Origin of the sequence: Kitasatospora sp. NPDC004669, from assembly GCF_040609455.1 — a bacterium.
In the GTDB taxonomy this organism is placed as follows: domain Bacteria; phylum Actinomycetota; class Actinomycetes; order Streptomycetales; family Streptomycetaceae; genus Kitasatospora.
Window position 1 is genome coordinate 57,166 of record NZ_JBEXKB010000019.1, and the last position, 86,922, is coordinate 144,087.

Consider the following 86,922-nt stretch of genomic DNA (forward strand, 5'->3'; position numbering starts at 1 on the left):
TTCCCCGTGTCGGCGATCGTCCGGACGGCGACGACCACCTGGCGGCCGGTGCGCCCGCCCGGGACGGTCGCGATGTGGCTGTGGGGGTGCGGCGGCCCAAGGCAGCGGAATCCTTGGCATGCCTGCGCCAGTCCGGCGCCCTCACGGCAGGAGCCTCCGCCACCACCCGTCAATGGTCTGAACCATCACCAAGATCGCGAAGGCTGACGGCCCACAGACGGCCCGGGAATGACGACGGCCCCTCACCAGCGCCAAACGCGCAGGTAAGGGGCCGTTTCGGCAAGTGGGTTACTTCTTGCCCTGGTTCTTGACCGCCTCGATGGCGGCGGCGGCGGCCTCGGCGTCGAGGTAGCGGCCACCGGCGACGACCGGCTTGAAGTCGGCGTCGAGCTCGTAGACCAACGGGATGCCGGTGGGGATGTTCAGGCCGGCGATGTCGGCGTCGGAGATGCCGTCGAGGTGCTTGACCAGCGCGCGCAGGCTGTTGCCGTGGGCGGTGACCAGGACGGTCTTGCCGGCGGCGAGGTCCGGGACGATGGCGTCGTACCAGTACGGGAGCATCCGCTCGACGACGTCCTTCAGGCACTCGGTGCGCGGACGCAGCTCGCTCGGGATCTCGGCGTAGCGGGCGTCACCGGCCTGCGAGTACTCGTTGTCGTCGGCCAGGGCCGGCGGCGGGGTGTCGTAGGAGCGGCGCCACAGCTGGAACTGCTCCTCGCCGAACTCGGCCAGGGTCTGGGCCTTGTCCTTGCCCTGCAGCGCACCGTAGTGGCGCTCGTTCAGACGCCAGCTGCGACTGACCGGGATCCAGTGCCGGTCGGCCTTGTCCAGGGCGATCTGCGAGGTGCGGATGGCGCGGCGCAGCAGCGAGGTGTGCACCACGTCGGGGAGCAGACCCTCGGCGGACAGGAGCTCGCCACCGCGGGCCGCCTCCTTCTCGCCCTTCTCGTTGAGGTCGACGTCGACCCAACCGGTGAACAGGTTCTTCTGGTTCCACTGGCTCTCGCCGTGGCGGAGCAGGATGAGTCGGTACGTCGTGTCAGCCATGGGCCCCAGCTTAGTGGAGGGCCGGAAAACCCCTGGTGGGGACCTTTTGGTGGAGGGCCGGGAAATCCCTGGTGGGGACCTTCGCCCCGCGGGTAATGTGTGCCCTGCGCATCTGCCACTTACATGAGTCGGCTGAGCGGGCCTGCCCCTGCCGCTCAGCGGACGCCTGCCATCAGGAGCCCCCACATGCTCGTCAGCCTGGTCAGCAACCCCCGGATCCGAAGAGTGGTGCGGGAGACGGTGGGCGGGCTGCCACGGCAGTTCTGGTGGCTCTGGGTGAGCACGCTGGTGAACCGCCTCGGATCGTTCGTCGTCACCTTCCTCGCGCTCTACCTGACCGCCGAGCGGGGGTACTCGCCCTCCTACGCGGGTCTGGTGGCCTCGCTGTTCGGCCTCGGCTCGGCGATCTCGGCGGTCGGCGCGGGCGTGCTGACCGACCGGATCGGGCGCCGGCCGACGCTGGTCGCCGCCCAACTCGGCACCGCGCTGTCCACCGCCGTGCTCGGCTTCATGGACGGCCAGGTGGCGATCGCCGTGGTGGCCTTCCTGGTGGGCCTGTGCAACAACGCGACCCGGCCGCCCACCTCGGCGATCATCGCGGACCTCGTCCCGGCCGAGGACCGGGTCCGGGCGTACTCGCTGAACTACTGGGCGATCAACATCGGCTTCGGCCTCTCGGCCGCCGCAGCCGGCCTGATCGCCACCCACGGCTACCTCACGCTCTTCCTGCTGGACGCGCTGACCACGCTGGTCTGCGCGGTGGTGATCTTCATCCGGATCCCGGAGACCAAGCCGCAGACCCCGACCGGCCAGGCGGCCGGCGCCGAGGAGCCGAGGACCAGCCTGCTCACCGTGCTCCGGGACGCCCCGTTCATGGCGCTGGTCGGGCTGACCCTGCTGGTCGCCCTGCTCTTCCAGCAGGGCAGCACCACGCTGGCCGTGGACATGGGCGCCTCGGGCGTCACGTCCACCGAGTACGGGCTGGTCATCGGACTGAACGGGCTGCTGATCGTGGTGCTGCAGATCCCGCTCACCCGGTGGATGGAGGGCCGCTCGCGGACCGGGCTGCTGATCGCCAGCTGCCTGCTCACCGGCTGGGGCTTCGGGCTGGCCGCGCTGGCCGGGTCCTCGGCGTGGCTGTTCGCGCTCTCGGTGGGGGTCTGGACGGTCGGGGAGATCCTCCACACGCCGGTGATGATGGGCCTGATCGCCGAGCTGGCGCCCACCCACGCGCGCGGCCGGTACCAGGGCGTCTACTCGCTGTCCTGGTCGCTCGCCTCACTGCTCGGCCCGGCGGGCGGCGGGCTGCTGCTCCAGTACGCCGGGCCGGCCGTGCTCTGGCTGGCCTGCGGGGTGGTCGGCACGGTCGCGGCGCTCGGGTACGTGGCGCTGGCCCGCCGGACCGGCGCGGCCGGGCGCCGCACCGACGCGGTGACCGAGGTGGCGGCGCCCGCCGCGGAGGCCGAGAAGGCTCCGGCGGGCGCCTAGAGAGCCTGTCCCCCGGGTCCTTGTCGGAGTCGGCGAGGACCCCGGAGACAGACCCCGGGGGCCCCTGGATCAGTCGGTCGTCGGGGCGGCCAGGTGGGCGAAGGCGGCCAGGTTGCGGGTGGACTCCCCGCGCTTGGTCCGCCACTCCCACTCGCGCCGGATCGCCGAGGCGAAGCCCAGCTCCAACAGCGTGTTGAAGGGCTCGTCGGCGTTCTCCAGCACCGTCCCGAGCAGCCGGTCCACGGCCGGCGGGGTGAGCGACTCCAGCGGCAGGCGACCGGCCAGGTAGACGTCGCCGAGCTGGTCGATCGCGTACGCGACGCCGTACAGCCGGGTGTTGCGCTCCAGCAGCCAGCGGTAGACGGCCTCGTGGTTCTCGTCGGGGCGGCGGATCACGAAGGCGTTCACCGACAGGGTGTGGTCGCCGACCCGCAGGGCGCAGGTGGTGCTCAGCTTGCGGGTGCCCGGGAGGGTCGCCACCAGCGTGTACGGGTCGGTGGCGGCCGGCTCCCAGGCCACCCCGGCTTCGTCCAGGGCGGTGCGCAGGAGGGTCAGGGCCTCGTCCTTGGTGCGGATTGCCATGGGGGTGACGTTACTCGCCAGTACCGGAAAAGCGCAGCCGGTGGAGCGCAGGGCGCGGCCCGGCACCGCGCGGCAGGCCGGGCTCGGCGCGGGCTCAGACCGAGCGGCGGAGAGCCCCGGCCAGTCGGCCGGCCGGGCGGGCCATGCTGCCGGCGTACACCTCCGCGGTGGTCGCCGCGGCGGTGTCCCAGCCGAAGGCGGCCGCGTGCCGGGCCGCCGCAACGCCGCGCCGGGCCACCAGCGCCCGGTCGGTGACGTACGGCTCCAGCGCGCGGGCCCACGCCAGCGGGTCGTGGCCGTTCACCAGGGTGCCGGTCTCGCCGTCCCGCACCGCGATCGGCAGACCGCCGACCGAGGCCGCCACTACCGGGGTGCCACAGGCCTGCGCCTCCAGCGCGACCAGCCCGAAGGACTCGCTGTACGACGGCATCACCAGGGCCGTCGCCGCGCGGTACCAGTCCGCGAGCCGGGCCTGGCCGACCGGTGGGTGGAACCGCACCACGTCGCCGATGCCCAGCTGGGCGGCCAGCTTGTGCAGGCTCTCCGGCCGGGCCAGCCCGGTGCCGGACGGACCGCCGACCACCGGCACCACCAGGCGCTCGCGCAGCTCCGGACTGCGCTCCAGCAGCGCGGCGACCGCCCGCAGCAGCACGTCCGGTGCCTTCAGCGGCTGGATCCGACCGGCGAACAGCAGCACGGCGGCGTCCTGCGGCAGGCCCAGCCGGGCCCGGGCGGCGGCCGCGGCCGGCGGGCCGCCGGGGCGGAAGACGTCCAGGTTCACCCCGGGGTGGACGACGGCCAGCTGGTCCGGCCGGGCGCCGTAGTGCAGCGCCAGCTCGGCGGCCTCCTCGGTGGTGTTGGCGATCAGCCGGTCGGCCGCCTCGACCACCTGGGTCTCGCCGATCACCCGGGCCGCGGGCTCGGGCGTGTCGCCCTCGGCCAGCGCGGCGTTCTTCACCTTCGCCATGGTGTGCATGGTGTGCACCAGCGGCACCCCCCAGCGCTGCGCGGCCAGCCAGCCGACCTGCCCGGAGAGCCAGTAGTGCGAGTGCACCAGGTCGTAGTGGCCGGGGCGGTGGCCGGCCTCGGTGCGCAGCACCCCGTGGGTGAAGGCGCACAGCTGGGCCGGCAGGTCCTCCTTGACCAGCCCCTCGTACGGCCCGGCGGTGACGTGCCGGACCAGCACGCCCGGGGCCAGCTCGACGGTCGGCGCGTCGTCCGAGCAGATCGACCGGGTGAAGACCTCGACCTCGATGTTGAGCTCGGCCAGGCGCTTGGCCAGCTCGACGATGTAGACGTTCATCCCGCCGGCGTCCCCGGTGCCGGGCTGGTGCAGCGGCGAGGTGTGCACGCTCAGCATGGCTATGCGGCGCGGGCGGCGGCGACCCGGGACGAACGGCTGGAGCCGCCCGCGCGCGGGTGCGGCCGACTGGGCACGGCGTACCGAACGGACGGGGTGCTGGATCACCTGGCTGAAGCCTCCTCGTGTGCGGCCCGTCTCGGCGGTCCGCGTGAACGGGCCGCCGCATGTCCGGTGTGCGCTGCCCCGTCCGGGCACACAACACCACCAGTGTGCCAACCACGCGGCAACCGTCCGGCATTCCCGGTCCGGGCGGTGAGATGGCGGGGACCGACCGGCTCCCCCGGCCGACGCGGCAGCCGCGCTGGTCAGGGGCGGTGCCGCCGCCGTCCCGACTACCCTTCTGGGCATGGCTGCCTCCTTCGACCCCGCGACCACCGCGCCCGCCCGCGGGCGGACCGGCCGTCCGGTGGGGACCGTCACCCGGGGCACCACCAACACCAACCGGCTGCGCCGGATGGACCGCTGGATCGCGCACACCCTGGGCCGTACGCTGCGCGCCGCCGAGCGGCCTCCGGTGGCGGTCGACCTCGGCTACGGCGCGGCGCCCTGGACGGCCGTGGAGCTGGCCGGGCGGCTGCGCGCGGTGCGGCCGGACGTCCGGGTGGTCGGGATCGAGATCGAGCCGGAGCGGGTCACGGCCGCGCTGCCGTACGCCGAGCCGCCGCTGCTCACCTTCCGGCGCGGCGGTTTCGAGGTGCCGCTGGACGGCGGCGCGCCGGCCCAGCTGATCCGGGCGGCCAATGTGCTGCGGCAGTACGAGGAGTCGGCGGTGGCCGGGGTGTGGGAGCGGCTGTGCGCCCGGCTGGCCCCGGACGGGTTGCTGGTCGAGGGCACCTGCGACGAGATCGGGCGGCGGCACGTCTGGGTCGCGCTCGGCCCGGAGGGGCCCCGGACGGTGACCTTCGCGGCCCGGCTCGGCGGCCTGGAGCAGCCCTCCGACCTGGCCGAACGGCTGCCGAAGGCGCTGATCCACCACAACGTGCCGGGCCGGCCGGTGCACTCCTTCCTGACCGAGTTCGACCGGGCCTGGGCGGCCGCCGCGCCGTACGGGGCGTTCGGGGCGCGGCAGCGCTGGGTGGCGGCGTGCACGGCGCTGGCGGGCAGCTGGCCGCTGGTGGACCCGCGCGGGCGGTGGCGGCAGGGCGAGGTCACGGTGCCCTGGACGGCGCTCGCGCCGTAGTCACGCGCCCCCGGCTCCGGTGGGCGGCGCGCCCCGGCTCCGGCGACCGAAGCACTGCAGCTCTGGTGAGCGATGCGCTGCATTCACTCGAACGAGTTATCGAATATCTCTGGCGTGTTGACGCCCCGTCACGCCACGATGGAGGTCGCTGAGCGGCGCCACCACACGCCGCCCAGCGCCCGTCACGCCCAGTTGCGCACCGCCGTCAGCCGCCCTGGCCGAGCAGCTCCCCCAGGGCCCGTTCGAACACCTCGTACATCTCCGACCCGAACAGCACGAACCGCACCTCCGCCAGCTCCGCGCCCGCGCGCGCGTCGCCGCCGTCCAGCACCCGGGCGACGGTGCCGAGCCCGATCCGGGCCGCATCCGCCGGCGGCCAGCCGAAGATCCCGGCCGACACCGCCGGGAAGGCCACCGTGGCCGCCCCCAACTCCGCCGCCACGCGCAGCGACTCGCGATAGCAGGAGGCCAGCAGCTCAGCCCGCTCCTCGTACTCCTCCGCCAGGTACACCGGCCCGACGGTGTGCACCACCCACCGGGCCGGCAACCGCCCGGCCGTGGTCGCCACCGCGCGCCCGGTGGGCAGCCCCTTGCCCCAGTGCGAGGCCCGCAGCCGGCGGCACTCCTCCAGAATCAGCGGCCCGCCCCTGCGGTGGATCGCGCCGTCCACACCGCCACCGCCCAGCAAGGACGAGTTGGCGGCGTTCACCACCGCGTCCACCCGCTGTTCCGTGATGTCACCCTCGACCAGGGTGATCCGCATCACCATCACCTGTCCCCTTCCCCGGGCCCTCCCGGCAGCCGCCGGGCGGGGATCCGAGCCGTCGCCCGAGTCCGATCACCACACCGCCACCGGCGTGGCAATAACCACAACGGCGCCGGTCGGCCAGAGAAATCCCCGGAGATCACGTTATGGTCGCGAGAAGTTCCCCGACGCGAGGTGCCAGGAGGGCACTGCGGACGGACGCCGGCCGTTACGCAGTCGGGGAAAGGGAGGAACCACCGATGCCCGCAACGGGAGACGGGCGGGCACCTGGTGCCGCGGACCTGCCGGGCGCCCATGACGGCGCCCCCGTCGGCCATGCCCGTAAGCACCCGGCGACGACGGGTCCGGCGACGGCGGTTCCCCCGATACCTCACCCCCGGTCGCAGGCGGTCCCGGCCGCGCACGGCGTGCGGCACCCGTCGCCCACGGCCGACGCGGGAAACGCTCCGGCACCGGGTGACGGGCCCGCCGACGGCGGCGCCGCACCGCTGCGGCTGCTGGTCATCGAGGACGACGCCTCGGACGCCCAGCTGATCAAGGCCGCGGTCGCCGACAGCGGCACCTCGATCGAGATCCACTGGGCCCGCGGTCTCGACCAGGCCACCCGACTGCTGGCCCAGACCGCGCCCGCCGCCCGACGCGGGCGCCCCCGCGGCCCCGGGTTCGGCTGCGTGCTGCTCGACCTGGCCTCCCCCGCCGACCTACCGCACCCCTCCGACGCCTCGGACGGCCTGGAAGGCCTGCACGAGCTGCTCCGCCGTGCCCCGCACATCCCGGTCGTGGTGCTCACCGACGCCGCCGGGGCCGAACTCGGCGCCGCCGCCGTCGCCGCCGGCGCCCAGGACTTCCTGCTCAAACACGAGACCGACGGCCCGCTGCTGGCCCGCGCACTGCGCTACGCCGTCGAACGCAAGCGCGCCGACGAGTCCCAGCGCCGCCTGGTCGAGGCCGAGCTGCGCGGCCAGGAGAACGCCCGCCTCCAGCGCCACCTGCTGCCCACCCCGCTGCTGGACGGCGCCGGGCTCTCCTTCACCCGGCGCTACCGCCCCGGCCGCCGCCGCGCCCTGCTCGGCGGCGACTTCTACGACGCCGTGCGCACCGACGACGGCACCGTCCACGTCGTGATCGGCGACGTCTGCGGCCACGGCCCGGACGAGGCGGCGCTCGGCGTCGCGCTCCGGATAGCGTGGCGCACCCTGGTCTTCGCGGGCCTCACCGGCGAAGCCCTGCTCACCACCCTCCAGCACGTACTGGAGCACGAACGGCGCAGCGACGAGATCTTCGCGACGCTCTGCATGCTGGTCATCGAGCCCGGCGGCACCGACACCGAGCTCGACGCACTCGGCACCGGCGAACGGGCCCGGCTCTACCTCGCCGGGCACCCGGCCCCGCTGCTGCTCGGCCGCGACCACGCCCCCTTGTCCCTGCCCGCCGACCTCGCCGGTCCCGCGCTCGGCCTGCTGCCCTGTCACGACGGGGAGGCCGCCTGGCCCGCGCACGAGCTCGACCTCCGGCCCGGCTGGCGGCTGCTGCTCTACACCGACGGACTGATCGAGGGCCGGGTCGGGGCCGGGTCCCGCCGCCTCGGGCAGGACGGGCTGGCCGACCTGATCGCCGACCACCAGTCCGCCGGACTGACCCGGGGCCGGCTGGTCGACAACGCGATCGCCGAGGTCGAGGAACTGAACGGCGGCGCGCTGACCGACGATGTCGCGGTGCTGCTGCTGGAGCGCAATCCGGTGCAGTTGATCCTCGGCTGATTCCCCGGCTGGTTCCCGGCTGCTCCCGGCTGAGCGGCCCTTGCGGAAACGCCGCAGCCCGGGCGGGTGAACTCCCGTCCCGGGCTGCGGCGTTGTCCTCCGCTTCGACTGTTGCGGCCTACCAGGGGCCGTACGGGCCGGTGTTGCTGCGGCCGCCCCGCCCGGTGCCACCGGTCAGCGCCCGGATCGCCGGGCGGACGTCCACCACGTAGACGATCGAGGCGACCAGGCCGACCAGGGTCCCGATGCTGCCGAGGAAGTTCGCCCCGAACAGCAGGTCCCACCCGAAGCTGATCCCGAGGACGGCCAGCCAGAACCCCTTGGTCTTCTTGTCCGCCGCCCGGTAGGCGTCCTCGCGGCGGGTGGCCGCGTCGAGCAGCGCGAAGAGCTTGTAGCCCAGGATGGCCACGGCCATCCACCAGAACGGGTTCAGGTAGGAAAAGGCCAGGATCTGGAACACTCCGGTCATCGCGATCTCCTACGTCTCTCGGCTTGCCGCACCCCGGCCGTCGCCCATCCTGGCACGGCGACCGTCCGCAATGCTGTCAACGTCCCGCCGTCAGCGGATGTGCCCCGCCGTGCGGGCGCGGGTCAGTCCGTCTGGTCGGGGGGGCTGCTCTTCTTGGCCCGGGCGGACTTCTTCGAGCCGGGCTCGGCGGCGTCCTCGACCGGTTCGACCTCGACGGGCTGCTCACCGAGTTCGGCCGTCGGCTGGGTGGCGCCGTCCTGCGGACGGGTCTTGTCGACCACGACCTTGCCGCGCTCGGCCAGCTCGTCGTAGGTCTCCTTGGCCTTCACGGCCAACTCGACCGCGCGGGCCACCTGCTGGAGGGCGAAGTCCTGGGCCCGCTCCTGCAGGGCCTTCAGATCGGCGGGGAGGGCGGTGACGGCCTCGGTGACCTTGGCGGGTGCCCCGACCAGCAGCTCCTGCGCCTCGTGCAGCTTGGCGGTGGCCTTGTCCTGCGCGCCCTTGCGGTCCGCCGCCAGCGCCTCGACCCTGCCCGGCACCTCGCGCAGTTTCTCGTAGGCGAGGTCCCCGGCCCCGGCCAGGGCGTACAGCGGGGTCGGGTCGGTGAGGGTCTTCTTGATGTCGTCGGTGATCGGCATGGTTACCGGTCCTCCCGGGGGGTGTTCTGGATGGTTGCGGCGTCGGTCGTCGGACCGGAGGCCGAAGCGGCGTTCTCCTTGAGGAAGGCGTCGTAGACCGCGAGCAGCGCCTGCTTCTGCTGCTCGTTGATCAGCGGATCGGCCAGGATCGAGGCCCTGAGCTCCAGGCCCTCGCCCCGCCGCTCCTCCAGAATCCCGGCCTGGACGTAGAGCGTCTCCGCCGATATCCGCAGCGCCTTCGCGATCTGCTGCAGGATCTCCGCGCTCGGCTTGCGCAACCCTCGCTCGATCTGGCTGAGGTACGGGTTGGACACGCCGGCGGCCTCAGCCAGCTGGCGCAGCGAGTACTGCGCGCTGCGGCGTTGCTCGCGGATGTACTCGCCCAGCGAGCCGACGTTCAGTGAGGCCATGGGGACAGGGTGCAGCAGGGTGCTTGCAATTGCAAGCAGGGTGTTAGCCGGTGGCAAGCGGGAGGTTTGTGGGGGGTGGGCTCTCGGGAGGGTGGGTGCGGGGCGTCCCTCTCGCTAGAGGGGTAGTGGGGGTGGGTGGGTCCAGGGCGGGGGTTAGGCCAGGTGGGCGAGGAGGAGGGCGGTGAGCTGGTCGGGGGTACGGAGGGGGAGGTAGTGGTCGGCGTTCGGGAGCACGTGGTGGTGGGCGCCGGGGAGGTGGTGTTCGCTGGTGATGCGGCGGGTGGCGTTCTCCCGCACCATCGTTTCGATCAGCCCTCCGCCGGGTGCGGTGTGGCCGAGGGCGGCCCAGACGGACAGTTCCAGGTCCGCGAGCGCTGTCGCGTCGCCTTGGCGGCGGGCTTCGGCGCAAGCGGAGGTTTCCGGGGACGGCGGCCAGTCGTGGCCGCTGACGGAGGCGCCTACGAGGGCCAGGGCGGTGACCCGTTCCGGGTGGGCGAGGGTGAAGTCCAGTGCGGTCTCGCCGCCCATGCTCAGGCCGACCAGGGCGGCGCGGTCGAGGCCGAAGTGGTCCAGGACGGCGCGCAGGTCCTCGACGTCGTCGAAGGTCCGCTCCGGGGGCGCGGACCGGCCGAGGCCGCGGGCGTCGTAGCGGATCACGTCGTGGTGGCGGGACAGCTCGGGGGCTACGGCGTCCCACAGGCGGGAATCCATGCCGGAGCCGTGCAGCAGCACCACCGGGCGGCCGGCGCCGCGGCGTTCGGCCCACAGGTGGCCGCCGTCGGGGGTCTGGACTTCGGAGTCGGTGCCCATGCGGAGGATCCTTGCAGAGCCGCTTCAGGAGCGGAGTTCGCGCGGGGCGGCGTTGACGGCGGCGGGTTGCCGGGTGTGCGGGCCGGGAGTTACCCGGCGTCTGGGAGGCGGACGGGCATCAGGACGGAGAAGGTGCCCGCCCGGCCGGGGGTGCGGATGGCGAGCGGGGCGATCGGGCCCCCGAGTTCGAGCAGGAGCTGCTCGGGGTGGCCGGCGCGGAGGGCGTCGAGGAGGAAGTCGCGGTTGACGGCGACCTGGACCTGCCGGGCCGCGAGGTCGGCGGCGACGGCGAGGCGTCCGTCCTCGGTGAGGGTCAGGACGGTGACCGCGCAGTCGGTGCCCTGGGGGCCGGAGGGGAGGGTGCGGGTGGCGCCGGTCTCGACGGCGGCGCGCAGTTCGGCGGCGGGCAGGGTGATCCGGTGCTGCGGGTCGAGCCGGGTGAGGGCGCGGTGGTCGGGGTAGTCGAAGTCCAGCGCGGCGCCCTCGATCCTGTGGCCGCCGACCTCGGCGCGGAAGTGGCCGTCGGCCAGGGTGAGGGCCGCCTGGGTGGCGTCGGCCGCGAGCAGGGCGCGCAGGGCGTCCACCAGTGCGGTCGGGACGATGGTGCCGGCGGTCGGCTGGTCGGGTGTGCCGGTGGCGGGTACTTCGGCGAAGGCCATTCGGTAGCGGTCGGTGGCGACCAGGCGCAGCACCGGGCCGTCCGGTTCGAACAGCACCCCGGCGAGGGAGGGCAGTTCGGGGTCTCCGCCGACCGCGAAGCGGACCGCGTCCAGGGCGGCGGCCAGGCCGTCGGCGGGGACGGTGGCGGGGGTCCACCCGGCCGAACGCCGGGGGACGGGCCCGGCGGGGGTGGTGGTCATCGGCTGCTCCCTCTGCTCGATCATCGTGCGGATCAGGGAGAGCTCGCGGCGGGCGTCGGCCAGGCCGTCCTCCAGCCGGCGCAGGTGCGCGTCGAGGACCTGTCGGGCCTCGACGCCGCCGGGGCCGGCGCCGAGCACGGCGCGGATGCCGGCCAGCGGCAGGCCGACCCTGCGCAGCCGGGCCAGCAGCCGGGCGTCGGCGAGTTGGCCGGGCCGGTACCAGCGGTAGCCGGCGTGCGGGTCGACCCAGGCCGGGGTGAGCACCTCGGCGCCGTCGTAGTAGCGCAGGGTGCCGACGCCCAGGCCGCTGGCGCGGGCCAGCTCACCGATGCTGTGCAGCTCGCTCTCCATGCCGATGACTCTCCGGGCTCGACCTGGTCGAGGGTCAAGCGAGGTGGGCGAGCTTCTCGGGGTTGCGGACGGCGCGGATCGCGGAGATCAGCGGTTCGCCGCCCGGCCCCTCGGCGAAGTCGAGGACCGAGACGGAGTCGACCGCGCCGTTCACGGTGACCAGCACACCGGGTTCGCCGTTGACCAGGACCGGGCGGGCGCCCGCGCCCTCGCCCAGCCTGTGGAGCACGCCGAGGATGAAGCGGGCGACCTTCTCGGCGCCGGTGATCGGCCGCAGCGCGGCGGTGATCACGCCGCCGCCGTCGTTCCAGGAGGTGACGTCGGGGGCCAGCAGTTCCAGCATCCGGTTGAGGTCGCCTCCGACGCAGGCGGCCAGGAACTCGTCGGTGGCCCGGCGGCGCAGCTCGGGCGGGGCGTCGTAGCGGGGGCGGCGGGCGCGGACGTGCGCCCGGGCCCGGCTGCCGACCTGGCGGCAGGCCGCCTCGGTGCGGTCCAGGGCCTCGGCGATCTCCAGGTAGGAGAAGCCGAAGGCCTCCTTGAGGACGAACACCGCCCGTTCCAGCGGGGACAGACTCTCCAGCACCACCAGCAGGGCGAGCGACACGGTCTCGGCGCGTTCGACGCCGTCGGTCGCGTCCGGCTCGGTGACCAGCGGCTCGGGCAGCCAGGGGCCGACGTAGGACTCGCGGCGGACGGCGGCCGAGTCCAGCCGGTTGAGGGCGAGGTTGGTGACCGTACGGGCCAGGTAGCCGCCGGGGCTGGCGACCTGGCTCCAGCGCAGCCAGGTGTCCTGGACCAGGTCCTCGGCGTCGGCGACACTGCCGAGCATCCGGTAGGCGATGCCGAAGACCATCCGCCGGTGCTGCTCGAAGTCGGCGAGGCGGGTGTCTGAAGTGTCGGTCACCCTCGGGACGTTACCGCAGGGTAGGGGTGGGCGGTTCAGCTGCGGAAGGTGTCGTACGCGGGGGCGAGCAGGGTGGCGAGGTCGCGGCCGTGCACGGTGATGCCGGAGCGGCCGAGGCGGCGCAGCGAGGGTTCGTCGGGATCCTCGTCCGGCCGGTCGGGGCGCAGGGTGAAGTCGCCGCGCCAGTAGGCGGAGATGTTGACCACGGGGGCCTTGGGCTGTTGCGGTCGGTCGGTCACGATTCCTCCTCGGCGACGGCGTCCTCTCGGGTGAGGGCGACCAGTTCGCGCAGCGCCTCGACCGGCAGGTCGGTCAGCCAGTGCTCCCCCTCGCCCACCACGGTGTCGGCCAAGGTGCGTTTGGCGGTGAGGAGTTCGTCGATCCGCTCCTCGACGGTGCCGACGCAGACCAGGCGGCGGACCTGGACGTCCCGGCGCTGGCCGATCCGGAAGGCGCGGTCGGTGGCCTGCTCCTCGACCGCCGGGTTCCACCAACGGTCCAGGTGGATCACCTGGTTGGCAGCGGTCAGGTTGAGTCCGGTGCCGCCGGCTCGCAGCGAGAGCAGGAACACCCTTGGCCCGTCCTGGGACTGGAAGCGCTGGACCAGTTCCTCGCGGCGGGCGCGGGGAACGCCTCCGTGCAGGTGGAGCACCTCCTCGCCGAGTCGGCGTTCCAGGTACGGGCGCAGCATGGTGCCGAACTCGGCGTACTGGGTGAAGACCAGTGTCCGGTCACCCTCGGCCAGCGCCTCCTCCAGCAGTTCGGCGAGCCGGGCGACCTTGCCCGAGCGTTCGCCCAACGGCGAGCCGTCGTGCAGCAGTTGGGCCGGGTGGTTGCAGACCTGCTTGAGCTTGCCGATCGCGGCCAGCACGGTGCCGCGCCGCTCCACGCCCCGGATGCCCTCGACCCGCTGCAGCAGGTCGGCGACCACGGCCTGGTAGAGCCCGGCCTGCTCGGCGGTGAGGTTGCACCAGACGGTCATCTCCTGCTTGGCGGGCAGTTCGGCCGCCACCGCCGGATCGGACTTGAGTCGGCGCAGTACGAACGGGGAGGTGCGGCGCCGGAGTTCGGCGGTGCGCTCGGGGCTGCGGTGCAGTTCGACCGGGATCGCGTAGCGCTCCTTGAAGCGCTCGGCCGGGCCGAGCAGGCCGGGGTTGGCGAAGTCCAGCACGGCGTGCAGGTCGGCGAGCCGGTTCTCCACCGGGGTGCCGGTCAGGGCGATCCGGTGGCGGGTGACGGACAGGGCGCGGATCGCCCGGGACTGCGCGGTGCCGGGGTTCTTGATGTGCTGCGCCTCGTCGGCGACCACCCGGCGCCAGCGGATCGCGCGCAGCGCGGCGAGGTCGCGCTGGACCAGCCCGTAGGTGGTGATGACCAGGTCCACGCCCCGTACGGCTTCGGCGAGTCGATCGGCACCGAGGCGGCCGGTGCCGTGGTGGACGTGGCGCCGCAGGCCGGGGGCGAAGCGTTCGGCCTCACGCTGCCAGTTGCCGACCAGGGACATCGGGCAGACCAGCAGGGTCGGGCCGGTTGCTCCCGCGGCGTGTTCCGCGGCCAGCAGGGCGAGGGTCTGGACGGTCTTGCCGAGGCCCATGTCGTCGGCCAGTACGGCGCCGAGGCCGAGCCCGGACATCGTCCGCAGCCAGGCCAGGCCGCGCCGCTGGTACGGGCGCAGTTCGGCGCGGAAGTCCGGTGGCAGCGCCGGGTTTTCGGGGCCGGCCGGGTCGGCGGCGGTGCGTCCGGCGAGCAGGTCGCCGAGCGGGCCGTCCGCGCGGACGGCGGTGACCGGCAGTCCGGCGGCCGTCGCCTCGGGGTCGAGGGCGAGCCGCAGCAGGTCGGCGGCGGCCAGCACGCCGTCACGCTGTTCGCTGAGGAAGGCGAGCGCGGCGGCGATCTGCGTCGGGTCGGCTTCCAGCCAGGTGCCGCGGACCCGCACCAGGCCCTGCTTGGCGGCGGCGAGTTCGGCGAGTTCCTGTTCGGTGAGCGGGGTGCCGTCCGGGCCGAGGGCGACCTGCCAGCGGAAGGCGACCACGGCGTCCCGGTCGACCTGGCTGGTGACGGCGAGGGTGCCGGGCGCGGGCGGGGTGGTGACCCGCAGGGCGAGCCCGAGTCGGGGGCGGCGGCGCCACCAGGCGGGCAGCAGCACGCCGAAGCCGCTCTCGGCGAGGGCGGGCGCGACGGTGCGCAGGAAGTCCAGCGCGCCGGCCCGGTCGAGCGGGAGGGCGGACGGGCGGGAGCGGTGGCGCAGCCCGTCCAGGGCGGGCCAGCGGTGGGCGGCGCGGGCGAGTTCGGCGACCAGGACGTCGGCCGGGTCGGCGGCCTTGCGGGCGAGTGTGGCGTGCGCGGCGCCGCCCTCGTGCAGGTCGGCGGCGCGGACGAGCAGGGAGGGCTCGTCGACGGCCTGGAGCAGGAACTCCAGCTGCCAGGCGTCGTCGGAGGGGCGGCCCTCGGGGTCGTCCGGGTCGGGGCCGAGCGGTTCGAGCAGGCGGAAGCAGAGCCGCAGCGCGGGTTCGGCGGGTTCGGCGGCGGCGTACCAGGCGTCGATCCGGCGGCGCAGTTCGGCGAACTCCTCGGCCGGGACGTCGACGAGTTCGCCGGAGGGGGTGCCGAGGGCGTGCAGCCACCGGTCGGCGGCGGAGGTGTCGGCGGCGGGGAAGGGCCGGTCGGCCAGTGCGGCGCGGGCCTCGGCGTCCACCAGGGCGCCGAGGGCGGCGTCCAGCAGTGCCTCGCCCGTTCCGGCGCCGTCGGGCCACTCCCCCAGCAGAACGGGCGGGCAGCCCGCCGCCAGCGCGGCGGCTTCCCGGCGCCCGGCCGGGGTGGGGTCGGGCCGCCAGCGGGCCTGCGGGCGGCCGTCGGTCGACACCGGCCGCGGCAGCAGCCGGCCGCGGCCGACCGCCCGCCAGGCGAGGTCGTGCACCGCGGTGAGCCAGCGCAGCGAGGGCCCGTACACCACCTCGACCCGACCGGCGCCGGGCAGGTCGGTGCCGGTGACGGCCCAGTGCGGATCGTGCACCTCGCCGAGCAGTTGGGCGGCGGCCGCGGCGTCGAAGAGCAGTGCCGGGACCCGCCAGGGGGTGAGGACGGCGCCGCCGCGCGGTGGGGTGACCGGCAGGTCCGGCGAGGGGGCGGGCAGGGTGCCGACGGTGGGCAGCAGCAGGGTGGCCCAGCGTTCGGGGGCCTGCCCGGCGAGCCAGCCGAGGCCGGGCCCGATGCCGCCGAGTACGGCGGCCAGTTCTCCGGCCGGGCAGGCGTAGGGGTGGGCGCGCGGGGCGGGCCGGCCGGGCTGCGGTTCGGCGGCGCCGGGGTGGGCGCGGGCGTCCTCGGCCCAGAGGGCCAGCCGTCCGTCCGCCCGCCAGAGCGCGTGCAGGACGAACATGTGGGGCCTCTCGGGGCGGGGAACCGTTCTTCGCAGCCTAACGGGGCGGTCCGACAGCGGCCGTCGGGCGCTCGGGCAGCCGCCGTCGGGCGCTCGGGCAACGGCCGTCGGGCCGCCGCGCTGGGCCGTTCGGGTGATCCGGAAGAAAGCCGCGAACCTGTGGTTGAAATTTGAACGACAGCGGCATACGCTGGAGCCAAGAAGTTGAAGCCTAAACAAATGGCTTCGAACCCGAGGAGGAGCCATGGGCCTGTTCAACCGCACCAAGACCGCCACCACCGCCCCCGTCGCCGTCCGGACCACGGCCGGCCCGGACCTGTCGCACCTGACCGGCGACTGGGCGATCGACGCCATGCACAGCGAGATCGGCTTCTCGGTCCGCCACGCGATGGTCACCAACGTCAAGGGCCGCTTCACCGAGTACGACGGCAAGCTGCGCCTCGACGGTGCCACGCCGGGCAACTCCTCGGCCGACCTGGTGATCAAGGTCGCCAGCATCGACACCAACCAGGCCCAGCGCGACGAGCACCTGCGCACCGGCGACTTCTTCGCCGCCGACACCTACCCGGAGATCCGCTTCCGCAGCACCTCCACCGAGCTGCTCGGTGACGACTCCTACCGGATGGTCGGCGAGCTCACGATCAAGGACACCACCCGCCCGGTGATCCTCGACCTGGAGTTCACCGGCAGCGCCACCGACGCCTACGGCGCCGAGCGGGTCGGCTTCGAGGGCAAGACGGTCGTGGACCGCACCGACTTCGGCCTGACCTACAACGCGGCCCTGGAGACCGGCGGCGTGCTGATCGGCGAGAAGGTCAAGCTCAGCTTCGACATCTCCGCCGTCAAGGCGGCCTGACCCGGCCGTCCACGGCCCCGGCGGCCCCTGCTGCCGCCCACCGACCGCCGCCCCTGCCCATCCCCCCGGGGCAGGGGCGGCGTCCTATGCCCCCACGAGCGTCGCGTCCGCCGACGGCAGCCAGCTGCCCGCCGGGCGGCGCAACCATCCCTCGGCCGCACCGAGTTCGGCCGCGGCGGCGGCCAGCGCGCGCAGCCCCGGATGGCGCTCTCCGGGCCGGTGCACCAGGCTGACCAGGCTCAGCGGCACCGGCTCCACCAGCGGCACGTTCACCGCCCCCGGGATCCTGGGCCCGCCCACCGTGGTCAGCATCGGGTCGCCGTGCCGGGCGAGGTAGCGGGCGGTCTCGTCCAGACCCACCGGCGGGACGTACGGCGCGGCCGCGGCCAGGCCGTGCTCGCGCAGCAGCCGCTCGCCGAGGTCGGTCCACTCGGTGGTGGCCGGGTTGCCCGCACAGATGTCGACGGGGTGCCCGGCCAGCTCGGCCAGCCGCAGCACCGGGCGGCCGGCCAGCGGATGGGTCCGCGCCATCATCACCGAGACCCGCTCCAACCGCACCGGCAGCTGCGCGAGTTGGCCGCGCACCGGGGCGGGCAGCCCGGCGAAGCGGCCGAACGAGGCGTCCAGCCGGTGCGCCAGCAGCTCGGCGGCGGCCGCGGCCAGGCCGCCGTGGAAGCGGGCCAGCAGATCACCCTCCGACCAGACGTCCCGGGCCCGTTCCAGCACTCGGTCGGCGGTCAGGTCGGGGCCGGTGACATCGCTGTTGAGGTCCAGCAGCAGCGGCCGGGCGGCGGCCCCGGCGCCGGCCTCGGCGAGGATCTCGTCGTGCAGGGCGAGGAGTCGGCGCACCCGGGGCAGCAGCAGCCGCCCGGCCGGGGTGAGCTCGACGCTACGGGTGGTGCGGGTGAACAACGCCTCGCCGAGCAGCCCCTCCAGGGAGCGGACGTCCCGACTGAGCGCCTGCTGGGCGACGTGCAGCCGCTCGGCAGCCCGGCCGAAGTGCAGCGTCTCGGCGGTCGCGAGGAAACCGCGGAGCAGACGGGGGTGCAGGTCACGGGGCATGGGCGGCAGATTAACAACACCGTGTTGTGAGTGCGGCGAAACAGGTGTTGGACGCCCGTCCACCGGCACCGCCAGGCTTGGGGCATCCCCCCGATCCTCCCTGCTCAGGAGCCCGATTGCCCTCGCCTGCCCTCCTCGCCTCCTACCGCCGGCTGTTCTCGGCCCCCGGCGCCGCCGCCTTCACCCTGGCCGGGACGCTCGGCCGGATCGCGCTGTCGATGAACGGCGTCTCGCTGGTGGTGCTGCTCGCCGAACGGCGCGGCTCGTACGCGCTGGCCGGGACGGTCTCGGCGGCCGGGCTGGTCACCGGAGCGATCGGGATGCCGCTGCTCGGACGGCTGGTGGACCGGTACGGGCAGTCGCGGGTGGCCGTGCCGGCCGCGCTGTACAACGTCGTCCCGCTGCTCGCCCTGCTGCTCTGCGTCCGGCTCGGCGCGCCCGACTGGACGCTGTACCTCTGCTGGGCGGCCTGCGCGGCCGCGCCCAACCTCGGCGGCATGGCCCGGGCCCGCTGGGCGCACCTGTACCGGGACGACCCGGCCGCCCGGCACCTGGCCAACTCCTTCGAACAGGCCCTGGACGAGCTCTGCTTCATGGCCGGGCCGGTGCTCGCGATGCTGCTCTGCACGACGCTCGCCCCGGAGGCCGGACTGCTCACCGCCGGCACCCTCGGCACCGTCGGCGCCCTGCTGTTCGCCGCCCAGCGGAGCACCGAACCACCCCTGCCGCCGGCCCCGGCCTCGGTGAAGGAGCGGGCGCACGGCTCCCCGCTGCGGGTGCCCGGGCTGCGGGTGCTGGTGCTGACCTTCCTGGCCACCGGGATGGTCTTCGGCGCGACCGAGATCACCACCGTGGCCTACGCCGACGCGCTCGGCCACAAGGCGGCGGCCGGCGGACTGCTGGCCCTGGTCGCGGCCGGCTCCTGCGCGGCCGGGCTGCTGTTCGGGCTGCTGACCCCGCGTCGGGCGCCCGGTGCGCGCTTCCTGATCGGGGCGGGCGCGATGGCCGGCGTGCTGCTGCTGCCGCTCGCCGCCGGGCTGGGCGGGGCCGGGCTCGGGGTGCTCGGGGTGGCGCTGTTCGCGGCCGGCACCGCCACCGCGCCGACCATGGTGACCGGGATGACGCTGGTCCAGGAGCTGTTGCCGCAGCGGCAGTTCAACGAGGGGATGGCGGTGGCGGTGTCCGGCATCGTGGTGGGCATCTCGGCCGGCGCGGCGCTCGCCGGGACGCTCGCCGAACACGCCGCCCCCGGCACCGGCTACGCCCTGCCGGCCTCCGCCGCCGCGCTCGCCCTGCTGATCGCGCTGACCGGGCGGCGGCACCTGATGGCGCGAAAGCAGCCGCCGGCGGCGCGAAAGGAGCAGGCGCCGGAAAATCCCGAGCGGACTGTCAGTGCCTCCGTCTAACTTCGAGGCATGGCGGAAATCACCTACGTCCGAGGCGATGCCACCACGCCCCAGGGCAAGGGCGTGAGGGTGATCGCGCACGTCTGCAACGACCTCGGCGGCTGGGGCAAGGGCTTCGTGCTCGCGCTCTCCAGACGCTGGCCCGAGCCCGAGGCCGCGTTCCGACGCTGGCACCGGGAGCGGGCGAAGAACGACTTCGGCCTCGGCGGCCTGCAACTGGTGCAGGTCGAGCCGTACGGCTGGGTGGCCAACATGGTCGGCCAGCGCGGCATCCGAACCGGACGCTCCACCGGAGTGCCGGTGCGGTACGAGGCGGTCGACACCGCGCTGGCCGCCCTGGGCGAGCGCGCGCTCGAACTCGGCGCCTCCGTCCACATGCCGCGGATCGGCTGCGGACTGGCGGGCGGGCGCTGGGCGAAGGTCGAGCCGCTGGTGGCGGCCCGACTGACGGCGCGTGGCATACCGGTGACGGTCTACGACGTCGACTGACCACCGACCGATTCCCGGTCGGCGGCCGGCCCGGGCGCGGCCGGCCAGGCGTACACGTACTCGGGCAGCAGGTAGCCGCCAGGGAAGACGCCCTCCTGCGCTCTGATCCGCACCCCGCCCTCGCGCTCGTAGAAGGCGATCGCGCGGGTGTTGCCGCTCAGCACCTCCAGGTACAGCTCGGCCCCGGGGTGCCGCTCGGCGACCTCGGCACGGGCTGCGACCAGTAGTTCACGGCCGATGCCACCGCCGGTGCGGCCGGGGCGGACGTGCAGGTTGTCCACCAGCACCCGACCGTCGGGCTGCGGCACAAGATAGACGAACCCGACCGTCTCGCCAGCCTGTTCGGCGATCAGCAGGACCGGAGTGTTCTCCGGCTCACCGTAGTCCGCTTCGAGGCGCAGCTCCCACAGCTCGCACCGCTGGGCGGCCAGCCCGCCCCCGAGCGCCTCGTCGGGGACGATCCCCCGGTACGTGGTGCGCCAGCTGTCGGAGTGCAGCTCGGCGACGCACGCGGCGTCCTGCGCTCCGCCGTGCCGGATGGCGGCCTGCCCTGAACCAATCATGTGACGAGCCTCCCACAGAGATGGAGTTGAACATGTTCAATCGAACCCGCTACAGTTCCAACCAGCTTTTGAACGCGTTCGAAATCACGGGGGCGGTGGTCGCGGCACCGGATGCGGAGGGGGCATCCGGTGCCGCGAGCACCGACAACACCGACACCGGGTGGAACGTCGTCTCCAGCTAGGCTCGTGCCGTGGACGACCTGGCAGCGACGAACCGAACGGACGGCGAGAAGGGTGCGGCCGAGCCTTCGGCCGCACCCGCCACGGACACCGGGCCCATGCCCGGCGGCCGGGCCCAGCCGAAGACCGACAAGAGCGAGGCGACCCGGGCGCTGATCCTGGAGACGGCCATGCGGCTGTTCCAGGAGCGGGGGTACGAGAAGACCACCATGCGCGCGATCGCCACCGAGGCAGGCGTCTCGGTCGGCAATGCCTACTACTACTTCTCGGCAAAGGAATTCCTGATCCAGGGGTTCTACGACCGGATGACCCACGACCACGCGGCCGACGCCAGGCGCCGCATGGCCCACACCCGGGACTTCGGCGAGCGGCTGCAGATCACGCTGACCTCCTGGCTGGACACGGCGGCCCCGTACCACGAGTTCGCCGCGCAGTTCTTCCGCACCGCAGCCGACCCGACCAGCTCGCTGAGTCCGTTCTCCAACGAGTCCCACCCGGCCCGGGCGACGGCGGTCGAGCTGTTCCGCGAGGTCCTCCAGGGCTCGGAGCTGGCGCCGAAGCTGGACGCCGAGCTGGTCGAGCTGCTGCCCGACGTGCTCTGGCTGCACCTGATGGTCGTGGTGCTCTACTGGGTCTTCGACCGGACCGAGGACACCGAGCGGACCAGGGAGTTCGTCCGACGCTCGACGCCGCTGGCGGCCCGGGTCATCAACCTGTCGCGCTACCGGGTGTTCCGGCCGATCGTGCGCGACGCCAAGGGGCTGATCCAGGACTTCATCCTCCCCACGATCGGCAGGACGGCCGTCAAGTAGCGCCGTTCCGGGGAACGTCGTGATACGTCGGAGGCCGGACCGCGCAGCGCGGTCCGGCCTCCGACGCGTACCGGCGACTCAGAACTCGGTCGGCGTCCAGGACCGCAGCGGGGCGCGCAGCAGCAGGTCGGCGGCGGCCGCCGCACCCGGGCGCAGCTCGGTGAGCAGCGCCGCTGCGGCCAGCCTCGGGGCCGTCTCGGAGCCCAGGTAGAGCGAGCCCAACTCGGAGGCCCCGAGGGCGAGATCGGCGTCGTCGGTGGTCCGGGCACAGCGGCCGGTGCCGTCCCCGGCGACCTCGATCGCGAAGCGGCCCGAGGCGTAGCCGAGCCGGTCCTCGACCTCCAGCACCACCCGGCCGGGGGCGCCGTACGTCCGGGCGTTGAACGCGGCCTCGACATCCAGCAGCCGCAGCCACATGGAGTCGGAGTTCGCCTCGTGCGGCGTCGCCGCGCGCGGGTCCTGGAGCAGCAGCGGCAGCGGGTCGTCCGGGGAGACGCTCTCCACCGCGACCTTGCGCACCCAGTCGACGGACAGCACCAGTCGCCACAGTTCGACCGCGGTGGGCAGGTCGAGGGCGATGAACTCGTCCACGGTGAGCACCGCGTTGGGGTAGGCGCCGTCCCACTTGTTCTCGACCCGGTAGACCACCAGACCGGTGACCTCACCGTCGGCGTCCCGGTGGACGGCGGTGAACGGCTCCTTGAAGTCGTCGCCCGGCACCCGGATCTCGTTGGTCTTGCGCTGCCACCAGATCTCGTTGCGGGCGATCGCGCCCGGCTGGGTGAGCCGCCAGCGGTCGTACAGCTCCGCGCCGAGCTCGCGCTGCTCCGCCAGGGTCACGAAGTCGATCCGGCCGCCGGGCGCACCGGGCAGGCCCTCGCGCAGACCGCGGGTGCGCCCCAGGTCGATGTTCCAGCCGCAGCCCCGGGTGGCCGGGCCGAAGCCGAACCGGCCGTAGATGTTGTACTCGGCGGCCATCAGGACGGCGACCGCGCAGCCGCGCTCGGCGGCGGAGGCGAGGTCGCGCCGCACCATCGCGCTGAGCAGGCCCCGGCGGCGGTGCGTCGAGCTGACCGTGACGTTGGTGATCGCGTCGGCCTGGACGACGGCCCCGCCGGGGACGGTCAGCTCCACGTCGAAGCTGCGGTAGGTGGCGATCTGGCGGTCCCCGTCGAACCCGGCCAGCATCCGGCCCGGCTCCCACTGCATGCGGCGCAGCTCCGGCGCGACACCAGCGTGCGGGCGCAGGAAGCCGAAGTTGAGCGCCCGGTTCCAGGCCTCCACCTCCTCCACGGAGACGGCTCGGACCTGGAGCCCGTTCACGATGTCAGCGGAGGTGTCATCGATGATGTTGCCCATCGGGCCACCGTACGGCGGTGGCCCGGGGGTGGCATCCGATTTATTCCGTCCCCGATCCGGTGTACTCGCCCGGCGTCACGACCCAGTGGTTGGTGCGCAGGATCCGGTCCGCGAAGTCGAGGTCACGCTCGCCGAGCAGCCGGAAGCCGAGCGCCCGGCAGATCCCGTTGGACGGGCCGTTGGTCACCCCCGGGTTGGCGTGCACCACGCCCCAGCGGCCGTCCCGCGCGGCGGCGTCCAGCAGTTCACGCACCGCCGCCTTGGCCAGGCCGCGGCCCTGGTACTCCGGCAGCACCATCCAGCCGATCTCGGTGACGAGGGCGCCGTCCTCCTCGTCCTGCCAGAGCACGATCGTGCCGGCCGCCTCGTCGTCGGCACCGTCCGGGACGATCATCTTGATCCAGGAGCGGTCCGCCGCCGCCAGTTCGACGTCCTTGCGCAGCCGCGCCTCCACCCCCTCCCGCGGCAGCGGCCCGCCCAGCTCGGCCATCATCCCGGCGTCACACCGCATCCGGACGTACGCCTCGACGTCGCCCGCCTCCACGTTCCGCAGCCGCACGGTTCCTCCTCAGGAGTGCTCGGAGCAACCACGCTAGCGTCGGCCGCCGACATGCTCGTGCGGGAGCGCCCCGACCGGCCGGTAGCCTGCGGGGCACACGATCGCCGGACGATGGGGGGAACCATGGACGTCTCGGAGCTGCTCGCGCGGAAGGAAGCCGAGGCGAAACGGAATGCGGACCTGTGGGAGAGCCTGTTCGGCAAGGGCGCTCAGGTTCTGCTGACGCTGCTCGCGCCGGCGGGCTGGATCTGGACGCTCTACCTGGCCTTCTTCACCTCCTGCGACGCCCACTACGAGTGGAGCCACTGCAACGACCAGCTCGGCGACACCGTCCGCGTCGGTGTGGTGACGGCGCTCGTCACCTTCCTCTGGCTCTGGCAGGCGTCCGCCCGCCGGATCAGGCGGCTGGAGGACGAGCTCGCCGAGCGGGGCTGACCGGGCCGGCCGGGCGGGGCCGATCGGGCGGGCGGGGCCGATCGACTCCCCGCGGGCCGCCCTCGTGGCTACGGGCGGGCGTAGAAGTTCGGAGTGCCCATGACCCAGAGGCTGGCCTGTTTGATCGGCCTGCCGACGCGGGGGGCTTCGATCATCTGGTCGTCGCCGATGTAGAGGCCGACGTGGTGGATGTCGGCGGCGCGGCCGGTCTTGGTCCAGAAGACCAGGTCGCCGGGGCGCAGTTGGCGGTAGCTGATCGGGGTGGACTGGGCGTACTGGTCGGCGGCGAAGTGGTTGAGCCGTTTGCCGCCGGTGCGCCAGGCCATCATGGTCAGCCCCGAGCAGTCGTAGCCGTTCGGACCCTCCCCGCCCCAGATGTAGGGCAGGCCGATCTTGGATCGGGCGAAGGCCACGGCGGCGGCCGCGCCCTCGGCGGACCCGGGGCCGACAGGGGGCGGCGGCCCCGGGTCCGCGGCTGCGGCAGCGGCGGCGGCTGCTGCGGCGGCCGTCTCCAGGGCGTCGCGGCGTTCGCGCTCCAGCTCGACGGTGGTGTGCCGGGCGGCGGCCAGTTCGGCGAGCAGGTTCTCGTGGCGGCTGGTGGCGGCGGCGACCTCGCTCTGCTGGGCGGCGAGTCGCTGCTCGGCCCGGGCCTTGGCGGCACCGACCTCGGTCGCGGCCTTCTCGGCGGCCTCGGTGGCGGTCCTGGCGGCGGCGGAGGCGGTCCTGGCGGCGGCGGCCGTGGAGGTGGCGGCGTCCAGGATCTGCCGGGTGCGCCCACTGACCACGCCGATCACCGCCGCTCGCTCGCCGGCCTCGCGCGGGCCGTGGGCGCCGAGCAGGGCGTTGAGCGCGGACAGTTCGGCGCCCGCGCCCTGGCGGTACGTTTCGGCGGCCAGTCGGGCCGCGTCCTCGGCCGCCTCGGTGCGTGCGGCCTCCGCGGCGGCCGCACGCCCGGCGGCGGCGGTCTCCTCGTCGCGGGCCCGGGTGAGGGCGAGCTGGGCGCCGTTGTAGGCCTCGACGGCCTCTTCGGCTCCGCGTTCGGCCTGGTCGAGTTCGGCCCGGGCGGCGGTGAGCTCGGCCTCCAGGGCGGCGACCGAGGCGGCCACGCCGTCGGCCTCGGCGCGGGCCCGGTCGATCTCCTCGGTGGTCGGGTACGGGTCCTCTCCCCCGTCGTCGCCCCGGGCCCGGCCGGCCGCCGGTTCGGGATCCGCCGGGGCGGCCTGGGCGGCGGGGAGCAGCCCGAGCAGGGCGGTGAGGGACAACAGGAGGGTCGGCAGGAGCCTGCGCGCCACGGAACATCCCTTCTCACGGGTCCGGAGGGGACGGCGGCGGACGCCGAGCGGCTCGCGGGCGGACGGCGGCCGGGCGGCGAGAGGTCCGACGAATCATCCCATCATGCGACAGAACGGTCATTCGCCAGTCATGTTCTCAATTTCGCCGCTTTTCACATCTCAGACGCGCCCCGCCGGCCGGGTGACCATCCGATGATCCGACCATGCGTCAACTCCGGGCGGGCGTGCCGGGCATACGGACTACCGGTGGATCCGATGGGTGCGCGTCCGCAGGTGGAGGTGTCGCCGAGGCCGGCGCTGCTGCGCGTTCGCGCCGAGCGCGTACGTCCGGTTGCGCCCGGCCCGGACCGTACGGCGGCGCTGCTGCGCCCCGCGGGAGCGGCCCGGACCGCTGCCGGAGGCGCCCTCGCCGGGCTGCGCCTGCACCGCGGGCAGGTGCGCCACCACCCTGGGGGCGGCCGCCGAGCGCCGGTCGACCAACCGGGCCTGACGACGGGCCAGCGCCCGTGCGGCGTGCGCGTCGAGGTGGGCGCTGGCCCGGGCGGCCATCCGCTCGGCGACCCGGTGGGCGGCCGGGTGGTTGGCGGACACCTTGTCCGGGGCGCCGGCGATCAGATCGAAGAGCCAGGTGCGGGCCCGGTCGGCGCGCCGGTGCAGCAGGCGCTCACGCCGGAGCGCACGCGCCCGGCGACGGGAGCGCGGCTTGTACCGCCAGCGGGCCCACGGGCTGCTCGGACGGGCCAGCCGGATCGCACCGATCCAGGACAGGCCGGGGACCATGATCCCGAGCAGGCCGGTCCACACCTTGCCCTTGAACAGGGTGATCACCGAGGCCAGCGCGTTCACCGAGATCACCGTGATCAGACCCCACCTGGTCTCCTCGCCCGGCAGGGCGCCGAACGGCACGTACCCGATCAGCAGCAGGGCGGTGAACAGGATGCCGAAGATCACCGCGTCCACCGACTTGCGGCCCTGCTCGCTCCAGTACACGTCGTCCAGGTGCAGGATCAGCGCGAACTCGTCCAGCACCAGGCCGCAGCCGATGCCGAAGACCAGCCCGAACAGGTCGATCCACGGGGTCCCGCCGTAGGTGGCGAACACCCCGATGCCGCCGACCAGCAGGAAGCCCAGGCCGAACACCATGTGGTGGATGTGCAGGCCGCCCGGGGTGACGTTGCCCGGCCACCAGCGCACCTGGGCGCGGATCATCCGCACGCTGAACCGGATGAAGACGAAGGAGGTGATGAAACCGACCAGCAGCAGGAACAGCGGCTGCTTGTGCGCGTTGACGATGTGCTCGCGGTAGCCGTCCAGCAGTGTGGTCATGGGTCTTACCTTCGTTCCTGGTCCTGCGTCCTGCCTGCCGTGACATGGCCCGGGGCCCAAGAGGGTCCACCGCGGGTCAACACGCGGTCAGAACCCTCGGGTGCGCTTGGCCGCCCGGCGCGGCATCGCCGGGTAGAGCGAGGGGAGCTCGGCGCCGACCGGCAGCTTCAGGAACAGCCTGGCTATCTCCCCGCCGAGGTTCACCCCGACCGCCAGCGCCATCGCGATCGCCGCCGCCCGGAAGACCGACACCAGACCGGTGCTGGAGTGCCCCTGGGCGAAGGCGAGCATCCCGAGGTAGAGCGCCGAACCCGGCATCAGCGGGCCGATCGCGGCGGTCACGTACGGCAGCGCCGAGCCGTTGCGGGAGCGCGCCATCAGCTGGCCGAAGAGGCCGACCAGGCCGGCCGCCACCCCGGTCGCGGCGATCGGGTTGACGCCCGCGTTGTAGACCAGCGCGCCGTAGCTGGCCCAACCGATGCCGCTGTTGACCGTGACCAGGGCGAGGGTGCGGCGGTCGGTCTGCAGCAGCATCGCGAAAGCCAGGGTCAGCAGCATCGCGGCGACCATCTGGACCGGCGGGTAGCTGATGCCCGCCAGGCTCTCGTCCGGCTTCAGCTTCGCCTCGAAGCCGACGCCCAGGTAGAGGATCACCATCACGCCGATCACGATGCCCGCGACCAGGTAGATCACTTCCAGCAGACGGGCCGCGGCGGTGATGTAGAAGCCGGTCAGGCCGTCCTGGACGGCGGCCACCAGGGCGCGCCCGGGCAGCAGGGCGAACAGGCCGCCGGTGATCACGACGGAGCCGCGCAGGCCCCAGTCGTTGAAGGACAGGATGATGCCCGAGGCGGCGGCCGGCATCGCGGCCGAGACGAACTGGTAGAACTCCGGCAGCCGGCGGCGGGCCAGCGCGGAGGCCAGCCGGTCGCCGAGGACGGCCGCGACGAAGGCACTGGCGAAGACCAGCCAGGCCTTGTCGTCGATCCGCCCGCCGACCAGGAAGGTCGCCGCGCCGGCCAGCAGACCGGTGGTCAGGGCGAGCAGCCAGGCCGGGTACGGGTGCCGGTTGCGGCGGATCAGGGCCAGCCGGCGGTAGGCGTCGTTGACCGTCACCTTCTCCGCGGTGATGTCCGCGACCAGCTCGTACACCGCGTTCAGCCGGGTGTAGTCGGAGGTCCGGCGACGCACCACGCGGTCGGCGGTGACCGGCGGCTCGACCAGCGAGGGCTGGTGCGAGATGCCGATCAGGGTGAAGGTCACCTGCGGCTCGCAGCGGTCCAGCCGGTAGGCGTGCGCGATGCCGAGCATCGCCGCCTCGACGTCCTCGGCGGCCTCGCCGCTGGCCAGCAGCAGCTCACCGATGCGCAGCGTCAGGTCGAGGATGCGGGGCACGTTGCGGGCGGTGCCCGCGGAGGGGTGCAGTTCGCGGGCGGTCCGCTCGAAGGCGGGGCGCTCGGACATCGGGGTGCGCAGCAGGGTGCGCATCCGGTCCGGCCACGGTGCCTCGCCGGGGGCGCCGGGGGTGAGCTCGGGGATCGGGATGCCGGTGGGCGGGGTGTAGCCGGCCGCGCGCCACTCCTCGGGGGTGAGGGTGTCCTCGGCGACCGAGCGGCGGCGGGCCGGGCGTCCCTCCTCGGGGCGGGGCTCCCGGGGGCGCACCTCGATGGTGAGGTCGGGGTGCGGCTCCGGGGTCGGCTCGACGCGCGGCTGTGGAGCCGGTTCCGGGGTCAGCAGGCCCTTGGTCTCCGGGATCGGCGGGACGAACGGGACGACGGTGGTGGGCTCGACGGGCGGGGCGGGGTGGCCGAGCAGGCCCTCGGTGGGCGGTGCGTCGGCGGGGTGCACCGGCTTCGGCGGCGCCTGCCTCGCCTGACGGACCGCCCGGCCTCCCCTCGCCCGCTTGCCCGCACCCGGTCGGCCCCGCTTAGGCACTTCCGCTCCTTGCCGCCCCTGGTGGCCTCCGGCCACCGTTCGATCTCGGGTTACACCTTGCCTGATCGAACAGTGTGACGCACATGTACGGGACGTCCCGTGGCCTGCGCCTCGATCGCCTACCCGGCGCGGTGGCGGGCGGTGGTCGCCGTGCCGGAACGGCGGGCCCGGAGCAGTTCGATCGCCACCGGGATCACCGAGACCAGCACGATGCCGACCAGGATCGCCTCGATGTTGTCCCGGACGAAGGGGATCCGGCCGAGGAAGTAGCCGAGCACGGTGACGCCGGCGCCCCACAGCACGCCGCCGACCACGTTGAAGACCGCGAAGCCGCGGTAGTTCATCCTGCTCACCCCGGCCACGATCGGGGTGAAGGTGCGGACGATCGGCACGAAGCGGGCCAGCACGATCGCCTTGGGGCCGTGCTGCTCGAAGAAGGCGGCGGCCTTCTCGACGTTCTCCTGCTTGAAGACCCGGGAGTCGGGACGGCGGAGCAGGCTCGGCCCGACCTTCCGGCCGAACAGGTAGCCGACCTGGTCCCCGGCGACCGCGGCCAGCACGATCAGCGCGCAGACCAGCCAGAGCGGCTGGTGCAGGTAGGTGCCGCCGGCCAGCAGCAGGCCGGTGGTGAACAGCAGCGAGTCGCCGGGGAGGAAGAAGCCGACCAGGAGGCCGGACTCGGCGAAGACGACGGCCAGGATGCCGATCAGGCCGAAGGTGGAGATCAGGTTGGTCGGGTCGAGCCAGGAGGGGCCGAGGGCGAGGCTGGTCACGGTACGGGCACTCCCGGGGTCGAGGCTCAGCAATGAAAAAGCAAAGCACTGGTAAAGACTCGACTGTGGCCGGAAAGGTTCCCGGGCAGGGTGCGGCGCACTGGCGCCGGGAACGCCTCGACCCCGGCAGTCGGTGACCGCCGGGGCCGGGGCGCCGGGGAGGGCGGGGGCTCAGAGCCCGTAGCGCTCGATGATCTCCGTGTGCCGGCCGAGGTCCGCCTCCGCCGCCTTGGCCAGGTCGAGCCAGGCGAGCGGGTGCTCCCAGCCGGCGGTGAGCCGGTGCATCAGCGCGTCGGCCTCCTCGGCCGAGGCGGTCGGCGGCACCCCGAGCGCGGCGTAGATGCCGGGCAGCGTCGTCTTCTCGCTCTCGTCCGCCGGGTCGACGACCCGGTACTGGTCCCCGCTGTACGTCCAGACCGCGTAGCCGGACTCCCGCAGACCGTCGCGCAGCTCGGCCCAGGCGTCGTCGCCGGGCCAGGCGCCGTCGATCCAGTACGTGGTGTAGCCGGCCGGGTCGAGCAGGGTCAGCAGCTCGAACTCCGGGCGCCAGCGCGCCCGCTCCGCCTCGGGGGCCTCCTCCCCCGGCGGCGGCTCCCGCAGCGCCGGGACGAACACCACCACGTCGCCGTGGTTGAGCGTCAGGCTGTCGCCCAGCACCGGCAGGATCCGGGCGGTGGCCGGCCCGGTCCGGACGGCGGCCAGCTCGGCCGTCGTGCCGTCGGTACGGGTGGTGCGGACGGTGACCAGCTGCCACTCCTCGTCCACCGGGCCCTCGGGCTCGTCGAACTCGATGCCGAGCCGCGCGCCGGTGGAGCGGACCACCGCCCAGTCCCGGTTGGCGGTGGCCACGGCCGCCAGGTGCCAGAGGTCGGCCTCCTGGACCGTCAGGTGGACCTCCTCCCCGGCCTGCTCGGCGGGCAGGGCGCGATCCAGCAGCTCCTGGAGGTAGCGCTGCGCGGCGACGTGGTCGCCCAGGTGGGTGGCGGCGGCGGAGGCCAGGCGGCGGGTGTTGATCCGGCTGTCGTCCAGCGCGAGGATCGCCTCGCAGTGCTCCAGCACCTCGGCCCAGCGGCCCTCGGTGGTGGCCAGGCGGGCGCGTATCCAGTGCGAGTCGGCCGGGCCGGTCACGGCCAGCCGGTCGGCGAGACGGCGCACGCCCTCGGCGTCCCGGGCCTCGACCAGGGTGTGACCGAGGACATCGATCAGCTGCGCGTCGGCCGGGTCCGCTTCCAGTCGGCGCCACAGCAGGTCGGCGGAGGCCCGGGCATGGCCGAGCTCACCGAGCAGCAAGGCCAGGAAGATCGCCAGTTCGGTGGCGCCGGCCTGCTCACCCTGGTACCGGTCCAGGGCGACGGAGAGCAGGTCGGCGTCGGTCTCGGGGTGCACCTCGGCCTGGGCCTGCAGGTGCGTCGTCAGTTCGCCCGACGGAACCGGCAGCTCGGGCACCGGCAGCGCCTCGGCGGCCGCGCGCAGGGCGGCGACAGCCTGGGCCACGCCGTCGGTGCGACGCAACTGGGTGAGCTTACGCTCCCCGGTCGCGGCGAGCGTGATCGCCACCGTACGGGCACCGCGGGCGAGCGCCAGCCGACCCGCCGCCAGCAGCAGGTCCACGCACGGGCGGTGCGAGCCGGTGCCGTCCAGGTAACCGACCCAGCCGGCCAGCACGGCGCCCAGCTCGATGTCGTTCTCCCAGGCGCCGGCCACGACCAGCAGCTCGACCGTCTCCGTCCAGGCCTGGCGCAGGTCGGCGTGGCGCTCGGCGGCCTCGCGGGCGGGCAGCAGGGCGAGCGCCTCGTCGATCCGGCCGAGCGAGGCCAGCGCGCGGGCCCTCAGCAGGCCGCCCCAGAGCCGGTCGCTCTCGTCGATCTCGCGGCCCCGGGCGCGTTCGGCCTGCTCGGCGGTGTCGACCAGCGCGAGCACGTCCTCGTGCCGGCCCAGCCGGTGCAGGGTGCCGGCCCGGGCGTGGTGGAAGTGCAGCGAGAGCCGCTCGCCTGCGGCCTGTATTCGGGCGGCCGCGGTGTCCAGGTGGCTGAGCGCCTCGGCCGGGCGGCCGTCGTCCTCCAGCGCGTCGGCGTACTCGCGGGAGAGGCAGTCGAAGCAGGCGCGGCCCGGCTCGATCCGCTCCAGCGTCTCGCCGAGCACCTCCAGCCGCTGCGGCACGTAGCCGGGGCCGTCGACCCGCGCGTGACAGATCGCGAAGTCCTGCACCACGCAGACCGACTGCGGGCAACCGGCGGTCTCCTCGCGGTGGGCGAACTCCAGCAGGTCGACCGCCTCGGGCAGGGCCTGCTCGCCCTGGTGACGCTTGTTCAGCAGGTTCTGCATCCGCCAGTGCCGCAGGTAGACCTCGACCCACGGCAGGCCGAGCGCCCGGGCGGCCGCCAGCGCCTCCGGGTAGACCGCGTCCAGCTGCTCGTTGCGGCCCTCGTTGGCGTGGCCGGGGAGCTCGTAGATGGCGTCGGCCAGCCGCCGGTGGCCGCCCTCGGCCAACTGATGGTGGGTGTCGTGGACCCAGGCCCAGATGTCGGTCGTCATGGTCGCTCCCCCTGCGTCGTGCTGATGAGTTGTCTACCGCAAGTCACTGACAATCCGTCCGTCACGGCGCCCCGATCCGCCCGTCACGGCGTTCCCGACGGTGCCCCTCACGCTCCCTCGGAGAGCGCCCCGGGGCTGTCCGGGACGTCCGGCAGGCCGGTCGGGACGGCGGCGGTCAGGGCGGAGACCGCCGTACCGATGCCGGCCAGCGCGGCGCCGAGGTCCCCCTCGGAGGGGCCGGCCGAGGCGGAGGCCATGATCACCTTGACCGAGCGGAGCAGCCCGGCCGCGGTGGCGCTGCCGGTGTGCCCGGTGCGGTAAGCGGTGAGCAGGTCCTGGACGGCCGGGCAGGCCAGGTTGAGGTAGAGCCGGGCCTTGACCCCGCCGTCGGTGCGGGCGGTGAACGCCCGGGCCAGCCGCAGCGCGGCGGACGGGATCCGGGCGTCGGCCCGGTCGTCCTCGATCAGGGCCTTCCGCTCGGCCTCGCGGTCCGGCACCAGGACCAGCGGCAGGCCCGGCGGGTCGAAACGGGCCGGGACGAGTTGCTCGCCCGGGTCGGCGAGGGCGCCGGCCAGCCAGGCCGACTCCTCCGGCGGCAGCGGGCGCTCCGGGTCGCGGAAGAGTTCGCGGTTGCCCTGCTCGCTGCCCAGCTCGACCAGCCGGCAGCCGCGCAGCCGGGCGTAGCGGCGCAGGAACGGCAGGACGGCGTAGCGGTCGCCGCGGGCGATCGGCACCTGCATCGCCCAGTAGAGCATCTCCTCGAAGCCGCCGCCGCTGCCGAGCGCGACGTGCACCGCTCCCCCGCCGGCCGCGCGCAGCGCGCCCGCGGTGAGGTCGCCCTGCGAGGTGGGCACCGGGACGTCGTCGGCGAGCAGGGTGAACAGCCGCTCGTCGCAGAGCGCGGCGCCGAGCAGGTCCTGGCCGTGCCGGGTGAGGATGCGCCGCCAGGCGGCGGGCCGCAGCCGGGCCGTCTCGTACAGGCCGTCCACGATGGCGTCGGTGAGGGCCTTCTGCAGCGCGCGGTAGTGCTCGTCGCGCTGGAGGTCCTCGCGGCTGGCGGTGGGGGTGAGCCGGTTGGACTCCACCACGCCGCCGATGAACCCGGCCCAGCTGGGCAGCAGGTCGCGGGCGTCCTCGGCGAGCAGCATGCCGCGCAGGTAGACGGCGAGGTCGCGGTTGTCGCTGCTGCCGTAGGTCCCGCCGTCCTGGACCCAGAGCAGGCCGACGGCGTCGGTGGCGTCCTCGACGGGGTGGACGGGGAAGGCCGTGAGCGGCTCGAAGCGACGCCCGAAGGCGGTGGCGAAGCGCATCCGGGCGGCGTGCCGGTCACCGTCGATCGTCTGCCGCCAGGGCACCTGGACGGAGTTGACCAGTTCGGTGTCCTCGCCGACGTAGACCGGGATCGGCAGCAACACGCAGTAGCGGCCGAGGACTTCGCGCAGGGCGTGCTCGTCGGCGAGGTGGGCGTGCTCGGTCTTGAGCGCCAGCTCGACCACGGTGCCCGGCTGCGGCCGCGCGGGGACCGGCTCGACCCGGTACTGCTCGCCGCCGCGGCTGCGGTAGCGGTGGCCGAGTCCCGGTTCGCGGTGCGAGGTGGTGGTGACGGTGACCTCGTCGGCGACCGCGAAGGCGGACAGGAAGCCCAGGCCGAAGGCGCCGATCAGCTCCTGGTTGCCGGTCAGTTCGCGCAGCATCCGGGTGTAGCCGGTGCCGACGGTGGCGAGGTAGGAGTGGATCTCGGGCTCGGTGAGGCCGGCCCCGGTGTCCTCGACGGAGACGGTCCGCCGCTCGGTGTCGGCGCGCACCCGGATCAGCCGGCGGTGGTCGCCCTCCGGGTCCTCCAGGAGCCGGCGGGTGTGCGAGTCGTGGGCGTTCTGGACGAGTTCGCGCAGGGCGACCAGCGGGGTGGAGTAGAGGTGGGTGGCGAGGACGTTCACCAGGCCGCCGAGATCGACCTCGGTGGTGCGCAGGTCCTCGGCGGGGGTGGGCTCGGTCGGGGCACCTTCAGACATGGGTCCCCAGTGTGCCAGTGCGACAATCCGGCGACCATTTCTTTCTTTCTGACGGAATGACGGACAGACGACGAGCTGGTGACGCATTGCGGTCAACTCCGAATTGACCGGTCCCCCACCATCGGGGGAAATGCCACCCGTTTGATGGAGTTCGTCCGCGTCGCTGGTGAATGCTGATCGTGCGACGTCAGGCAACGGCGCCACGGAGCGGCCACTCCGGTATCGCGCCACATCTCGCACTTCCAGCTCAGGGAGACCAGCGTGTCCCGTATTCGCGCAGCCGCCGCCGTCACCGCCCTCGGGGCGTTCCTCCTCGTCGGCGTCGGTGCCGCCACCGCGCACGCCGACGACGGCGCCGGCGCGATCGACCACTCCAACAGCAGCGTCGTGAGCAACGTCGGCTCCAACAACATCATCGGCAACGTCCACGGCAACGTGGTCAACACCCAGCAGACGGCCACCGGCTCGGGTGCGAGCAACCAGAACAACGGCCTCGCCGTGGCCGGCAACGGCGGGACCGTCGGCGCCCTGCAGGGCAACGGCGACTTCGACGCCCGGGTCTACTACCCGCACGCCCTCTCCTAGGCCGACACGGGCGGACCGAACGGGCCGGGTGCCCGCCCCGCGCAGACGGGCGGGCACCCGGCCCGACCCGTGCGTCAGGACAGCCCCAGCACCGCCCGGCCGAGGCGCAGCAGGCAGTCGCCGAGGTCCGGCCGGGCGCTGTGCGGACGGTTCCGCACCCCGTCGTTGACCAGCGCGAACAGCGCGTGCACCCGGATCCGGGCGTCCACCGCGTCGAAGGCGGGGCGCACCTGCTGCAGCAGCTCGACCCAGGTCCGCAGGAAGTCCCGTCGGAAGTCCACCGCGGCCCGCCGGTCCGGCGGGGCCAGCCGCTCGGTCTCGCTGAGCATCGCGCCCAGGTAGTCGCCGTTGCGCAGCGCGAAGTCGACGTACGCGCCGAGCCCGGCCGCCAGCGCCTCCTCCGGCCCGGCGGCGGCCGCGATGGCACCCTCCACCTCGTGCCGGAGCCGCTCGCGGCTGCGCCCCAGGGAGGCGGCGAGCAGGTGCGCCTTGCTGTCGAAGTGCCGGTACACGCTGGGACCGGATATGCCGACCGCGGCCCCGAGTTGGTCGGTGCTGACGTTGTCGAAGCCGCGCTGGTGGAACAGCCGGACGGCCGCCGCGAGCAGCTCCTCCCGGCGGGCCCCGGGCCTCGGCTCAGGCCCGGGGACGGCCTCGGGGCCGACGGCCGTACCGTCCAGGGACACCGCGAGGACGGCCGCGACCGTCTCGCGCAGCAGCGCCTCGGCCCGGCGGGGCTGCGGCGCGGCCGACTGGTAGGACAGCCCGGAGCAGGCCGAGAGCGCCGCCCAGCAGAGCAACTCGGCGTCGGCACCGCCCAGTTCGGGGCGCTCGGCGCGCAGCACGGCGGTCATCAGGGCGACGTCGGCGCGGAGTTCGCGCCGCAGCGCCGCCCGACGGGCCGGCGGCAGCAGTCGGGCGTCGCGCTGCACCAGGGTGCCGAGTGGACGGTGGCCGACCGCCACCGCGGCCAACACGGCGCCGAGTTCGGCGGTGGTGCCGGCCGCGCGCAGGCCGTCGGCGAGCGCGTCCAGGCCCAGCCGGACGGCGCGGTCGAGCAGTTCGGGCTTGCCGCGGAAGTGCCGGTAGAGCGCGGGCGCGGTGATGCCGACCCCGGCGGCGACCTCGGTCATCGAGACCTGGTGGTAGCCGCTGCGGTGGAAGCGGTCGGCGGCCACGGCGAGGATCTGGGCGCGCCGGCCGGGCGGCCGTCGGACCACCATGGCGGCACCTCCCTCGCGGACTCCTCCGAACGCCGTCCGAAGGCTAGCAAGGATTCACTTGGCAGCCCCGGCGGCCGGGATTCGCGGACCGGTCGACTCTGGACAGCCGAAGCTACCGACGATTAACTTGTGGGGCCACCACCTGGGCCGTTCCGCCTTGGCCGGTCCGCCGGCCGGCGCCGTCGAAGGGAGCGCCGCCGTGCGCCGCACCGTGTTCAACGAGGACCACGAGGCCTTCCGGGAGACCATCCGGGACTTCATCGCGAACGAGGTCGTCCCGGTCTACGAGAGCTGGGAGGCCGACGGCCACCCGCCGCGCGACTTCTACCGCAAGCTCGGCGAACTCGGCGTCTACGGCATCGAGGTGCCGGAGGAGTACGGCGGCGCGGGCGAGAGCGGCTTCAAGTACCAAGCGGTGATCGCCGAGGAGACCGCCCGGGCGGGCGTGAGCTTCGGCTCCTCCGGCGTGCACACCGGGCTGGTGCTGCCGTACCTGCTGGAGTACGCGAACGAGGAGCAGAGACAGCGCTGGCTGCCCGGCTTCGTCTCCGGCGACATCATGACCGCGATCGCGATGACCGAGCCGGGCGCCGGCTCCGACCTCGCGGGCATCACCACCACCGCGCGGCTCTCCGAGGACGGTACCCACTACGTCCTGAACGGCGCGAAGACCTTCATCACCGGCGGCGTGCTGGCCGACCTGGTCCTGGTGGTCTGCCGCACCGCGCCGTACGACCCGCAGAACCGCCGGGCCGGCCTGTCCATCCTCTGCGTGGACACCACGTCGGCGGGCTACACCGTCGGCCGCAAGCTGCAGAAGATCGGCCTTCGCACCTCGGACACCGCCGAGTTGGCGTTCAGCGACGTCAAGGTGCCGGTGGAGAACCTGCTCGGCGAGGAGGGCAGGGCCTTCTCCTACCTGACCCACAACCTGGTGCAGGAGCGCCTCGCGATCGCCGTCGGCGCCTACGCGGCGGCCGCGGCGGCGGTGCGCTTCGCGGTGCGGTACGTCAAGGACCGCAAGGTGTTCGGCAAGGCGGTGGCCGAGTTCCAGAACACCAAGTTCACCCTGGCCGACTGCGAGTCCCAGGTGATGGCGCAGCAGTCGATGGTGGACCGCGCGCTGGAGCTGTACCAGAACGGCGAGTTGAGCGTCGCGGACGCGGCCGCCGCGAAGCTGTTCTGCACCGAGTCCGCCTCCGTCGTCATCGACAAGTGCCTTCAGCTGCACGGTGGTTACGGCTACATCCTGGAGTACCCGATCGCCCGGCTCTACACCGACAACCGGGTGTTCCGGATCTACGGCGGCACCAGCGAGGTCATGCGCAGCATCGTCGCCAAGTCGATGGGGCTGTAGGCGCGTTGTAGGAGCCCGGGGAAATTTCCAAGCCGCGGCGGGCCGTGCCCCCATGACGGCCCGCCGCGCCCGTCTCCGTGCGGGCCGATGCGCTCGACCGAGCGGGCGCGCTCAGTCGGGCGGGCGCGCTCAGTCGGGCGGGCGCGCTCAGTTGGGCGAGCCGTGCTCCGCGCGCCAGGCCTCCCAGCCGGCCGAGGAGGCCACCCTGGCCTCGTGCAGGGCCCGGTGGGCGAGTGCGGTCGGCGGGGTGTCCAGGTTGCGCAGCCAGTTGCGGCCGGCGGCGAGAAGTGCCACGCACACCATCGCCGTCCCGGCCGCGCCGAGCGCCGAGCCGATACCGGTGAGCACCACGCCGCCGGCCAGCATCGACCGGTTGACCTGGAACCCGTTGAAGATGCTCTGGTTGGTCGCCATACCTCCACGATGGGGGCAACCGGCAGGCGCTGCACCTCGGCCCCGCTCCGGGCCCCTCCGGGTGCGGTTCGCCGGCGCGTCCGCGACCCTGGCTACGGGGTGAGGAGGAGGCGGCGCGATGCCCGATCTCGAACGGCTCGCCGTGGAGCACACGGCCCTGGCGGCCGGAAGCCCGCACGGGCGCAGCGCCCATCTGGTGCTGCGCGACGGCGTGCTGCGGCAGACCGTGATCGCGCTGACCGCCGGAACCGCGCTGGACGAGCACACCCCGCCCACCGCCGGCAGCGTCCAGGTGCTGCGCGGCCGGGTGTCCCTGACCATCGCCGGGCGGCGGACGGAACTGTCCGTCGGCGAGCTGGAGCCCGTCCCGCAGGAGCGGCACGGGCTGCTCGCCCACGTCGACTCGGTGGTGCTGCTGACGGCCGTCACCGCGTGACGGCGGTCAGCGCCACAGCGGTCGGCGCGACAGCGGTCAGGGTGCAACGGCCGCCAGCGCGACAGCCGGCAGGGCGTAACGGCCGTCAGGGCTTGTCGGCGCCCAGCACGCTGCCGCTGACCAGCCGCAGTCCGCGCAGGAACTCCTGGCCGCTGGGCACCAGCTCGGGCGCGGCCAGCCACTGGGCGAGATACCCGGCCAGCAGGATCTGGTAGAAGGCGCCGCGGGCGAGCTCCTCCTCGGTGTCCGGCACCTCGGGCAGCCCCTGGAACAACGCCGCGAGGCCGAGCCGGCCCTTCTTCTGCGCCCCCGCGAACGCGGCCGCCAGCTCGGGCTCGTGCCCGGCCAGGGCGAGCGCCTCGAACTGGGCCGCCCAGAGGCCCCGGTGTTCGACGAAGACGCCCTTGAGCCCCTCCCAGGCGGCGGCGAAGCGCTCCTCCGGATCGTCGGAGGTGCCGTTGGCGGCGACGACCACCGCGCCCATGTTCTGCCCCAGCTCGCCGATCGCCTCGATCATCGTGGCGTTGAGCAGGGCGTCCTTCGAGCCGAAGTGGTAGCCGATCGCGGCCAGGCTGACGCCCGAGGCGGTCGCGATGTCGCGGGCCGTGGTGCGCCCGTAGCCCTTCTCGTACAGGCAGCGCTTGGCGCCGGCCATCAGGTCTTCGCGGTTTCCCATGCCCTTGATCCTACGGAAGGACTGCACGAATGTCTTGCACAGTCGTCTTGCACGATCGATTTACACGTACGTACTAGACAAGTGTCTGACACGTCCGTACTGTCTTCCCCATGACCGCAACCACCGGCCGCGCAGGCCGCCGCGAATGGATCGGCCTGGCCGTCCTCCTGCTCCCGACGCTCGTCCTGTCCATGGACATGGGCGTGCTGTTCTTCGCCGTCCCGTACATCTCCACCACGCTGGCGCCGAGCGGCACCCAACAGCTGTGGATCATGGACATGTACTCGTTCCTGCTGGCCGGGCTGCTCATCACGATGGGCGCGCTGGGCGACCGGATCGGCCGCCGCCGGCTGCTGATGATCGGCGCCGCCGGCTTCACCGGCGCCTCGCTGCTGGCCGCCTGGTCCGGCAGCGCCGAGCAGCTGATCGCCGCCCGCGCCGTGCTCGGCGCCGCCGGGGCCACCGTGATGCCCTCGACCCTCGCGCTGATCCGCAACATGTTCCACGACCCCAAGCAGCGGCAGATCGCCCTCGGCGCCTGGGGCGGCATGCTCACCGCCGGGGCCACCCTCGGCCCGGTCGCGGGCGGCCTGCTGCTCGACCACTTCTGGTGGGGCTCGGCCTTCCTGCTCGCCGTCCCGGTGATGGTCCTGGTGCTGCTGACCGCGCCCGTCCTGCTGCCCGAGTACCGCACCGCGACCCGCACCGGCCGCTTCGACCTGCCCGGCGCCGCGCTCTCGCTCGCCGCGATCCTTCCCCTGGTCTACGGGATCAAGACCCTCGCCGTGGACGGCTGGAGCACGCTGCCCGCACTCGCCGTCGTCGCCGGACTGCTGCCGGCCGGTGCGTTCGTCCGGCGCCAGCGCACCGCCGCCAACCCGCTGATCGACCTGAGCCTGTTCCGGATCCGCACCTTCAGCGGAGCGATCAGCGTCAACACCCTCGCGATGTTCGCGATGATGGGCTTCGCCCTCTTCACCTCGCAGTACCTTCAGCTGGTCAAGGGCATGAGCCCGTTCACCGCCTCGCTCTGGTCGCTGGTGCCGAGCGTCGGCGTCGGCGCGGCGATCGGGGTCACCTCGGCACTGGCCGGCAAGGTCCGCCCGGCGGTGCTGATGGGCGGCGGCTTCCTGGTCGGCGCGGCCGGCTTCGCGCTGATGACCCAGGTCGGCGCCCACTCCCCGCTGGCGCTCATCCTCACGGCAGCGGGCGTGCTGGCCGCCGGAACGGTCGGGACCATGACGATGACCGCCGAGATGGTCGTCTCCGCCGCCCCGGTCGAGCAGGCCGGCGCCGCCTCCGCCACCTCCGAGACCGCCGTCGAACTCGGCAGCTCGCTCGGCATCGCCCTGCTCGGCGCAGCCGGCGCCGCGGTCTACCGCCACCAGCTGGACGGCGCCCTCCCGGCGGGCGTCGACGGCCAGGCCGCCGACGCGGCCCAGGACACCCTCGGCGGCGCGGTCTCCGTCGCGGCCCACCTGCCCGGGCAGCTCGGCGCGGACCTGCTGGAGACCGCCCGCACCGCCTTCACCGACGGCCTCCACGTCGCCGCCGTCGTCGGCCTCCTCTTCGCCCTCGGCGCGGCCTTCCTGGCCTACCGCCTCCTGCGCCACCTCCCGGCGGCCACCCCGGCCCCCGAGCCCGAGGCCGCTGCCGCCTGACCCACCCGTCGGCCCCGATCCGTGCGAGTCATCGAGAGCCCCCGCCCACCCCGGGCGGGGGCTCTCCGCCGTCCGCGGGCGGCCGGGCGGGGTGCGGAAAGGCGGGGTGCGGAAAGGCCCGGTGCGGGGGCGGCCGGGCGTGCCAGGGTGGGGGCATGGCGACTGGTCACGGGCGGGTGCGCGGTAGTTACGACGTGGTGGCGGAGGAGTACCTGGGGCGGATCGGGGGTGAGTTGGCGTACAAGACGGTGGACCGGGCGCTGCTCGGGGTGATCGTGGAGGAGTCGGCCGGCGGGACGGTCGCCGACCTGGGGTGCGGGCCGGGGCATGTGACGGGGTGGCTGGTCGGCCAGGGGGCCGCGGTGGTGGGGGTCGACCTCTCGCCGAAGATGGTCGAGCTGGCCCGGCGCGAGCAGCCCAAGGCCGAGTTCCGCACCGGCGACCTGCTGGCACTGCCGGCCGCCGACGGGGAGTTCGCGGCCGCCGTGGCGCTGTACTCGGTGATCCACCTGGAGCCGGAGGAATTGCTGCCCGCCTTCGTCGAGATGCGGCGGGTGCTGCGGCCCGGCGGGGTGCTGCTGGTCTCCTTCCACCTGGGCGACGAGGTACACCGGATGGCGCAGTGGTGGGGCCATCCGGTCGACGTGGACTTCCACTTCCTGCGGACCGACACGGTCGCCGCCCGCCTCGCCGAGGCCGGGTTCGCCGTCGAGGCGCGGCTGGAGCGGGAGGGCCTGCCCGAGGAGGCGGCCACCCGGCGCGGCTACCTGCTGGCCCGGTGCCCGGAGTGACCGGCCGGTGACCGTCCACCCGGGGGTGGACGCTCCGACGTCCACCCCCGGGTGCGTGTCGCGGCGGGCCGGCCGGAGGACCGTGGAGGGGTCACCACGACCGTCAGGAGCCGCCATGTCCCTGCCGTCCCTCCTCTCCCTGCTCGGCCTCGTCTGCTGGGTCGGCTACGAGCTGCTGCTGCGCCGCCGCGAGGACGCCGCCACCGGCAGCTGGCACGCGGACGACCGCGACCGCGGCTCGACCCGGCTACTGATCGGCTGCTACCTCGCGTCCGCCCTGGTCGTGGCGCTGTTCGGTCGCGCCTCGATCGGCGAACTGCCCACCTGGGCCCGCTGGTTCGGGGTCGTCCTGGTCGCCGCCGGGCTGGCGCTGCGGGCCTGGGGCATGCGGACCCTGGGCCGGTACTACACCCGCACCCTGCGGACCGTGGACACCCAGCACGTCGTCCGCGACGGCCCGTACCGGCTGATCCGCCACCCCGGTTACGCGGGCAGCCTGCTGGTCTGGGGCGGCTACGCGCTCGGTACGGCGGGCTGGGCGGCGGCCCTGGTGGTCACCGCGCTGCTGCTCGGCGCGTACGGATGGCGGATCGCCGCCGAGGAGCGACTGCTGCTCTCGGCCTTCGGACCGGCGTACGCGGAGTACCGTGGGGCGTCGAAGCGCCTGGTGCCGTTCGTCTACTGATCGCACCGGCGCCCGTACGGTTGCGAGGCAGGACACCGATCACCCGGGAACGCCCCCGCCCGCACGCACGGCCCGCGTGGGCGGCACCTGGTTTTTGGCCAGCGTTTCCCGGCCGGTGTATCCGTTCGCCGTCAGGTCCAGGCATACTGGCGAGCATGGGCGCTAGCGCCCTCCGTGACTCTAGACAAGAAGGGACCGGTGGCCAGGGATGCTGCGGAACGGTCTTGAGCCCTGGCACATCTTCGTGGTGCTGGCGGTCGTCATCCTGCTGTTCGGGTCGAAGAAGCTGCCGGAGATGGCCCGCGGCCTCGGCAAGTCGATGCGCATCCTGAAGGCGGAGACCAAGGCGATGCGCGAGGAGGACCCCTCGGCGGAGGCCGGCACCGCCCAGAGCACGGCTGCCCCGCAGCAGCCCGCCGACCGTCCGGCCGTCACGCCGACCAACGTGACCAAGGCCACCGAGGCGAAGAGCCCCGAGACGACCGCCTGAGTCGCACAAGCCCCCGTTGAGCCCCCGGTGGACCCCACCGGGGGCTCAACGCTGTTCCGGGGCCCTTGTCCGACCATCCGACCGGTCCGGCCGGTCGGAGGAGGGTGGGGATCCGCCACTTGGCGGAGGGGCTGTCGAGCAGTGAGACCGCCGGTCGGATGCACCTCGGGGTGACGACGGTGGAGACGCACGCGTCGAACCTGATGACGAAGACGGGCAGCCCCAACCGGGTGCGGCTGGCGGTGTTGGCGATCCAGCAGGGGCCGGCCTGATCGGAGTAGTCGGGCGGGCGGGGCGGGTGCTGGTGGGGAAGGCTGGGCGGGATGTCCGAGAACCCCCCTCCCCCGCCTGCCGACCTACGGGCCTGGGCCTGGTTGCTGGTCGGGTGCACGCTGCTGATGGTCGGGTACTTCACGCTGCCGCTGGAGTGGTTCGGCGACCGCCGACCGGTGCTGAGCTGGTCGGCCTTCGTGGGGGCGTTGGGTGGGTTGAGCTGGCTGATGCTGGCCGAGATCGTCGGGGTGATGCGGGGGACCGCGAAGCGACCGGTGCCCTGGCTGGCCTTCCTGATCTTCCTGGCGGTGACCATCTTCTCGACGACGTACTACGCGATGGGCTCCCACAAGGCCGAGTTCGCGGGGCTGGAGACGCGGCTGGACGCGCTGTACTTCACGATCGTGACGCTGGCGACGGTGGGGTACGGGGACATCACGCCGACGGGGCAGACGGCACGGCTCATCGTGGTGCTGCAGATCGGGTACAACTTCGTGTTCCTCGCGGCAGCGGCCGGGACGGCGTCCCGGGCGATCCGCGGAAACGTGGAGCGGCGGGTTCGGCGGCAGGACTGAATCCGGCACGGCGGGCCTGTGCACGCGACCCGCCGCACATCCGGCTCGGTCAGCCGTCCTCGTCGGGCGGGGTCGCACGGAGGGCGGTGATGACGCCCAGGGCTACGGTCGCGATCGCGAGCGCGAGGAGGACGGCGAAGGCCGTGGCGATCAGGAACCGCACGTGGTGTCCCGGTCGCGTTCGGTGTCAAGAAGGAGGGAGAGGAGGTTCAGGAGGGTCGACGCGGGCGCCGTGTTGAACCGGACCAGGACGCGGCCGTCGATGGTCTTGTCGGTGTCGGCGGAGGGCCAGATGAGGCCGAACTTCTTTCCGCGCTCCTGGACTTCGGCGAGGAGGGTGCGGATGTGGTCGTCGGTGAAGTGCCGGATCCGGGGGTCGGTCGGCTTCATGGGGTGGCGGTTCTTCATCAGGCCGCGTCCAGCTCGAACCAGACGCGTTTGCCGCGCTCCTGGGGGTCCACGCCCCAGCGAGTGGTGAGGCCCGCGACGAGCTGGAGGCCCCGGCCGGACTCGGCGAGGAGGTCGGGGGTTCGCCGGTCGGGCAGCACCGGGCTCTCGTCGGAGACCGAGACCCGGAGGATCTCGCCGAGGAAGAGGATCTCGATGATCGGCGCGGGGGTGTTGCCGTGCCGCCAGGCGTTCACGAGCAGCTCACAGAGGGCGAGTTCGGCGTCGAAGGTGGCGGAGGGGTGCCAGCCGGAGCGGATCATCGCGTCGCGGAGGGACTGGCGGGTGAGGGCGAACGAGGGCGTGTTGAGGTGACGCATGGGAGAGCTCCCGGGCGTGGTGTGGGGTGAATGTCCGGCGGATACGTCGCCGTGAACTAGGCCAGGCAGATGGGCATGGCTGCTCTGCGGTGCGACGGATAGGCGTTACTGACGATCCGTCGGATCGATGTGAGATCGACCATAGCGGACAGTGCCTGAGTTTTGAGGTCTGCGCCTAAGAATTCGCTCTATCGTGGAAGCGGCCCAGATGGACCTGCGCACCGCCAGCGCGGCACACTGGCCCGAGCACCGGTTGAGAGGACGCCATGCCCCTTCGCTCCAATCCGACTCTCCGTCAGCGTCGACTCGGTACCGAGCTGCGGAGAATGCGGGAGCAAGCCAGCCTCGGCGGCAGCGAACTCGCCCGCACCCTCGGGATCAGTCCTGGACAGATGACGCAGATGGAGAAGGCCAAGATCGGCGTCAGCCCCGAGCGTCTGCGGACCGTCGCTTCCGCATGCAACTGCGCCAATCAGCCACTGATCAACGCCCTTGTCAATATGGCTTCGGAGCGAGAGAAAGGCTGGTGGGAGAAGTATCGCGGCACTCTGACCATCGACTTCCTTGAGGTCGCAGAACTTGAGAGCCGCGCCACGCGGCTGACCATCTGCACGACCACCTTCGTGCCCGGCCTGCTTCAGACCAGCGACTACGCCTCGGCCGTGTTCGACCGAATCTTTCCTCCGCTGCCGCCACAGGACATCGCCACCAGAACAGCCTTCCGAATCAAGCGGCAAGAGGTCGTCCGCTCCGGCGCGATCCCCCTCCAAGTGTTTGTCCACGAGGCCGCCTTGCGGATGCAGTTCGGCGGCCCCAAGGTCCTCGCCGGTCAGCTCAGCTCGCTCCTCGATGACTCCGAGCAGCCTGGCATCTCAGTCCGCGTCGTACCCTTCGCCGTCGACACCTTTCCGGGGTCCGGCGAGAACCTCACCTTCGCCGAAGGGCCCGTCGCTGAGCTGGACACCATCCAGATGGACGTAACCCAAGGCGCACTCTTCTTCGACTCCCCAGCAGACTTGGCCAAGCACCGAGCGATCTTCTCTCGCCTGGACTCCAAGGCACTCTCCGAAGAAGGATCACGTGAGTTCATTCGATCCGTCATGGAGGATGTGAAGAAGACGTATGAGTAGGTCACAGTGGCAGAAGTCCAGCTTCAGCGCCGCGAACAACGAATGCGTGGAAGTCCGCGCGATCGACGGCCTGATCGAACTCCGCGAGTCCGACGAGGGCCACACCATCCTCCACACCACCCCCGCCACCTTCGCCGCTCTCCTCCACGGCCTCAAAGCCGGCGAATTCGACCACCACGCCTGAACTCCGGGTGGCCCCTCGCTCCTCGCGAGGGGCCACCCAAACGCCTCGGCGCGGGAAGTCGGCCAGGCCGACTTCCTGCGCCGAAACCACTGGCCTTCCGGTAGCACCCCGCCGGAGTGGCAAGGCGGTTCCGTGCCACGTCACCCGACCCGGGGGCCGTTCTCTCCCCGGAACCGGAGAAGGAGTTCGCGCGCCGGGATGCTGTCGGGGTCGAATGTCTGATGCGCCAAGTCCTTTGTGACCGCCGGCCCGTAAAGCCAGGCGCCCTGACACCTGAAACAGAACGCGATCTCGAACAGGACCTGCTCCGGAAAGACCGGGTGTCGGCCCGCGTGGGCCCGCAGTGCGAAGCCGGGAGTGAAACAGCGCATCCTGGTGCCCGCCGGGAGGGCCGCGACGAGGGCGAGCACCTCCTGCGCGTCCTCCCAGAACCCGATGGTCTCGCCGGGAACGCCGTCCATCCATGCGTGCCAGCCGAGCGGATCGGTGATGCGGACCGCCTCGATGCGCTCGATCAGGTTGGCGGTGGTGGGTATCAGCATCGAGCCAGTGTTCCAGCGGGCTCAGGCCGACAGTCGCGGAAGAGAGTGGGAAGTCGGGCGGGCCGACTTCCCACTCCTCCGGCCGGCGTTGTCCACAGGCTGTGGACAACTCCACCCTCAGCCGTGTGCGGTATCGATGACGCAGAAGCGGTTGCCCTCGGTGTCGGCGAGGACGACGAAGTCCGGGTCCTCGGGGTAGCTGTCCCAGTCGACCAGCTCGGCGCCGAGGGCCACCAGGCGCCGGACCTCGGCGGCCTGGTCGGCGGCGTCGTCGGCGTAGAGGTCGAGGTGGACGCGGGGGTGCTCCTGAACGGGGGACTCGCTGTAGCCGAGGGCGAGGTGGGCGCCGGTGCCGCCGTCGGCGGGGCCGAGGACCGTCCAGTCGTCCTCGATCAGGCCGCCGCGCGGCACGTAGCTGAGCGCCGCCATCCAGAAGGTGGCCGCGCGGGACATGTCGGAGACACCGAGGGCGAGGGTACCGATGGTCAGCATGCCGCCATTGTGACGGAGTGTCTGGCAGCGGCCCGGCGCCGGTCGGCCGGGCCCGCAGGACGCTCTTGCGGGCCCGGCCGACCGGATCAGTCGAGCTGCTGACGGAGGCCTAGGACGAAGGCGTCCAGGCCGCTGTCGAACCACCGGTCGTAGTAGGCGGTTTCGGCGGGCTGCGGGGCGCGGACGGCGCCGGGCGGGGTGCCCACCTGGGCAAGGGCGTGGCCGAGCACGTAAACCCCCACCGACTGCACGGCGGTGACGGCTTCCGCATCGGCGACTCCCCCGGTACGGAACCGCTCCAGGACCGGGGCGACCACCGCCCGGCCGGCGGCCTCGTCCACCGGGTGGCTGGCCAGCAGCGGAACGGCGTTCGGGTGGGCCAGCAGCATCCGTCGGTAGTCACGGGCGAACGCCTCCAGGGCCTGCGGCCACGACGCGCCGTCCGCCACCTCGACCTCGACCTCGCCGACCAGGCGGTTGACCACGGCGGCCAGCACCGCGTCCCGGTTGGGCAGGTGGCGGTAGAGCGACATCGCCGTCACCCCCAGCTCGGTGCCGATCCGGCGCATGGTCAGCGCCTCCAGCCCCTCGGCGTCGATGACCGCCACGGCGGCGGCCGTGATCCCGTCGGCGTCGATCTGCGGGGGCCGGCCGGGCCGGCGGCGGGGTGTCTCGGTGCTCATGTGCCCATGGTGACGGCTGCGGTGGTTCCGGTCATCAACAGGGTCAGCACGCCGACGACCAGGTGCTGGACGTCGATCACCACGTCCCTGCCCTCGGTCGGCAGGATCTTCAACGTCCGGGCGTAGTCCCGCCGGTAGACGTCACGCTGGGCAGCGGTGCTGAACCCGAAGTACGGCAGCCACCAGCTCGCCACGTGACCGGCCAGCACCAGCCCGCACAGCGCCATCGCACCGGTCACCGACCAGCCGGTGTCCACCGTGATCCCGGCCGCGATCGCCAGCGGGAAGGGGTAGTTGATCGCGGCGGCGAGCAGTCGCGGGCCCCGGTTGCCGGGCTTCAGGTCGTTCAGCGGGAACATCGGCACCCACTCGGTGAGGACCAGCCAGCCCAGCCAGACCAGTGGCAGGACGATCGCAAGGGTGTGCAGCACGATGGGCCCCCATTTGTCTACGTCGTAAATTTACGCTGTAGACAATCTAGCGGGCGAACTTCGGGCCGGGCAACCCCAGGGCCAGCGATTCGCATACGGAGCATTGAAGCGCAAGCCGGCGGCCACGCAGGAAGTCGGCCGGGCCGACTTCCTGCGCCGCACGCGGGCGGTCAGCCGTCCTGGTTGTCGGCCGTCGCGTGGAGGGTGGCGAACAGGGCGCCGAGGCGGGCGTTCCAGTTGGCGTTGGTGGGGGCGTCGATGGCGCGCTTCTTGCCCAGGTCCTTGATCGTCTTCTGGGCGTCCTTGAGCGTCTGGGCGGCCTCGTCGGGGTTGCCCTCGTTGAGGCGGGCGGCAGAGTCGTCGAGGATCCGCAGCAGCTCCGCCTGCTTGTCGCGCTCCTTGGTGATCGGGGCCTGGACGACGGCCTGACGGAAGGACTGCAGCTGGAGCTCGGCAGGCTGGTTGCGCGGGACGGTCTGAGTGGGGGCCGGGGTGCTGGGGGCGGCGGAGCCGGTGGTCGGGGTGGGCGCGGGCGCGCCCGCCGGGGTGGTGGCGGGGGCGGTGGCCGCGGGCTTGGCGGCGGGCTTGGCGGCGGCGTGGCCGGCCGGCTCGTCGAAGGCGGTGAGGGCCAGGGCGGTGATCCCGGCCAGGCCGGCTATGCCGAGGGCGCCGAGGACCAGGGGCTTGGTGCGGCGGTTCCGGGCGGGCGCGGGAGGGGCGGCGGGCGGCGCGGCCGGGATCGGCGCCATCACCGAGGTGGCGGCGGCCGGGGGCCGGTGCGGCTGGGACGGGAGCAGGGTGGTGTGCTGCTGGTCCGGGTTCACCGGGGCGACCGGCGGCAGCATCTGGGTGGGAGCGGCGGTCGCGAGCAGCTCCGCCGTCGGATCGCCGACGGCCAGGCCCGGGACGGTGGCCAGCAGCTCGACACGCGCCGCGGTGGCATCGGCCGGGCGGTCGGCCGGCTTCTTGGCGAGCAGCCGCAGCACGGCCGCGTCCAGCGCGGGCGGCAGGCCCGGGCGCCGTACGGACGGCGGCAGGGGCTGCTCGCTGACGTGCTTGAAGGCGATCGCCACCGGGGTCTCGGCGGTGAACGGGGTCTCGCCGGTGAGCATCTCGGTCAGCACGCAGCCGACCGCGTACAGGTCGGTGCGGCCGTCCAGGGCGGAGGCGGTGGCCTGCTCGGGCGAGAGGTAGGCGGCGGTGCCGAGCACGCTCGCGGTCTGGGTCAGGTTGCTGGAGGAGCCGGCCCGGGCGATGCCGAAGTCGACGACCTTCACGCCGCCGTCGTCGGTGATCATGATGTTCCCGGGCTTGATGTCCCGGTGCACCAGCTCGGCCGCGTGCGCGACCGCCAGCGCCTCGCAGACCGCCGCCGCGATGCCGACCGCGCGCTCCACCGGCAGCTGTGGCTGCTGGGCCAGGATCGCGGCCAGCGAGCGGCCCTGGACCAGCTCCATGACGATGAACGGGGTGCCCTGGTCCACGCCCGAGTCGAAGACCATGACGATCCTCGGGTGCACCAGCATGGCCGCGTGCTGCGCCTCACGGCTGAACCGCTCGGCGAAGCGCGGGTCGTCGGCGAGGCCCCCGTTGAGGATCTTCACGGCCACCTGGCGGCCCAGCACGCGGTCCACCCCGCGCCAGACGGTGGCCATGCCGCCGACGCCGAGAATCTCGACGAGTTCGTAACGCCCGTTAAGCGCCCGTCCGATCACCTGGAACTCCCCTCACGTGCCGTGCCCGGGGTTCCGGGCCGCCTCGTGCACCTGTGCACGATAGCCGCCGACGCCAACGGGGTCCGGAGCAGTTCCCTGAGCGGGCAAAACGGTCGGCACAGCGGTGGGCGGGGTCTGGAGGCTGCCGTAGCGCTGCATCCGCTGCCAACGCAGCCGGGAACCCGCCAGCGCGGTGAACACGGACTGGATCACCACCAGGTACATCAGCTGCCGGTAGACGAACTGCTGGAGCGGCAGACTCCAGAGCGGCCCGAGCTTCTCCTTGTCCATCCGGAACGCGTACGCCCCCATCAGCATCTGGACCAGCAGGAACGCCGCCCACAGGCCGGTGATCCGGACCGGATCGAGGAAGGCCAGCCCGTACAGCGCGAAGACGTCCACGACCGGGGCCAGCAGCGGCAGCAGCACCTGGAACATCAGCAGGTAGAGCAGGCCGCGGCGGCCCAGCTTGCCCGCCTGCCCGCGTTGGGTGAGCGCGCCGCGGTGCTTCCACATCGCCTGCAGGGTGCCGTAGCACCAGCGGTAGCGCTGGCGCCACAGGGCGCTCAGCGAGGCGGGGGCCTCCGTCCAGGCTTTGGCCCGCTCCTCGTACACGACCCGCCAGCCGTCCCGGCACAGGGCCATGGTGAGGTCGGTGTCCTCGGCCAGGGTCTCCTCACCCACGCCCCCGACGGCCAGCAGCGCGGAGCGGCGGAAGGCGCCGACCGCGCCGGGCACGGTGGGCATGCACTCGGCCAGGTCGAACAGCCGGCGGTCCAGGTTGAAGCCGACCACGTACTCGATGTGCTGCCAACGACCCAGCAGGCCACCGCGGTTGACCACCTTGGCGTTGCCGGAGACGGCGCCGACGGTGGGGTCGGCGAAGGGCTGCACCAGCATCCGGACGGCGTCCGGCTCGAAGACGGTGTCGCCGTCGACCATCACCAGCAACTCGGCGCGCGCGGCCGCGATGCCGGTGTTCAGGGCGGTCGGCTTGCCGGCGTTCTCCTGCCGGATCACCCGGACGTACGGCAGGTTCAGCGACTCCACGAGGTCCGCGGTGCCGTCCGTGGAGCCGTCGTCGACCACGATCACCTCGACCGGGTGGTCGGAGGCCAGCAGCGAGCGGACGGCCGGCTCGATCCCGGCGATCTCGTTGTACGCCGGGACGATCACGCTGACCGGCTCGGTGACCGGCGGGCCCCAGCCACGGCGGCGCAACCGCTTGTGCCGGTTCGCGGCGTACAGGACGACGACCGCGCGCAACATGCTGACCGCGCCCGCCGCCCAGAGCAGCCAGCCCAGCACGGTGAGCACCCAGTTCCCGCCGTTCAGCAGCCAGATCAGGGCGAGGCCCTGCCAGTGGTCGCCGGCCCCGGCCGGGTGGACCGGGTTCGGCAGACCGACGGCCTCGCTCACCGTGGCGAAGTGGAAACCCCGGGCCTTCAACTGAGCCAGCACGGGGCCCAGCGCGTCGACGGTCTGCTGACGGTCACCGCCGGCGTCGTGCATCAGCAGGACCTGGCCCTGGTTGCCGGCCCCTGCGGTCGCCGCCTTGACGATCGCGGGCACGCCGGGGCGGCGCCAGTCCTCGCTGTCCTGGGTGGTGAGCACCGTCAGGTAGCCCTCCCGGCCGGCCTGCTGGATGGCCGACCAGCCGGGGTCGTCCACGGCCTCGGTGGTCGAGGAGTACGGCGGGCGCAGCAGCGAGCTGGTGACGTCGGCGGCCCCGGCCAGGGTCAGCTGGGCCTCGCGCAGTTCCAGCGAGCGGCGCCAGGAGGGGGCGGCGCCGAGATCGGTGTGGGTGAAGGTGTGGACGCCCACCTGGTGGCCCTCGGCGATCATCCGCTGGACCAGCTCGGGGTGGGCGGCGGCCTGGGTTCCGACCACGAAGAAGGTGGCGTGGACGCCGGCCTTCTTCAGGATGTCGAGGACCTGTGGGGTCCAGCGCGGATCGGGGCCGTCGTCGAAGGTGAGCGCGATGGTGCCGGGCTTGGGGGCGGCGGTGCGGGGCGCCGTCCCGGCGGGGGCGTCGATGACCGGTCCGCCGGTGCGGATCTCCTCCGGGACGGTACCGGCGGCGGCCGGGGCGGTGTCACCGTCGGGACGGTCGTCGTAGAGGTGCTGGGTGTAGCCCTGGAAGAGGAGGGTGGCGGTCAGGGTGAGCAGCAGGGCGGTCAGCAACAGCCAGTGGGTGCGGAGCGGGCCCTTCGGCTGACGGACGACGCCGCGGCGGCCCCGGCGCTGGGTCCGGGCGGGCGGGGCGGCCTTTCGGCGGCGGGCGTTGCTCACGGGCTGGGTGCTTTCCGGGGTTGGGGTCGGGGGTGCCTGTCGGGGCGTGGCTCTCGCGAGGATGGGTGTCGGGAGCGGCCCCTCCCGCAGCGCGTCCCTCTCGCTGGGGTGGGGGTGCGGGCGCGCGGGCTTCGCCCTGCGCGCCCGCGGGGACGGTGGTCCGGTGCGGGCTGGGGGCGGGTTTTGCCCGGGTGCCCGCAGGACGGTCGGCGGCTCAGAGCTTGGTCGGGCGGTTGCCGGGTGAGTCGGTCGGGCGGCCGTGGCCGGGGGTCGGGGCGGCGCTGGGGGATGCGGTGGTGCCTCCGTTGCCGTTGCCGTTGGAGGGCGGCGGGGCGACGGTGGGGTGCGCCGTGGGGGTCGCCGGGAGGCCCCCGGGGGCGGGGGGCGCCGCAGGGTGGCTGGGGGCCGCCGAGGCGGTGGGGCGGTGGGCGGCCGCGGTCGGGTGGGCCGACCCCGGCTGCACGGAATCGGGCCGTTCCGTCCCGATGTCGGTCGGGACCGGGTCGGTCGCCGACGGGACGGGGGTGGGCGCCGGGGCGACGGCGACGGGGGCCTGTGGCAGCGGCAGGAACGGCGTGCTGACGGTGGGGCCGCCGAGCACGGTGCTGACCAGTAGCGCCAGGTAGCCGGCCGCGGGGACGGCCAGCAGCAGGCCGAGTCGACGGACCCGGCGCTGGCGGCGGCCGGAGGAGTCCACGAACACCGGGGCCGGGGTGGCCCCGGTGTCCTGGGTGGACGGGTCGGCCACAACGGCCGGGAGTTCGGCGGTGTCGGTGGCCACGAAGGCCGGGAGGGCGGTGGTGTCGGTGTCCACGAAGGCCGGGAGGGCGGTGGTCTCGGCGGCCTCAGGGGAAGGGGAGGCGGCCGGGGAACCGGGCAGCGGTTCCCCGACCGCCGGCTCGTGGTCGTACAGAGTGACGGTCACGGTCGGTCCAGTTCGGTCCGGGCACGGGGGGTGTGCGGCCCGCCCTGACTGCGGGCGGGCGGGCCGCACGTTCCGGGCCGGTCGGTCCGGCGGCGCGTCCGGGGAGAGCGCCTGCCGGTCCGGCCGGGGCCGGCCGGGTGGACGGCGGGCACGGGGGAGCCGACCGGCCACCCGGAGCTTTCGGGTGGTGTTGCGGTGGTGCAGGTGGTGCGGGTGGTTCGATCCGGGTGAGCGGCGAGCCCGGGGGGAGTCGCTCGCCGCCCACCCGGAGCTTTCGGGTGGTGTTGCGGTGGTGCAGGTGGTGCGGGTGGTTCGGTCCGGGGGGCGGCGAGCCCGGGGGGAGTCGCTCGCCGCCCACCCGGAGTTCTGGGGTTACCTCTCGGTGGTGGAGTTGTCGGTCTTGCTCGGCCGGACGGCGGACGGGGTGGGCACGGCCGGTTCGGGCGGAACCGTCGCACCGGGCTTCCCGGGCTTGTTCCCGGGGCCGCCGTTGGCGTTGCCGTCCCCGTTCCCCTTGCCGACGCCGGTGTTCGGGTCGGTGCCGGGGTTGCCGGTGGCCCGGCCGGGGTCGTGCGACTGCGTGCCGGCGCCCGGATGGGAGTCGCCTCCCGGTTTGCCGAGTGCCTCCCCGCAGTACTCCGCCACCGCGTCCGCGCTGCCGGCCGCGGAGACCAGCTGAGCGAACTGGGGATCGGCGACCAGTTGGCCGGGGCGGTCGCCCTTGGCCGTCCGGTCGGCGAAGACGTGGCACAGGGCGACCTGTGCCGGAGTGGCCGCCTGGCCACCGTGCCCGTTCGCCGAAGGCGTCGGGGCGGTGGAGGATCCGGACGACTGGGGGTTGGTGGTGGACGGCCGGGTGGAGCTGCCGGACGGCGTGGCGCCCGACTGGGAACCGGTGGCCTTGCCGGTGCCCGACGGGCTGCCGAAGACCTCGCTCGCGGCGGGCGGGGTGCGCTCCGGTTCGGGCCCACCACCACCCAGGCCGGACGGCAGGTTCCCGGTTCCGGCGGCGACCGCCACCCCGCACAGCGCGGTGGCACCGAGCACGGCGGCAGCGGCCTTCGTACTGAAGGCCCTGGCCAGCGCGGCGGTTGCCATCGATCGTCTCCGGACGGGGGTCACAACGGGTTCGGGCGTGAGACTCGCCTCCCGGAACGCGGCCAGTGCGGCCTCCTCCCCGGACAGTTCCGCTGCCGTCGCCGGGGCGGCGGCCGCGGCCAGCACCCGGGCGAGCTGCCCGGGACCGTCCGGTCCGGTGAGCGAGGCGTCCTGCCCGGCCGACGGGCCGCCCACGGCACCGCCGAGCAGCTGCTCGGCAGTATCACGGTCGATCCGACGGGATCGGTTGGTGCTCATCTCATGTCCTTCAGCGTCGCGGCCCGGCGTTCTGTCACACCTTGCGGAGAACTTTTTTTCGCGGGGTTTTCCAGGGGCTCCCCGGCGCGCGATCCGGCGGAGGATTCGGAGGACCGACGCGCGGCCGGGATCCCGGTCACGCCGTGCTGTTCCAGCAGCTTGGCCAGCTTCTTCAGCCCGCGGTGGGCGGCCATCCGGACGCTGCCGGCCCGCTTGCCGAGCACCTGGGCGGCGCTCTCGGCATCCAGCTCCATGACCACTCTCAGCAGCACCGCCTCGGCCTGGTCGCGCGGCAGCCGGGAGATCAGCGCCAGCGCGTCGCCGGTGCCGACCGCGGACAGCGCGGCGCCCGCGGTGTCGTCCCCGGCAGCGAGCTCGGCCAGGTACTCGAAGGGCAGGTCGGCGACCGGCCGGCGGCGTCTGGCCCGCAGGTGGTCCATCGCCCGGTTGCGGGCGATGGTGGCGGCCCAGCCCCGGAAGCCGTCCCCGTCGCCGGAGAAGCCGCGCAGGTCGCGGGCGATCTGCAGCCAGGCCTCGGAGGCGATGTCCTCGGCGTCCTGCGCGTCCTCGGGCCGTCCGCCGACCAGCACCCGCAAGTAGCGCAGCAGGCCCGGCTGGACGGTCCGGAACAGCAGCCGGAAGGCTTCCTCGTCCCCTCCCTGGGCGGCGCGCACCGCCTCGGTCAGGTCGGTGGGAGTGGGGGTGCGGCCCGGTGGCGGGCCGTCGGGGGGTACTGGTCCGGGCCCACCGGCAGGTCCGCCGGTGCCCGCTCCGGGGCGTTCTGCACTCTGCACCCGCCACATGATGCGCCATCCCGGCGAACGGGGCGGCGCCGGTCGGAGGACCGGTCCGGCCGGGGCCGCGGTCCCGCCGACGGCTGTCGCTCACCCGGAGCCCCCGGGGCGCCGCTCCCACCTACGCCGTCGGTAGACGAATCGATCCGGGCCGCGACCGCGTCCGGACGCCGGGCCCGCCGATGCGCCCGGCCCACCGCCGCGACCCGCCGTGACCACTCCGTACCCGTACGTGCGTCCACATGCGGATCACCGACCCGGCCGGAGCGGGACCGGAGGGACCACCCCCCGGGATGAACCGCGATGACGACTGCCCACGGGCCGTACGCGAGGGGACTGCGCGAGCACCTCGCGCCCGGGCCGCGAGCTGTAGGCGTCTCCGTAAACACGCAGGTCGGAGGGGGTGTCATGGCGCGCACCATGACAACTGTCATGCGGATCCGGCAACGGACGGCACTGCTCCGGCGGAGGGTCGGCCGGAAAAACTGGAGGCACGACGCGGGCAGGGCCCGCGGCCGCCAGCCGGGGAGGAACCCACCATGAGCAGCCAGACCGCCAGCGCCGCCACCGCCACCACCGGTCCCGCCAAGGAGCGGAACCCGCTGGTCTCCGGGCTCCGCCCGCTCGCCCTGGACGTGGCCGCTCCGCTGGTCGGCTACTACGTGCTGCACTCGGCCTGCGGTCTGAGCGAGTTCGCCGCACTGGCCTGGAGCAGCGCCTTCCCGGCGGCCCGGACCATCCTCGGCCCGCTGAGCGAGCGCAAGCTCAACCTGTGGGCCTCGCTGATGCTGGTGGTCAACCTGGCAGGCCTGGCGCTCACCTTCGTCACCGGCGACGCCCGGATGATGATCGCCAAGGACGGCGGGCTGAGCGGCACCGTGGCGCTGGCGATCCTGGTCTCGGCGCTGGTCGGCCGCCCCGTGATGACCCCGATGCTGATGCCCTTCGTGACCAAGGGCAAGCGGGACCGGGCCGCCGCCTGGCAGCGGCTGGTCGAGGGCCGGGCGGCCGCCTCGCGGGCCTTCCGCCGCCACGAGCGGGTGTTCGCCGGCATCTGGGGCACCGCGCTGCTGACCGAGTGCGCGGCCCGGGTGGTCGGCGCCTTCACCCTGCCGGTCTCGACCATGGCCTGGCTGTCCACCGTGTTCCTGATCGGCGCGATCGTGGGCGGCTCGATGCTCGGCCAGATCGCGGTCGAGCCGATCGAGAAGCTGGTCAGCGCCGAGGCCGAGCAGCCGACCGCCGCCTGAGCACCACCTGAGCACTGCCTGAACAGCCGGTTCCGAGGATGCGAACAGCCAGGAACCATCGGGATCTCCCGGGAGTCCTTATAACGAGGGGGTAACGGGACCCCCCGAAACGACGAACCGGGGAGCCCACATGCGGACGAACGCGCTGACCACCACCGAGGACCGCACCCTCGTCTGGGACGGCTGCCTGAACGTCCGCGACCTGGGCGGACTGCCCACCGCCTCCGGCCGGCTGACCGCCCGCGGGGCGATAGCCCGGGCGGACAACCTGGACCGCCTCACCCGAGAGGGCTGGGACGCCCTCCTCGACCACGGCGTCCGCACCGTGATCGACCTGCGCAACACCGAGGAGTACAGCCCGCTCCTCCCGCTCCCCGAGGGCGTCGAGCTGATCCGCGTCCCGCTGGACGAGCTGGCCGGCTCCGCCTGGTGGGACGCCTACGGCCGCCTGGACGGCACCCCGCTGGCCCTCCGCCCGTACCTGGACCACTGCCCGCACGCCGCCGCCGCGCTGGTCACCGCGATCGCCGGCGCCCGCCCCGGCGGGCTGGTGGTGCACTGCGGCGCCGGCCGTGACCGCACCGGCCTGGCCACCCTGCTGCTGCTCGCCCTGGCCGGGGTCGACCGGGCCGCGATCGCCGAGGACTACCTGCTGAGCGGCCCCAATGTCCGGCCGCTCTACGGGATGCTCGGCCTGCCGGACCCGTACCAGCGGATCGACGCGGTGCTGACCGAAGCCGGGACCAGCGCCGAGGCCGTCCTGGAGTCCACGCTCGACGGGTTCGACCCGGCCGGTTACCTGCTCGCGGCGGGGGTCACGCCCGCCCAGATCGCCGCTGTCCGGGAGCGACTGCTGTCCGCCGCGTAGGCGCAACCCGCCGGGCGGTCACCAGAGCTTGTCGATCGCCCCCGGGTGAAGGGCGATCCGCCGGTGCGGGAAGTCCGCCCGGTGGCGCCGGGCGCGCTCGGTGAAGAAGGCCGCCAGCACCACCTTGTCGAAGCCCTCCCGATCGCTGGGGAAGGGCTCCTCGGCCGTGCCGCCGACCAGCACCGCGCCCGGCAGCCACTCCCAGCCGGCGCCCTCGTAGAAGCCCTGGAGTCCGCGGTCGCAGGTGAACAGCCCGAGGTCGGCGCCGCGCTCCCCGGCGACGGCGCGGGCCGCGGCCACCAGGTGCCGCCCGTAGCCGCGGCCGCGGTGGGCCGGGTCGGTGACCACGGTGCTCAGGCCGGTGGCCGCGTACGTCCGGCCCGCATGGACGAGGCCCTTGGAGAGCAGGTCGAGGGCGGCCAGGACGCGGTCGCCGAAGAGCAGGAGGAGGGAGAGCGGGCGCAGCGCCGGGTCGTGCACCGGGTCGGCGCCCGGGGCGGGCCCACTGGGCCCGCCCGGCCAGGCGATCTCCTGCAACTCGGCCACCTGGAGCTTGAGTTCACGTGGCACTCCGGCCTCGGGCAGGACCAGGATCCGCAGTCCGTCCATAGGGCGCCTCCGTTCCGCAGCGGTCACCGAACACTACCTGCGAGTAGCGTCAACCGATGGTTGACGATCCGAGGATCGACAACCTACGGTTGACGCATGGAGAATCCCGTTGTTCCCAACACCACTCCGTTGCGCCTCGACGACCTGATCGCCGCGATCAAGAAGGTCCACACCGACGCGCTCGACCAGCTCTCCGACGCGGTCATCGCCGCCGACCACCTCGGCGACCTCGCCGACCACCTGATCGGCCACTTCGTCGACCAGGCCCGCCGCTCCGGCGCGTCCTGGACCGACATCGGCCGCAGCATGGGCGTCAGCAAGCAGGCCGCCCAGAAGCGATTCGTCCCCAAGGACCCGGGCACCCCTGCCGACCTCGACCCCAGCCAGGGCTTCTCCCGGTTCACGCCCCGGGCCCGCAAGGTCATCGTGGCCTCGCAGGAGGAGGCCCGACGGGCGGGCAACCCCGAGATCACCGCCGAGCACATCCTGCTCGGCCTGCTCGCCGAGCCCGAGGGCATCGGGGTCAAGGCACTCGCCGCCCAGGGCATCACCCCGGAGGCCGTCCGGGCGGCGGTCACCGCCGTCCTGCCGGCCGCCGTCGACCAGGTGCTGCCCGCGCTGATCCCGTACGACGCCCAGGGCAAGAAGGTGGTGGAGCTGACCTTCCGCGAGGCGCTCAAGCTCGGGCACAACTACGTCGGCACCGAGCACATCCTGCTCGCGCTGCTGGAGTTCGAGAACGGCCAGGGCGTGCTTGCCGGACTGAAAGTGGACAAGCCCGAGACGGAGACCTTCGTCTCGGAGGCCATCGCCGCCATCATCGCCGCCCGCGATGCAAAGGCCGCCGAGCAGCAGCAGTGAGGTCACCTGTGTCGTGCCCCGGGCGGAACTCCCGCCCGGGGCACGGCACCTGTGTCTAGAACCCGGAGATGTGGGTGGTGACGATCCGGACCCGGCCGTCGGCGGCCGCGTCCAGGGCCGCCCGCAGTCGGGCCGAGCGGGCCGGGCCGAGCAGGTCCAGCGCCTCCTCGACGGCGGCCCAGCGGTAGGCGTCCAGCTCGCCGACCGGGACGGTCACGGGGGTGCCGTCCGGGACGGTGCCGAAGTCGAACATGAAGTGCTCGGCGGGGTGGTCCAGTTCGCCCGAGGGGTGGGTCCAGGAGATGGCCAGCAGCTCACCGGCCTCCTGGACGATGCCGGTCTCCTCCTCCAACTCCCGCTTGGCGCACTCGACCGGGCCCTCGCCGAGGTCGATCGTCCCGCCCGGGAACTGCCAGTGCTCGCGGTACCCGGCCTTCACGATCAGGATCCGGCCGGACTCGTCGCGCAGCAGGCAGCCCGCGGCCGCGTAGATCCGGGGCAGCGAGGCCAGCCATTCCTCGCGGGACTTCAAGGGCTCAGCCGTCACTGTGCTCCTCCTGGGGCAGGGTGGGTCCGGTCGCCCCCACTCTGCCACCGGGCATCCGGCGCCGGTTCGTTCCGGACCGATGAGTCGGCGCCCTCTCGGCAGTCCAACCAGCATGAAGACCACACCTCGCGAAGCCGTACTGACCTGCGACCTGGGCGCGCTGAGCGCCCCCGACCTGTCCGTGGTCGACGCCCTCGCCCGGCTGCGACTGGCCGCCGCCCGGCACGGGGTGGGCGTGGTGCTGCTGAACGCGAGCGGCCCGCTGCGGGAACTGCTCGCGTTCAGCGGGCTCTCGGCGCTGCTGCCGGGAGCGGCCGATCCGCTGGACGTCGCCGAACTGGCGGACCTACTCGGCGTCGAGCCGGGGCGGGAGGCCGAAGAGCGGGAAGAGCACGTCGGTGTCCAGGAAGTTGGTGAAGCCCGTGATCCGGCCCTCTGACACCTCCGGGACGATCAGCGCCCACGGCTCGTGCCCGCCCGCCGGGCTCGGCCGGTACTGGGCGAAGGCCGGGCCGCCGTTGGCCGTCACCGGGAGCAGCCGGGAGCCCCGGCAGCCGTGCCCCGGGCCCAGCATCCAGGCCCGCAGCTCGTCCTGCCCCTGCAGCCACATCGCGAACGGCGGCATGTTGAGCGTGACGTCCTCGTGCAGCAGCGCGGCCAGGCCGTCCATGTCGTACGCCTCGAAGGCGCGGACGTAGCGGTCCAGTAGCGCGCGGTGGTCCTCGTCCAGCGCGGGGGCCGGGCGGACGGCCTCGGCGTCCGAGGCGAGCACCGCGCGGGCCCGCTGCAGCGCGCTGTTGACCGAGGCGACCGTGACGCCGAGCAGTTCGGCCACCTCGGCGGCCTTCCAGCCGAGCACCTCGCGCAGGATCAGCACCGCCCGCTGCCGGGGCGCGAGGCGCTGCAGCACCGCGACGAAGGCCAGCTTCACCGACTCGCGCTGGGCGGCCACCTCGGCCGGGTCCCCCGTCTCGGGGAGCACCCGGCCGTCCGGCGCGGGGCCGATCCACGTCACCTCGGGCAGCTGGGTGCCGCTCGCGGTGGCCACCGTCACCGGCCCGGCGAGGTCCATCGGACGGGCCCGGGCGCCCCGGCCGTTCAGCGCGTCCAGGCAGACGTTGGTGGCTATTCGGTACAGCCAGGAGCGCAACGCGGCCCGCCCCTCGAAGCCCTTGTGCCCGCGCCAGGCCCGGACCATGGTCTCCTGCACCGCGTCCTCGGCCTCGAAGACCGAGCCGAGCATGCGGTAGCAGTAACCGGTGAGTTCGGTCCGGTACCGCTCCAGCTGGAGCTCGACCGGCTCCTCCGCGATCACCTCGGTCATGGCCACCCCCGTTGTCCTGCCGTCTTCCGATGCGCCTTGTGAACCCGATGCACCTGACGCGCGGACAGGAACCTAGCGCACGGCACTGACAGCGGGTCACCGCTTGCCGCAGACCCGGCCGGAACCGGAGCCGGCGGTCACCACCCTCCACATCGGGGAACGCACCGGAGGCGGCACGGACGACGCCCTGATCGCGCGTCAGGGGCGGACGCCATGCTTGCGGCATCCGCCCCTGCGGGACTGTCGGGCACCGTTAGCGCTGTCGGCGCTGTCGGCGCTGTCGGGCGGTGGACTCCGCCGGGGTCGACGGGCTCCGTCGCCGGTCAGTGGGCGGAGTGCTTCTCCGCACCGCGGTGCCGGTGCCCCTTGAGCTCCGCGTGCATCGGTGGAGCGGCATGCATCACCGAGGTCGCCGCATCGCGCCCGCCGTGGCGGAAGGCATCGCCGGAGAGGTGTCCGGCGCCGTAGGCGGACATGTCCGCGGTGCGCGGCTTCGGTCCGAGGCTGCTGGGCGTGCTCGCCATGCCCCGGCGTTCCAGCAGGTCCTGGGTGCCCTGGCGGAGCTTGGCGGTGCTGCCCGGGGTTCGCTTGGTCATCGTCGGCCTCCCTTCGGCGGCCGCGACCGGACGGATGCCGGCCGGAGGGGCCGCACGGGCGTTATGTCCGGATTTTATCCGGGTTGCCGGCCGGTGCCACCGCGAAGGGCCGCGCCGCGATCAGCCCATGGCCTCATGGACGAAACACCAGCGCCAGTCCTCCCCCGGCTCGTAGGAGCGGATCACCGGGTGGGAGGTGTTGTGGAAGTGCGCGATGGCGTGCCGCTGCGGCGAGAAGTCGCAGCAACCGATGTGGCCGCAGTCCAGACAGATCCGCAGGTGCACCCAGTCCCGGCGGCCCTGGGCCAGGCATTCGGCACAGCCGTCGGTGGGCGGGAGGGGCTCGATGTCCTGGGGGGCCGTAGCGAGGTCTTCGCAGGCACTCATGATCGAAGGCTATGACGGCCCGGGCCGGGCCGCGTCAAGACACGCCCGGGCCTCGGCGGCGGGGCCGGGGGCCGTTCCCGGCGCCGTCCTGGGCAATCGTGTCGGAGGTCGCACCAAGGGCCGCCGGAGGCCACACCGGGGGCCGTCCGACTGGCCGGCAGGGCCGGCTTCTCAGGTGGTGCCGCCGACCCGGCAGGCATAGGGGGCCGGCCCCGAGCCGTGCGGGATCCCGGCTCCAGCGCCACGGGTGGCATGGGAGCATGCCATCCGTGGCGATCGTGACGGGGAGAACGAACGGCGACACCGGCGGGGGCGGCGGTGTCCCACCCACCGGGCAGTCGAATACGGGCGGGGGCATACCCAGGCAACCCGGAGCCCGCGAGCCCGGAAGTCGGCAGCCCGACGACCGGCAGCCCGGAGACCGACGGCCCAGGATGCAGCCGCTCACCGACACCGGCCGGATCCGGCAGCCCGTCGCCCTGTTCCGGCTCCTCGTCGGCCTGCTCGGGATCGCCCTCACCCTGCTGCTGGCCGACTACGCCCGCGCCACCACCGGAGGCATCGCCGCCGACGTCGCCGAGGCCGCCGCGCTGGTGCCGCGGCCGCTGGCCGGCCTCGCGGGCGGACTCACCACCGCCGCCGTCCTGCTGATGCCGGTCGGACTCGCCGTCCGCCGACTGCTCGGCCCGGACCGGCGGCGCGCCCTCCAACAGGTCTCCGACGGGCTGCTCGCCGCCGTCCTCGCGTACGGCGCCACGCTCGCCCTCGACCTGTGGGCCGACGACCTCGCCCCGGCCTCCCTGATCACCGCGCTCACCCAGCGGCTGCCCGCCGACGTACTCGCACACACCGAGCCGGTCTACGGCTACCTCGCGCCCGTCCTCGCCTTCATGACCGCCTCCGGCAGCCGCGAACGGCGCCTGCCCTGGGCCGTCCTCGCGCTCTCCGGCCTCGCCGGACTGGCCGGCGGCTACGCCACCCCCACCGCGCTGCTGCTCGGCCTGCTCATCGGCTGGACCGGCGCCCACGGCACCCTGTACACCGTCGGCACCCCGGACCCGCGGCCCCGGCCCGGCGAGGTGCTGCGGGCCCTGCGGGACAGCGGGCAGCGGCCGGTCGAGGCGCTCCCCGCGGGGCCGGACCGCTACCGGGTCCGGCAGGCCGAGGGGTGGCCGGAGCTCGACATTCAGCTCCTCGACCGCCAGGCCGTCACCGCCGCCGCCCTCCAGCGCGCCTGGCGCCGCCTGCGGCTGCGCACCGCCCCGCACCCGCGGGCCCTGCGCTCCCCGCGCACCGGGCTGGAGCACGAGTCCCTGGTCACGTACGCGGCCCTGGCCGCCGGCGTCCGCACCCGCCGCATCGCCGCCACCGCCGGCCTCGGCCACGACACCGCCCTCATCGCGTACGAGCACCTGGCGGGCCGAACCCTGGACCAGCTCCCCGACGAGGAGATCACCGACGACCTCCTCGTCGACGCCTGGCGCCAACTCGCCCTCCTCCAGCGCCGCGAGATCGCCCACCGCGCCCTGGTCCCCACCTCCCTGCTGATCGACGACACCGGCGCCGTCCACCTGGTCGACTTCGCCGACGGCGACATCGCGGCCAGCGAACTCGTCCTGCGCTGCGACATCGCCCAACTCCTCACCACCCTCGCCCTGCGCACCGGAGCCGCCCGCACCGTCCACACCGCCACCACCGTCCTCGGCCCCGACACCATCGCCGCCGCCCTCCCCCTCCTCCAACCCATCGCCCTCGCCCGCGCCACCCGTCAGGCCCTCAAGCAGCACGCGAAGGGGAAGGGGGCTGCCGCGCCCTCGGCTGCGGAGCAAGGCGGGGAGGCGACTACGACCCCGGCCGCTGCGGCGGCCGAGGCCGAGGGGCACGCCGATCAGCAGGCCGCGACCCGGACGGCCGTGGAAGTCCTCGCCGCAGGCGCCGCGCGGACCGCTGACACCACCCCGGCCGCCCGTGCCACCGACGAGCCCGCCCAGGGCCCCCGCAGCGACGGAGCCGTACCCGGGGGGCTGTTGGAGGAGATCCGGGCGGAGGTGGTGCGCGGGCGACCCGAGGGGGTGGGGCGGCCGGTTCGGTTGGAGCGGTTGCGGCCGCGGACCCTGCTGGCCGTCGTGGGTGGGGTGGTGGCCGGGTGGCTGCTGATCCCGCAGTTCTTCGCGGCGGAGGACAACCCGGTCGCGGCGTTGGCGGACGCCGATCCGTGGTGGCTGGCGCTGGCGCTGGTGGCGGCAGGGGCGAGCCACGTGGCGGCGGCGATGGGGTTCGTCGGGTTCGTGCCGGAGAAACTGAACTTCCGCAACGCCGTGCTGGCGCAGCTGGCCGGGGCGTTCGTGAAGCTGGTGTCGCCCGGCGGGGTCGGCGGGATCGCGCTGAACACCCGGTTGTTGCAGCGGGCCGGCATCCCGACCGCGCAGGCGCTGTCCAGCGTCGGGGTGGGGCAGTTGCTCGGGCTGGTGCTGCACCTGTTGCAGCTGGGGGCCTTCGTCTACCTGCTGGACCTGCAGCCCGGCGGCTCGGAGCTGGACGCGCTGCCCGCCGTGGTGGGCGGGCTGGCGGTGGCGGCGGTGCTGCTGGCGGTGGTGTGGGCGATCCCGTCGGCCCGGCGGTGGCTGGCGGCGCGACTGCGGCCGCTGACGGCCGAGGTGCTGCCGCGGCTGCTGGACCTGCTGCGCAATCCGGGGCGGCTGGCGGTGGGGGTGGCCGGACAGCTGCTGGTGTCGCTCTGCCTGATCAGCTGCCTGTACTGCTGCGCCCTGGCGATCGGCCGGGAGCCGTCCTTCGCCTCGGTCGCGGTGGTGTTCCTGGTGGGCAACGCGGCGGGCAACGCCGCGCCGACCCCGGGCGGGGCCGGCGCGGTGGACGGGGCGCTGCTCCTGGGGCTGCAGCAGACCGCGTCGATGGAGAAGGGCGGGGCGCTGGCGGCGGTGGCGCTGTTCCGGCTGCTGACGCTGATCCTGCCGGTGCTGCCGGGCTGGGCGGCGATGACCTGGCTGCAGCGCCGCAAGGCCCTGTAGGCCGGCGGCTCCTACTCGCGGTAGTCGTCCTCGTCGAGCTGGACCACCCGGCTCTGCTCGGCGGCGTCCGCGACGTCGGTGGCCGGGTCGGCGCCGAGGGCCCGGCGTTCGGCGACCTCGTCGTACTCGTCGCCGGTGGGTGCTTCGTCGTCGGGCTCGACGGTCTCGACGGCCTCGTCGATCAGGTAGTCCTCGTGATTCTGCGGCATGGCGTCCGTCCTCGCTGTTCGGAGGCTCCCACGGGTGGCGGTACTGGCAGTATCCGCCGCCCGGCGCCCGGACGCGATGTCCCGGGACCGCTCCGGCGTGTTGACCGGAGGGGAATTGACCCGCGAAACATGAAGCAGAGTGACCCAAGAGGCGGGTGCATTCCACGCCTAGGGTCGTAGCCATGACGACGAACGAGATCACCGCCGCCCCCGCCCGCCTCGACTACGCCCGCACCGTCCCGAAGGTGTTCCGCGCGATGATCGCCCTGGACGCCGCCGCCCGCGAAGGCCTGGACCCGGCCCTGGTGGAACTGGTGCAGATGCGCACCTCGCAGCTGAACGGCTGCGCGTACTGCCTGGACATGCACGCCAAGGACGCCCGCAAGGCCGGCGAGACCGACGAGCGGATCTACCTGCTTCCGGTCTGGCACGAGGCGGCCGGGGTGTACAGCGAGCGCGAGCGGGCCGCACTGGCGCTCGCCGAGGAGATCACCCGGATCGGCGGCGGTGTCTCGGACGAGGTCTACGCCCGGGCCGCCGCGCACTTCGAGGAGGCGGAGCTGGCGCAGCTGATCTCGGTCTGCTTCACCATCAACGCCTGGAACCGGATCAACGTGGCCACCCGCAAGACCCCGGGCACGCTGTAGCGGCGGCAGGACCCCGCAGGGCAGCACGGAACGCGCCGCAGGCCGCCGGGGGTACGATCGGTGCCGTACCCAGGGCCCGCCCGCACCCACCCGGTGGCCCCGAGGCCCTTACGAACGGCGGCCCTGGCGACGACGGCCCTTACGAACGACGGGAAGTTCATGTCCGGCTCGCACTACTTCACCGGTGCACCCGAGGTCGCCAGCGAGCGCCGGCCGATCACGGTCTCCCTCCCGGACATCACCCTGGAACTGACCACCGACACCGGGGTGTTCTCCCGCGGCCGGCTCGACCCCGGCACCCGGATCCTGCTGGAGCACGCCCCGCAGCCGCGGGTGCGCGGCCCGATCCTGGACATCGGCTGCGGCTACGGCCCGATCGCGCTGACCTGGGCGACCCGGCGCAAGCGGCTGCCGGTGTGGGCGGTGGACGTCAACGAGCGGGCGCTCGAACTGGTACGGCTGAACGCCGAGGCACTGGGGCTGGGCAACGTCCAGGCCGCGCTGCCGGACGACGTCCCGGAGGACGTCCGCTTCGCCACCATCTACTCCAACCCGCCGATCCGGATCGGCAAGGCCGCGCTGCGCGGGCTGCTGACGCACTGGCTCGGCCGGCTGACCCCGGACGGCTCGGCGTTCCTCGTGGTGCAGAAGCACCTGGGCTCGGACTCGCTGCAGAAGTGGCTCAACGAGCAGGGCTACCCGACCACCCGGGTCACGTCGGTCAACGGGTTCCGGATTCTGGAAGCGCGGCCCCGCCCGGATGCGGGCGAGGGCTCCGAGAGTGGACGGGGTACCACGTCGTGAAGCAGTTGCGCGGGACCGAACTGAAGCGTCTGCACCGCTCCTGGCGGCGCAGCAACGAGTTCCGGCTCGCGATGATCCTGGAGAACCTGCAGTCGCCGTTCAACGTCGGCTCGGTGGTCCGGACCGGGGCGGCGATGGGCGCCGAGAAGCTGTACCTGACCGGGGACACCCCGTCGGTGCGCTCGTCCGGCGCGCAGAAGGCCGCGATGGGCACCGACAAGTACCTGAAGGTCGAGCACTTCCCGACCGTCGCCGAGGCGGTGGCGGCGGCGAAGGCCGACGGCTTCAAGGTGGTCGGACTGGAGCTGGCGGACGAGGCGGTGCCGATGTTCGCCGCCGAACTGACCCCGGCGGTGGCCTTCGTGCTCGGGCACGAGGACCGCGGGATCACGCCGGAGGCGCTGGCGCTCTGCGACCAGGTGGTGTTCGTGCCGCAGCTGGGCCGGGTCGGCTCGCTGAACGTCTCGGCGGCCGCGACGGTGGCCTGCTACGAGGCGCGCCGCCAGGGGTACGCGATCAGCGGCACCCCGGACGGCAGCGACCTCGGCGGCGACCTCGGCGGCGACCTCGGCGGCGACCTCGGCGGCGACCTCGGCGGCGACGAGGAGTAGTCCGCAGGAGCGTGACAGAGGTGGCGGGGCGGTCCGGGCGGACCGCCCCGCTTCTCGCGCACCCGCGGACCGCCGCCGGGCGTCCGCGTCCGCCCTGGACACGGTGCGGCACGCCGACCGCTGAGACCCCCGGCGGAGGGCCGCTTCCCCCGCCGGGGGGAGCCGGTCCGTTCGTACGGCGGAGGCCCCGGCCAGGGGCCGGCTGGGAGCGTGGAGGCAGCCGGGCAGCAGCCCGATTCCCGTCTCCCCGTAGAGGATTGACCATGCGCAAGCCCACCGCCGCCGTCGCGCTCGCCACCGCCGTCACGGCCCTCGCCGCCGGAACCGCGGGCACCGCCGCGGCCGCGCCCGTACCGGCCGGGCACCTCGCCCTGCACAGCTGGACCCTGCTCAACGAGAAGGGCCCGGGGCCCAACCCCGGCGAGCGGCTCACCGCCCTGGTCGATGCCCGGACGGTCCACGGTCGCACCCGGGGGCACGCCGTGGTCCAGCACGTGTTCGACAAGGACGGCACCATCCGGGTCGAGTTCGACATCGACTGCCTGACCGTCGGGAAGGACGGCGCGATCACCGTCACCGGGCCGACCGGCACCGCCACCGCGACCCCGATCGGCGACGGGCCGGTGACCACCGGCCCGGCCGGCTGGCACCCCGAGACCGGACTGACCTTCTACCCGGCCGGCGCCGACGGCGAGCGCCGGGTCGGCTGGGCCGGCGCCAACCTGATCGACCCGACCAAGCCGGCCCAGGCCACCAAGTGCACCGCGGTCCCGGCGAGCGAATGGGTCATCGAGGGCGGGACCGTCCTGCGCCGGTACTGACCCGCGGGAGCGGCGGTGAGCCCGGCGTCAGCCGGGCGTCAGCGCCGCGCGCGACCGCAGTGGGCACGACGTCGACCTCCTCCGAGTCCTCGCGGTCCTCGCCTACCTCGACCAGTAACCCGGCAGATCGGCCAGCTGACTCCAGAGCCCCCGCTCCACCGCCGACATCCCGACGCCCCCCACCATCCGCTCCGGATGCCCTGACCCCGGCCCCGTCAACCCCTCGGCCTCCGCCTCAGCCGCTGCCAACGCCCCCGCCACATGCGCCTGCCCGAGCGCCACCAGCCCGGCCCCCAACCGCCCCCACAACCGCCCGACCCGCCCCCACCACACCCCACTCGCCATCCCCCCAGCCTGCCCACACCCCCTCGAGCCTCCCTCAACCCGCTCCCCACCACCCCACCCCACCCCGGCCAACGCAAAAGGCCCGGTCAGAACATCTGACCGGGCCTTCCACATCTGAGCCGCCTGCGGGATTCGAACCCGCGACCTACGCATTACGAGCCCGAGAGTGATCATGATGGGTGCTGCCGGCATCGACCACTTGGTGACGTTTCCGCAGGTCAAAACGTTGCACCGTGGTCCACGATCTCGTCCGAACCGGCACGTGCTGCCCCGTCCGCTCACGCATCGCTCACGCAGATTGACAGCCAGAACGACCGCGCGTCGAGGCCGAGCGTACGTCGACCAGGACCGCGAGCTCTACGACCGGGTGTATATGCAAGGCTGGCACCTCTCGATCTGGAGCCGGTTCGCCTCAGATCGCGCCAACCAGCGCCTGGACGCCAGCGGTCAGGGCGGCAGCCCCGGCCTTCTCCCCTGCCCACTGCAGCGCGGCAAGCACTCGCCGCCCAGCACTGCGGCGGGCTTCGGGCTCCCGGTCCGAAGCCTCAAGCACATCGACATCCAGTACAAATTCGCGCGTTCGAGCCTCGCCCATCCCCAGGCCGGGCGCCACCTCCCTCAGACGCCCCATGAGCGAGGCCAACTCGGCTGCCGTGAAGCCCGCATTGTGCGTGATGTTCTGCGTCACGTACATGCCTTGGGTGCCGCTACCGCCAGCCTGAACGGTCTGGTGGAAGATCGGCGCCGAGCCGTTGTCGCTCACGTAACTCTCCCGATGTGTAAGGTGGATGAGCTTGGCTGTCGCATGGAGTTCCGGGGTCGATCCTCTCACTGGAGACCCACCCCCGGAGCGGCTCTCGGGAATCTATGGCGCTCCACGAACCTCTCAGCCAGACTTGGCCCATTGGGCAGTCGAGGCGCCGATCAGCAGTGAGCGGCATCCTGCTGGGGAGCGCACGAGCTGAGACGGGGGATCGATGTACAGCCACGCACAGATGGCTGCTGACGTGGACAAGGCCTCGCGGATTCGGGAGGCTATCCCGCTCGACGCCAAGTGGGTCAGCCTCCTGCGCGCGGATGGTCCGCTCACCCGCATCCCGCTCCCGATAGTCGAGGCAATGAGCACGGCACTGCTCCGCCTCGAGAATGACCGCGTCAAGTTCATCGACGTCGAGACCGACGATGCGTTCACTAACGTCAAGGACAGTCTGTCAGCGCTCTGTTCAGCCATCGAGGGCCATCTCGACGGCGGCGAGAGCAGCTCGTACGTGGCCATCCCGATGGTATGGAAGGACCAGGGCAAGGGGGAACGGTACTACGCGGCAATCGCGGAGCTATCGGCCCACCGCCGGCTCTTCCTCGACCACTTCGACGCCCTAGCCAACCTGCTCGCCCGTAAGGGGCTCATGCGTCAGAGCGTTCCAAGCGCTCAGAGCACTCCGACGGTGTTTCAGCAGTTCAACCAGTACGTCGGCGCAGGTGGTACGGGGACTCAAGGTGCCAAGGTCGACCAGAACATGCTGCGTGACCCGAAGGCTGACAGTGAGCGACCTACGAAGCAATCCCCGACACCGGGTACAGAGGACAGCACAGCGGATGACATCGACGAGACAGGTACTGGAGCCTTCTTCTTCTGTGCTTTTCTCGCGTTCCTGATGTTCGGGGGCGTCTCGCTGGCCATCTCAGGGCAGCCTTTGAGCAACGGACAGCCGCCCGGGCTAGTTGAGCGGATCACCATGGGAGTGCTGTTCGCGTGTCTGGGTGTGGCTGCGTTGGCTTCCTCGTTCTCCTATCTCACCGTGGCACTCGCCCAGCGGACTGCCGGTGCTGCCGAAACGACCGCTACTAACACGCTGCAAGGCCACCGGGTCGCAGCGGCCCTGCACGCTAAAACTGCGGCAACTACGGCCCTTCTTGCCCGTGCTGTAGCAGCGACTGTAGTCCTCGTGGCAGCCCTGTACAGCTGGCTTCCGTTCTTTGGATCGCACGGACGGGCGGTGTCTGAGCGCGTACATCAGGCCCGAACTGAGGCAGTTAATCAGGCTGCAGCTGCTCGACGCGTCCTGACGCACGCCTCCGATGAGCGGACTGCGAAGGGATAGGCTCCCAGCTTCGCGAAAGACCGTGCCCTGGCGCATCCCCGTCGATACGATCTTCCCGCCTACTGGCCTCGCCTTCGGCAAGCCAGGCGTCGAGCGCGGGACTGGCACGATGGCTGATACTCCGTTTCCAGTCCCCGACGCTACTGAGGCCGGCGCCGCTGGCGCGGCCAGCCATGCAAGCCGCGTGCGCCAGCCGTTCGTGACACCGACTACTTCGGTGGATGCTGGCTCTCTCATAAGGCGTTCGGGTACGAGCTCCCCGTTGTAGGTTTGGGACCGTCATCAGCGCGGCCCGCCGGGCTTCCCTCCAGGGACATGCCCCCACCCGCACGAGTCACTTCGTGCTGCCTGGGAGCATTCCTTGCTGTTCCGCGACTCCGCGTCCGCGGTCGCCGCCGAGAACCTGGCCGGATCACTGTTCGTGCGCCTCATAGATCAGTTCGTCCACAAGCATGGCCACAAGCCCAGCCCATCCGAGGTGCGCTCCTGGGAGCGGAGTATTCCGGCCCTGACCAACGCTCTCCTGGACGCCGGGCTCGGCATGGTGGAGGTACTCCTTGAGTACTCGCTTCCGCTCAACAGCAAGCGAGCTGACGTCATACTCGCCGGTGTCCACCCGAGCACGGGCGAACCGTCCTACGTGGTGGTCGAGCTCAAGCAGTGGAGCAGCGCGCTTCCGGAGGACGGTGAGCCCCTGCTCTGCCGGGTCGACGCGTACACCCGGCCGGTACTGAATCCCATCGAACAGGTCCGCGGCTACTGCGACTACCTCATCTCCTTCAACGGCGCACTCGCCGCCCATCCCGAGCGGCTCTCCGGAGTGGCCTTCCTCCACAACGCGACGGAGTTCGGCGTCCAGGGCCTCTACGAGGTGCCGCAGGACGAGCGCGGCCGGCTCTTCACCGCCGACCGCCGGGGGGAGTTCATCCAGTACCTCCGCTCGAAGCTGAAGCCGGTCTCCGGCGCGGAGGCGGCGGATCATTTGCTCGCGGGCAAGGTGGCCCCGTCCAAGCAGCTGATGGCGGTGGCCGCCGAGGAGGTCCGCGAGCGCGAGCAGTTCGTCCTGCTGGACGAGCAGCGGGTCGCCTACGAGCTGGTCCTGCGCGCGGTCCGCCAGGCGCAGCAGGCCGACCACAAGGAGGTCGTCGTCATCACTGGCGGCCCGGGTACCGGGAAGAGCGTCATCGCGCTGTCTCTCCTGGGTGATCTGTACCGGCGTGGAGTCACGGCTCTGCACGCGACTGGGTCCAGCTCGTTCACCACCACGATGCGTCGGATGGCCGGGGCGCGGAAGCGTCAGGTGCAGGAGCTGTTCAAGTACTTCAACAGCTTCATGGCCGCCGAGCGCAACGGGCTTGACGTTCTGATCTGCGACGAGGCCCACCGGATCCGGGAGACGTCGGCGAATCGCTACACCCGCGCGGCCCAGCGCACCGGGAAGCCCCAGATCGAGGAACTGATCGACGCTGCCCGGGTACCCGTGTTCCTGCTGGACGAGCACCAAGTCGTCCGGCCTGGCGAGATGGGCACGGTGGCCCAGATCCGGGCCGCCGCTGCCGTAAAGGGTCTGGACTGCCAGGTGGTTGAGCTGGACAGCCAGTTCCGCTGTGGTGGTAGCGACGCCTACCTGCACTGGGTGGTACGCCTGCTGGGTCTGGAGGCCGGCGGTCCCCTTGGCTGGGAGCCCGACGGAAAGGTCGTCTTGGAGGTGGTCGACAGTCCCCAGGAACTGGAGGCGTTCCTCGACGCCCGGCGCGCGGAGGGATACGGCGCCCGCATGTCGGCCGGGTACTGCTGGAAGTGGACGACGAAGGTGGCCCCGGGCGACCCGCTCCCACTCGACGTGCACATCGAGGACTGGGCCCGGCCATGGAACGTGTACGGCGACCGCTCGATCGCCGGCGCCCCGCCGGCCGCGCTATGGGCCACCGACCCGGCCGGCTTCGGCCAGGTCGGCTGCGTGTACACCGCCCAGGGCTTCGAGTACGACTGGAGCGGCGTCATCCTCGGACCGGACCTCGTCTGGCGAACCGACCGCTGGATCACCGACCGGACAGCGTCCAAGGACCCCGTCTTCCGCAAGTCCACGAGCGACGCCGACATCAACCGTCTGATCCGCAACACCTACAAGGTACTTCTGACGCGAGGAATGATCGGCACAGTCGTGTACTCGACGGACCCGGAGACGCGCGCCAAATTGCGGGAACTGATAACCGGGCAGCGTGACCCGGAGCCCGGGTGCGAGCCTGCCGGCAGCTCCGCTTGAACGAAGGATCCGAACGCCGCTTCCGGGGCTCCCCGGACCTTGGTTGGTTCGGACCCCTCCTGGTCAGATGGTGGGCACCGGCCTACCGGTATTCAGCGGCGAACCGTTCCAGAGCAGGGAAGGCGCCGATGTCGATCGTGTTGGACGACTCATACTGATCAAGTCCCATCGTGAACAGAGCGCGGCGGTACTGCCACTTGATGTGCTTGTCGCGCCGTGCGGGGTCGGTGGGCCGCATGAGGGCGAGGAAGAAGAAACATTTGACGAGCAGAAAGTCGCCCATGTGCTCGCTCACGCGCCGCCCGATCAGGGATGCGGTGGTCTCGTCGAGTGCGGCGGTGTAGGCAGCGCGCTGCTCCGGGGTGATCGTGTAGCCCTTGCCTCCGCCCTTGAAGGCCACGATGTCGAGCGCGGGGTAGACGTCATAGCCGAGCGGGACCGGTCCGTGATGCTGCCAGTCGATGACCCCGCCCCGGAGGGCGTTGGGCAGGCCGTAGTCCAGATGCCCGTGCACCATCGGAAGTTGAGCCAGCTGGCCGAGGGCGTGCTTGATCGCCTCGTGAACCCGCGGGATGTCGAAGTCCGGGTTCTCCTCAAAGACCTCGGGTGCGAAGGCCGCCTTCTCGAACCATGGTGTGGAAGGCAAGGGGTGCCTCGCCTGGGCCTGCAAGAGACACGACGCGACAGCAGCAGCCGTGCTGATCACCTGGTAGCTGACCTGCCCGTCCCGCCTGGCATCGGCCAAAGCCTCCTCGTGCAGCGAGGTATCACCGACGGCTCGCTCGACGACGAAGTAGCTTCCGTCTTCGGACCCGCTGTCGACAATCTCCGGGACGGGGTAACCCAGGCCGGCGGCCACCTGCTGGAACTCGCACTCCGCCCGCAGGTCCTCGCCGCCGATTCGCTTGTAGAGCAGGCCGTCGGCTGACCTCAACACCGCGCCTTCAGTGGCGGTTCTCTCCTTCACGAACTCCCAGTCGCTCATCCATCCATCCTTCCGTAGTGCCGAGTTGGCGTGGAGCAGGTATGACCGTGTCGGGCAGGTCGCGTGTGGCTGGGGCGGTTGCCCCCCCGGGGGGGCGACCGCCCACCATCGCCGCCCGGCCGGTGTGCCTGCATCGGTACGGACGGCGACGGTGGGCACGCGGCGAGCGGTCGAGGTCAGCGGGCTGGACGAAGCGGACGCCGTCAGCGCGTCGTTGATCGTGGGCTCGGCGTCAGCGCGGCGGCCGATGCCCCGATGCTTCAGTGCCATCGGCGACGACGCCGCGGCCCTGGCCGGGCGGCGGCTACGCGAACCCGCCGGGCTTCGAATTCTGCTGAACGCCGCTGAGGTTCAAGCCCAATCTGACCCGGGAGCAAACCGGTGGGCAATGAGAGAGTTCAACCCTGAATTCGCAGCTCAGGAGGGCTGGTGTGGGTGCCGGGTGGGGCGCTTGGGCCGGTTAGAGGCTTGATCGCTGGCGGGTGATCGCCCATCAGCGCGGGACCTCGGCAGTTGTCAGCACGAGCAGGGCCCGCAGGAGCGTGGTCGCGTGGCAGCCGATCAGCCATCCGTGGGGACGCGGTCAACGCCCAGCTCGTCCGGCTGTCCGGGGGTGCCCATAGGCGTCCTGACCTGCGGCGGCGCGACTCGCTAGATGGGCTATGAACGGTGCTGGACGGCGGTGAATGCAACCAAAACTGCAACCACGGCCAGCAGCGCTGTTCGCGACTGGCAGGTTCGCGCCGATGTCGTGATGTCGATCAGTTGATGGCGTTGTCGGGAGCGAGCGGGGGGCGATCGTCGATGACGATGCGGGTCCTGGCAGCATCGCCCTGTGAGGGAAGCGCGTCGTTGATGACGCTGGCGATCCGGCTGTAGTACGTCGAGGCGAGTGCGCGGTCCTCCCGTGAGGTCGTATGTGATTGCTGTGCCGCGTGCAGGGCGCTGAGGATGGCGATCAGGGTACGTCCGGAAAGCGTCACATTGGTCTGCTCGTCGTCGTCACCGTTGGTAGCGAGCCCCGGGACGCGGAAGTGGGCGTTTCGGGCCGCTTGTTCCACGATGAAAGCCCACGCGTCGCGGTGGCAGATCAGGTCGGCTGCACTGATGCCGGCAGCTTGCTCAAGTACGGCGTCCAGCGTCCGCTGCCCGGCAGTCTCCGGGGCCTGCTCTGCGGGTTCGGAGTCAGATACGTCCAGTGCCGCCTCGTGGGGGACAGGGGCGTGTACGGCGGTTGTGGGGATCGGCTCGTGGTTAGGTGCGACTGCAGTTGAGATGGGATTTTCAGCCGCTCTGCCCAAGGCTTCTGTCCGTGCTTCGGCCGCCTCGCGGCGTGCTGTCTCAAGTTCGAGACGCAGTGATTCCGATTCGCGACGGGCGTCGGTGATGGTCTTGTGGGCGTCGTTGAGTTCACGGCGGAGTTCGCGCAGCTCGTCCCGCAGGTCTTGAAGGCCGCTCTCCAAGCTGGTGCCGAGTTGCTGGCGAAGTTCGGCGTTGAGGTGGCGGAGCTCGCCCAGACCAGCACGCAGCTCCTGCCCGAGTTCGGACCGCAGCAATGCGAGTTCGTCGGCTGTTCTGTCGTGCTGTTCGTTGACGGAACGGCGGAACATGGCCACGCCGGCCCCCTTTTCCGTTTGTAGTTCGCCAGCGGTCCAAGGATCGAGCTGCCGGGGTGCGCAGTGTGTGGGTTCCTCGGGGTGCTGGCCTGATCTTCCTGGTGGCAGTCCGAAACACGCGCTGTGTACCGCGTCAGGAGGTGGTCGTTGACCCGTCTAGAGTGACGGTCCATTTGGCGACCCGGCCGCGGCCTGGCGAGGGGGCGCGGGCGACGACGCCCAGGCAAGCCTGGGGGTGGGCATCGAGAGCGTTGCCGAGTTCGGTGGCGGTGTCGGTAGTGGGTTGGTGGCCAGAGAGGATGATTCTTGGCCTCCACAAGTCGTTTGAGGGGTCGCGTAGACGGGCGTCGCGGGGATGTTCGAGCCCCAGGGCTTGCAGTGTGGAGCGGGCCTGGGCGGTATGTGCATGGGTAGCAGCGAGTGCTTCCTCAAGGGTGTTGTGGGGGGTGGGGCTGCCGGGATCGTACAAATGCGCGGGGACTCCTGTGATGTGGACGTGCGGTCGGTCACCGTGCCGCCTGGTGGTGAGCTCGAAGGCCAGCGCGCCGAGGATGGGCTGAACATGTTCGGCGAGGCCATCGAGATGGATGAGCCTGACATGTTCGAGATCGGCAAAGATGATCGTCCCGTCGGGCATCCAACCAAGGTGTGCTAGAGCGGGGTAAGCGTGTGGTGGAGGGTCCGTCTCGGTGTCTGGCGGCAGTACTCGATCGCCACGGCAGCGCCAGACCGTATCGAGCCCTTCTGAGCGGAACGGTGCGATGGCCGGGGCGGCGGCCGAGAGGCTGAGCTCGATGGAGCTGTCCAGACCGAGGACGATCGTGTTTACGGCGGGGAGCGGCTGGTCGGATCTGCGAGCCTCCTCGGAAAGGCATCGCAGTGCGTGGTCGATCCTCTGCTGTCGACCAGGGTCGATGACGGCGCCGCTGGCGAAGCGGAACTGAGCGGGAACTGGCTTTCGCGCCTCGGGGCGAGCCTGAGCAGGTAGGTGGATGGGGAGATTGACCCGGGCGCGGGGCGCGTCTCGAGGTGAGAGGCGGGCGTCGGGAGGGTCAGCACGTTGCGCGTGGTCGTCGGCGGTCCGGTCGGCTGTAGAGAGGGCCTCGTCGGCGGCCTCGGAGGTGGCGTCGGTGTGCTCCGGCGTCCCGGTTGGTGGACCAGGCGCCGGCTCGGTGTCGGTGAGTTGGGTGTCCGTTTCCAGGACAGTCGCGCTGGATCCCGGCGCGAGTTGGTCCAGAAGACGGTTGATGCGCTGGAGCTGACCTGTTGGGTCTTGTCCTCCCGTGTCCGTTTGGGGAGTTGCAGTAGGCCTGAGAGCGGTAAGCCAGGTGACCGCCTCGCTTGGGGGGAGTTCGCCGGCGACATCGACCGCCGCAGTGAGAAGGACGTCTGGTGCAGTGGCCACGGCGCGGGCGACGCTGTTGGTAAGGCCGGGCTGGTGTGTAGTGGCGCGGGCGAGGACGGTCAGAGCGCGGTGCTGCTGGGCCGGAGATAGGGCAGCGTCAGGAAGGATGTGAACGACGAGCTCGCTGTCACTCTCTTGGTCTGCCCGGGCGATGAGTTCAGCGGCCAGGACGTCCGGGCTCATAGCCCCCCAACGCGCGCCGTCGGTCGACGGGTAGAGGTCGGCAAGCATCTGCTCAACGCGACGCGTAATCTCGCGGTCCGGGAGCTGTGGAGTATCGAAATCGCGGTCGTGGAAGCGGAAGGCCGCAACGACGGCGTTCAGCGCGTCCCGGCGTTGCTCAGCCCCGACGATGCGTTGTACAGCGACGAGTTGACGTAGCAGGTCCCTCTGGTTGAGGAAGAGGTCCTCGAGACCGTGTGAGCGAACGCTGTGCCGCCAGTAGCGGCTCTCGTGAGCCAGCAGGACATCGACCGGCCGGATGGTGTCGGCGGCGGGGAGAACATCAGTGTTGTCCAGCACCTTCGCGAGGGCGGCAATGTGAATGGATACGACAAGATCGTCGGGCGGACCCACCGGATGGTCGGTGTACTGAGATTCATGGGCCGGGCTGGACTCGTCGTCTTCTGTCAGCGGGCCATCGAGAGCGGCAAGGTGCGCGATACGTTCGCGGAAGGCGCGGGTGGCGATCTCGAGTTTCCGTGTGGTGTCGGCGCGTTGGTTCACCGCTGGTGGAGTCAGCCGCACCACGGTGCCCTGGCCCATCACCGTGGAGCCTTGCCACTCCATGAGGAGGTCCGTCCACCAACGTTGCGCGGGTCTGGCCAGCAGCAGTACCCGGACCGGGTCGTGGGCATGACGTGCACCGCTGAACAGGTGCAATACCTGCTCGACCTGGTCCACGCGGGTCTCGGCGTAGTCGAGGACCAGCAACAGCGGCCGGATGTTCGTCGTCAGCGATTCCAGTAGCCCGCCAGCCCGCTGTACATCGGACAGAAACCCCGCCGTCCACGAGGAGCCCCGCTGGGTCATGCGCCGTACCAGCTCGGTGGCCAGTCTGGTCTTTCCCACGCCTCCAGGGCCGAAGACCACGGCTACATCCACCACGCGCCGACTGGTGCACCAGGACGTGAGGTTGGCGATCTCCTCCTCCATTCCTGTGAACGGCACGACTTCGGCCTGCGGTGAGAGCAGATAGGAAGGCGATAGGCGGGGGACCGGCGGGTCGTGGAAAAGAGGGCTTTGGTCGGCAGACTCTAACTGCACCGCGATACCCGTATGAGCGGTCACCACGGTTGTGAAGTCGGCAAGTGCGAGCAGGCGCCGAACTGGCAGGGCCCATAGCGTTCGGCCTCCCCAGTTTTCGGATACAGCCGCTACCACGCCGATGAGGATCTCGTGGCAGAACAGCCCCGCGCCCGACAGGCCGCTCCAGCCGCTTTTCCCGTTCACATGGTCCGGTAGGGCATTAGAGACATCGACGTCGTACTTTGCTGCGTTCAGCCCTGTCACCGCACTGACGCGACCGACGACCTGCCGATTGTCGTGCACCACGGTGCGGCTACCGTCCGGACGAACTGTGGTATGCCGCATTGCCCGAGGGAATCCGACAGCCAAGCACTCCGGTTGGACTGCGGGGCTCGAACACGTCAGTTCGCCCCATCTAACTGGCGCTAGGTCCTGGCCCAGCTGGCCGGGGTCACCACGTAGGAGCACCGCATCCAGATCCCGGTCGCCGACCCACACGACGTCCACCGGATGCACCTGCCGGTCGCGCAGTACCCGCACCTGCACTTGTCTACCGATCGCTGGCGGGCCCCCATCAGCCTCCGTGACGACGTGCAGCGCTGTCAGCACCAGACCGGGAGCGATCAAGGTTCCCGATCCGCACCCACCGTTGACACCGAGAATCTCCACGGCCCGCGACCAGCTTGCAGGCCCCACCGCCCGCCCCAACTACTTGAACAAGCTCTCGCCGACCGTGTCTCCGAAGTCGGACGCATGGCCGCTGATCAGCGTATGGTCCGCGCCGTCGACCTCAAGATTCACCGTCAACCGGTGCGTCCGGGACTTCGACCACTCGCCCTTCGCGTCCGTGGAGACGACGAACGCCTTCACGCCGCCCGATGCCGCCCCACTGGCCCGAAGCTCGATCCCCAGGTCCAAGGTCACCTCTTTGACCGTGAACCGGATCGCGGCTCCGTCCCCTTCCTGCTGGGCAGCCGCAAGACCTGCTCGTACAGCCTTGAGCGCCTCGGCCAGTTCGGTCCCGCTTTGCTCCATGAACCCTCCCCTTGGAAACGTCGCGATCAAGTGTGTGGCAGTTGGCGGACCTGTCGCAGACTTTTCCCCACATTCACAGCCTCCGAACGGCGGTCGCCTCCCGGGGCCGTACCTCGGACGTTACCGGCGCCCATGCAGGAGAAGGCAGCGTCCTGACCCGCGGCGGGGCGACTCGCTGGCTGGGCCATGAACGGTGCTGGACGACGGTGAACAACCACGTGAGACTAAGCAGTTGGTCAGACACGGTCTGCCGAGGCTCCTTCCGCTGGGCTGGTCCATGCCGCCGAGGGTGGACGTACGCGCGTGCCATGTCGGCTGAAGGGATCGCGCCCGGCGACCCGTCGGTCCGTGGGGTCTACCTCTACGGTGCCAAAGCCCGGCTGCCATCTGGGCACCGGTATCGAGGACCAATCGGGCCGCTCGGGTCGTGGAGGACGGAGCGCGCCTCTGCCGAGGCCGTGGTTCCTGCCCCCACAGGTGCAGTCACACATGCTGTCCGGAGCGGCGTCCGCACAACTGGTCGAGCCACAGAAGGGGGCTTCGTCGCTGGCTGGGTGATGAAGGCAGAGCCCCGGTGAACATGGAGCTCGCAGGTACCAGTCAAGGCACGCAACGTTGCCGGTCAGTTCGCGGTCAAGGACTGCGAACATCACGGGGATTGCGTCGTCCAGTGTTGTGGTCCCGATCCAAAGACTCACCGGCGGTGCGTTACCAGGGACCAGGCCCTGATAGCCAGACGCGAACACCCGAGCGGCGGCGTGGTTACTGACCGCACACATGTCCGTGCTCAGGCCCATCGTGCGGTAATCACCAATGACGCACGAGTCATCGGACAGATGAACCCACCGACCTCCGATCATCTCGCACCGGACATAGCCGCCGCCGATCTCGCCCCACTCGCGGACCATGTCGATCAGGAGTGTCTCTGTAGTGCGGCCGTCCGGGAGCTTGCGCTGCTCTGCCGGTGCCTTCGCGATCAGACGACGGAGGGCGTCTTCGCCCGGCTGGTTGGTTGGCTTTGCGGAACGTGACTTGCCGCGTGGTGGCTTCAAAGGGCACCTCTCGCGAGAACATGCGGCACGGGAGCACGGCGATCCTGCTCATCACGTGGCGCTTGCAAACCGACGCATTGCCACCCCCAGTTCACCTGGCGGAGGCTGATAGGCGGTTCCCTGCAAGAACTTGCCGACGGAACCGCCTCGGGCCTTACCTACGCGGAGATGCTCTGACGGTGTCCGGCTGCCTTCCCCGTCTGGTCCCTGCGCATGGCGGTCAGGGAGAGCTCAGCAAGCCGGGGAAGGAAGCTCACGTCGAGCTGTTCGACCGGGTGCAAGAGTCCTCGCTCGCAAGTGTCGGCGACCCACACTGTGCATTTGGCGCGTGGGTAAGCCGGGTTGATCCCGATCTCGCCCTTCGGGAAGGTGCCGTTGAAGGGCACCGGGATGCCCTCGGTGTTCCAGTAGGCCCATGCTTCCAGGGCCTTGGCCTGTTCGAAGGCGAGGTAGAGCTGCGGGTAGCGGTCGATGACCCGCAGTTCGCGGAAGACAAGCTGCCCCATCAGTCCCGGCGCTGTTTCGGCGAGAGCGTCGAACTCCGAGCGGTGGAAGGAGAAGGATGTCGCGTCCTGGTTCGGGGCGAGCGCTACAGCAGCGAACAGATGCGACAGGCGTTCCCGCACGTACTGAGCGACTCCGGCGGTGAGGCCGGTCTCGATCTGGCCGACGAGGTCGAGGAGGCGGTCGTGTCCTGGGTTGAAGCGGGATAGGTCGAAGAGTTTGTCCATGCCCTGGACCGCGGTGAAGGCGAGCTGCTTGTAGAGGCGGTTGTTCATCTCTCCAAGCTGGGCGTACGCCTTGGTCTCGTAGCTGGTGGAGTGGAGCATCAGGTATTCGGGTAGCACCTCGAAGTAGAGGTAGCCGAGGAACGGGAGGGCTGGCACGGTGGCGGCGAGCTGGTCGATGAAGTCGACGTCCGGCGTTGGTGTTCCGGTGGCGTTGGCGAGGGCGGTGTCGAGGAAGGGCGCCGCGGCCTGGATGCGTCGCAGGACCGTTTGGCGGAGCTGGACGTCCTCGTGGTCGGTGAGGAAACTGCGGTGGGTGAGGTAGGTCCGCAGGTGGATGACGCCGAGGCGGAGGTAGTCGATGCCCTTGGGCGGGATCGGGGCGTCGGGGGTGATCTCGAAGACGAGGGTGCGGGTGTGTTTCTTGGTCTCCAGGAGGTACGAGCCGAGGTTGTGGGGGCGCAGGCCGGCCGGCTCCGGCGTGAGGGGCGCGCAGTAGAGGGCGGCCACGAGGCAGCCAGTGGAGGCGTAGAGGTGTCCGCTGGCGCGGATGGCGTCGAGCGCGACGGTGGTGTGCATCAGGTGGATGGGGCGGCCGGAGGTCAGGGTCTCGGTCATGGCGTTGCCGCGTAAGAGCCAGCCGTTGGGGGTCTGGTGTTCGAGGCGGGATCGCCAGTCGGCTTCGGTCTCGGTGAGGCCGGCGGGTCCGGGGTGGGTGGGGGTGGTGGTGTGGTCGGTGTGGGCGTTGTCCCACTCGGCGTGCATGGGCTGGCCTCCTACTGCGCGGGGTCGATGATCTGGCGGGCGTGGATGAGCGCCCCGTGGTTGCTGGCGCCGTCGAGGCGGGCCTGTTCGCTGCGGACGATCAGGGCGTGGGCGATGGCGTGGAGCCAGCCGGGCGGCACGAGCCGCAGTTGGGACGGGTCGGGCCACCAGCGGACGAGGGGGAGCCGGTAGCGGTCCAGGCAGTCGGCGGCCTTGAGCAGGTCGATCAGGTGCGGCGCTCGCTGGTAGACGCGGTTCTGCTGCACGGTGAAGCGCTCGTACGGCACGTCGTGGAGGCTGATGGCAGTGGCGGCCTGCGCGAGGACGGCCTGCGGCAGCTCCCGGCCGACCAGGCCGGTGACGGCGGCCTGGTTGCGGGTGAACCAGGCCGCTGCCCGCCGGCCGTGGCCGGGGTCGTCCCGGTCGTTACGGCGCTGGCAGTCGTGAACGGCTGCAGCGGCGCACAGCGCGGCTCTGTGGTCGCGGTCGAGTCCGTACTCCTGGGCAAGGATCGACGAGAGCAGCGAGACGCGGGCGTTGTGCCGGACGCCGTGGATGGAGTCGGCACACCGGGGCTCCGCGAACCAGGTGACGTCCGGTACCAGCATGAGCGGCAGGTGTGGCAGGGTGGGCGGCGCGGCGGAGACCTCGGGCCGCCTCCCGGCGATCCAGTTCAGTGTGGACCGGTCCATGACCTGGTGGTCCGGAAGCATCCGGTTCTCGGCGAGTTCTCTGAGCGACGCGGCGCCCGAGCGGTGCGTTCGTGAGGTCATGTCTGCTTCCTCGAAGGGATGGGTTCGGTGGGCGTCGAGCTGGGCGTGGCGGTCCTGACCATGGGCACGCGGCCGAAGGAACTGGCCGAGCTGCTGGCCTCGGTGAAGATGCAGACCGTCCCGGCCGCGAGGGTCGTGGTGGTTGCCCAGGGTTGCCCCCTGCCGGAGCTACCGGCGTGGGTGGAGGGCGTCGAGCTGGCCGAGAACCTCGGGGTGACTGGCGGCCGGAACGTGGCGCTGGAGCATCTGCGCGACGTGGACGTGGTGATCGACCTGGACGACGACGGTCTGCTGGTCGCCGACGACGTTTTCGCGAGGATCGAGGCCCTCTACGAGGCCGACCCCCGGCTGGGCATCGTCAGCTTCCGGATCGCCGACGAGACCGGGCTCACCCAGCGCCGCCACGTCCCCCGGCTGCGGGCCGGCGACCCGATGCACGGCGGAGAGGTGACCAGCTTCCTCGGCGGCGGCCACGCGCTGTCGACGAAGATGCTGCAGCAGGTCGGCGACTGGCCGGACGCCTTCTTCTTCGCACACGAGGAGACCGACATGGCCTGGCGGGCACTCGACGCGGGCTGGCGGGTGCTGTACGCGCCGGAGTTGCTGCTGCAGCACCCGCGGACCAGCCCGACCCGGCACTCCTTCTTCTACCGGGTGAACGCCCGCAACCGCGTGTACCTCGCGCGCCGGCACCTGCCCGCTGTGCTGGTACCGGTCTACCTCGGCGTGTGGGTGGCGCTCACCATCGCCCGCACCCGGGACATGGCCGGTCTGAAGGCGTGGTTCGCGGGCTTCGTCGAGGGCTGGCGCACACCGTGCGGTCGGCGCAAGCCGATGCGCTGGCGCACGGTGTGGACCATGACCCGGCTCGGCCGGCCCCCGATCATCTAGGCCGCAGCGGCTCGGGGCATCCATTCCGGGATCGCGCTGGGGTTCGCCCGCAGCCAGGCCACGTACCGGGCGACGCCCTCCTCGATGCTGGTGGTCGGCCGCCAGCCCAGCAGCTCCTCCATCCGTTCGACGGAGGCGTACCCGCCTTCGGGGTCACCGGGTGGCATCGGCGTCTCGACGAGCTGCGTGTCGGGGTAGTGGGCGCGGACCAGTTCGGCGACCTGCCAGATCGACGTGCCGGTGCCCGTGCCGATGTTGACCGTCTCGTTGTGCGCGCGGGGCGCGACCAGCGCGTACAGGGTGCCGGTGGCGATGTCGTCCACGTGGACCAGGTCGCGGATCTGGTGGCCGCCGCCGTTGAGGTGCAGCGGCAGCCCGAGCGCGGCCCGCATGGCGAACCAGGCGACCACCCACGAGTGGCTGTTCTCCTTGACGACCTGCGGCTCGCCGTAGACGGAGAAGTACCGCACTACGGCGTACGAAGTGCCGACGCCGCCGAGCACGGCGGCGGTCTGGTACTCGCCCCAGACCTTGCTGTTCCCGTACACCGAAACCGGGGAGACGGCCGCGCCTTCGGTGAACTGCGCGGGCACGTGGTCGTGCACGGGCTCCGGCGAGGTGCCGTTGCCGTTGCCGTAGACGCTGGCGGAGGAGACGAACACCATCCGCTGCACCTGGTCCGAGGCGGCCACGGCGTCGAGCACGCGCTGGGTGCCGATGATGTTGGTATCGATGGCATCGAGCGGGCGGCGCGTGCAGGCGGCGACGTCGGCCAGGGCGGCGGCGTGGATCACGTAGTCGCAGCCGGAGATCGCCTCGCTCATCAGCTCCGGGCCGGCGATGTCGCCGACGATGAAGTCCGGCTCGGTGGTGTTGATGCCGAACCGGTCGCGGTAGACCTCCGGCGGGTAGGCGTCGAGCCTGCACACCGAGATGGGGCGGGCGCCGAGCCGGCGGAGCTGGGAAGTGATGCGGCTGCCGATGAGGCCGCCCGCTCCGGTGACCAGCACGGTCTTTCCTGAAAGCTGTTCGAGGGACAAGGGAGCTCCTCTGCTCGGTGGTTGATCAGCCCTCGCGGTGCTGCGGGCACTTGCAGATGGGCCAGGTCGCGGATGCGTGGTAGGCCGCCACGTCGGGTTCCGAGTCGACGAGGACGACTCCGGAGTCGTCGTAACGGGTGCCGTCGGCCGCGACCCTGAAGGTCCGGATGTACAGGCCCTGGCGCCGTTCGGCGGGGAGCTTGAAGTCCGGGGAGTTCTCGTTCTTCACGCCGCCGACTCCCGGTACTGCTTGCGGCGACGTCGTCCAAGGGCGAGCTGACGCAAGACCTGGGCGCGCCTTCGGGCGCGTTCCCGGTCCGGAACGAAGACCGCAGCCCGGTCGCCGGCCTGGATGCAGAGGTCCACGGTGTTCACGTCGCACCCCCGGACCTGATGCCCCTGGTCACGTCGCAGGGCCACGGGCTCCCGCACCGCACGCACTGCCCGTTCTCGCTGCGGTGCTCGTCCAGCAGCATGCGGTTGTTGGCCGCCATGGTGCTCCCGGCCGTCGAACTCGCAGACCGGCGCGGGGCCGAGGGGTTGGGGTCCACCAGCGTGGAGGAGCCGTTGAGTCTCCACGGGTGCTGTGTGCGGTCGGCAGTCGTCATCAACCTCTCCGGGTTCGCGAACTGGCGCGGCTGCCCGTCGGCGTCGAGGGACGCAACGACCGAGCTGCCGCAGACAGCCGCGCCGCGGGCTCCCTGCCGGTGTCGGCTGCACCCTGCGGAGCGGCATGTCAGTTAGTGAACCGCCCAACCGCTACCAGGAGTACGGTGTTGGACACGCAATGCGGTTTAAGCGGTTTAACGGCCAGTCAGGCAGGTGGGCGTTGGCGTCCGCGAAGGAACCGAACGAGAAGCTGCGGGCGCTCATCGACGAGACGAAGCTCTCGGGTGATGCGATCGCGCGCCTGGTCAAGCGGGTTGCGGCAGAGCACGACGAGTTCCCGGAGACCAACAAGTCGAGCATCACGCACTGGAAGAACGGCGGCCAGCCGTCCGGGAACGTCGGGCTGTTCCTGGCCGAGGCGCTGGGCCGTGCGCTGGGCGGCCGCGTCGTGCCCCTGGAAGAGATCGGCCTGATCGCCCCCTCACCCCAAGTTCCCGACTGGGACGCCGATACGCTGGGCGCGCTGGCCGAACTCGGGAGAACCGACGTGGACGTGGAACGCAGGCGGGCGCTGGGGATGGCGGTCTACTCGGTGGGCGCCCTCTCGCTACCCGGCGAGGACTGGTGGAGCCGCATGTCCGAGCGGGGCAGCGCGCGCAGCTCGGCCGCAACCCGACGGGTCGGCCCCGGAGACCTCGCCGCCGTCCGGGACATGACCACTCTGTTCTCCCAGGTGGACCAACGGCGTGGCGGCGCCCACGCCTGGACGTCCGTGGTGCAGTACCTGACCACCGACGTCACCGCCTACCTTCGCGGGAAGTTCGCCGACGAGCGCGTTCGTCGTGACCTCTTCTCCTCCGCCAGCGAACTCGCCTACCTGGCAGGCTGGATGGCGTTCGACAGCGGTCGACACGCGACCGCGCAGCGGTACTTCACCGAAGCCGTGAAACTGGCGGCCGAGGCCGGCGACCCACCCATGGCCGCCCACGTGCTGCGAGCGATGGCGCACCAGGCGATCGACCTTGGGCACCACCAGCAAGCGCTGACCCTGGCCGCCGCGTCCGTCGACGGCGACCGGTACACGCTCGCCTCCCCACGGGAACGCGCTCTCCTGGGCGTCGTCCACGCTCGGAGCCTGGCCGCCGCGGGCCGCAAGAACTCCGCCGCCAAGGCGCTGCTGCGGGCAGAGGACGACCTGTCTGCCGCCAGCGACGGCATCGCAGAGCCGGACCGGGTGTTCTTCTTCGGCGAGGCCAGCCTGGCCCACGAGACCGCGTGTGCCCTGCGCGACATAGGAGACCTCGACGGCTCCGTCCGCGAGTTCCACCACAGCGTCCGCACCCGCAAGACGACGAAGTTCACCCGCACCCACGCGGTGACGCTGGGATACCTCGGCTCCGTGTACGCGCAGATGAACAACATCGACCGCGCCTGCGCCACTTGGTCGCAGGCGCTCGACGCCATGGACGGCGTACGGTCCGGCCGCACCCGGCAGGCCGCCGCCGACATGCGCGCCCTGCTCTCCCCTTACCGCCGACGCGGCGCCTCGACCGTCAGCGAGATCGACGCACGCGCTGCCGCGTACCTGTCCGAAACAGCCTGATGAGGAGTCACTGATGGCAGACCGTGAGACATTCGAGGTCGAGGCCCTCGGCCACGTGGTCGGCGGCCGGACCGAACCCACCGACGACTTCTGGGGCGGCACCCGGGCGATCATCCGGCTCGACGGATCCCTCTTCACGCCCGACGCGACCAAGGGCCTGGAGGACTTCTCTCACCTGGAGGTCGCCTTCCGGTTCCACCTCACCGACCCGACCGATCTGAACCTCGGCGCCCGTCGGCCCCGGGACAACCCGGACTGGCCGGAGGTCGGCATCTTCGGTCACCGCAATATGCGACGCCTGAACTGGCTCGGGGTGTCGCACTGCCGCCTGATCAAGGTCGACGGCCTGAACCTCTACGTCGAAGACCTCGACGCGGTGGACGGCACCCCGGTCCTGGACGTGAAGCCGTGGTTTGCCGAGATGGGGCCGCGCGGAGAGCACCGCCAGGCCGACTGGACCACCATCATGCTTCGCGACTACTTCGCCCCAGCAGTCAGCGACTGATGGGGGCGAGGTTCACCGAAGCTGCAGGCCGCCACTACTCAGTGGCGGCCTGCAGCTTTGGGCCGGTCAGGTTGGTAACGAGCACGTATTCCACGGATGTCGCATTCGGGCGGATGGGGCCGTCACGTGGGTGGGCGCTGTGGCTTGATGCCGCTGGCCGCCGTTCCGTGTTGACGACCGGCACGCGTACGGCACCGGGCAGGTGCGCTTCGGCTGGTAGTGGGCCGTCCGCAATTGAGCTTCCCCTGAGCTGAAGTTAGCCGTTGCTGACAACTTGTCAGTAACATGCGGAGCGCAGGCCTGCCCGTCCCCCTGACCACCTACGTCGAAGGTGCCCCTCTGCATGTTCATGCGCACCCTCCGGCTGTCCGCGCTCGCCGCATCCGTGGTGCTCGCGCTCAGCGCCTGTGACCCGTCGACGCCGACTGCCCAGTCGGCCGGCCCCGCCTCCGCGTCTGTCTTTGCTGTGCCCAGCCCGACCGGCGAGGTCCTGCCTGAGGCCGCCGCCGGTAGCCAGAAGGTCACCCTGGTCGCCCCGTCCACGGGGCCGTCGGCCGCGGCGGCCGCTTCTGGCACAGCGAAGGCGTCTGCTGCTGCGTCCCCGTCCACGGTGCCGTCGGCCGCGGCGGCTGCTTTTGGCACGGCGAAGGCGTCCGCCGTACCGTCCCCGTCCGGGACGCCCGCCGTGGTGGCGGGTGCTCCCGACCTCAAGCTGGACGCCTACGACAAGGGGACCGGCAAGGCCGTTCTCGCCGTGGCCGACACTGGCAAGGGCACCCCGAGCCCTGCCGCCACGGCGGCGGCCACCGCCGCCGTCCAGGTGGGGCAGGTGATCGACAGCCCTCCGTCGGCCGTCGCGCCGCACGGCGCGCTGCTGGCGATCACCGACGTCAAGCCGGCGGGTGACGGGAAGCTCGCGGTCAGCACGCGCCCGGCCTCCATATCCGAGCTGCTCGGGTCGGCCTGGGCCAACATCAAGAGCGCCCTGGACCCGCACAAGATCCAGGTCACCCCGAAGGTCAAGGACCTCAAGGCGTCCTACGTCCCGAAGCCCGGCGGCGGCGAGGGTTCGGCCTCCGCCGTCCTGCAGTTGGACGCGAATGCCACCGTCCCGCTGCCCGGCGGTGCGAAGGCCTCGCTCACCGGCTCGCTCGAACTCGACCCGAGCGTCATGTTCTCCTACCAGGGCACCCACGGCATCCTCGCCCCCGAACAGGCCAAGGTCGGTTTCGACCTGGGCGCGCGCGCCAACTGGCACCTCACCGCAGGCCTCACCGGCTCCACCGGGCAGGTGAAGATCCCGATCGCCACGCTCA

General features: G+C 72.2%; 88 protein-coding genes and 3 pseudogenes (1 of these 91 only partly in view). 35 read left to right on the forward strand and 56 right to left on the reverse strand.

The window, feature by feature from the left end:
- Positions 1 to 80, reverse strand: a pseudogene (locus ABZW30_RS18340) (lytic polysaccharide monooxygenase) (its annotated part extends 34 nt beyond the left edge of the window); the annotation flags it as partial.
- 208 nt (positions 81 to 288) lie between these two features.
- A complete protein-coding gene (locus tag ABZW30_RS18345; protein ID WP_355672136.1) occupies positions 289 to 1,047 on the reverse strand; it encodes a phosphoglyceromutase in 759 nt (252 codons plus the stop codon).
- Between the two features lie 186 nt (positions 1,048 to 1,233).
- Here ABZW30_RS18345 and ABZW30_RS18350 point away from each other — a divergent pair, with 186 nt between their 5' ends.
- Positions 1,234 to 2,535 carry an MFS transporter gene (locus ABZW30_RS18350; RefSeq protein ID WP_355672137.1) on the forward strand — a complete coding sequence of 434 codons (1,302 nt, stop codon included), beginning with the start codon at positions 1,234 to 1,236 and terminating at the stop codon, positions 2,533 to 2,535.
- A gap of 69 nt (positions 2,536 to 2,604) precedes the next feature.
- Here ABZW30_RS18350 and ABZW30_RS18355 read toward each other — a convergent pair whose 3' ends face one another.
- Both ABZW30_RS18355 and mshA read right to left on the reverse strand, forming a co-directional pair.
- A complete protein-coding gene (locus tag ABZW30_RS18355; protein ID WP_355672138.1) occupies positions 2,605 to 3,117 on the reverse strand; it encodes a YbjN domain-containing protein in 513 nt (170 codons plus the stop codon).
- A gap of 94 nt (positions 3,118 to 3,211) precedes the next feature.
- On the reverse strand, positions 3,212 to 4,585 hold the full coding sequence (gene mshA, locus ABZW30_RS18360; protein ID WP_355672139.1) for a D-inositol-3-phosphate glycosyltransferase: 1,374 nt from the start codon (positions 4,583 to 4,585) through the stop codon (positions 3,212 to 3,214).
- A 241-nt stretch (positions 4,586 to 4,826) separates the two neighbouring features.
- Between mshA and ABZW30_RS18365 the strand changes: the two genes are divergently transcribed.
- On the forward strand, positions 4,827 to 5,660 hold the full coding sequence (locus ABZW30_RS18365) for a class I SAM-dependent methyltransferase (RefSeq protein ID WP_355672140.1): 834 nt from the start codon (positions 4,827 to 4,829) through the stop codon (positions 5,658 to 5,660).
- Between the two features lie 205 nt (positions 5,661 to 5,865).
- Here ABZW30_RS18365 and ABZW30_RS18370 read toward each other — a convergent pair whose 3' ends face one another.
- The gene (locus tag ABZW30_RS18370) at positions 5,866 to 6,429 is read right to left on the reverse strand and encodes an O-acetyl-ADP-ribose deacetylase (RefSeq protein WP_355672141.1); all 564 of its coding nucleotides are present in this window, start codon (positions 6,427 to 6,429) and stop codon (positions 5,866 to 5,868) included.
- Positions 6,430 to 6,665: 236 nt separating this feature from the next.
- On the opposite strand from ABZW30_RS18370, the gene ABZW30_RS18375 reads away from it, so the two are divergent.
- A complete protein-coding gene (locus ABZW30_RS18375; protein ID WP_355672142.1) occupies positions 6,666 to 8,186 on the forward strand; it encodes a SpoIIE family protein phosphatase in 1,521 nt (506 codons plus the stop codon).
- Between the two features lie 118 nt (positions 8,187 to 8,304).
- On the opposite strand, the gene ABZW30_RS18380 is transcribed toward ABZW30_RS18375, so the two are convergent.
- The 8 genes from ABZW30_RS18380 to ABZW30_RS18415 form a co-directional block, all read right to left on the reverse strand.
- Positions 8,305 to 8,655 carry a DUF2516 family protein gene (locus ABZW30_RS18380; protein ID WP_355672143.1) on the reverse strand — a complete coding sequence of 117 codons (351 nt, stop codon included), beginning with the start codon at positions 8,653 to 8,655 and terminating at the stop codon, positions 8,305 to 8,307.
- Between the two features lie 122 nt (positions 8,656 to 8,777).
- Positions 8,778 to 9,293, reverse strand: a complete 516-nt coding sequence (locus tag ABZW30_RS18385) for a hypothetical protein (RefSeq protein WP_355672144.1) — start codon at positions 9,291 to 9,293, stop codon at positions 8,778 to 8,780.
- A gap of 2 nt (positions 9,294 to 9,295) precedes the next feature.
- Complete coding sequence (locus tag ABZW30_RS18390; RefSeq protein WP_355672145.1) at positions 9,296 to 9,703, reverse strand: helix-turn-helix domain-containing protein; 408 nt, start codon at positions 9,701 to 9,703, stop codon at positions 9,296 to 9,298.
- A gap of 153 nt (positions 9,704 to 9,856) precedes the next feature.
- Entirely contained in the window at positions 9,857 to 10,513 is a 657-nt protein-coding gene (locus ABZW30_RS18395; RefSeq protein WP_355672146.1) for an alpha/beta fold hydrolase, read from the reverse strand.
- 89 nt (positions 10,514 to 10,602) lie between these two features.
- Positions 10,603 to 11,724 carry a MerR family transcriptional regulator gene (locus ABZW30_RS18400; RefSeq protein WP_355672147.1) on the reverse strand — a complete coding sequence of 374 codons (1,122 nt, stop codon included), beginning with the start codon at positions 11,722 to 11,724 and terminating at the stop codon, positions 10,603 to 10,605.
- A 34-nt stretch (positions 11,725 to 11,758) separates the two neighbouring features.
- Positions 11,759 to 12,628: an RNA polymerase sigma-70 factor gene (locus ABZW30_RS18405; RefSeq protein WP_355672148.1), complete on the reverse strand. Its 870-nt coding sequence runs from the start codon at positions 12,626 to 12,628 to the stop codon at positions 11,759 to 11,761.
- A 35-nt stretch (positions 12,629 to 12,663) separates the two neighbouring features.
- On the reverse strand, positions 12,664 to 12,867 hold the full coding sequence (locus ABZW30_RS18410; RefSeq protein ID WP_355672149.1) for a hypothetical protein: 204 nt from the start codon (positions 12,865 to 12,867) through the stop codon (positions 12,664 to 12,666).
- The gene (locus tag ABZW30_RS18415) at positions 12,864 to 16,004 is read right to left on the reverse strand and encodes an SNF2-related protein (RefSeq protein WP_355672150.1); all 3,141 of its coding nucleotides are present in this window, start codon (positions 16,002 to 16,004) and stop codon (positions 12,864 to 12,866) included. The genes ABZW30_RS18410 and ABZW30_RS18415 overlap by 4 nt, the downstream gene beginning before the upstream one ends.
- 244 nt (positions 16,005 to 16,248) lie before the next feature.
- On the opposite strand from ABZW30_RS18415, the gene ABZW30_RS18420 reads away from it, so the two are divergent.
- Positions 16,249 to 16,860, forward strand: coding sequence for a YceI family protein (locus ABZW30_RS18420; protein WP_355672151.1), 612 nt, complete (start codon positions 16,249 to 16,251; stop codon positions 16,858 to 16,860).
- 84 nt (positions 16,861 to 16,944) lie between these two features.
- On the opposite strand, the gene ABZW30_RS18425 is transcribed toward ABZW30_RS18420, so the two are convergent.
- Complete coding sequence (locus ABZW30_RS18425) at positions 16,945 to 17,922, reverse strand: LysR family transcriptional regulator (RefSeq protein WP_355672152.1); 978 nt, start codon at positions 17,920 to 17,922, stop codon at positions 16,945 to 16,947.
- Between the two features lie 116 nt (positions 17,923 to 18,038).
- Between ABZW30_RS18425 and ABZW30_RS18430 the strand changes: the two genes are divergently transcribed.
- Both ABZW30_RS18430 and ABZW30_RS18435 read left to right on the forward strand, forming a co-directional pair.
- Entirely contained in the window at positions 18,039 to 19,328 is a 1,290-nt protein-coding gene (locus ABZW30_RS18430) for an MFS transporter (protein ID WP_355672153.1), read from the forward strand.
- Between the two features lie 9 nt (positions 19,329 to 19,337).
- A complete protein-coding gene (locus tag ABZW30_RS18435) occupies positions 19,338 to 19,817 on the forward strand; it encodes a macro domain-containing protein (RefSeq protein ID WP_355672154.1) in 480 nt (159 codons plus the stop codon).
- On the opposite strand, the gene ABZW30_RS18440 is transcribed toward ABZW30_RS18435, so the two are convergent.
- Positions 19,802 to 20,380 carry a GNAT family N-acetyltransferase gene (locus ABZW30_RS18440; RefSeq protein WP_355672155.1) on the reverse strand — a complete coding sequence of 193 codons (579 nt, stop codon included), beginning with the start codon at positions 20,378 to 20,380 and terminating at the stop codon, positions 19,802 to 19,804. The genes ABZW30_RS18435 and ABZW30_RS18440 overlap by 16 nt on opposite strands.
- A 32-nt stretch (positions 20,381 to 20,412) precedes the next feature.
- Between ABZW30_RS18440 and ABZW30_RS18445 the strand changes: the two genes are divergently transcribed.
- Positions 20,413 to 20,562: a hypothetical protein gene (locus ABZW30_RS18445; RefSeq protein WP_355672156.1), complete on the forward strand. Its 150-nt coding sequence runs from the start codon at positions 20,413 to 20,415 to the stop codon at positions 20,560 to 20,562.
- Between the two features lie 9 nt (positions 20,563 to 20,571).
- On the forward strand, positions 20,572 to 21,372 hold the full coding sequence (locus tag ABZW30_RS18450; protein WP_355672157.1) for a TetR family transcriptional regulator: 801 nt from the start codon (positions 20,572 to 20,574) through the stop codon (positions 21,370 to 21,372).
- 78 nt (positions 21,373 to 21,450) lie between these two features.
- Here ABZW30_RS18450 and ABZW30_RS18455 read toward each other — a convergent pair whose 3' ends face one another.
- Entirely contained in the window at positions 21,451 to 22,731 is a 1,281-nt protein-coding gene (locus ABZW30_RS18455) for a GNAT family N-acetyltransferase (protein WP_355672158.1), read from the reverse strand.
- 40 nt (positions 22,732 to 22,771) lie between these two features.
- The gene (locus ABZW30_RS18460) at positions 22,772 to 23,290 is read right to left on the reverse strand and encodes a GNAT family N-acetyltransferase (protein WP_355672159.1); all 519 of its coding nucleotides are present in this window, start codon (positions 23,288 to 23,290) and stop codon (positions 22,772 to 22,774) included.
- Positions 23,291 to 23,413: 123 nt separating this feature from the next.
- Between ABZW30_RS18460 and ABZW30_RS18465 the strand changes: the two genes are divergently transcribed.
- Positions 23,414 to 23,725: a hypothetical protein gene (locus tag ABZW30_RS18465; RefSeq protein ID WP_355672160.1), complete on the forward strand. Its 312-nt coding sequence runs from the start codon at positions 23,414 to 23,416 to the stop codon at positions 23,723 to 23,725.
- Between the two features lie 68 nt (positions 23,726 to 23,793).
- Here ABZW30_RS18465 and ABZW30_RS18470 read toward each other — a convergent pair whose 3' ends face one another.
- The 6 genes from ABZW30_RS18470 to ABZW30_RS18495 form a co-directional block, all read right to left on the reverse strand.
- Positions 23,794 to 25,017: a C40 family peptidase gene (locus tag ABZW30_RS18470; RefSeq protein WP_355672161.1), complete on the reverse strand. Its 1,224-nt coding sequence runs from the start codon at positions 25,015 to 25,017 to the stop codon at positions 23,794 to 23,796.
- Between the two features lie 240 nt (positions 25,018 to 25,257).
- Complete coding sequence (locus ABZW30_RS18475) at positions 25,258 to 26,343, reverse strand: hypothetical protein (RefSeq protein ID WP_355672162.1); 1,086 nt, start codon at positions 26,341 to 26,343, stop codon at positions 25,258 to 25,260.
- A gap of 87 nt (positions 26,344 to 26,430) precedes the next feature.
- The gene (locus ABZW30_RS18480; RefSeq protein WP_355672163.1) at positions 26,431 to 28,278 is read right to left on the reverse strand and encodes a threonine/serine exporter family protein; all 1,848 of its coding nucleotides are present in this window, start codon (positions 28,276 to 28,278) and stop codon (positions 26,431 to 26,433) included.
- Positions 28,279 to 28,397: 119 nt separating this feature from the next.
- Positions 28,398 to 29,051: a VTT domain-containing protein gene (locus tag ABZW30_RS18485; protein ID WP_355672164.1), complete on the reverse strand. Its 654-nt coding sequence runs from the start codon at positions 29,049 to 29,051 to the stop codon at positions 28,398 to 28,400.
- Between the two features lie 171 nt (positions 29,052 to 29,222).
- A complete protein-coding gene (locus ABZW30_RS18490) occupies positions 29,223 to 31,586 on the reverse strand; it encodes a hypothetical protein (protein WP_355672165.1) in 2,364 nt (787 codons plus the stop codon).
- A 107-nt stretch (positions 31,587 to 31,693) separates the two neighbouring features.
- On the reverse strand, positions 31,694 to 33,598 hold the full coding sequence (locus ABZW30_RS18495; RefSeq protein ID WP_355672166.1) for an ATP-binding protein: 1,905 nt from the start codon (positions 33,596 to 33,598) through the stop codon (positions 31,694 to 31,696).
- A gap of 261 nt (positions 33,599 to 33,859) precedes the next feature.
- On the opposite strand from ABZW30_RS18495, the gene ABZW30_RS18500 reads away from it, so the two are divergent.
- The gene (locus ABZW30_RS18500) at positions 33,860 to 34,183 is read left to right on the forward strand and encodes a hypothetical protein (protein WP_355672167.1); all 324 of its coding nucleotides are present in this window, start codon (positions 33,860 to 33,862) and stop codon (positions 34,181 to 34,183) included.
- Positions 34,184 to 34,257: 74 nt separating this feature from the next.
- Here the strand turns inward: ABZW30_RS18500 and ABZW30_RS18505 are convergent, their stop codons facing one another.
- On the reverse strand, positions 34,258 to 35,406 hold the full coding sequence (locus tag ABZW30_RS18505) for a TetR family transcriptional regulator (protein ID WP_355672168.1): 1,149 nt from the start codon (positions 35,404 to 35,406) through the stop codon (positions 34,258 to 34,260).
- A gap of 199 nt (positions 35,407 to 35,605) precedes the next feature.
- On the opposite strand from ABZW30_RS18505, the gene ABZW30_RS18510 reads away from it, so the two are divergent.
- Positions 35,606 to 36,763, forward strand: coding sequence for an acyl-CoA dehydrogenase family protein (locus ABZW30_RS18510; RefSeq protein WP_355672169.1), 1,158 nt, complete (start codon positions 35,606 to 35,608; stop codon positions 36,761 to 36,763).
- Positions 36,764 to 36,910: 147 nt separating this feature from the next.
- On the opposite strand, the gene ABZW30_RS18515 is transcribed toward ABZW30_RS18510, so the two are convergent.
- Positions 36,911 to 37,177 (reverse strand): hypothetical protein, encoded by a 267-nt coding sequence (locus tag ABZW30_RS18515; protein ID WP_355672170.1) that lies wholly within the window; start codon positions 37,175 to 37,177, stop codon positions 36,911 to 36,913.
- Between the two features lie 118 nt (positions 37,178 to 37,295).
- Between ABZW30_RS18515 and ABZW30_RS18520 the strand changes: the two genes are divergently transcribed.
- On the forward strand, positions 37,296 to 37,613 hold the full coding sequence (locus ABZW30_RS18520) for a cupin (RefSeq protein WP_355672171.1): 318 nt from the start codon (positions 37,296 to 37,298) through the stop codon (positions 37,611 to 37,613).
- Between the two features lie 85 nt (positions 37,614 to 37,698).
- Here ABZW30_RS18520 and ABZW30_RS18525 read toward each other — a convergent pair whose 3' ends face one another.
- A complete protein-coding gene (locus ABZW30_RS18525) occupies positions 37,699 to 38,289 on the reverse strand; it encodes a TetR/AcrR family transcriptional regulator (RefSeq protein WP_355672172.1) in 591 nt (196 codons plus the stop codon).
- A 110-nt stretch (positions 38,290 to 38,399) separates the two neighbouring features.
- Between ABZW30_RS18525 and ABZW30_RS18530 the strand changes: the two genes are divergently transcribed.
- The 6 genes from ABZW30_RS18530 to ABZW30_RS18555 all read left to right on the forward strand — a co-directional run bounded on the left by ABZW30_RS18530 (position 38,400) and on the right by ABZW30_RS18555 (position 42,764).
- Positions 38,400 to 39,950, forward strand: a complete 1,551-nt coding sequence (locus ABZW30_RS18530) for an MFS transporter (protein ID WP_355672173.1) — start codon at positions 38,400 to 38,402, stop codon at positions 39,948 to 39,950.
- Positions 39,951 to 40,105: 155 nt separating this feature from the next.
- Positions 40,106 to 40,741: a class I SAM-dependent methyltransferase gene (locus ABZW30_RS18535; RefSeq protein WP_355672174.1), complete on the forward strand. Its 636-nt coding sequence runs from the start codon at positions 40,106 to 40,108 to the stop codon at positions 40,739 to 40,741.
- Positions 40,742 to 40,856: 115 nt separating this feature from the next.
- Entirely contained in the window at positions 40,857 to 41,426 is a 570-nt protein-coding gene (locus ABZW30_RS18540; protein ID WP_355672175.1) for an isoprenylcysteine carboxylmethyltransferase family protein, read from the forward strand.
- A gap of 208 nt (positions 41,427 to 41,634) precedes the next feature.
- Positions 41,635 to 41,916, forward strand: coding sequence for a Sec-independent protein translocase subunit TatA (tatA, locus tag ABZW30_RS18545; RefSeq protein ID WP_355672176.1), 282 nt, complete (start codon positions 41,635 to 41,637; stop codon positions 41,914 to 41,916).
- Between the two features lie 119 nt (positions 41,917 to 42,035).
- Positions 42,036 to 42,188: a LuxR C-terminal-related transcriptional regulator gene (locus ABZW30_RS18550; RefSeq protein ID WP_355672177.1), complete on the forward strand. Its 153-nt coding sequence runs from the start codon at positions 42,036 to 42,038 to the stop codon at positions 42,186 to 42,188.
- Positions 42,189 to 42,239: 51 nt separating this feature from the next.
- A complete protein-coding gene (locus ABZW30_RS18555; protein WP_355672178.1) occupies positions 42,240 to 42,764 on the forward strand; it encodes an ion channel in 525 nt (174 codons plus the stop codon).
- A gap of 150 nt (positions 42,765 to 42,914) precedes the next feature.
- Here ABZW30_RS18555 and ABZW30_RS18560 read toward each other — a convergent pair whose 3' ends face one another.
- The gene (locus tag ABZW30_RS18560; protein WP_355672179.1) at positions 42,915 to 43,154 is read right to left on the reverse strand and encodes a hypothetical protein; all 240 of its coding nucleotides are present in this window, start codon (positions 43,152 to 43,154) and stop codon (positions 42,915 to 42,917) included.
- Positions 43,155 to 43,171: 17 nt separating this feature from the next.
- A complete protein-coding gene (locus ABZW30_RS18565) occupies positions 43,172 to 43,531 on the reverse strand; it encodes an ATP-binding protein (protein WP_355672180.1) in 360 nt (119 codons plus the stop codon).
- Positions 43,532 to 43,797: 266 nt separating this feature from the next.
- On the opposite strand from ABZW30_RS18565, the gene ABZW30_RS18570 reads away from it, so the two are divergent.
- Entirely contained in the window at positions 43,798 to 44,661 is an 864-nt protein-coding gene (locus ABZW30_RS18570) for a helix-turn-helix transcriptional regulator (RefSeq protein ID WP_355672181.1), read from the forward strand.
- On the forward strand, positions 44,654 to 44,845 hold the full coding sequence (locus tag ABZW30_RS18575; RefSeq protein WP_355672182.1) for a DUF397 domain-containing protein: 192 nt from the start codon (positions 44,654 to 44,656) through the stop codon (positions 44,843 to 44,845). Before ABZW30_RS18570 ends, ABZW30_RS18575 begins: the two co-directional genes overlap by 8 nt.
- A 140-nt stretch (positions 44,846 to 44,985) precedes the next feature.
- Here the strand turns inward: ABZW30_RS18575 and ABZW30_RS18580 are convergent, their stop codons facing one another.
- From ABZW30_RS18580 to ABZW30_RS18620, 9 genes are all read right to left on the reverse strand, one after another.
- Positions 44,986 to 45,387 carry a hypothetical protein gene (locus ABZW30_RS18580; protein WP_355672183.1) on the reverse strand — a complete coding sequence of 134 codons (402 nt, stop codon included), beginning with the start codon at positions 45,385 to 45,387 and terminating at the stop codon, positions 44,986 to 44,988.
- A 117-nt stretch (positions 45,388 to 45,504) separates the two neighbouring features.
- Complete coding sequence (locus tag ABZW30_RS18585; RefSeq protein ID WP_355672184.1) at positions 45,505 to 45,879, reverse strand: VOC family protein; 375 nt, start codon at positions 45,877 to 45,879, stop codon at positions 45,505 to 45,507.
- Positions 45,880 to 45,965: 86 nt separating this feature from the next.
- Positions 45,966 to 46,562, reverse strand: a complete 597-nt coding sequence (locus ABZW30_RS18590) for a TetR/AcrR family transcriptional regulator C-terminal domain-containing protein (RefSeq protein WP_355672185.1) — start codon at positions 46,560 to 46,562, stop codon at positions 45,966 to 45,968.
- Positions 46,559 to 46,993, reverse strand: coding sequence for a hypothetical protein (locus ABZW30_RS18595; RefSeq protein WP_355672186.1), 435 nt, complete (start codon positions 46,991 to 46,993; stop codon positions 46,559 to 46,561). Before ABZW30_RS18595 ends, ABZW30_RS18590 begins: the two co-directional genes overlap by 4 nt.
- Before the next feature lie 170 nt (positions 46,994 to 47,163).
- A complete protein-coding gene (locus ABZW30_RS18600) occupies positions 47,164 to 48,708 on the reverse strand; it encodes a protein kinase (protein WP_355672187.1) in 1,545 nt (514 codons plus the stop codon).
- A gap of 12 nt (positions 48,709 to 48,720) precedes the next feature.
- Positions 48,721 to 51,000: a bifunctional polysaccharide deacetylase/glycosyltransferase family 2 protein gene (locus ABZW30_RS18605; protein WP_355672188.1), complete on the reverse strand. Its 2,280-nt coding sequence runs from the start codon at positions 50,998 to 51,000 to the stop codon at positions 48,721 to 48,723.
- A gap of 214 nt (positions 51,001 to 51,214) precedes the next feature.
- Positions 51,215 to 51,925, reverse strand: coding sequence for a hypothetical protein (locus tag ABZW30_RS18610; protein ID WP_355672189.1), 711 nt, complete (start codon positions 51,923 to 51,925; stop codon positions 51,215 to 51,217).
- A gap of 372 nt (positions 51,926 to 52,297) precedes the next feature.
- Positions 52,298 to 53,281 (reverse strand): hypothetical protein, encoded by a 984-nt coding sequence (locus ABZW30_RS18615; protein WP_355672190.1) that lies wholly within the window; start codon positions 53,279 to 53,281, stop codon positions 52,298 to 52,300.
- Positions 53,278 to 53,967, reverse strand: coding sequence for an RNA polymerase sigma factor (locus ABZW30_RS18620; RefSeq protein ID WP_355672224.1), 690 nt, complete (start codon positions 53,965 to 53,967; stop codon positions 53,278 to 53,280). Before ABZW30_RS18620 ends, ABZW30_RS18615 begins: the two co-directional genes overlap by 4 nt.
- Before the next feature lie 647 nt (positions 53,968 to 54,614).
- Between ABZW30_RS18620 and ABZW30_RS18625 the strand changes: the two genes are divergently transcribed.
- Entirely contained in the window at positions 54,615 to 55,325 is a 711-nt protein-coding gene (locus tag ABZW30_RS18625; protein WP_355672191.1) for a VC0807 family protein, read from the forward strand.
- Between the two features lie 130 nt (positions 55,326 to 55,455).
- Entirely contained in the window at positions 55,456 to 56,193 is a 738-nt protein-coding gene (locus ABZW30_RS18630; RefSeq protein ID WP_355672192.1) for a tyrosine-protein phosphatase, read from the forward strand.
- Positions 56,194 to 56,211: 18 nt separating this feature from the next.
- On the opposite strand, the gene ABZW30_RS18635 is transcribed toward ABZW30_RS18630, so the two are convergent.
- On the reverse strand, positions 56,212 to 56,802 hold the full coding sequence (locus tag ABZW30_RS18635) for a GNAT family N-acetyltransferase (RefSeq protein WP_355672193.1): 591 nt from the start codon (positions 56,800 to 56,802) through the stop codon (positions 56,212 to 56,214).
- Positions 56,803 to 56,898: 96 nt separating this feature from the next.
- Between ABZW30_RS18635 and ABZW30_RS18640 the strand changes: the two genes are divergently transcribed.
- Complete coding sequence (locus tag ABZW30_RS18640) at positions 56,899 to 57,663, forward strand: Clp protease N-terminal domain-containing protein (RefSeq protein ID WP_355672194.1); 765 nt, start codon at positions 56,899 to 56,901, stop codon at positions 57,661 to 57,663.
- 55 nt (positions 57,664 to 57,718) lie between these two features.
- Here the strand turns inward: ABZW30_RS18640 and ABZW30_RS18645 are convergent, their stop codons facing one another.
- Complete coding sequence (locus ABZW30_RS18645) at positions 57,719 to 58,210, reverse strand: NUDIX hydrolase (protein WP_355672195.1); 492 nt, start codon at positions 58,208 to 58,210, stop codon at positions 57,719 to 57,721.
- 112 nt (positions 58,211 to 58,322) lie between these two features.
- On the opposite strand from ABZW30_RS18645, the gene ABZW30_RS18650 reads away from it, so the two are divergent.
- Positions 58,323 to 58,649, forward strand: a complete 327-nt coding sequence (locus ABZW30_RS18650; protein ID WP_355672196.1) for an STAS domain-containing protein — start codon at positions 58,323 to 58,325, stop codon at positions 58,647 to 58,649.
- On the opposite strand, the gene ABZW30_RS18655 is transcribed toward ABZW30_RS18650, so the two are convergent.
- The 3 genes from ABZW30_RS18655 to ABZW30_RS18665 all read right to left on the reverse strand — a co-directional run bounded on the left by ABZW30_RS18655 (position 58,557) and on the right by ABZW30_RS18665 (position 60,517).
- Positions 58,557 to 59,534, reverse strand: a complete 978-nt coding sequence (locus ABZW30_RS18655; protein ID WP_355672197.1) for a sigma-70 family RNA polymerase sigma factor — start codon at positions 59,532 to 59,534, stop codon at positions 58,557 to 58,559. The genes ABZW30_RS18650 and ABZW30_RS18655 overlap by 93 nt on opposite strands.
- Positions 59,535 to 59,857: 323 nt before the next feature.
- Entirely contained in the window at positions 59,858 to 60,130 is a 273-nt protein-coding gene (locus tag ABZW30_RS18660; RefSeq protein ID WP_355672198.1) for a hypothetical protein, read from the reverse strand.
- Between the two features lie 120 nt (positions 60,131 to 60,250).
- Positions 60,251 to 60,517, reverse strand: coding sequence for a UBP-type zinc finger domain-containing protein (locus tag ABZW30_RS18665; protein WP_355672199.1), 267 nt, complete (start codon positions 60,515 to 60,517; stop codon positions 60,251 to 60,253).
- Positions 60,518 to 60,951: 434 nt separating this feature from the next.
- On the opposite strand from ABZW30_RS18665, the gene ABZW30_RS18670 reads away from it, so the two are divergent.
- Positions 60,952 to 63,546, forward strand: coding sequence for a lysylphosphatidylglycerol synthase transmembrane domain-containing protein (locus ABZW30_RS18670; protein ID WP_355672200.1), 2,595 nt, complete (start codon positions 60,952 to 60,954; stop codon positions 63,544 to 63,546).
- Between the two features lie 11 nt (positions 63,547 to 63,557).
- Here the strand turns inward: ABZW30_RS18670 and ABZW30_RS18675 are convergent, their stop codons facing one another.
- Positions 63,558 to 63,755 (reverse strand): hypothetical protein, encoded by a 198-nt coding sequence (locus tag ABZW30_RS18675; protein WP_355672201.1) that lies wholly within the window; start codon positions 63,753 to 63,755, stop codon positions 63,558 to 63,560.
- 182 nt (positions 63,756 to 63,937) lie between these two features.
- On the opposite strand from ABZW30_RS18675, the gene ABZW30_RS18680 reads away from it, so the two are divergent.
- The 4 genes from ABZW30_RS18680 to ABZW30_RS18695 all read left to right on the forward strand — a co-directional run bounded on the left by ABZW30_RS18680 (position 63,938) and on the right by ABZW30_RS18695 (position 66,638).
- Entirely contained in the window at positions 63,938 to 64,402 is a 465-nt protein-coding gene (locus ABZW30_RS18680) for a carboxymuconolactone decarboxylase family protein (protein WP_355672202.1), read from the forward strand.
- Between the two features lie 159 nt (positions 64,403 to 64,561).
- The gene (locus ABZW30_RS18685; RefSeq protein WP_355672203.1) at positions 64,562 to 65,206 is read left to right on the forward strand and encodes a methyltransferase; all 645 of its coding nucleotides are present in this window, start codon (positions 64,562 to 64,564) and stop codon (positions 65,204 to 65,206) included.
- Complete coding sequence (locus tag ABZW30_RS18690; protein ID WP_355672204.1) at positions 65,203 to 65,817, forward strand: TrmH family RNA methyltransferase; 615 nt, start codon at positions 65,203 to 65,205, stop codon at positions 65,815 to 65,817. Before ABZW30_RS18685 ends, ABZW30_RS18690 begins: the two co-directional genes overlap by 4 nt.
- 263 nt (positions 65,818 to 66,080) lie before the next feature.
- Entirely contained in the window at positions 66,081 to 66,638 is a 558-nt protein-coding gene (locus ABZW30_RS18695; RefSeq protein ID WP_355672205.1) for a hypothetical protein, read from the forward strand.
- Positions 66,639 to 66,740: 102 nt separating this feature from the next.
- On the opposite strand, the gene ABZW30_RS18700 is transcribed toward ABZW30_RS18695, so the two are convergent.
- Complete coding sequence (locus tag ABZW30_RS18700; protein ID WP_355672206.1) at positions 66,741 to 67,175, reverse strand: DUF6059 family protein; 435 nt, start codon at positions 67,173 to 67,175, stop codon at positions 66,741 to 66,743.
- 220 nt (positions 67,176 to 67,395) lie between these two features.
- Complete coding sequence (locus ABZW30_RS18705; protein ID WP_355672207.1) at positions 67,396 to 67,746, reverse strand: hypothetical protein; 351 nt, start codon at positions 67,744 to 67,746, stop codon at positions 67,396 to 67,398.
- A 214-nt stretch (positions 67,747 to 67,960) separates the two neighbouring features.
- Between ABZW30_RS18705 and ABZW30_RS18710 the strand changes: the two genes are divergently transcribed.
- Together ABZW30_RS18710 and ABZW30_RS18715 are read left to right on the forward strand one after the other, a co-directional pair.
- A complete protein-coding gene (locus tag ABZW30_RS18710; RefSeq protein WP_355672208.1) occupies positions 67,961 to 69,085 on the forward strand; it encodes a hypothetical protein in 1,125 nt (374 codons plus the stop codon).
- A 361-nt stretch (positions 69,086 to 69,446) separates the two neighbouring features.
- A complete protein-coding gene (locus tag ABZW30_RS18715) occupies positions 69,447 to 71,351 on the forward strand; it encodes a DUF2075 domain-containing protein (RefSeq protein ID WP_355672209.1) in 1,905 nt (634 codons plus the stop codon).
- On the opposite strand, the pseudogene ABZW30_RS18720 reads toward ABZW30_RS18715, so the two are convergent.
- From ABZW30_RS18720 to ABZW30_RS18750, 7 genes and pseudogenes are all read right to left on the reverse strand, one after another.
- Positions 71,313 to 71,405: pseudogene (locus ABZW30_RS18720) on the reverse strand (restriction endonuclease); the annotation flags it as partial. The gene ABZW30_RS18715 and the pseudogene ABZW30_RS18720 overlap by 39 nt on opposite strands.
- Positions 71,406 to 71,433: 28 nt before the next feature.
- The gene (locus ABZW30_RS18725; protein WP_355672210.1) at positions 71,434 to 72,336 is read right to left on the reverse strand and encodes a phosphotransferase; all 903 of its coding nucleotides are present in this window, start codon (positions 72,334 to 72,336) and stop codon (positions 71,434 to 71,436) included.
- A 761-nt stretch (positions 72,337 to 73,097) separates the two neighbouring features.
- Positions 73,098 to 73,952: a hypothetical protein gene (locus ABZW30_RS18730; protein ID WP_355672211.1), complete on the reverse strand. Its 855-nt coding sequence runs from the start codon at positions 73,950 to 73,952 to the stop codon at positions 73,098 to 73,100.
- A 133-nt stretch (positions 73,953 to 74,085) separates the two neighbouring features.
- A complete protein-coding gene (locus ABZW30_RS18735; protein ID WP_355672212.1) occupies positions 74,086 to 77,301 on the reverse strand; it encodes a serine protease in 3,216 nt (1,071 codons plus the stop codon).
- A 12-nt stretch (positions 77,302 to 77,313) separates the two neighbouring features.
- Entirely contained in the window at positions 77,314 to 77,640 is a 327-nt protein-coding gene (locus tag ABZW30_RS18740; RefSeq protein WP_355672213.1) for a trypco2 family protein, read from the reverse strand.
- A gap of 1,210 nt (positions 77,641 to 78,850) precedes the next feature.
- On the reverse strand, positions 78,851 to 80,185 hold the full coding sequence (locus tag ABZW30_RS18745; protein ID WP_355672214.1) for a hypothetical protein: 1,335 nt from the start codon (positions 80,183 to 80,185) through the stop codon (positions 78,851 to 78,853).
- Positions 80,186 to 80,196: 11 nt separating this feature from the next.
- A complete protein-coding gene (locus ABZW30_RS18750; protein WP_355672215.1) occupies positions 80,197 to 80,958 on the reverse strand; it encodes a hypothetical protein in 762 nt (253 codons plus the stop codon).
- An 18-nt stretch (positions 80,959 to 80,976) separates the two neighbouring features.
- On the opposite strand from ABZW30_RS18750, the gene ABZW30_RS18755 reads away from it, so the two are divergent.
- Complete coding sequence (locus ABZW30_RS18755) at positions 80,977 to 81,849, forward strand: glycosyltransferase family 2 protein (RefSeq protein ID WP_355672216.1); 873 nt, start codon at positions 80,977 to 80,979, stop codon at positions 81,847 to 81,849.
- On the opposite strand, the gene ABZW30_RS18760 is transcribed toward ABZW30_RS18755, so the two are convergent.
- From ABZW30_RS18760 to ABZW30_RS18775, 4 genes are read right to left on the reverse strand one after another with little or no spacing between them, the layout of a single operon-like run.
- On the reverse strand, positions 81,846 to 82,889 hold the full coding sequence (locus tag ABZW30_RS18760; protein WP_355672217.1) for an NAD-dependent epimerase/dehydratase family protein: 1,044 nt from the start codon (positions 82,887 to 82,889) through the stop codon (positions 81,846 to 81,848). The genes ABZW30_RS18755 and ABZW30_RS18760 overlap by 4 nt on opposite strands.
- Before the next feature lie 25 nt (positions 82,890 to 82,914).
- Complete coding sequence (locus tag ABZW30_RS18765; RefSeq protein WP_355672218.1) at positions 82,915 to 83,118, reverse strand: hypothetical protein; 204 nt, start codon at positions 83,116 to 83,118, stop codon at positions 82,915 to 82,917.
- Positions 83,115 to 83,264 carry a hypothetical protein gene (locus ABZW30_RS18770; RefSeq protein ID WP_355672219.1) on the reverse strand — a complete coding sequence of 50 codons (150 nt, stop codon included), beginning with the start codon at positions 83,262 to 83,264 and terminating at the stop codon, positions 83,115 to 83,117. Before ABZW30_RS18770 ends, ABZW30_RS18765 begins: the two co-directional genes overlap by 4 nt.
- Positions 83,261 to 83,497 (reverse strand): hypothetical protein, encoded by a 237-nt coding sequence (locus ABZW30_RS18775; protein WP_355672220.1) that lies wholly within the window; start codon positions 83,495 to 83,497, stop codon positions 83,261 to 83,263. Before ABZW30_RS18775 ends, ABZW30_RS18770 begins: the two co-directional genes overlap by 4 nt.
- 221 nt (positions 83,498 to 83,718) lie before the next feature.
- Between ABZW30_RS18775 and ABZW30_RS18780 the strand changes: the two genes are divergently transcribed.
- From ABZW30_RS18780 to ABZW30_RS18790, 3 genes and pseudogenes are all read left to right on the forward strand, one after another.
- On the forward strand, positions 83,719 to 85,101 hold the full coding sequence (locus ABZW30_RS18780; protein ID WP_355672221.1) for a Tat pathway signal protein: 1,383 nt from the start codon (positions 83,719 to 83,721) through the stop codon (positions 85,099 to 85,101).
- A 13-nt stretch (positions 85,102 to 85,114) separates the two neighbouring features.
- On the forward strand, positions 85,115 to 85,606 hold the full coding sequence (locus tag ABZW30_RS18785; protein ID WP_355672222.1) for a TrmO family methyltransferase: 492 nt from the start codon (positions 85,115 to 85,117) through the stop codon (positions 85,604 to 85,606).
- 343 nt (positions 85,607 to 85,949) lie between these two features.
- Positions 85,950 to 86,922 (forward strand): annotated as a pseudogene (locus ABZW30_RS18790) (hypothetical protein); the annotation flags it as partial.

Excerpts from the sequence above, each read along its gene's own strand:
- ABZW30_RS18345 (WP_355672136.1), bottom strand. The coding sequence starts at position 1,047 with ATGGCTGACACGACGTACCGACTCATCCTGCTCCGCCACGGCGAGAGC.
- ABZW30_RS18350 (WP_355672137.1), top strand. The coding sequence starts at position 1,234 with ATGCTCGTCAGCCTGGTCAGCAACCCCCGGATCCGAAGAGTGGTGCGG.
- ABZW30_RS18355 (WP_355672138.1), bottom strand. The coding sequence starts at position 3,117 with ATGGCAATCCGCACCAAGGACGAGGCCCTGACCCTCCTGCGCACCGCC.
- ABZW30_RS18365 (WP_355672140.1), top strand. The coding sequence starts at position 4,827 with ATGGCTGCCTCCTTCGACCCCGCGACCACCGCGCCCGCCCGCGGGCGG.
- ABZW30_RS18370 (WP_355672141.1), bottom strand. The coding sequence starts at position 6,429 with ATGGTGATGCGGATCACCCTGGTCGAGGGTGACATCACGGAACAGCGG.
- ABZW30_RS18375 (WP_355672142.1), top strand. The coding sequence starts at position 6,666 with ATGCCCGCAACGGGAGACGGGCGGGCACCTGGTGCCGCGGACCTGCCG.
- ABZW30_RS18380 (WP_355672143.1), bottom strand. The coding sequence starts at position 8,655 with ATGACCGGAGTGTTCCAGATCCTGGCCTTTTCCTACCTGAACCCGTTC.
- ABZW30_RS18385 (WP_355672144.1), bottom strand. The coding sequence starts at position 9,293 with ATGCCGATCACCGACGACATCAAGAAGACCCTCACCGACCCGACCCCG.
- ABZW30_RS18390 (WP_355672145.1), bottom strand. The coding sequence starts at position 9,703 with ATGGCCTCACTGAACGTCGGCTCGCTGGGCGAGTACATCCGCGAGCAA.
- ABZW30_RS18395 (WP_355672146.1), bottom strand. The coding sequence starts at position 10,513 with ATGGGCACCGACTCCGAAGTCCAGACCCCCGACGGCGGCCACCTGTGG.
- ABZW30_RS18400 (WP_355672147.1), bottom strand. The coding sequence starts at position 11,724 with ATGGAGAGCGAGCTGCACAGCATCGGTGAGCTGGCCCGCGCCAGCGGC.
- ABZW30_RS18415 (WP_355672150.1), bottom strand. The coding sequence starts at position 16,004 with ATGTTCGTCCTGCACGCGCTCTGGCGGGCGGACGGACGGCTGGCCCTC.
- ABZW30_RS18420 (WP_355672151.1), top strand. The coding sequence starts at position 16,249 with ATGGGCCTGTTCAACCGCACCAAGACCGCCACCACCGCCCCCGTCGCC.
- ABZW30_RS18425 (WP_355672152.1), bottom strand. The coding sequence starts at position 17,922 with ATGCCCCGTGACCTGCACCCCCGTCTGCTCCGCGGTTTCCTCGCGACC.
- ABZW30_RS18435 (WP_355672154.1), top strand. The coding sequence starts at position 19,338 with ATGGCGGAAATCACCTACGTCCGAGGCGATGCCACCACGCCCCAGGGC.
- ABZW30_RS18440 (WP_355672155.1), bottom strand. The coding sequence starts at position 20,380 with ATGATTGGTTCAGGGCAGGCCGCCATCCGGCACGGCGGAGCGCAGGAC.
- ABZW30_RS18445 (WP_355672156.1), top strand. The coding sequence starts at position 20,413 with ATGTTCAATCGAACCCGCTACAGTTCCAACCAGCTTTTGAACGCGTTC.
- ABZW30_RS18455 (WP_355672158.1), bottom strand. The coding sequence starts at position 22,731 with ATGGGCAACATCATCGATGACACCTCCGCTGACATCGTGAACGGGCTC.
- ABZW30_RS18465 (WP_355672160.1), top strand. The coding sequence starts at position 23,414 with ATGGACGTCTCGGAGCTGCTCGCGCGGAAGGAAGCCGAGGCGAAACGG.
- ABZW30_RS18475 (WP_355672162.1), bottom strand. The coding sequence starts at position 26,343 with ATGACCACACTGCTGGACGGCTACCGCGAGCACATCGTCAACGCGCAC.
- ABZW30_RS18490 (WP_355672165.1), bottom strand. The coding sequence starts at position 31,586 with ATGACGACCGACATCTGGGCCTGGGTCCACGACACCCACCATCAGTTG.
- ABZW30_RS18495 (WP_355672166.1), bottom strand. The coding sequence starts at position 33,598 with ATGTCTGAAGGTGCCCCGACCGAGCCCACCCCCGCCGAGGACCTGCGC.
- ABZW30_RS18505 (WP_355672168.1), bottom strand. The coding sequence starts at position 35,406 with ATGGTGGTCCGACGGCCGCCCGGCCGGCGCGCCCAGATCCTCGCCGTG.
- ABZW30_RS18515 (WP_355672170.1), bottom strand. The coding sequence starts at position 37,177 with ATGGCGACCAACCAGAGCATCTTCAACGGGTTCCAGGTCAACCGGTCG.
- ABZW30_RS18520 (WP_355672171.1), top strand. The coding sequence starts at position 37,296 with ATGCCCGATCTCGAACGGCTCGCCGTGGAGCACACGGCCCTGGCGGCC.
- ABZW30_RS18525 (WP_355672172.1), bottom strand. The coding sequence starts at position 38,289 with ATGGGAAACCGCGAAGACCTGATGGCCGGCGCCAAGCGCTGCCTGTAC.
- ABZW30_RS18530 (WP_355672173.1), top strand. The coding sequence starts at position 38,400 with ATGACCGCAACCACCGGCCGCGCAGGCCGCCGCGAATGGATCGGCCTG.
- ABZW30_RS18535 (WP_355672174.1), top strand. The coding sequence starts at position 40,106 with ATGGCGACTGGTCACGGGCGGGTGCGCGGTAGTTACGACGTGGTGGCG.
- ABZW30_RS18540 (WP_355672175.1), top strand. The coding sequence starts at position 40,857 with ATGTCCCTGCCGTCCCTCCTCTCCCTGCTCGGCCTCGTCTGCTGGGTC.
- tatA (WP_355672176.1), top strand. The coding sequence starts at position 41,635 with ATGCTGCGGAACGGTCTTGAGCCCTGGCACATCTTCGTGGTGCTGGCG.
- ABZW30_RS18555 (WP_355672178.1), top strand. The coding sequence starts at position 42,240 with ATGTCCGAGAACCCCCCTCCCCCGCCTGCCGACCTACGGGCCTGGGCC.
- ABZW30_RS18560 (WP_355672179.1), bottom strand. The coding sequence starts at position 43,154 with ATGAAGCCGACCGACCCCCGGATCCGGCACTTCACCGACGACCACATC.
- ABZW30_RS18565 (WP_355672180.1), bottom strand. The coding sequence starts at position 43,531 with ATGCGTCACCTCAACACGCCCTCGTTCGCCCTCACCCGCCAGTCCCTC.
- ABZW30_RS18570 (WP_355672181.1), top strand. The coding sequence starts at position 43,798 with ATGCCCCTTCGCTCCAATCCGACTCTCCGTCAGCGTCGACTCGGTACC.
- ABZW30_RS18575 (WP_355672182.1), top strand. The coding sequence starts at position 44,654 with ATGAGTAGGTCACAGTGGCAGAAGTCCAGCTTCAGCGCCGCGAACAAC.
- ABZW30_RS18580 (WP_355672183.1), bottom strand. The coding sequence starts at position 45,387 with ATGCTGATACCCACCACCGCCAACCTGATCGAGCGCATCGAGGCGGTC.
- ABZW30_RS18585 (WP_355672184.1), bottom strand. The coding sequence starts at position 45,879 with ATGCTGACCATCGGTACCCTCGCCCTCGGTGTCTCCGACATGTCCCGC.
- ABZW30_RS18590 (WP_355672185.1), bottom strand. The coding sequence starts at position 46,562 with ATGAGCACCGAGACACCCCGCCGCCGGCCCGGCCGGCCCCCGCAGATC.
- ABZW30_RS18615 (WP_355672190.1), bottom strand. The coding sequence starts at position 53,281 with ATGAGCACCAACCGATCCCGTCGGATCGACCGTGATACTGCCGAGCAG.
- ABZW30_RS18625 (WP_355672191.1), top strand. The coding sequence starts at position 54,615 with ATGAGCAGCCAGACCGCCAGCGCCGCCACCGCCACCACCGGTCCCGCC.
- ABZW30_RS18630 (WP_355672192.1), top strand. The coding sequence starts at position 55,456 with ATGCGGACGAACGCGCTGACCACCACCGAGGACCGCACCCTCGTCTGG.
- ABZW30_RS18635 (WP_355672193.1), bottom strand. The coding sequence starts at position 56,802 with ATGGACGGACTGCGGATCCTGGTCCTGCCCGAGGCCGGAGTGCCACGT.
- ABZW30_RS18640 (WP_355672194.1), top strand. The coding sequence starts at position 56,899 with ATGGAGAATCCCGTTGTTCCCAACACCACTCCGTTGCGCCTCGACGAC.
- ABZW30_RS18650 (WP_355672196.1), top strand. The coding sequence starts at position 58,323 with ATGAAGACCACACCTCGCGAAGCCGTACTGACCTGCGACCTGGGCGCG.
- ABZW30_RS18655 (WP_355672197.1), bottom strand. The coding sequence starts at position 59,534 with ATGACCGAGGTGATCGCGGAGGAGCCGGTCGAGCTCCAGCTGGAGCGG.
- ABZW30_RS18660 (WP_355672198.1), bottom strand. The coding sequence starts at position 60,130 with ATGACCAAGCGAACCCCGGGCAGCACCGCCAAGCTCCGCCAGGGCACC.
- ABZW30_RS18665 (WP_355672199.1), bottom strand. The coding sequence starts at position 60,517 with ATGAGTGCCTGCGAAGACCTCGCTACGGCCCCCCAGGACATCGAGCCC.
- ABZW30_RS18670 (WP_355672200.1), top strand. The coding sequence starts at position 60,952 with ATGCAGCCGCTCACCGACACCGGCCGGATCCGGCAGCCCGTCGCCCTG.
- ABZW30_RS18675 (WP_355672201.1), bottom strand. The coding sequence starts at position 63,755 with ATGCCGCAGAATCACGAGGACTACCTGATCGACGAGGCCGTCGAGACC.
- ABZW30_RS18680 (WP_355672202.1), top strand. The coding sequence starts at position 63,938 with ATGACGACGAACGAGATCACCGCCGCCCCCGCCCGCCTCGACTACGCC.
- ABZW30_RS18685 (WP_355672203.1), top strand. The coding sequence starts at position 64,562 with ATGTCCGGCTCGCACTACTTCACCGGTGCACCCGAGGTCGCCAGCGAG.
- ABZW30_RS18695 (WP_355672205.1), top strand. The coding sequence starts at position 66,081 with ATGCGCAAGCCCACCGCCGCCGTCGCGCTCGCCACCGCCGTCACGGCC.
- ABZW30_RS18700 (WP_355672206.1), bottom strand. The coding sequence starts at position 67,175 with ATGCCGGCAGCACCCATCATGATCACTCTCGGGCTCGTAATGCGTAGG.
- ABZW30_RS18710 (WP_355672208.1), top strand. The coding sequence starts at position 67,961 with ATGTACAGCCACGCACAGATGGCTGCTGACGTGGACAAGGCCTCGCGG.
- ABZW30_RS18725 (WP_355672210.1), bottom strand. The coding sequence starts at position 72,336 with ATGAGCGACTGGGAGTTCGTGAAGGAGAGAACCGCCACTGAAGGCGCG.
- ABZW30_RS18740 (WP_355672213.1), bottom strand. The coding sequence starts at position 77,640 with ATGGAGCAAAGCGGGACCGAACTGGCCGAGGCGCTCAAGGCTGTACGA.
- ABZW30_RS18745 (WP_355672214.1), bottom strand. The coding sequence starts at position 80,185 with ATGCACGCCGAGTGGGACAACGCCCACACCGACCACACCACCACCCCC.
- ABZW30_RS18750 (WP_355672215.1), bottom strand. The coding sequence starts at position 80,958 with ATGACCTCACGAACGCACCGCTCGGGCGCCGCGTCGCTCAGAGAACTC.
- ABZW30_RS18755 (WP_355672216.1), top strand. The coding sequence starts at position 80,977 with ATGGGTTCGGTGGGCGTCGAGCTGGGCGTGGCGGTCCTGACCATGGGC.
- ABZW30_RS18775 (WP_355672220.1), bottom strand. The coding sequence starts at position 83,497 with ATGACGACTGCCGACCGCACACAGCACCCGTGGAGACTCAACGGCTCC.
- ABZW30_RS18785 (WP_355672222.1), top strand. The coding sequence starts at position 85,115 with ATGGCAGACCGTGAGACATTCGAGGTCGAGGCCCTCGGCCACGTGGTC.